The sequence below is a fragment of the Sporosarcina obsidiansis genome, assembly GCF_009651005.1.
In the GTDB taxonomy this organism is placed as follows: Bacteria; Bacillota; Bacilli; order Bacillales_A; family Planococcaceae; genus Sporosarcina; species Sporosarcina obsidiansis.
In genome coordinates, this window is the sequence record NZ_WHVW01000002.1 from 230,687 (window position 1) to 346,029 (window position 115,343).

At 40.5% G+C, this 115,343-nt stretch carries 112 protein-coding genes, 3 riboswitches and 2 other annotated features (2 of these 117 running past the window's edge); of the genes, 32 read left to right on the plus strand and 80 right to left on the minus strand.

Annotated elements, in window-relative coordinates:
* Both GD002_RS02680 and GD002_RS02685 read left to right on the plus strand, forming a co-directional pair.
* On the plus strand, positions 1-387 hold the 3' portion of the coding sequence (locus tag GD002_RS02680; RefSeq protein WP_153730783.1) for an SCO family protein. The gene continues 174 nt to the left of window position 1, outside the view; only the last 387 of its 561 coding nucleotides appear in the window; its start codon lies off the left edge, out of view; the stop codon is at positions 385-387.
* Between the two features lie 73 nt (positions 388-460).
* Entirely contained in the window at positions 461-826 is a 366-nt protein-coding gene (locus GD002_RS02685) for a hypothetical protein (protein ID WP_153730784.1), read from the plus strand.
* Positions 827-841: 15 nt separating this feature from the next.
* Here the strand turns inward: GD002_RS02685 and rlmN are convergent, their stop codons facing one another.
* The 11 genes from rlmN to hisZ form a co-directional block, all read right to left on the minus strand.
* Complete coding sequence (gene rlmN, locus GD002_RS02690) at positions 842-1,918, minus strand: 23S rRNA (adenine(2503)-C(2))-methyltransferase RlmN (RefSeq protein ID WP_153730785.1); 1,077 nt, start codon at positions 1,916-1,918, stop codon at positions 842-844.
* A gap of 80 nt (positions 1,919-1,998) precedes the next feature.
* Positions 1,999-2,172 carry a hypothetical protein gene (locus tag GD002_RS02695; RefSeq protein ID WP_153730786.1) on the minus strand — a complete coding sequence of 58 codons (174 nt, stop codon included), beginning with the start codon at positions 2,170-2,172 and terminating at the stop codon, positions 1,999-2,001.
* A gap of 178 nt (positions 2,173-2,350) precedes the next feature.
* Positions 2,351-3,703 (minus strand): cyclic 2,3-diphosphoglycerate synthase, encoded by a 1,353-nt coding sequence (locus GD002_RS02700; RefSeq protein ID WP_153730787.1) that lies wholly within the window; start codon positions 3,701-3,703, stop codon positions 2,351-2,353.
* A gap of 573 nt (positions 3,704-4,276) precedes the next feature.
* Positions 4,277-5,338: a histidinol-phosphate transaminase gene (gene hisC / locus GD002_RS02705; RefSeq protein ID WP_153730788.1), complete on the minus strand. Its 1,062-nt coding sequence runs from the start codon at positions 5,336-5,338 to the stop codon at positions 4,277-4,279.
* A complete protein-coding gene (gene hisIE / locus GD002_RS02710) occupies positions 5,331-5,981 on the minus strand; it encodes a bifunctional phosphoribosyl-AMP cyclohydrolase/phosphoribosyl-ATP diphosphatase HisIE (protein WP_153730789.1) in 651 nt (216 codons plus the stop codon). Before hisIE ends, hisC begins: the two co-directional genes overlap by 8 nt.
* Complete coding sequence (gene hisF / locus GD002_RS02715) at positions 5,974-6,738, minus strand: imidazole glycerol phosphate synthase subunit HisF (protein WP_153730790.1); 765 nt, start codon at positions 6,736-6,738, stop codon at positions 5,974-5,976. The genes hisIE and hisF overlap by 8 nt, the downstream gene beginning before the upstream one ends.
* Entirely contained in the window at positions 6,725-7,450 is a 726-nt protein-coding gene (hisA, locus tag GD002_RS02720; protein ID WP_153730791.1) for a 1-(5-phosphoribosyl)-5-[(5-phosphoribosylamino)methylideneamino]imidazole-4-carboxamide isomerase, read from the minus strand. The genes hisF and hisA overlap by 14 nt, the downstream gene beginning before the upstream one ends.
* A gap of 99 nt (positions 7,451-7,549) precedes the next feature.
* Complete coding sequence (gene hisB, locus GD002_RS02725) at positions 7,550-8,134, minus strand: imidazoleglycerol-phosphate dehydratase HisB (RefSeq protein WP_153730792.1); 585 nt, start codon at positions 8,132-8,134, stop codon at positions 7,550-7,552.
* On the minus strand, positions 8,134-9,414 hold the full coding sequence (gene hisD, locus GD002_RS02730) for a histidinol dehydrogenase (RefSeq protein ID WP_153730793.1): 1,281 nt from the start codon (positions 9,412-9,414) through the stop codon (positions 8,134-8,136). Before hisD ends, hisB begins: the two co-directional genes overlap by 1 nt.
* Entirely contained in the window at positions 9,411-10,046 is a 636-nt protein-coding gene (hisG, locus tag GD002_RS02735; RefSeq protein ID WP_153730794.1) for an ATP phosphoribosyltransferase, read from the minus strand. Before hisG ends, hisD begins: the two co-directional genes overlap by 4 nt.
* Positions 10,034-11,266, minus strand: a complete 1,233-nt coding sequence (hisZ, locus tag GD002_RS02740) for an ATP phosphoribosyltransferase regulatory subunit (protein ID WP_194841444.1) — start codon at positions 11,264-11,266, stop codon at positions 10,034-10,036. The genes hisG and hisZ overlap by 13 nt, the downstream gene beginning before the upstream one ends.
* A gap of 174 nt (positions 11,267-11,440) precedes the next feature.
* Here hisZ and GD002_RS02745 point away from each other — a divergent pair, with 174 nt between their 5' ends.
* Positions 11,441-12,235, plus strand: a complete 795-nt coding sequence (locus tag GD002_RS02745; RefSeq protein ID WP_153730796.1) for a histidinol-phosphatase HisJ family protein — start codon at positions 11,441-11,443, stop codon at positions 12,233-12,235.
* 81 nt (positions 12,236-12,316) lie between these two features.
* Here GD002_RS02745 and GD002_RS02750 read toward each other — a convergent pair whose 3' ends face one another.
* The 3 genes from GD002_RS02750 to gdhA all read right to left on the minus strand — a co-directional run bounded on the left by GD002_RS02750 (position 12,317) and on the right by gdhA (position 15,737).
* Positions 12,317-12,889 carry a YdcF family protein gene (locus tag GD002_RS02750; protein WP_153730797.1) on the minus strand — a complete coding sequence of 191 codons (573 nt, stop codon included), beginning with the start codon at positions 12,887-12,889 and terminating at the stop codon, positions 12,317-12,319.
* Between the two features lie 107 nt (positions 12,890-12,996).
* On the minus strand, positions 12,997-14,205 hold the full coding sequence (locus GD002_RS02755; RefSeq protein WP_153730798.1) for an argininosuccinate synthase: 1,209 nt from the start codon (positions 14,203-14,205) through the stop codon (positions 12,997-12,999).
* Between the two features lie 149 nt (positions 14,206-14,354).
* Positions 14,355-15,737, minus strand: a complete 1,383-nt coding sequence (gene gdhA, locus GD002_RS02760) for an NADP-specific glutamate dehydrogenase (RefSeq protein ID WP_153730799.1) — start codon at positions 15,735-15,737, stop codon at positions 14,355-14,357.
* A gap of 400 nt (positions 15,738-16,137) precedes the next feature.
* Between gdhA and GD002_RS17740 the strand changes: the two genes are divergently transcribed.
* A complete protein-coding gene (locus GD002_RS17740) occupies positions 16,138-16,281 on the plus strand; it encodes a hypothetical protein (protein ID WP_194841445.1) in 144 nt (47 codons plus the stop codon).
* Positions 16,282-16,343: 62 nt separating this feature from the next.
* Here the strand turns inward: GD002_RS17740 and GD002_RS02765 are convergent, their stop codons facing one another.
* Entirely contained in the window at positions 16,344-17,627 is a 1,284-nt protein-coding gene (locus tag GD002_RS02765; RefSeq protein WP_153730800.1) for a LysM peptidoglycan-binding domain-containing protein, read from the minus strand.
* Between the two features lie 187 nt (positions 17,628-17,814).
* Here GD002_RS02765 and GD002_RS02770 point away from each other — a divergent pair, with 187 nt between their 5' ends.
* The gene (locus tag GD002_RS02770) at positions 17,815-18,450 is read left to right on the plus strand and encodes a spore coat protein (protein ID WP_153730801.1); all 636 of its coding nucleotides are present in this window, start codon (positions 17,815-17,817) and stop codon (positions 18,448-18,450) included.
* Positions 18,451-18,554: 104 nt separating this feature from the next.
* Entirely contained in the window at positions 18,555-19,214 is a 660-nt protein-coding gene (locus tag GD002_RS02775; RefSeq protein ID WP_153730802.1) for an HAD family hydrolase, read from the plus strand.
* 48 nt (positions 19,215-19,262) lie between these two features.
* Here the strand turns inward: GD002_RS02775 and GD002_RS02780 are convergent, their stop codons facing one another.
* Together GD002_RS02780 and metA are read right to left on the minus strand one after the other, a co-directional pair.
* Positions 19,263-19,967: a YetF domain-containing protein gene (locus tag GD002_RS02780; protein ID WP_228548277.1), complete on the minus strand. Its 705-nt coding sequence runs from the start codon at positions 19,965-19,967 to the stop codon at positions 19,263-19,265.
* An 87-nt stretch (positions 19,968-20,054) separates the two neighbouring features.
* Entirely contained in the window at positions 20,055-20,963 is a 909-nt protein-coding gene (gene metA, locus GD002_RS02785) for a homoserine O-acetyltransferase MetA (protein ID WP_153730804.1), read from the minus strand.
* Between the two features lie 110 nt (positions 20,964-21,073).
* Positions 21,074-21,180: riboswitch (SAM riboswitch) on the minus strand.
* A 179-nt stretch (positions 21,181-21,359) separates the two neighbouring features.
* Here metA and GD002_RS02790 point away from each other — a divergent pair.
* Positions 21,360-21,629: an AbrB/MazE/SpoVT family DNA-binding domain-containing protein gene (locus GD002_RS02790; protein ID WP_153730805.1), complete on the plus strand. Its 270-nt coding sequence runs from the start codon at positions 21,360-21,362 to the stop codon at positions 21,627-21,629.
* 68 nt (positions 21,630-21,697) lie between these two features.
* Here the strand turns inward: GD002_RS02790 and GD002_RS02795 are convergent, their stop codons facing one another.
* Positions 21,698-22,009: a thioredoxin family protein gene (locus GD002_RS02795; RefSeq protein WP_153730806.1), complete on the minus strand. Its 312-nt coding sequence runs from the start codon at positions 22,007-22,009 to the stop codon at positions 21,698-21,700.
* Positions 22,010-22,267: 258 nt separating this feature from the next.
* Positions 22,268-22,492, plus strand: a binding site (T-box leader).
* Between the two features lie 136 nt (positions 22,493-22,628).
* Between GD002_RS02795 and serA the strand changes: the two genes are divergently transcribed.
* On the plus strand, positions 22,629-24,215 hold the full coding sequence (gene serA, locus GD002_RS02800) for a phosphoglycerate dehydrogenase (RefSeq protein WP_153730807.1): 1,587 nt from the start codon (positions 22,629-22,631) through the stop codon (positions 24,213-24,215).
* 46 nt (positions 24,216-24,261) lie between these two features.
* On the opposite strand, the gene GD002_RS02805 is transcribed toward serA, so the two are convergent.
* Together GD002_RS02805 and GD002_RS02810 are read right to left on the minus strand one after the other, a co-directional pair.
* Positions 24,262-24,708, minus strand: coding sequence for a small multi-drug export protein (locus GD002_RS02805; RefSeq protein WP_153730808.1), 447 nt, complete (start codon positions 24,706-24,708; stop codon positions 24,262-24,264).
* Positions 24,709-24,766: 58 nt separating this feature from the next.
* Entirely contained in the window at positions 24,767-25,561 is a 795-nt protein-coding gene (locus GD002_RS02810; RefSeq protein WP_153730809.1) for an HAD family hydrolase, read from the minus strand.
* 175 nt (positions 25,562-25,736) lie between these two features.
* On the opposite strand from GD002_RS02810, the gene thpR reads away from it, so the two are divergent.
* On the plus strand, positions 25,737-26,291 hold the full coding sequence (gene thpR / locus GD002_RS02815) for an RNA 2',3'-cyclic phosphodiesterase (protein WP_153730810.1): 555 nt from the start codon (positions 25,737-25,739) through the stop codon (positions 26,289-26,291).
* Positions 26,292-26,353: 62 nt separating this feature from the next.
* Here thpR and GD002_RS02820 read toward each other — a convergent pair whose 3' ends face one another.
* The 3 genes from GD002_RS02820 to bioD form a co-directional block, all read right to left on the minus strand.
* A complete protein-coding gene (locus GD002_RS02820) occupies positions 26,354-28,042 on the minus strand; it encodes a methyl-accepting chemotaxis protein (RefSeq protein ID WP_194841446.1) in 1,689 nt (562 codons plus the stop codon).
* 194 nt (positions 28,043-28,236) lie between these two features.
* Entirely contained in the window at positions 28,237-29,577 is a 1,341-nt protein-coding gene (gene bioA / locus GD002_RS02825) for an adenosylmethionine--8-amino-7-oxononanoate transaminase (RefSeq protein ID WP_153730812.1), read from the minus strand.
* A complete protein-coding gene (gene bioD / locus GD002_RS02830) occupies positions 29,546-30,289 on the minus strand; it encodes a dethiobiotin synthase (RefSeq protein WP_153730813.1) in 744 nt (247 codons plus the stop codon). Before bioD ends, bioA begins: the two co-directional genes overlap by 32 nt.
* Positions 30,290-30,383: 94 nt before the next feature.
* Between bioD and GD002_RS02835 the strand changes: the two genes are divergently transcribed.
* The 4 genes from GD002_RS02835 to GD002_RS02850 all read left to right on the plus strand — a co-directional run bounded on the left by GD002_RS02835 (position 30,384) and on the right by GD002_RS02850 (position 33,840).
* On the plus strand, positions 30,384-30,953 hold the full coding sequence (locus GD002_RS02835) for a biotin transporter BioY (RefSeq protein WP_153730814.1): 570 nt from the start codon (positions 30,384-30,386) through the stop codon (positions 30,951-30,953).
* Between the two features lie 92 nt (positions 30,954-31,045).
* A complete protein-coding gene (locus GD002_RS02840; protein WP_194841447.1) occupies positions 31,046-31,951 on the plus strand; it encodes an AEC family transporter in 906 nt (301 codons plus the stop codon).
* 177 nt (positions 31,952-32,128) lie between these two features.
* Positions 32,129-33,286 carry an acyl-CoA dehydrogenase family protein gene (locus tag GD002_RS02845; RefSeq protein WP_153730815.1) on the plus strand — a complete coding sequence of 386 codons (1,158 nt, stop codon included), beginning with the start codon at positions 32,129-32,131 and terminating at the stop codon, positions 33,284-33,286.
* Positions 33,283-33,840 (plus strand): SLOG family protein, encoded by a 558-nt coding sequence (locus GD002_RS02850; RefSeq protein WP_153730816.1) that lies wholly within the window; start codon positions 33,283-33,285, stop codon positions 33,838-33,840. Before GD002_RS02845 ends, GD002_RS02850 begins: the two co-directional genes overlap by 4 nt.
* Before the next feature lie 55 nt (positions 33,841-33,895).
* Here the strand turns inward: GD002_RS02850 and GD002_RS02855 are convergent, their stop codons facing one another.
* From GD002_RS02855 to GD002_RS02885, 7 genes are all read right to left on the minus strand, one after another.
* Entirely contained in the window at positions 33,896-34,435 is a 540-nt protein-coding gene (locus GD002_RS02855; protein WP_153730817.1) for a hydrolase, read from the minus strand.
* A 431-nt stretch (positions 34,436-34,866) separates the two neighbouring features.
* A complete protein-coding gene (locus GD002_RS02860) occupies positions 34,867-37,059 on the minus strand; it encodes a malate synthase G (RefSeq protein ID WP_153730818.1) in 2,193 nt (730 codons plus the stop codon).
* 316 nt (positions 37,060-37,375) lie between these two features.
* Positions 37,376-38,437, minus strand: a complete 1,062-nt coding sequence (locus GD002_RS02865) for a sulfate/molybdate ABC transporter ATP-binding protein (RefSeq protein ID WP_153730819.1) — start codon at positions 38,435-38,437, stop codon at positions 37,376-37,378.
* On the minus strand, positions 38,434-39,294 hold the full coding sequence (gene cysW / locus GD002_RS02870) for a sulfate ABC transporter permease subunit CysW (RefSeq protein ID WP_153730820.1): 861 nt from the start codon (positions 39,292-39,294) through the stop codon (positions 38,434-38,436). Before cysW ends, GD002_RS02865 begins: the two co-directional genes overlap by 4 nt.
* Before the next feature lie 13 nt (positions 39,295-39,307).
* Positions 39,308-40,141 (minus strand): sulfate ABC transporter permease subunit CysT, encoded by an 834-nt coding sequence (gene cysT / locus GD002_RS02875; protein ID WP_153730821.1) that lies wholly within the window; start codon positions 40,139-40,141, stop codon positions 39,308-39,310.
* A gap of 27 nt (positions 40,142-40,168) precedes the next feature.
* Positions 40,169-41,203 (minus strand): sulfate ABC transporter substrate-binding protein, encoded by a 1,035-nt coding sequence (locus tag GD002_RS02880; RefSeq protein WP_153730822.1) that lies wholly within the window; start codon positions 41,201-41,203, stop codon positions 40,169-40,171.
* Positions 41,204-41,333: 130 nt separating this feature from the next.
* A complete protein-coding gene (locus tag GD002_RS02885; RefSeq protein ID WP_153730823.1) occupies positions 41,334-41,540 on the minus strand; it encodes a YezD family protein in 207 nt (68 codons plus the stop codon).
* A gap of 236 nt (positions 41,541-41,776) precedes the next feature.
* A riboswitch (cobalamin riboswitch) is annotated at positions 41,777-41,910 on the plus strand.
* Positions 41,911-42,056: 146 nt separating this feature from the next.
* Here GD002_RS02885 and metE point away from each other — a divergent pair.
* Complete coding sequence (gene metE, locus GD002_RS02890; protein ID WP_153730824.1) at positions 42,057-44,351, plus strand: 5-methyltetrahydropteroyltriglutamate--homocysteine S-methyltransferase; 2,295 nt, start codon at positions 42,057-42,059, stop codon at positions 44,349-44,351.
* A gap of 42 nt (positions 44,352-44,393) precedes the next feature.
* Here the strand turns inward: metE and GD002_RS02895 are convergent, their stop codons facing one another.
* The 11 genes from GD002_RS02895 to cyoE form a co-directional block, all read right to left on the minus strand.
* The gene (locus GD002_RS02895; protein WP_153730825.1) at positions 44,394-45,713 is read right to left on the minus strand and encodes a Na+/H+ antiporter family protein; all 1,320 of its coding nucleotides are present in this window, start codon (positions 45,711-45,713) and stop codon (positions 44,394-44,396) included.
* 163 nt (positions 45,714-45,876) lie between these two features.
* Complete coding sequence (gene hutH / locus GD002_RS02900; RefSeq protein ID WP_153730826.1) at positions 45,877-47,421, minus strand: histidine ammonia-lyase; 1,545 nt, start codon at positions 47,419-47,421, stop codon at positions 45,877-45,879.
* A gap of 183 nt (positions 47,422-47,604) precedes the next feature.
* Positions 47,605-48,054 (minus strand): hut operon transcriptional regulator HutP, encoded by a 450-nt coding sequence (hutP, locus tag GD002_RS02905; protein WP_153730827.1) that lies wholly within the window; start codon positions 48,052-48,054, stop codon positions 47,605-47,607.
* Between the two features lie 195 nt (positions 48,055-48,249).
* The gene (ribH, locus tag GD002_RS02910; RefSeq protein ID WP_153730828.1) at positions 48,250-48,717 is read right to left on the minus strand and encodes a 6,7-dimethyl-8-ribityllumazine synthase; all 468 of its coding nucleotides are present in this window, start codon (positions 48,715-48,717) and stop codon (positions 48,250-48,252) included.
* 12 nt (positions 48,718-48,729) lie between these two features.
* On the minus strand, positions 48,730-49,923 hold the full coding sequence (locus tag GD002_RS02915; RefSeq protein WP_153730829.1) for a bifunctional 3,4-dihydroxy-2-butanone-4-phosphate synthase/GTP cyclohydrolase II: 1,194 nt from the start codon (positions 49,921-49,923) through the stop codon (positions 48,730-48,732).
* 21 nt (positions 49,924-49,944) lie between these two features.
* Positions 49,945-50,589 (minus strand): riboflavin synthase, encoded by a 645-nt coding sequence (gene ribE / locus GD002_RS02920; RefSeq protein WP_153730830.1) that lies wholly within the window; start codon positions 50,587-50,589, stop codon positions 49,945-49,947.
* Between the two features lie 3 nt (positions 50,590-50,592).
* On the minus strand, positions 50,593-51,669 hold the full coding sequence (gene ribD / locus GD002_RS02925; protein ID WP_228548278.1) for a bifunctional diaminohydroxyphosphoribosylaminopyrimidine deaminase/5-amino-6-(5-phosphoribosylamino)uracil reductase RibD: 1,077 nt from the start codon (positions 51,667-51,669) through the stop codon (positions 50,593-50,595).
* A 280-nt stretch (positions 51,670-51,949) separates the two neighbouring features.
* Positions 51,950-52,110: riboswitch (FMN riboswitch) on the minus strand.
* Positions 52,111-52,167: 57 nt separating this feature from the next.
* Complete coding sequence (gene menC, locus GD002_RS02930; protein ID WP_153730831.1) at positions 52,168-53,280, minus strand: o-succinylbenzoate synthase; 1,113 nt, start codon at positions 53,278-53,280, stop codon at positions 52,168-52,170.
* 19 nt (positions 53,281-53,299) lie between these two features.
* Positions 53,300-54,112, minus strand: a complete 813-nt coding sequence (locus tag GD002_RS02935; RefSeq protein ID WP_153730948.1) for a GNAT family N-acetyltransferase — start codon at positions 54,110-54,112, stop codon at positions 53,300-53,302.
* Positions 54,113-54,126: 14 nt separating this feature from the next.
* Positions 54,127-55,254 carry a M20 peptidase aminoacylase family protein gene (locus GD002_RS02940; RefSeq protein WP_153730832.1) on the minus strand — a complete coding sequence of 376 codons (1,128 nt, stop codon included), beginning with the start codon at positions 55,252-55,254 and terminating at the stop codon, positions 54,127-54,129.
* Between the two features lie 148 nt (positions 55,255-55,402).
* A complete protein-coding gene (gene cyoE, locus GD002_RS02945; RefSeq protein ID WP_408020069.1) occupies positions 55,403-56,323 on the minus strand; it encodes a heme o synthase in 921 nt (306 codons plus the stop codon).
* 538 nt (positions 56,324-56,861) lie between these two features.
* Here cyoE and GD002_RS02950 point away from each other — a divergent pair.
* Genes GD002_RS02950 through GD002_RS02960 form a run of 3 tightly spaced genes read left to right on the plus strand, consistent with a single transcriptional unit; the run spans position 56,862 to position 60,044 of the window.
* A complete protein-coding gene (locus GD002_RS02950) occupies positions 56,862-57,854 on the plus strand; it encodes an ABC transporter substrate-binding protein (protein ID WP_228548262.1) in 993 nt (330 codons plus the stop codon).
* A gap of 13 nt (positions 57,855-57,867) precedes the next feature.
* Entirely contained in the window at positions 57,868-58,821 is a 954-nt protein-coding gene (locus tag GD002_RS02955) for an ABC transporter permease (protein WP_456242923.1), read from the plus strand.
* Complete coding sequence (locus tag GD002_RS02960; protein WP_153730834.1) at positions 58,818-60,044, plus strand: quaternary amine ABC transporter ATP-binding protein; 1,227 nt, start codon at positions 58,818-58,820, stop codon at positions 60,042-60,044. The genes GD002_RS02955 and GD002_RS02960 overlap by 4 nt, the downstream gene beginning before the upstream one ends.
* 62 nt (positions 60,045-60,106) lie before the next feature.
* Here the strand turns inward: GD002_RS02960 and cobT are convergent, their stop codons facing one another.
* A complete protein-coding gene (gene cobT, locus GD002_RS02965) occupies positions 60,107-61,144 on the minus strand; it encodes a nicotinate-nucleotide--dimethylbenzimidazole phosphoribosyltransferase (RefSeq protein WP_153730951.1) in 1,038 nt (345 codons plus the stop codon).
* Between the two features lie 222 nt (positions 61,145-61,366).
* Between cobT and GD002_RS02970 the strand changes: the two genes are divergently transcribed.
* Positions 61,367-61,867, plus strand: a complete 501-nt coding sequence (locus GD002_RS02970; RefSeq protein WP_153730835.1) for a ferritin — start codon at positions 61,367-61,369, stop codon at positions 61,865-61,867.
* 36 nt (positions 61,868-61,903) lie between these two features.
* Here the strand turns inward: GD002_RS02970 and GD002_RS02975 are convergent, their stop codons facing one another.
* The 5 genes from GD002_RS02975 to GD002_RS02995 form a co-directional block, all read right to left on the minus strand.
* The gene (locus tag GD002_RS02975) at positions 61,904-62,104 is read right to left on the minus strand and encodes a cysteine-rich CWC family protein (RefSeq protein WP_153730836.1); all 201 of its coding nucleotides are present in this window, start codon (positions 62,102-62,104) and stop codon (positions 61,904-61,906) included.
* On the minus strand, positions 62,101-62,250 hold the full coding sequence (locus tag GD002_RS02980; protein ID WP_153730837.1) for a hypothetical protein: 150 nt from the start codon (positions 62,248-62,250) through the stop codon (positions 62,101-62,103). The genes GD002_RS02975 and GD002_RS02980 overlap by 4 nt, the downstream gene beginning before the upstream one ends.
* Before the next feature lie 15 nt (positions 62,251-62,265).
* Complete coding sequence (locus tag GD002_RS02985) at positions 62,266-63,264, minus strand: Era-like GTP-binding protein (RefSeq protein WP_153730838.1); 999 nt, start codon at positions 63,262-63,264, stop codon at positions 62,266-62,268.
* A 126-nt stretch (positions 63,265-63,390) separates the two neighbouring features.
* Complete coding sequence (locus GD002_RS02990) at positions 63,391-63,948, minus strand: DUF420 domain-containing protein (protein ID WP_153730839.1); 558 nt, start codon at positions 63,946-63,948, stop codon at positions 63,391-63,393.
* 59 nt (positions 63,949-64,007) lie between these two features.
* Complete coding sequence (locus GD002_RS02995; protein ID WP_153730840.1) at positions 64,008-64,907, minus strand: LysR family transcriptional regulator; 900 nt, start codon at positions 64,905-64,907, stop codon at positions 64,008-64,010.
* Between the two features lie 126 nt (positions 64,908-65,033).
* Here GD002_RS02995 and GD002_RS03000 point away from each other — a divergent pair, with 126 nt between their 5' ends.
* A complete protein-coding gene (locus GD002_RS03000; protein ID WP_153730841.1) occupies positions 65,034-66,011 on the plus strand; it encodes a DMT family transporter in 978 nt (325 codons plus the stop codon).
* 366 nt (positions 66,012-66,377) lie between these two features.
* Here GD002_RS03000 and GD002_RS03005 read toward each other — a convergent pair whose 3' ends face one another.
* Together GD002_RS03005 and GD002_RS03010 are read right to left on the minus strand one after the other, a co-directional pair.
* Positions 66,378-67,994 (minus strand): methyl-accepting chemotaxis protein, encoded by a 1,617-nt coding sequence (locus tag GD002_RS03005; RefSeq protein WP_153730842.1) that lies wholly within the window; start codon positions 67,992-67,994, stop codon positions 66,378-66,380.
* Positions 67,995-68,093: 99 nt separating this feature from the next.
* On the minus strand, positions 68,094-68,462 hold the full coding sequence (locus tag GD002_RS03010) for a universal stress protein (protein ID WP_153730843.1): 369 nt from the start codon (positions 68,460-68,462) through the stop codon (positions 68,094-68,096).
* A gap of 188 nt (positions 68,463-68,650) precedes the next feature.
* Here GD002_RS03010 and GD002_RS03015 point away from each other — a divergent pair, with 188 nt between their 5' ends.
* Entirely contained in the window at positions 68,651-69,070 is a 420-nt protein-coding gene (locus GD002_RS03015; RefSeq protein WP_153730844.1) for a hypothetical protein, read from the plus strand.
* A gap of 312 nt (positions 69,071-69,382) precedes the next feature.
* Here the strand turns inward: GD002_RS03015 and GD002_RS03020 are convergent, their stop codons facing one another.
* The 5 genes from GD002_RS03020 to argC all read right to left on the minus strand — a co-directional run bounded on the left by GD002_RS03020 (position 69,383) and on the right by argC (position 75,249).
* On the minus strand, positions 69,383-70,924 hold the full coding sequence (locus GD002_RS03020; protein WP_153730845.1) for an S-layer homology domain-containing protein: 1,542 nt from the start codon (positions 70,922-70,924) through the stop codon (positions 69,383-69,385).
* A 155-nt stretch (positions 70,925-71,079) separates the two neighbouring features.
* A complete protein-coding gene (locus tag GD002_RS03025; protein WP_153730846.1) occupies positions 71,080-72,210 on the minus strand; it encodes an acetylornithine transaminase in 1,131 nt (376 codons plus the stop codon).
* The gene (gene argB, locus GD002_RS03030; protein WP_153730847.1) at positions 72,207-72,986 is read right to left on the minus strand and encodes an acetylglutamate kinase; all 780 of its coding nucleotides are present in this window, start codon (positions 72,984-72,986) and stop codon (positions 72,207-72,209) included. Before argB ends, GD002_RS03025 begins: the two co-directional genes overlap by 4 nt.
* Entirely contained in the window at positions 72,949-74,181 is a 1,233-nt protein-coding gene (gene argJ, locus GD002_RS03035; RefSeq protein WP_153730848.1) for a bifunctional glutamate N-acetyltransferase/amino-acid acetyltransferase ArgJ, read from the minus strand. The genes argB and argJ overlap by 38 nt, the downstream gene beginning before the upstream one ends.
* 33 nt (positions 74,182-74,214) lie before the next feature.
* A complete protein-coding gene (gene argC / locus GD002_RS03040; RefSeq protein WP_194841448.1) occupies positions 74,215-75,249 on the minus strand; it encodes an N-acetyl-gamma-glutamyl-phosphate reductase in 1,035 nt (344 codons plus the stop codon).
* Between the two features lie 198 nt (positions 75,250-75,447).
* On the opposite strand from argC, the gene fabI reads away from it, so the two are divergent.
* Positions 75,448-76,227 (plus strand): enoyl-ACP reductase FabI, encoded by a 780-nt coding sequence (gene fabI, locus GD002_RS03045; protein ID WP_194841449.1) that lies wholly within the window; start codon positions 75,448-75,450, stop codon positions 76,225-76,227.
* A 200-nt stretch (positions 76,228-76,427) separates the two neighbouring features.
* Positions 76,428-77,753, plus strand: coding sequence for a branched-chain amino acid transport system II carrier protein (brnQ, locus tag GD002_RS03050; RefSeq protein ID WP_153730851.1), 1,326 nt, complete (start codon positions 76,428-76,430; stop codon positions 77,751-77,753).
* Between the two features lie 146 nt (positions 77,754-77,899).
* Here brnQ and argH read toward each other — a convergent pair whose 3' ends face one another.
* Positions 77,900-79,222, minus strand: a complete 1,323-nt coding sequence (gene argH, locus GD002_RS03055; RefSeq protein ID WP_153730852.1) for an argininosuccinate lyase — start codon at positions 79,220-79,222, stop codon at positions 77,900-77,902.
* 312 nt (positions 79,223-79,534) lie between these two features.
* Between argH and GD002_RS03060 the strand changes: the two genes are divergently transcribed.
* The 4 genes from GD002_RS03060 to GD002_RS03075 all read left to right on the plus strand — a co-directional run bounded on the left by GD002_RS03060 (position 79,535) and on the right by GD002_RS03075 (position 82,672).
* Positions 79,535-80,464 carry a cation diffusion facilitator family transporter gene (locus tag GD002_RS03060; protein WP_408020073.1) on the plus strand — a complete coding sequence of 310 codons (930 nt, stop codon included), beginning with the start codon at positions 79,535-79,537 and terminating at the stop codon, positions 80,462-80,464.
* 5 nt (positions 80,465-80,469) lie between these two features.
* On the plus strand, positions 80,470-80,925 hold the full coding sequence (locus GD002_RS03065) for a protoporphyrinogen oxidase (protein WP_153730854.1): 456 nt from the start codon (positions 80,470-80,472) through the stop codon (positions 80,923-80,925).
* Entirely contained in the window at positions 80,926-81,864 is a 939-nt protein-coding gene (locus GD002_RS03070; RefSeq protein WP_228548263.1) for a TRM11 family SAM-dependent methyltransferase, read from the plus strand.
* 289 nt (positions 81,865-82,153) lie between these two features.
* Positions 82,154-82,672 carry a hypothetical protein gene (locus tag GD002_RS03075; protein ID WP_228548264.1) on the plus strand — a complete coding sequence of 173 codons (519 nt, stop codon included), beginning with the start codon at positions 82,154-82,156 and terminating at the stop codon, positions 82,670-82,672.
* 43 nt (positions 82,673-82,715) lie between these two features.
* On the opposite strand, the gene GD002_RS03080 is transcribed toward GD002_RS03075, so the two are convergent.
* The 5 genes from GD002_RS03080 to GD002_RS03095 all read right to left on the minus strand — a co-directional run bounded on the left by GD002_RS03080 (position 82,716) and on the right by GD002_RS03095 (position 86,385).
* The gene (locus tag GD002_RS03080) at positions 82,716-83,423 is read right to left on the minus strand and encodes a hypothetical protein (protein ID WP_153730855.1); all 708 of its coding nucleotides are present in this window, start codon (positions 83,421-83,423) and stop codon (positions 82,716-82,718) included.
* Positions 83,420-84,226: an ABC transporter ATP-binding protein gene (locus tag GD002_RS03085; RefSeq protein WP_153730856.1), complete on the minus strand. Its 807-nt coding sequence runs from the start codon at positions 84,224-84,226 to the stop codon at positions 83,420-83,422. The genes GD002_RS03080 and GD002_RS03085 overlap by 4 nt, the downstream gene beginning before the upstream one ends.
* Positions 84,227-84,457: 231 nt before the next feature.
* Positions 84,458-85,825: a leucyl aminopeptidase family protein gene (locus GD002_RS03090; RefSeq protein WP_153730857.1), complete on the minus strand. Its 1,368-nt coding sequence runs from the start codon at positions 85,823-85,825 to the stop codon at positions 84,458-84,460.
* A gap of 44 nt (positions 85,826-85,869) precedes the next feature.
* A complete protein-coding gene (locus tag GD002_RS17745) occupies positions 85,870-86,025 on the minus strand; it encodes a hypothetical protein (RefSeq protein WP_194841450.1) in 156 nt (51 codons plus the stop codon).
* A 123-nt stretch (positions 86,026-86,148) separates the two neighbouring features.
* Positions 86,149-86,385 carry a hypothetical protein gene (locus GD002_RS03095; protein ID WP_153730858.1) on the minus strand — a complete coding sequence of 79 codons (237 nt, stop codon included), beginning with the start codon at positions 86,383-86,385 and terminating at the stop codon, positions 86,149-86,151.
* An 88-nt stretch (positions 86,386-86,473) separates the two neighbouring features.
* Between GD002_RS03095 and GD002_RS03100 the strand changes: the two genes are divergently transcribed.
* Positions 86,474-86,917, plus strand: a complete 444-nt coding sequence (locus tag GD002_RS03100; protein WP_153730859.1) for a YaiI/YqxD family protein — start codon at positions 86,474-86,476, stop codon at positions 86,915-86,917.
* A gap of 417 nt (positions 86,918-87,334) precedes the next feature.
* Here the strand turns inward: GD002_RS03100 and GD002_RS03105 are convergent, their stop codons facing one another.
* Positions 87,335-87,685 carry a DUF2200 domain-containing protein gene (locus tag GD002_RS03105; RefSeq protein WP_153730860.1) on the minus strand — a complete coding sequence of 117 codons (351 nt, stop codon included), beginning with the start codon at positions 87,683-87,685 and terminating at the stop codon, positions 87,335-87,337.
* 1,472 nt (positions 87,686-89,157) lie between these two features.
* Between GD002_RS03105 and GD002_RS03110 the strand changes: the two genes are divergently transcribed.
* From GD002_RS03110 to GD002_RS17875, 3 genes are all read left to right on the plus strand, one after another.
* Positions 89,158-89,613, plus strand: coding sequence for a staygreen family protein (locus GD002_RS03110; RefSeq protein WP_153730861.1), 456 nt, complete (start codon positions 89,158-89,160; stop codon positions 89,611-89,613).
* Between the two features lie 481 nt (positions 89,614-90,094).
* Positions 90,095-90,331, plus strand: a complete 237-nt coding sequence (locus GD002_RS17870; protein ID WP_228548265.1) for a hypothetical protein — start codon at positions 90,095-90,097, stop codon at positions 90,329-90,331.
* Between the two features lie 36 nt (positions 90,332-90,367).
* Entirely contained in the window at positions 90,368-90,586 is a 219-nt protein-coding gene (locus GD002_RS17875; RefSeq protein ID WP_228548266.1) for a hypothetical protein, read from the plus strand.
* Positions 90,587-90,661: 75 nt separating this feature from the next.
* Here the strand turns inward: GD002_RS17875 and GD002_RS03120 are convergent, their stop codons facing one another.
* The 7 genes from GD002_RS03120 to GD002_RS03150 form a co-directional block, all read right to left on the minus strand.
* Positions 90,662-91,531 carry an MBL fold metallo-hydrolase gene (locus GD002_RS03120; RefSeq protein ID WP_153730862.1) on the minus strand — a complete coding sequence of 290 codons (870 nt, stop codon included), beginning with the start codon at positions 91,529-91,531 and terminating at the stop codon, positions 90,662-90,664.
* On the minus strand, positions 91,524-92,948 hold the full coding sequence (gene nhaC / locus GD002_RS03125; RefSeq protein ID WP_153730863.1) for a Na+/H+ antiporter NhaC: 1,425 nt from the start codon (positions 92,946-92,948) through the stop codon (positions 91,524-91,526). Before nhaC ends, GD002_RS03120 begins: the two co-directional genes overlap by 8 nt.
* Positions 92,949-93,021: 73 nt before the next feature.
* Positions 93,022-93,221: a binding site (T-box leader), on the minus strand.
* A 1,017-nt stretch (positions 93,222-94,238) separates the two neighbouring features.
* Positions 94,239-94,976 carry a hypothetical protein gene (locus GD002_RS03130; protein WP_228548267.1) on the minus strand — a complete coding sequence of 246 codons (738 nt, stop codon included), beginning with the start codon at positions 94,974-94,976 and terminating at the stop codon, positions 94,239-94,241.
* Positions 94,966-95,463, minus strand: coding sequence for an RNA polymerase sigma factor (locus tag GD002_RS03135; protein WP_153730865.1), 498 nt, complete (start codon positions 95,461-95,463; stop codon positions 94,966-94,968). Before GD002_RS03135 ends, GD002_RS03130 begins: the two co-directional genes overlap by 11 nt.
* A 297-nt stretch (positions 95,464-95,760) precedes the next feature.
* Complete coding sequence (locus GD002_RS03140; RefSeq protein WP_153730866.1) at positions 95,761-96,051, minus strand: YajG family lipoprotein; 291 nt, start codon at positions 96,049-96,051, stop codon at positions 95,761-95,763.
* Positions 96,052-96,633: 582 nt separating this feature from the next.
* Positions 96,634-97,491, minus strand: coding sequence for an AAA family ATPase (locus GD002_RS03145; RefSeq protein WP_228548268.1), 858 nt, complete (start codon positions 97,489-97,491; stop codon positions 96,634-96,636).
* A gap of 119 nt (positions 97,492-97,610) precedes the next feature.
* Complete coding sequence (locus GD002_RS03150) at positions 97,611-97,910, minus strand: cupin domain-containing protein (RefSeq protein WP_153730867.1); 300 nt, start codon at positions 97,908-97,910, stop codon at positions 97,611-97,613.
* 372 nt (positions 97,911-98,282) lie between these two features.
* On the opposite strand from GD002_RS03150, the gene GD002_RS03155 reads away from it, so the two are divergent.
* Both GD002_RS03155 and GD002_RS03160 read left to right on the plus strand, forming a co-directional pair.
* Positions 98,283-99,362 carry a type III polyketide synthase gene (locus GD002_RS03155; protein WP_153730868.1) on the plus strand — a complete coding sequence of 360 codons (1,080 nt, stop codon included), beginning with the start codon at positions 98,283-98,285 and terminating at the stop codon, positions 99,360-99,362.
* Position 99,363: 1 nt separating this feature from the next.
* Positions 99,364-99,891: an isoprenylcysteine carboxyl methyltransferase family protein gene (locus GD002_RS03160; RefSeq protein ID WP_153730869.1), complete on the plus strand. Its 528-nt coding sequence runs from the start codon at positions 99,364-99,366 to the stop codon at positions 99,889-99,891.
* 244 nt (positions 99,892-100,135) lie between these two features.
* On the opposite strand, the gene GD002_RS03165 is transcribed toward GD002_RS03160, so the two are convergent.
* The 12 genes from GD002_RS03165 to GD002_RS03220 all read right to left on the minus strand — a co-directional run.
* Positions 100,136-101,254 (minus strand): TolB-like translocation protein, encoded by a 1,119-nt coding sequence (locus GD002_RS03165; RefSeq protein ID WP_153730870.1) that lies wholly within the window; start codon positions 101,252-101,254, stop codon positions 100,136-100,138.
* 64 nt (positions 101,255-101,318) lie between these two features.
* Entirely contained in the window at positions 101,319-102,785 is a 1,467-nt protein-coding gene (locus GD002_RS03170; protein WP_153730871.1) for a sensor histidine kinase, read from the minus strand.
* 3 nt (positions 102,786-102,788) lie between these two features.
* Positions 102,789-103,466, minus strand: coding sequence for a response regulator transcription factor (locus GD002_RS03175; protein WP_153730872.1), 678 nt, complete (start codon positions 103,464-103,466; stop codon positions 102,789-102,791).
* Positions 103,467-103,632: 166 nt separating this feature from the next.
* The gene (locus GD002_RS18150) at positions 103,633-103,878 is read right to left on the minus strand and encodes a LysR substrate-binding domain-containing protein (RefSeq protein ID WP_408020070.1); all 246 of its coding nucleotides are present in this window, start codon (positions 103,876-103,878) and stop codon (positions 103,633-103,635) included.
* Between the two features lie 40 nt (positions 103,879-103,918).
* A complete protein-coding gene (locus GD002_RS03185) occupies positions 103,919-104,860 on the minus strand; it encodes a formylglycine-generating enzyme family protein (protein ID WP_408020071.1) in 942 nt (313 codons plus the stop codon).
* Positions 104,861-105,002: 142 nt separating this feature from the next.
* Positions 105,003-107,153 carry an arylsulfatase gene (locus tag GD002_RS03190; RefSeq protein ID WP_153730873.1) on the minus strand — a complete coding sequence of 717 codons (2,151 nt, stop codon included), beginning with the start codon at positions 107,151-107,153 and terminating at the stop codon, positions 105,003-105,005.
* Positions 107,154-107,216: 63 nt separating this feature from the next.
* Entirely contained in the window at positions 107,217-109,391 is a 2,175-nt protein-coding gene (locus tag GD002_RS03195; protein ID WP_228548269.1) for an arylsulfatase, read from the minus strand.
* Positions 109,392-109,419: 28 nt separating this feature from the next.
* Positions 109,420-111,633, minus strand: a complete 2,214-nt coding sequence (locus GD002_RS03200; protein WP_153730874.1) for an arylsulfatase — start codon at positions 111,631-111,633, stop codon at positions 109,420-109,422.
* Between the two features lie 7 nt (positions 111,634-111,640).
* Entirely contained in the window at positions 111,641-112,969 is a 1,329-nt protein-coding gene (locus GD002_RS03205) for an MFS transporter (protein WP_153730875.1), read from the minus strand.
* A 125-nt stretch (positions 112,970-113,094) separates the two neighbouring features.
* Complete coding sequence (locus tag GD002_RS03210; protein ID WP_194841451.1) at positions 113,095-113,919, minus strand: SDR family NAD(P)-dependent oxidoreductase; 825 nt, start codon at positions 113,917-113,919, stop codon at positions 113,095-113,097.
* Positions 113,920-114,255: 336 nt separating this feature from the next.
* A complete protein-coding gene (locus GD002_RS03215; protein ID WP_153730877.1) occupies positions 114,256-114,747 on the minus strand; it encodes a VOC family protein in 492 nt (163 codons plus the stop codon).
* Between the two features lie 29 nt (positions 114,748-114,776).
* On the minus strand, positions 114,777-115,343 hold the 3' portion of the coding sequence (locus GD002_RS03220) for an SDR family NAD(P)-dependent oxidoreductase (protein ID WP_153730878.1). 219 nt of this gene lie beyond the right edge of the window; only the last 567 of its 786 coding nucleotides appear in the window; its start codon lies off the right edge, out of view — the gene reads right to left on this strand; it ends in the stop codon at positions 114,777-114,779.

Below are 115,343 nucleotides of genomic sequence, written 5' to 3' on the forward strand. Positions count from 1 at the left end.
TCTTGTAATACCATCTGTCCTACTTTGACGAGCGAAATGGCAAAGCTTCAAAAACTGATGGATGACGAGGGTATAGACGTACAATTCGTCTCCTTTTCCGTGGATTCAGAAGTGGACGATCCCGTTGCGCTAAAACTGTTTATCGATAATTTCACAGACGATGAGTCCAATTGGCATCTACTGACCGGCTATTCACAGCAAGAGCTAGAAGCATTTGCCCGTGAAGAATTTCAGACGTTTGTACTAAAACATGAATCCTCCACGCAAGTTGTACATGGCACCAACTTTTATTTACTGGATTCACAAGGATATATTATGAATGAATATAATTTTTCAAATGAAACGTATCGAGAAGAGTTACTCAAAGATTTAAAACGACTCCAATGATAGAGCCGGCAACGAATCACATGACTACCGGCTCCGATTCCGCTATACTAATGAAGGAAAGCAGGTGTACGTGTTGGATTCTCGTTATTGGAAAATTGGTTTTTTCACCGCGTTAACTTCATTTGTTTTGCTCATTTTAGGTGTTCGGACAGTCCTTGGGCATGAGCTAATCGTAAATAATTATTTAACGTTTGCGGTGTTTGGGCTGATCGTAGGCATCGTCAGTTCGTTATTACTGTTTTATCAACTACATATTGCCTTTAAATTATTTATGGTGGTACTTGTGTTGGCGTTTGCGGAGATGTTCAGAAGTTTTATTATGATGGATAATGAATTTTCCGAAGCGATTGGTATTTTGTCGTTGTTTATTATTTCATCATTCGGACTAGCAATCTCCGTGATCGTTCAATTCTTAGTAAAATTACTGCGCAAAAACTAACAGCCGGCTAGAGAATTATTCTCTGACCGGCTGTTTTTTTGTACTTTTGATTTGTTTACTACGCAATTGACCACACGCTGCGTCGATATCGGTTCCATTTTCAAGACGGACACCGCAGTTGATGCCTTTACGTTTCAATGTTTCGTAAAACGACTTGATCGCTTGCGGCTCACTGCGTTGATATTGGCCATGTTCGTCGACTGGGTTATATGGAATCAAGTTAACGTAGGCAAGGTGGCGCTTATCCGCCAATAGTCTACCCAGTTCTTCAGCCTCTTTGACGTGGTCATTGACATCACGCAATAAAATGTATTCGAATGTGATCCGACGATTCGTCGTTTCCAAATAATAATTAATCGCATCCATCAACTTTTCAATCGGGAACGCTTTGTTAATCTTCATGATTTGCGTACGCAGCTCATTATTTGGTGCGTGCAACGACACCGCTAAGTTGATTTGAATATTTTCATCCGCAAATTCTTTGATCTTTTCTGTCAATCCACTTGTTGAGACCGTGATGTGACGTGCGCCAATTGACAGGCCTTTTTGATCGTTAACGATATGAAGGAAGTTCATGAGATTCGAATAGTTATCAAACGGTTCCCCGATTCCCATGACGACGATGTGGCTGACACGCTCGCCTGCTCCTTTTTCATCAAGATGCTCTTGCACTTTCATAATTTGCCCAACGATTTCCCCTGCATCCAAGTCACGATTTTTACGCAATAAACCACTTGCGCAGAAGCTACATCCGATATTACAACCAACCTGCGTCGTAACACAAACAGAATAACCATAAGGAAATTTCATTAGCACGGTTTCGATCAAGTTGCCGTCCGTCATTTTAAAGAGAAATTTCACTGTACCGTCTTGGGATACTTGTTTGACGTTTTGTTCTAATGTCTGGATCGTGAAGTGCTCGTCCAGGAGTTCGCGTGTTTCTTTGTTAATATTTTTCATTTCATCAAATGAAAGCACGCGTTTTTTATAGAGCCAGTCCCACACTTGCGCGGCACGGAATTTCTGCTGTCCTTGTTCTATGAAGAAGTTTGTCAATTGTTCAATTGTCAAACCATATATGGATTTTTTCATTTGTATTCTAGCCTCATTTCAAAAAATGCAATCCTGTTATTATACTACAGGATTGCCCAAAAAGGAACAACCGATTCGGGTTATTGTTGCTCTTGTTTTTCAGTTCTGAGTTTCACATAAAATGCAACGAGGTTTAGAAAAGCTAGCACGACGAATAAGATCCCCATTTTAGTCTGTCCAGCAGATATTCGATCATAAGCAAAATACACCATAATAAGACCAATGACAAGATCAGTCATTTTCGATTTCAACATGTTAGTTCCCCCTTGTTTACCTATCAGTATAGCAGAAAGTTATAGGACCGCGCGAAAAAGGTTTCGCACAGCGCCAATCTAGCCCACAACCGAGCGAAACTATCATTGGAACGTGCCAATAAAAATGTACCAGCCACGAATTCTCATTCGAAACTGGTACGTTATATGTCATATAAACTTACACATTTGTTTTCTTTAATTGATGTTTTTCGATGAAATCTCCCAAGACTGTCTCTAGATTCGGGCTACCAATTTCTTCTAGATCATAATAAACACGTGTGCATGGTTTATTGATAGTAATGACCCGTGACAAATCCATTGGTGTTCCAATAATCACAGCGTCACAATCTGTAGCATTGATCGTCGCTTCAAGGTCTTTCAATTGTTGCTCACCATAACCCATCGCAGGAAGGATATTCTCGATATGTTGGTATTTATTGAATGTCGTTACCAGACTACCTACCGCAAATGGACGTGGATCGATGATTTCAGATGCGCCTAAACGTTGAGCCGCAATGACGCCTGCACCTAATTTCATTTCACCATGTGTCAGTGTAGGACCATCTTCCACGATCAGTACGCGTTTTCCTTCAATAATTTTAGGATTGTCCACAGTGATTTTAGATTCTGCTTTAATAATCGTGCTGTTTGGAGCCGCAAATTTAATATTGTTTTCAACTGTTTGGATCGCTTCCTCTGACGCACTGTCGATTTTGTTAATGATCGATACATCTGTCGTGCGTAGACACACTTCTCCTGGGTAATATTTCAACTCATGCCCTGGACGGTGCGGATCAAGTACAGTGATCGCCAAATCTGGCTCATAGAATGAAAAGTCGTTATTGCCGCCATCCCAAAGAATTACATCACAGCCATCTGGATCATTTTCAGCTGCATCTAAGATATCTTGGTAGTCTACACCTGCATAAATGATATTTCCACGATCGACGTGTGGCTCATATTCTTCCATTTCTTCAATCGTACAATTATGTTTTTTAAAGTCCTCAACCGTCGCATAACGTTGAACTCGTTGTGCAGCTAAGTCACCATATGGCATCGGGTGACGAATCGCTACCACTTTCAAGTCATGCTCAAGCAACGTTTCAATAATTTTACGAGACGTCTGGCTTTTCCCAGTTCCTGTTCTGACTGCACAAACCGAAATGACCGGCTTATTGCTTTTGATCATCGTGCTTTTCGATCCGAGCAACGTAAAGTTTGCACCAGCCGAATTAACGATCGCGCCAATTCCCATGACTGCTTCATAACTAATATCACTGTATGAGAAGACACACTCATCTACTTTTAACTCTTTGATTAGCTCCGGCAATTGCTCTTGCGAATAAATCGGAATCCCTTCCGGATAAAGCTCCCCTGCTAATTCTGCTGGATATTTACGTCCATCGATATCAGGAATTTGTGTTGCGGTAAAGGCTACCACGTTGTACTCCGACTTATTACGGTAATATGTATTAAAGTTATGGAAGTCTCTTCCGGCAGCGCCAATAATGATTATATTTTTAGTTTTCATGAATTTTTCTCTCCAATCGTGCTTCTTTTTATTATTATAAGTGATAATGCATAATAATACAATAGAGAAAGTAAAAAATACATGATTACGTATATCTTATACATAGAAAAAGTGGTTTTAATCAGCCACCTTCGTTGCCTTGACAACATTCTTAGATATGAGTAGACATTTGCATAAATAAAAAACCACTCAAATATGAATGGTTTCAGACTGTAGACAAAAGATATAGAAAGTAGTCAAGCTACCGTTGATCTACGTTCCAGACGGACGCTTTCCTGGGGGCGTGGCTTGAGCCTCCTCGTCCGCTTCGCTACTTGCGGGGTCTCAAGACGCACGCTGATCCCCAAGGAGTTGCCGCCTTCCACTACGATCAACTAGCGTATTACATTGATTTTTTAGTAGTTATTGCCTCTTCATCTGAATGATTAAAAGCGATGGTTATGTTCATATTATAGAATAAACAGTAGAGTGCTAATACAATTGTAAAATTAAAGGTTAGCATAATTTTTAGTTTTTGGAGTTTGTCTACAAGCTGAAACCACTCAAATATGAATGGTTTTTTATTAAATCTATTCATTTAATTAATTCATTTAACACGGTGAATAACATTTCCATCTGTTCTTCGGTCCCAATTGTGATCCGTAAATAATCGCTAATCCCCGCTTGATCAAAGTGACGAACGAGAATTCCACGTTCCTTTAATTGTTCATACAATGTATGTGCATCTTGATTCAACGGCTTCGCAAACAAGAAATTTGCATCAGACGGTAAGACCTCAAATCCTAGTTCACGTAAAGATTGTGCCGAACGCTCTCTCGTACGAATGATTTTCTTCGTACTTTCTGAAAAATACGCATGATCCTGAAACGCTGCGGTTGCACCTGCCATTGCGAGTCGATCAATTGGATACGAGTTAAATGAATCTTTAATACGAGTAAGTCCATCAATTAATTCAGGCTGTCCCATCGCAAATCCTACACGCAATCCAGCTAAAGCACGTGATTTGGAAGTCGTCTGAATGACAAGCAAATTATCGTAACGATCGATTAATTTCACAGCGGAAGGTCCTGCAAAGTCTATGTAGGCTTCGTCAATGATCACCATTTGGTCGGAGTTTTGCTTCAGAATTTCTTCTATTACATCAAGTGTTGCATATAGACTCGTCGGTGCATTCGGATTCGGTAGAATGACCCCACCCTCTGATTGATAAAATGCCTCTGCTGGTAAAGTGAAATCTTCCTGTAGCGGCACCTTTTCAAATGAAATATCAAAGATCTTAGAATAGACCGGATAAAAGCTGTAGCTAATCTCCGGAAACCTAATCGTTTTACCTGGTTCAAAAAATGCCATGAACGCAAACGCCAGCACTTCATCTGAACCATTGCCAACAAATACTTGTTCTTTCGTGAGTCCGTATGTTTCCGCAATGGCATGACGTAGAGGGTCTGCTGTCGGTGAAGGATATAGTTGAAGTGAATTTTCCTCTACTTGAGCTTTGATCGCTTCCAACACTTTCGGACTTGGCGGATAGGGGTTTTCATTCGTATTTAATTTGATGATATCTGGCTGGTTCAATTGCTCGCCGGGAATATATGGTTCTGTCCGTTTCGCAACTGTGCTCAGAAATCTACTCATTGCGCAACACTTCCTTTTTTGGTCGTCTTTCACGCAATACTTGCTGGACATCAGAAAGATTAACGTCGAGAATATTCATCAGAACTAGTGTGTGATAGATCAAGTCCGCGATTTCATTCGATACTTCTTCCTTGTCTGCATTTTTTGCTCCAATGACGACTTCCGTTGTTTCTTCCCCAACTTTTTTCAGTACTTTGTCAATGCCTTCTTTGAATAAATATGTCGTGTAGGAGCCTTCAACCGGATTCTTTTTGCGATCCGCGATTTCGTCCATCACTTCGTAGACGACTTCACGTAAGGATACTTCAGTCTCTGTAACTGTTTTGAAGAAGCAAGTTTTCTCTCCTGTGTGACAAGCTGGACCTAGTGGAGTTACTTGGATCAGTAACGTATCTTGGTCGCAATCTAAGGAAATACGTTTCACCTGCTGACGATTGCCGGATGTGGCACCTTTATTCCATAGTTCTTGTCTTGAGCGGCTATAAAACCATGTCTCATTCGTTTCTAAAGTCTTTTCAATCGCTTCTTTATTCATATAGGCGAGCATTAGAACTTCTCCAGTGCGATCGTCTTGCACGATCGCGGGGAGAAGGCCTTTGTCGTCAAATTTCAATGAATTGAGGTCTAGTGTCATATTAGTCATTCCTAACTGCAATATTTTCTTCTGCTAAGTAATTTTTTAAGTCGCGAATATTAATTTCATTGAAGTGAAACACGGAAGCTGCAAGTGCTGCGTCTGCTTTCCCTTCCGTCAAAACGTCTTTAAAGTGTTCAGGTTTTCCAGCACCGCCACTTGCAATGATTGGAATATTGACCGCTTCAGCCATCGCGCGATTCAATGCCAGATTATAGCCGTCCTTGACACCATCTTCATCGACACTATTGACAACCAATTCTCCAGCGCCTAGAGCTTCCATCTTTTTTGCCCATTCGATTGCATCAATGCCTGTTGCTTCCATACCACCTTTTGCATACACGGACCATTTCCCTTCGCCTTCTTGACGAACGTCCATAGAGAGCATGACTCGTTCAGAGCCGTATTTATCTGCAACTTCTTTGATCAATTCTGGATTTGTCAGTGCTGCACTATTGATGGATACTTTATTACCACCAATTGCAAACACCGTATCCACGTCCTCTAATGTACGAATTCCACCGCCAACGATGAATGGAACCGGTACTTCTTTTGCGATTTCTTCAATTAAATCTAAGAACATACCACGGTTTTTCGTCGAAGCGGAAATGTCATAGAATACGAGTTCATCGGCACCGTCTGCGACATATTTTTTTGCTAATGTTAGGGGATCTGCTACTTCCTGCACGTCTAGAAATTTCTTTCCTTTTACAACTTTACGGTTGTCTACATCTAAACACGGAATGATTTTTTTAGTTTTTGACATGACTGTCGTCCCCCAATAATTTTTCTAAAGATAATTTTCCTTCGTATAACGCTTTCCCAATAATTGCACCATACATGTCTTTAGCAGCGAGTTTCTGAATATCTTCTTCTGTCGATACACCACCTGATGCAATAATGTCGATAGAAGATGCTTCATTCATGACTTGTAATTCTTCAAAATTTGGTCCTTGTAGCATGCCGTCTTTCATGATGTCTGTGTAGACGACTGTTTTGACTCCGATTTCTGCTAAGTCTTGCAGCAAGTCGACCGCTTTGACGTCACTCGTTTCCGTCCAGCCGTCTGTAGCGACTAAGCCGTTACGTGCATCAATAGAAACTGCAATTTGATCACCATACTTTTCGACTACTTGTTTTAGGAATTCCGGATCTTGAATCGCAGCAGTTCCGATGATCACACGTGCAACACCATTTTTGATATGCGAATCAACAATATCCATCGTACGGATTCCACCACCTACTTGTACGGGAACTGTGACTGCTTTTGCGATTGCCTCGATCGCTTGTTTGTTAGCAGAGTCGCCTGTTTTCGCACCATCTAAGTCCACGACGTGAATGAATTCGGCTCCTTGACGTTGCCATTCTTTAGCCATTTCAGTTGGCGAGTCGTTATAAACGATTTCTTGCGCATAGTCACCTTGAATGAGGCGTACACATTTGCCACCTCGAATATCAATTGCTGGAAATAAAATCATCAACTAGTCCTCCTAAATGGTTAATATGATCACTATTGACATCGTCGGACTGCGATCCAAATGAGACATAGATCATGGACCACACTCTCTCCGTATTCTTTACAATGTTCCTTTAGTAGAAGGCACACCTTGGATATCCGGATTAATTGTGCTAGCTATGCGCAGAGCGCGGCCAAAGCTTTTAAATACGGATTCGATAATGTGGTGCGTGTTTTTTCCGTAGTCTAGATTGATATGTAGTGTCACTTTCGCATTGTTAGTGAAGGCGATGAAGAATTCTTCGACTAGTTCGGTGTCGAAGTTGCCTACTTTGTCTTTCATTCCATCCACATTGAAGACGAGGAATGAACGACCACTGATATCGATGGAGGCTGTAGATAATGCTTCGTCCATTGGAGTCGACACCGTTGCAAAGCGTTCGATGCCTTCTTTCGTACCTATACATCTATGGAAGGCCTGTCCGAGAACGATGCCGATGTCTTCTACGGAATGGTGCTGATCAACTTCAATGTCGCCATCACACGTGACTGTTAAATCAAAACGTCCATGCTTTGCGAAAGCTGTTAGCATGTGATCGAAGAAACCTACACCTGTCTGGATCTCTGTCTTGCCTGTACCGTCCAATGAAAAGTCCATTTCAATGGACGTTTCGCCTGTTTTACGTGATATCTGTTGTCTGCGCATTAGTATCCTGCCTTTCGTACCTTGATCGAATTGGCGTGTCCTGTCAATTGCTCGGACTCAGCAAGGATGATCACATCATCTGCAACTTCCGCCAGCGCGTTCTCGGAATAATAAATTACACTCGATTTCTTCATAAAGTCATAGACACCTAGCGGAGAAGAGAATGCCGCTGTGCCGTTTGTTGGCAAGGTATGGTTGGGTCCAGCCATATAATCCCCTAATGCTTCAGGAGAGTGCTGGCCAAGGAAAATCGCCCCAGCGTTACGGATAGAAGCCAAGTGTTCCATGGGATTGTCTATCATCAGCTCCAAGTGTTCTGGCGCCAATCGATTCACGATGTCGAATGCTTCTTGTAAAGAATCAACGACAATAATTCGACCGAATTGCTCAATAGATTGCGCTGCGATTTCCTGTCGATCCAGTTCAGCCAATTGTCGATCGATTTCTTTAGACAATTTGTCTGCGAACACCTCACTTGTCGTAACACAAACTGCTGCTGCACGTTCATCATGTTCCGCTTGCGAAAGCAAATCGGCAGCCGCATAGACTGGATTCGTCTGTTCATCCGCCACGACACAAATTTCACTCGGACCTGCGATCATATCGATTGCCACGTCTCCGAACACCCATTTCTTCGCGCGTGCTACATAAGCATTTCCTGGGCCTGTAATTTTGACAACCTTTTCAATCGTTTCTGTTCCATAAGCAAGAGCCGCAATTGCTTGTGCACCGCCTACTTTATAGATCCGATCGACACCTGCTTCTTTCGCTGCCACTAAGACGTGAGGATTGATTTTCCCATCTCGTTGAGGTGGAGTAACCATAGAAATCTGCCCGACACCCGCAATTTTCGCTGGCAAAGCGTTCATTAAGACAGTAGATGGGTATGCAGCTTTTCCACCGGGGACGTAAATTCCCACACTATCAATCGGTGTCACTTTCTGTCCTAGCATGATGCCTTCCGTTGGATTAAAGAACCAAGATTGTTCTTTTTGTGCTTCGTGATAATTTGAAATTCGCTGTTTTGCTGCTCGCAGTGCACGGTAAAATTCTGCTGTAACGGCATCTTCCGCTTCTTTTATTTCTTCTTCACTGACGATCAGTTTATCTAGCTTCACACCATCAAAGCGTTCGGTGAAGTCTAAAACAGCCGAATCACCTTCAGAACGAACACTTTCAATGATAGCTAAGACGTTACGGTCAAATTCTAAATCTGGTTGGCTTGAATCATTGCGCTGCAATAACTCTTCTCTAAATTCAGTTCCACGAATCGTTTTCATGAGCGCACCTCTAGTCCTTCTTTCATATTGTTTATAAACTGCTGAATATCCGCAGTCTTGGTTGCATAGCTCGCTTTATTAACAATCAAACGAGCACTAATATCGGCTATTTCTTGCAGTACGACGAGTCCGTTCTCTTTTAATGTAGTTCCTGTTTCCACGATATCGACAATTACATCAGACATGCCGATCAATGGTGCCAGTTCAATAGAGCCATTCAGTTTGATCATTTCAGTTCGAATCCCCTTCTTATCAAAATACTCTTTTGCGACTAGGGGATATTTGGATGCTACAGTTAAAAACGGTATATTTTCTAAAGGGGTATCGGGAAATCCTGCAACCGCCAGCTTGCATTTTCCGATACCTAAATCTAGCAATTCATAGATATCCCGCGGATCCTCCATCATGACGTCCTTACCGACGATACCGACATCAGCTGCACCTTTTTCCACATAGACCGGTACATCCACCGCTTTAACAAAAATGAGCTTGATCGTTTGTTTATCATCGTAAATGACCAACTTTCGGCTTTCATCGGTAAATTCCGAGAAACGGACATCCGACTTTTCGAGAAACTTCATCGCTCGTTCTGCCGTACGCCCTTTCGCCATGGCCACTGTTAAATAGTCCATTCAGGTACCCCTTTCTTGCTTGCAATCAAATCCAGTAGTTGCTTGAAGTCAATAAATTCCTTCGTCTCTTCCTCGTCGATTAGCTGATTTTGTGTTTCTTTTAGTTGAATTGTATAAAGGCTGTCTTGTGCCGGCAATGTATTTTTCATTGGTTTCGATAGCACACGATACTCGCGCTCTCGCAGTTCATTGGCGATATCAATTGCGTATTTCAAACGATTTTCCTCATAAAAAACTGTTACATCAATATGATAACGATTGTGTAATTCTTTATGAGCAGCTGCCTTAACTAATGATTCAATCTCACATGCAAAACCGATGGCTGGCAACGTAACACCAAACTCTTCGCTCAACGCGTCATAACGACCACCCATTAACACAGGCTTGCCAAAATTTTCAACATAACCTTGAAAAATGATTCCAGAGTAATAACCCATATGATTGATTAAACCAAGATCGATGACAATGTGCTTTTTCAAGCCGTATAGTTCTACGATTTCGTATGTCTTTTGCAAATACTCAATCGCTCGCTGTACGGATTCACTTACTTGTAAATTTTGTAGTCTTTCGAACACCATTTCTGGTGTTCCATATAATAGAGGTAATTGTTCAAGTACTTCTTTGACAATTGGATCGATCTGTAATTGCTTGAGAAACGGCCCGATTTCCACCAGATTTTTTGCTTGAATTAACGTTTTTAATTCGGCTGTCTGATCAGAAGTTAGCTGTAAATCCGCAATCAATTCTGTGAAAAATCCAGCAAAGCCGATTTCTATCTTCACATCTAAGAAACCGACATCCCGTAACGCATGACAAGCTAACATAATTGTTTCTGCATCTGTTTCAGGTGAACTTGGACAATAATACTCAATACCCGCTTGCGTTTTACCGATCTTTTCATTTTCCTGAAAGGTTTGTCTGAACACTTCCTGGACATAGTAGTAACGCATTTCTTCCTGGAGGCTACCTTGTAATTGGATAAGCTGCTGGGTTAAAGGAATTGTCACATCTGGACGTAATACTAAGACTTCCCCCGTGTAATCGATCACTTTGATCATTTCATTTTGGTTGATAGATGTGCGTACGTTCGAATATAAATCGTATTGTTCAAAAGCGGAAGTTTTAATTCGCTTATAGCCGTATGTAGTGAAACGTTTACTCAAAGTTTCAATTATTTTTTCATGCTTTTCATGTTCATTCGCTAGAATTTCAGAATACAAGACTTTTTCTACCACCTTTTGTTCAAAATACTTTACTGCTTTACTACGCTAAAGTTAAGTTTACTATAATGCTTATTTTGAAGGTTGTCAAGAGTGAAAACCTGCCTAGATGAAATATGAAATCATTGACCGCATCTGCTACAATATATATTAAAGAAAAGGAGACATGAGACTATGTTTGATTATCATATGCACAGCGAGTTTTCTGCAGACTGTGAAATTCCGATGGAAGAGATGGTCAAAACCTCCATCGCCAAAGGGTTGACCGAAATTTGTTTTACCGATCATATTGACTACGAATATCCTGATGAGACGATCAAATTTGATTTTGATAAGATAGCCTATACAGAATTGATCCAACAGCTTAATCGACAATATGATCAAAAAATCTCCATTAAAAAAGGAGTTGAGATCGGCCTCCAGCCACATTTATTGACTGAATACGAACAGTTAATGGACGAGCATCACTTCGACTTCGTTATCTGTTCCCTACATACAGTTGAAAATAAATCCCTGCACTACCGTGAACTATTCGCAGACCGTTCTGTAGAGGAAGCATTTGAAACATATTATAAAGAGTTGCTGTATTGTGTGCAGAACTTTAAACGGTACAGTGTGTTGGGTCATGCAGACTTAATCAAGCGCTACACAGAGCAGCCGCCAGCTAACGTATTCCATGATTATTTGGAACAGATTTTCACGACTATCATACCTGATGGCAAAGGGATCGAACTTAATACTTCCGGTACACGCTATGGTTTATCCCATAATATGCCAAGTAAAGATATTTTACAGCTCTACAAGCAATGTGGCGGTGAAATCATTACTCTTGGTTCCGATGCACACCGTCCGGCTGATATTGCTCATGAATTCAAAGAGTCACTCGAGCTCTTCCAGTCAGTCGGGTTTGACTATATCACAACGTTTACAAGTGGCCAGCCCGAATTCCATGCCATTTCTTCTTTATAGTATACTAGTAGTGACGAAGATCATTTCGTCACTATTTTTATTTTGTTATTTTTATGTTCGTTGTACTGTTAGTTACAAGCCTCATTTCCTAAATAACCATGTCTTAAACAAAGCCAAACGCTCCCGAATCCAGACTTTTTTCTTCACGACTTCTGGTGTCTTAGCCACCACTACATCCGTGTTCCAACCAATTTGCCTAGCCAAAAACCGAGCCCTCGCCAAATGATAATCACTACTAATAATTGTGACACCCTCTATCTCCGGTAACAGTTCTAAAGTATATTTCAAATTTTCATAGGTGGACGTTGACCGATCCTCTAGCAATAAACGATCTTTCGCAATGCCTTGTTTGATCAAATAATTATACATCGCTTGTGCTTCACTGATTCCTTCATCTTTGCCTTGCCCGCCCGATAACACAAACTGAACATGTGGATATCGGTTCGCATAATCTGTTGCCGCTTCCAATCGGTATCGCAGTGACAAAGAAGGCTCTTCCCCATTCACTTTCGCTCCGAGAATTACTGCATATTCATACGAACCATTCGCTTTCACCTGTTGCGCTTTATTCATCCTTTCCTTAGGAATCTGCCAAAACAGTACGAACCCACCTAGTAACAACCCCACAATTACTACTCCTATTATTTTTTTCATGCACTTCGCTCCTATTCTTCATCAGTAAGACGGAGCCAATGAAAGAATAGTTGCAAAAAAGCAACGAAGCACTAGACCTCGCTGCTATCTTTCACATATTCTATTCTTTATTTCTTCACAACTTGCTTGTGATTCACCATACTATGAACTTCAGTAGGGAGCCCCCATAATTTAATAAAACCAACTGCTGCTGATTGATCAAACTCATCATCTGATGTGTACGTTGCCAATTTTTCATTGTACAACGAATTAGGTGAAGTACGCCCTTCAACCAACGCATGGCCTTTAAATAATTTCACACGTACGGTTCCATTCACATATTGCTGCGTTTCCTTAATAAATGCTTCCAACGCTTCACGTAGCGGAGAGAACCAGAGACCGTTATAGATCAACTCACCTAATTTTTGTGAAATAATCGGCTTAAAATGAGCTAGCTCCTTCACCAACGTCAAATCTTCTAGCTCTTTATGTGCCTTTAAAAGCGTGATCGCACCTGGCGCCTCATATACTTCACGAGACTTAATACCAACCAAACGATTCTCGACATGATCGATCCGTCCAACACCATGCTTACCAGCTAGTAAATTTAATTCGGTAATTAATTCACTCAATATATACTTCTCTCCATTAAGACTGACAGGCACCCCTTGTTCAAATCCTATTTCAATGATATCTGCCGTATCGGGAGCGTTCTCGATGGAAACCGTCAATCCAAATGCATCTTCAGGAGGTGTCGCCCAAGGATCCTCCAGAATACCACATTCATTGGCACGACCCCATAGATTTTGGTCTACTGAGTACGGATTATCCAAGTCGATCGGAATGGGGATATTCTTTTCTTTCGCATAATGAATTTCTTCTTCACGTGACCAACTCCATTCACGAACAGGAGCCACCACTTCCAATGATGGATCGAGTGATTTAATTGCCACTTCGAAACGTACTTGATCGTTTCCTTTCCCCGTGCATCCATGCGCAACGGCTGTCGCATTCTCTTGATGTGCAATCTCGACTAACTTTTTAGAGATCAATGGACGAGACAAAGCAGAAACGAGAGGATATTTATTTTCATAATATGTTTGAGCTTGCAATGAAAGAAGGACGAAATCTTGTGCGAATTCTTCTCTTGCATCAATGACATAGCTATTGACTGCACCAACTTGGAGGGCTTTTTGCTTAATAAAATCGAGGTCTTTACCTTCTCCGACATCCAAGCAAACCGCCACCACACTATATCCTTGATCAGTCAACCACTGAATCGCAACTGATGTATCTAAACCACCTGAGTAGGCCAAAACAACTTTTTTCTTTTCCATGGGTAAATCCCCTTTCATGCAAGAAGATGTATTTTTATGCATCTTGTAGTATTTTTATAATAACATAACTTATGGAAAATGCAACTATAAAACACAAAAAAAATGCAGACACAAGAGTTCATCTCACTGTGTCTGCATCCATCACTTGATCATCGTAAACCGTGTGCTACCATTGCACCGGCAACTTTCAAGAAGCCTGCAATGTTCGCACCCATCACTAGATTACCAGGCTTGCCGAATTCATCCGCTGCCTTTTTACAGTCGTTATAGATATTCTTCATAACTTCTTTCAAGTGTTCATCCACTTGCTCCGCCGACCAAGATAAACGCATGCTATTCTGTGACATTTCCATTGCGGACACGGCCACTCCGCCTGCATTAGCCGCTTTTGCAGGAGCGAATAAAATATTATGTTCCTGGAAGATTTCAATTGCTTCAATTGTACAAGGCATATTCGCACCTTCTCCAACTGCTTTCACACCATTGGCGATTAGCATATGAGCCGCAATTTCATCAATCTCATTTTGAGTGGCACAAGGAAGCGCGATGTCACAAGGAATTGACCAAATTGCACTGCAATCGGCATGATATTCTGCTTCGGGATATTCTTTTGTATATTCCCAGATACGCTTATTACTGTATTCCTTCAACTCTTTTACCAAATCTAGGTCAATACCATTTTTATCATAGATATAGCCATCGGAATCACTACATGCTACGACTTTTGCACCTAGCTGCATTGCTTTTTCCATCGCATACGTGGAAACATTTCCTGAGCCTGAAACAACCATCGTTTGATTTTCCAATGAAAGTTTATTCTCTTTTAGCATTTCATCTACAAAATATACTGTTCCGTATCCAGTTGCTTCTTTACGCCCTAAACTGCCGCCATGATCAGGATTTTTCCCTGTCAAAACACCCGCTTCATAGCCGCCCTTCAATCGATTGTATTGGCCGAATAAATATCCGATTTCTCGTTTCCCGACACCAATATCCCCTGCTGGCACATCAATATCTGGACCAATATGTCGGCTGAGTTCTGTCATAAAACTTTGTGTAAAGCGCATGACTTCACGATCTGATTTTCCTTTCGGATCAAAATCTGATCCACCTTTGCCTGCACCTATTGGCTGACCTGTTAATGCATTTTTAAAGATTTGCTCAAAAGCCAAAAACTTCATAATACTATTATTTACAGAAGGGTGAAAGCGAAGTCCACCTTTATAAGGTCCAAGATCACTATTGAATTGAACACGGAATCCCCTGTTTACATGAACTTTTCCTTGATCATCTTCCCAAGCTACGCGGAATGAAATGATTCGTTCAGGTTCTGTAATCCGCTCAAGAATACCATTTGTAATAAATTCGGGATGCTTAGCAAAGACAGGACGAAGGGAATCAAAGATTTCTCTTGTTGCCTGCAAAAATTCTTTTTCATCCGGATTCCTTTTCTTTACTAGTTCATATACTTCATGAACATAATCATTTGCTCGTTTGCGATTGTTAAATTGAATTTCATCAATCTTTGTCATTTGCGTCCATCCCTTTCGTTGTTGTTATTCAAAATATTCCGATCGACCAGTCACTCACTTTACTCAGTAGAAGTTATCCTGCCATCGATCCTTCCAAAGTGAAATATCTATTACACAAAGGACGAATTCTACTGAATAAAGTAAAAACTAATTGTTCGAAATTTTTCTGTCTATTTCAATATTATTACTGAAATTGCTGCAAGATACAAGAATTTTTTAACGTATCTTTAGAATGCCTTACTTTTTGTGTCATTTTTATGTACTGAATCAAACTTTTTCATTTACATTAATCAGAATATAGAGTAAAATTAATCTATTCAAACGATCTATGTAAAGCTGTCTTTCCATCAGCATTTGCATGTACGGGAGAACCACTACGAAAAGAAAGAGGCGAGGCACCATGACAAAGAAAAACAATTTGATCCGCTCAATTATAGGAGCCAACTTACTACTGATCATGACTTTTGCTTTCCTACCTGCTTTACTCGTAAATCCGGATATGGATGTTTTCCAAAATGCTATAAAGATGTTGACAAACGACTAAAATACTGTTTCATACACATGAAAAAGAGCAAGAGCCTTCCTGATCAGGGAGGGCTCTATTTTTTATCTTTTTCTGATGTTGAAACGATCCTCAAGCAACAACCAATTTTGCGGAAACGCCAAACCAAGTTTCCAGTACATAATCCCTCGTAAACGGAATTCCTTCAGCAAATCGAATTTCACATTAATGCTTCTCGCATCTTCAAACCATACTTCATGCTCTATTCCCTGTTCATCATAATACGTAAAATGGGGAGCTTGAGAAAGAGCGTCATATTCGATCGAGACATTTTCATTAATTGCTAAATTGGTTGCCATTCTTGGACTTAATGCCCTTGCCGGTTTACTGTCTGCTTGACCGAATGGCGCCGTCCAATCATATCCATAAAGATTCTGTCCTAAAAATATCTTATCACGCGGAATGACGCTTACTGCATACTCCACTACTTTAGTAACTGGACCAATTGGGCTAACAGCTTGTGGTGCACTATACGTATATCCCCACTCATAGGTCATTAAAACTACGAAATCACAAATTTCACCATGCGCCTTATAATCATGCGCACCATATATACCGGTTGTCACATCTCCTGCTTTCGGTGCAAGGGCAGTTGAAATCGTCAATCCAGCATCATGGATTTTATCTCGTGCATTGCGCAAGAATTGATTGTACAACTCACGATCTTCAGGGAATAATAATTCGAAATCAAAATGGATATCTCCATAACCTACTGTCTTGGCAATATTGATGGCATCTTGAATCATCCGATCTTGTGCTGCTTGATCGGTGAATATAACATGTGCCAAATCAGCGCTAAAGCTGTAATTTTCTAAGTTGGTGATAACCATCATATTAATTACACCTGCATTTTTAGCTATGGATGGAATTTCATCGATAGAGGGTGATTTCAGTGAGCCATCACGTTGGACTTCATAGCTGAACATTGCCAAATATGTAAGCTGCCCTACCCTCTGTCTAACTTCCGCAATCATACCTTGACTTACTGGATTACGCGGTTCAACATATAATAAAGAATCGATCGGAGTTTTAGGTGGTTCAGGAATATATAAGCGTTGACCTATCCGCAACACGCCTGCAGGATTAATGGCATTGATCTGCGCAAGCTGTTCGACTGTCAATCCATACATTTGAGCTATTTTATATAAACTATCCCCTGGCTGTACCCAATAATACGATCCCACAATCGGAATAACTAATGCTTGTCCGATAGCTAAACGTGTTTCGCTTTCTAATTCATTCGCTTGTGCAATTTGTTCGTAAGGAACGCCATACATTTTTCCGATTTCATACAAGCTTTCTCCCTTTTGCACCACATGGATTTGCATGCCATTCAACTACCTTTCTTATATTCTCTTACCAAGGTATTGTCGAAAGAAGATTTTTATGCATAGCTTGCAAAGTTAAAAAACAAAATCACAGGGTTACTTAACTATTTGCCTGTCCATTTTAAGCTGTATAAAATCACATTTCCTCCGCATACTACCGTTGAGGTAAAAGACTATTAAGGAGGAAATTTATTTGACCAATCAATTTGAGACATCCCAACACATGCAGGATGGTGCAGTTACACCTGCTATGAACCACGGCGGTCACGAACTTTTTGACGTTCACGAAGTATTAAACACTACTGTAGGCGCCTTGAATCAATCCATGATACTTCGTCCCTTTGTAAAAGATCCCGAGCTCCTAGATATTTTGGACCGTCAGTATCGTTTTATGCTGGATGAATATAACATTACCGTGGAATGCTTCAAAACCGGGAAGGACCCTTCTCACCCTACACAACGATATCAAATGCAGGCAAAGAGCGACTTTGTATATGGAATGAAAGAAAAAGCTCCTTCCAAGCCTATTCAATCAACAACAGAAATATCCGATGAAATTATTTCTGGATTCTTGTTAGGAAGCTTAAAAGCAGGAGCAACTGGAAAAGCGGGCGCTGCTTTAGAAATCTGTAACCCAGTAGTTCGTCGAGTAGTTGCGGATTCCATACCAAACTGTATTGAAATGGCCTATGAATTAGCCATTTATCAAAACAAGCACCATTATTATCAAGTGCCTCAGCTACAAACACAAGACATGCAAATGCTGTTAAATTCCTTTGCCCCATCACAAGGTCAACCTGGCATGCCAAAAAACATTCAATAAATCCGCAACTTTGCAGATGGAGAACTCTCTCCCTCTGCTTTTTTGCTTTTCTCCTCATTATATTTGTATACTGTAAGAACACAGACAAATGGAGGGGTGTAGGAATGAAAGTTGCAATTTTTGATTTTGATGGAACGCTGTATACGAAAGAGACTTTTAAATTGCTAATGGAACAATTGAAGAAACACCCGATTTATCAACGCTATTACGGGAAGTTTTATCGGTCGATACTACCCTTATATATACGTTACAAGCTGAAATTACTCCCCGAAAACGAGATGAAGGAACGATCCATGCGATTATATTTGCAGGCATTGGATACGCTAACGACTTCTCAATTACAGACATACTTCGAAGATATGCACGAGGAAATGCTAGGCGATTTCAATGAACAAGTAGTCACACGACTAGCCAGCCATCGTGAAGAAGGATACTATATTTTATTAGTATCTGGTGCTTATACTCCCTTTTTGACCGCTGTGACGAGCCACTTAACATTTGATAAAATCATTGGCACCGACATTCCGTCAAGTGGCGAACGTATTGCGATGGATCAACCTTTTCTACATATTCAAGGAGAGCGAAAAAATGAACAAATTTTTCATGTTCTTCAAGGAAAAACGATTGATTGGGATAAGAGCTATGCGTATGGCGACAGTATTTCAGACTTACCTGTGCTAGAGCAAGTAGGAAATCCAGTTGCCGTGAGGCCCGATACTAAGCTCGCAGCCATTGCCAATCAACGAAACTGGGAAGTGTTATAGAAAAAAGCCCTGAATACGCTTCAGGGCTTTACTATGATACCATCTGATTTAAACAGACTTTAGAGAATTGACATACAAACTGCCATCTGTTTGGATTTCTGCATATAGTACCTGTTCAGGCCTTCCAATACCTTGCTGTTCCAATTGCTGGGTTAGCCATACATCCGTCAGATTCAATTCTCGCATATTCTTTTCCTGCACTTTTCCGTCCGTAATTATTTCAGTCGGAATATATTTGGGTAAAGGAGAGGCTGCTTTTACATCTTTCTTCGTAGCATTTTCCTCACTCGGCTTGAGCATGACACTTAAATTTCCATTCGTCTCAAAAATAGCATAGTTGACATCTTTCATAGAAAAAACCGATTGTTCACGAAGCATCATATTCAATTCATTAAAGTTTAGTCGCAACTTACTTAATGATCCTTCAACTATCTTCCCTTTGTCTATTACAATTATTGGTTTATCATCTAGCATCACACGCATTTTTTTCGATTTAAACGATAAATAATTTGCCACTATTGTTAACAATGCCCATAAGATCATCCCATATAACCCATTTAGAAAAGGAGTTTCGGATTCCCCTGCTAAATTGGCTGCAATTGAGCCGATCGTAATGCCTGTCACATAATGAAAGAAGGTCAGTTGAGACACTTGTTTTTTCCCCATGAATCGAGCTAAAATCAGAAGGACAATAAACGATATGACCGTTCGCAAAGTCATTTCCCAAAACGCCAAATGCCAAAATTCATCAATGTTCACAGCATGCACCTCCATTGGGTGGAGTATGTGTGACTTAGATGAAATTATACGTTAATTAGGCTGCAAAAGATTCTGTCCCTTTCAATTCCAGATGTATGGAGTTTCTTGATAAACATAGTAATTAAGCCAGTTAGAGAATAATAAATGCGTATGTGAACGCCATGTATTCATTGGTTCCCTCGTTGGATCATCTTTTGGAAAATAATTTTCTGGCATATCAATATCTAACCCTTTTTGGAGATCACGCTCGTATTCCTCAGCCAAGGTATGCGCATCATACTCTAAATGTCCAGTTACCATAATATGTTTTTCATCATTAGAAATTACAATAAATGCACCTGCATCTTCAGAGACCGAAAGCAGAGTCAAATCTGGATGATTTTCGATTTCTTCAATGGAAACCGCTGTGTAACGTGAATGAGGTGCGAAGAACACATCGTTGAATCCACGCGCCAGATTGACTGTCTGGTCAGAAATAGCATGTGCAAAAATCCCTGAACACTTCTTTGGTAGTTCATATTTATCAATTCCGTAATGATGATATAGCGCTGCTTGTGCTCCCCAACAAATATGGAGGACAGACGTAACATTAGTTTTTGTCCACTCCATTATCTCTTCTAATTCCTTCCAATACACGACATCTTCAAACTGCATATGTTCAATAGGCGCTCCTGTAATAATCATTCCGTCAAAACGACGCTGTTTCACATATTCGAAAGTAGTATAAAATGTTTCCAAGTGCGTCTGGCTCACATTTTTGGAAGCATAGGTAGCCGTATTCAAGAATGTAACATTGACCTGCAACGGTGTATTACCTAGTAGGCGTAGCAACTGCAGTTCCGTCTTCTCTTTTTCAGGCATTAAATTCAAAATCAGTATGTTTAATGGACGAATATCTTGCTCTGTTGCACGCTCCTCGTCCATAACGAATATTTTTTCCTCTTTTAGTAATTCACCTGCGGGTAGTTGTTTCGGTATATTAATTGGCATGTTTCTTCCTCCTTGGCTTTCCATTCTGATACCACGTTTTTAAACAATAAATTCGCAATAAAAAATCCCTCTTTTCTTGTAGATAAGAAAATGAGGGCATTCGTTCACCGTTCTTATCTCTCAAGACAACAATCTTGTTGGAGGTAGCACCTTTCTGTTTACACAGAGGTTGCTGAAGCTTCATCAGGCCAAATCCCTCAGCTTCTCTTGATAAGAAATATTTAATTGTCGCAACTACACTGTAGTGTAATTGATTTACTGACTATTATAACATTAATAAATTAATTGTATAGAGCTATTTTCAAATATTTCTGCGCATTCTAATCTTGCAAATTGTAAACAGGAATTTTTTGTGTATAATAGGAATTAACAACTACTTACTTTGAGGAGGCTGTCATGAGGTCTTTAGGCATAGTTCGCAAAGTGGATCATCTTGGTAGAATCGTGATTCCAAAAGAGCTACGAAAGTCTTTGCAAATAGATAAAGGTGACCCTATTGAAATTTTCGCTGAAGATGATCGAATTATTTTAAGAAAGTATCAAGTCAATCGGGCTTGCTTCGTCACAGGAGAAGTGACAGTTGATAATAAAGAATTATCAAACGGATTATATATAAGTCCGAATGGTGCTAAGGTTCTACTTAAAGAACTTCAGGATTTCGTATAAAAAGATAACCCATCAAATCCATTGCTTATTGAAATGGAATTGATGGGTTTCTAAAACGCTACGTACTTTTACAAACTGTTAATGAACTCTTCAATTTCCTCTTTCGTCTTCCGATTCTTGCTGACAAAACGCCCTGTTTCTTTACCTTCACTAAAAGCAACAAAGCTTGGAATTCCGAATATATCAAGTTGGCTGCATAATTCAATAAACTCGTCACGGTCCACATAAATGAATTCATGTTCTGAGAATTCTGTTTCTATAGTAGGCAAAAATGGTTCGATTACTTTGCAATCAGGACACCAATCTGCAGAAAATAAGAAAATCACTCGTTCTTCTTGCTTTAACTGCTCGAATTGTTGTAAGGATTCTAATTTTTTCATTTCCATAACACCTCATTTGTAAAATGTATGGTTCTACTATAACACTCACCTTCAAAAAACTTCACTCCAGACGACTTATCCTATTTACCAACGCTTGGTTGGAAAAACAACTTATTCTTGATTTTCATTGATTAAACACGAACGTTCACAATTATTTCAATAACTTACGTTCGGATTTAATAGTTCTACACTTTTTTGATGAAAGTAATTGACAATTACTTTTGACGTGTTATGATTAGTTCTAAATTTAATACACGCAAAACAATTTTGACGAAGACATACCTTCCTGTAAAAATTTTTTAGAGAGCTGATGACTTGGTGAGAGTCAGTAAATTTTTGGGTTGGTGGCACTTCCGAATTGATCGGCTGAACGTTTTAGTAGGCTAATCCGTCACATGCACGTTACGCATGCTGAATGAAGGCTGCTTTGGCAGCAAAACAAGGGTGGTACCGCGTTAGTTTATAGAGCTTTTCGCCCCTTACGTAAGTAAGGGGTGGAAGGCTTTTTTATTTTTCCAAAAAGGAGGTTACGAAACACTTTACATACTCAATTAACTGTAGAAAGAACAATAGCTAGAAGAAATTCCAATACAAAGAATTGAAGGAGAGAATAATTATCATGGCTTTTAAAGTACTTATTAGTGACCCACTTAGCGAGGACGGTATTTTTCCATTACGACAAGCAGAAGGTTTTGAAATTGTAATCGATACAGATTTAACACCTGATCAGTTGAAGGATCGGATCAAAGGTTTTGACGCGCTTCTTGTCCGCAGTCAAACAACTGTTACCAAAGAATTATTGGAATCAGCCGATCAATTAAAGATCATTGGACGCGCGGGAGTAGGTGTCGATAATATCGACTTGGATGCAGCAACAGAAAAAGGGATCATTGTCGTTAATGCTCCTGATGGCAACACAAACTCAGCAGCTGAGCATACGGTCGCTATGATGATGGCGATGGCACGTAAGATTCCACAAGCATTCAACTCATTAAAAAACAATAAATGGGACAGAAAATCATTTCTGGGTGTGGAATTGAAAAATAAAACACTAGGTATTATCGGTTTAGGTCGAATTGGTGCTGAAGTGGCAAGACGTGCGAAAGGTCAGCGTATGAGCGTAATCGCGTTTGATCCATACCTAACGGAAGAAGTTGCAAAAAAACTAGGGATTGAAATCGGTACAGTAGATGAAGTCCTAGCAGCCGCAGACTTCATTACAGTTCACACTCCGCTCCTAAAAGAAACACGCAGAATGATTAATAAAGAAGCATTTGAAAAAATGAAAGACGGTGTACAAATCATCAACTGTGCACGCGGTGGAATAATTGACGAAGATGCATTGTATGATGCGATCGTCTCTAAAAAAGTAGCAGGTGCAGCGCTGGATGTATTTGAAGAAGAGCCATTCTTGGATCACAAATTACTGACATTGCCTGAAGTAATTGCGACACCTCACCTAGGAGCTAGCACATTTGAAGCACAGGAATCTGTTGCAGTTGACGTTAGCCGTGATGTCGTAAACTTCTTGACAATCGGTTCTGTTCGTAACCCAGTCAACTTGCCTTCTGTTTCTCGTGATGTATTAGCAAAAATCGAACCATTCTTTGATCTTACAGAGAAACTTGGGGTGTTCCTATCTCAGATCCAAAATGCAGTTATCAAAGAGATCAATATTAATTATGCGGGCGAATTAGCTAATTATGATGTGCGCGCATTGACTCGTAATACAGTTAAAGGTTTGTTGAAGCGTAATCTTGGCGAAACAGTCAACGATGTTAACGCAAAACTCTTGGCCGACCGTTACGGTATTAAAGTAAATGAGCAAAAAACAACTACAGCTAAAGGATTCTTAAACTTAATTACTGTAGAAGTCATAACAGAAAAAGGCATCCGCAAAGTAGCAGGTACCCTTCTGAATGGTCTCGGACCTCGTATTGTAAAAGTGGATGATTATGTTGTGGATGCGATTCCTAAAGGCCATTTGTTGTTCATCCGTCACATTGACCAACCAGGTGCCATCGGTCGTGTAGGTACATTACTTGCTGAAGAAAACATCAACATTGCAGCGATGCAAGTTGGACGTTCTGCTGAAGGCGGAGATGCAATCATGATGCTGACAGTCGATCATCATGTTGAATCTAGCTCTATTAAGCGCATCAAAGAAGTTCAAAACATTCATGATGCAAAAGCAATTGATCTTTAATACCATAAGAAAACCAGCTGATTTTTAAAAATCAGCTGGTTTTTTATTATGAACGATTGACGAAGAAATCGAAACCCATGGCGGTCAGTACACCGAACAGCAAGCACCATAGAGCAATGCTAATAGCAGACCAAATGGCGGTATTCACTTTATTCGCACCGAAAACTAGACCGATAAAAGCTGCAATATGCGTTCCGATCAAAATAGGTCCAGCGAGTGCCAGAACGGGTAAACCATATGTATTCATGATCTTCTCCCCACGTTGCTGACGCTTGGATTCACCTTTCCCTTTTTTCCTGTTTCTTCGTTCGATCCAATTCTTAATTTGCTGGAAACCGAGAATGAGGAGAAGAACAGTCGCCATATTACCAACAAATGCGAGGGTCATCACCCAGAACGGAGACAGGCCACGAATAATACCGAGTGGGATGACCAATGCAATTTCAATCCACGGGATCGCAGCCCCTAAAAAAACTAAAAAATAGTCTAGCATGAAGAACCTCCTTTGCTGCAAAAATTAATACGACTGTTCAACAATCGGTGAGTGATGCTCAACGGTTTTCTAGGTCAGACAATATAGGAAATAAACTTTCTAAATGATCGATCTCATAAGTCGGCTTTACTTCATCGCTTGGCGGCTTGTTTTCACGGTTGATCCAGACATTCTTCATCCCAACTCGACTAGAGCCTAGGATATCCGTCATGAGGTTGTCTCCAATCATGAGGGCCTCGTCCGCTTGAACACCACAAGTGCTAAGGACATGCTGGAAGATGGATGCATCAGGCTTTCCTTTACCGAATGCCCCTGACACGATGATATGATCAAAATATGGTGGAAGTTCTGGAGTAATTGTTAATTTAATCTGTTGTAGGCTAGGCGAGCCATTTGTCAGTAATATTAGCTGATACTTCCCTTTCAAGCGATCTAATACATCAAATGTCTCGTCATAGATAAAGGGATGGTTCTTACGTTCTTTCGGGAATACCTCCGCTAACTCTCTACCGAACGCTTCATCCTCAAAGCCTAGTTTTTTTAAACCATTAATCCAAGCATCTCGTTGATATCCAGGGACGATTTCTTTCATTTTCTGAAATTCTTCACCTGGATCGTCAAATACGCCCCATAACCCTTCAAACGGATTGATGCCAATGTTTTGCGTGTGTGCAAACGTTTCATACGTCGCATAAAGTTCTCTTGCCTCTTCGCGTACAGCCTTTTCTAGCTCAACTGGGTTGATTCCTGTTTTTTTCGTAGCATATTCGCAAGTTTTCTGAAACGCCATGGCAATACTTTTTGCATCCCAAATTAACGTGTCATCCAAATCAAAAATCAGTGTTTTCATCATGCCACCATCCCATTCAAATTGTAAGTATCGTTGTTACATCCAATTCTAATTATACACACTTAGCTAGTAGATTGTTAGCTACGAAACATCTCTAACATTGGTCGAACAAATTTCGACAATTTGTGCATGAATAATCGGAAAGAAGGGAAACTAATGGCTAGGAGGTGAGCTGTAATTGACACAACACTATTTTATCGGCATCTCTGTTGGCGGAACTACTCCTATTCTGGAATTGTCAGAGCACTTTCGTACAAAATATCAATTAGCCGAGAGATATAAAGTAATTCCTCACGATGAAGACTTGCATATCACGATGCGTTATATAGGAAAATTAGAGGAAGACCATATGCACTTGTTGACCTCGTCATTACAAAACATTGCGGATGATCATAGTTGTTTTTCTACATCCATTACTGGCTTATCATTTTTCGGATCACCTACAGGACCACGTGTTGTCTACCTTTCCGTAGAGGCAGTCGGGATGATGAGACATATGCAAAAAAAAATCTCTAAACATACTGAAAGCTTGCTCGAACTACAAAAAGAAAATCGTTTTGTCCCCCATATTACGATTGCAAAGAAGCGAAAAACAGCCGAAAAGATGCAAATTGTAAAAGAAGCCGTCTCCCCTCTTAAACTCGAAATTACTGGGTTTAGTTTATTCAAAATTCATCCGAATGAACGCCCTTCTTATGAAGAAATAGCTTTTTTTCCATTAAAAAAGAGCTGATTGCATGTATAAGCAACCAGCTCTTTTCTTCTAATATTTAGTCACCTGCTAGTAATGAACATTTACACTTGAAAACGTCCCATATCGTTTTGAAGCTGTTCTGCCAACTCGGCCAGTGTTTGTGAGCTAGAAGTAATCTCTTCATTTGCCGCTAATTGCTGCTCGGTCGCTGCACTTGTAGATTGTGCTTCTGCTGAGGCTTGTATAGCCAGTTCCTCGACTTGTTTCGCACCATTAGCTACTTCATCCGTCATTGCGCGAATTTCCTCAATAGCTGCTGATACAGTAGATATTTTCTCACTAACATCCGTCGTGGCTTGCTCAATATTCATAAATACAGTACTCGTTTTTTCTGTAGATGATAAGCCTTCATCCACACGCTTCCGTCCTTCTCCTGTACTGTTGACCGCTTTTGTCACATTCTGAATCATCGTATCGATCATACGTCCAATATCTTCAGCCGATCGCTTGGATTGCTCGGCCAAGTTTCGCACTTCTTCGGCTACGACTGCAAAACCTTTCCCATGCTCTCCTGCACGTGCTGCTTCAATTGCAGCGTTTAAAGCCAATAAATTTGTCTGTTCCGCAATATCTGTAATCATCCGCGTAACATTTCGAATGTTTTCTGAATGTCCGGCCATATCATGAATAATAGTGGTGGATTCCCCTATCGTCTGGCTAATCGTTTTCATTTCGTTCGAAAACTCTTCCATCAATAGTGATCCTTCCCTTACTAATTTTGACACCTCTTCCGAAGATCCTAACATCTCTTCATTATCATCCGTAATTTGATCGATCGCTGTTATCATTTCTTTCATAGAAAGAGTGGACTGGCTAACAATTTGTGCTTGCGAGTCGCTCGTCTGCAAATTCTTCTCTGAAATTTCAGCAACCATTTCAGAAGCAGCCAAACTTTCTTCTGCACTGGCAGATAATTCTTCTGACTGAACAGCTAACTGAACAGCGGAATCTCTAGCACGTTGAATAATGCCTCGTAAATCATGAACCATTTTGTTTAACGCGATGGACATATCACCAATTTCATCTCGGTTTTTCACAGTTACTTCTTCCAAAGCAAAATTTCCATTTGAAACTTCGGTTAACGCTTCAGTCATTTGACGAACTGGCCTAGAAATCAATCTGCTAATGATAATGGTAATCGTGATACTTACAATAACGCCTATAAGTATTAAAATACCACTGAAAATAATAGCATTAGCTGTATAGCTATTCACTTCTTTTTGCAAATTATCACGTTCTGTCGTCTGGTGCTCAATCAATGTATGTATATTTCTAGAAATCACATCTTGATAAATCGCACCATTCGTGCCTATCTGCAAGGCTTTTTGGGAATTCCCCGCTTGTACTTCTGTCACCACATTGCGCAAGACACCTTCATAATTAACAGTTGCTGCACTAATTTCCATCAATGCTTTTTTCATATCTTTATTGCGAATGATCTCTTCTAGAATCTTCAAACGCTCTGCATTATTTTGTTTCGCATTCTCTATTTCTTCTAAATAAGCAGGGTTTTCATAGAGCATGTATCCTCGAATATTACTAGCCAAGGCGTTTTGATCTTTTAACTGTTGTTCTAATAAAACAACCTTATACATTCGGTCGTCAATTAAGAATTGGTATCGATCATTGACGTTACTTAACGCAAAGAAACCAACAATCCCTATAAGTATCATCAAAAATACGACACTTAAAAAACCACCCCATAATTTTTTCCCTACCGTGAACTTCACAAATCCCATCCCCTTCATCTATCTATGAGCATATGTATTCAGTGATTTTTACACCTTACTGATTATACCTCAATAATTTATAGACGTATAGATACAGGACATGCTTTATGAAAAATGAACCATTTCACTTACTCGATAACTATTCATCTTGATTTTGTATTTAACATAGATGCATCATGTAGATGGTTTGAATATTACTCTGTTACTTCCCGGATCGCTTGCTCAAGGATCGCCACCATCTCTGCCAATTGCTCAGTAGTGGCGGCAAGAGGTGGCATGAAGACGATCACATCACCTAATGGACGGGTCAACAAGCCAAGCTCTCTCATTTTCAACGTACACTGATAGGCGACACGTTCTTCAAAAGGAAATGGCTCTTTTGTAGATCGGTTTTTTACTATTTCTATTCCGCACATGAGTCCACATTGGCGCACATCCCCGACATGCTCTAACTGTTTGATATCCTGAAGCAACTCTGTCAGCAGGTCTCCCTTATCTGCCGCTTGTTGTATCAAACTTTCATTTTCAAAAATTTCCAGATTAGCTAGTGCAGCTGCGCAACCAAGTTGATTGCCTGTATAGGAGTGACCATGGAAAAACGTCTTCATTTCTTCGTACGTTCCATAGAAGGCTTGATAGATTTCATCTGTTGCGAGTGTTGCTGCTACAGGCAAATATCCCCCCGTTAAACCTTTAGCTACCGTCATTAAATCAGGCTGGATGCCCTCATGCTCTACCGCGAACATTTTTCCCGTACGTCCGAAACCAGTCGCCACTTCATCCACGATCAACATCACATTAAATTCCCGGCATAATGATTCTACACCCTTTAAGTATCCGGCGGGCATCGTGTTCATACCGCCTGCTCCTTGAATCATCGGCTCCAACACCATCCCAGCAATCTCTTCGTGTTGTTCCTCAAATAGTGAGCGCAATTCACGTAAACTTTCGTCGCGCACTACCTGTTCATCTCCAGAGGAATGTCTGTAGATTGCAGGAAACGGAATAACAAGCGCATCAAATAATAAAGATGTATACACTTTATGATAAAGGTCAATGGAACCGACACTCATCGTGCCAACCGTATCCCCGTGATAGCCATTGCTTAGCGTCACAAATTTCGTCTTCTGATGGTGGCCTTTATTTTGCCAATATTGATAGGCCATCTTCACAGCAATTTCCACAGAAGTCGCTCCACTATCCGAATAAAATACTCGAGTCAGTCCCTCAGGTACCAACTTGACCAATTTCTCTGCCAATAGAATCGAAGGCACATTTGCAGCCCCCAATAAAGTGGAATGAGCGATTAATTGAAGTTGATTTTGAATCGCTTCATCAATTTCTTTCTTTCGATGACCATGCACGTTTAACCACAATGAAGAATACCCATCAAGATACGTATTGCCATATATATCCGTAACAGTTACTCCTTCCCCACTTTCGATAATAAGCGGATCTTGCTCATAATCGGACATTTGTGTAAAAGGCAACCACATATATTGTTTACTCTTCTCCAACAGTTGATCTGCTTTCATTTGTCAACGCCTCCTTTAAAATAGTGATATTCCAATGTTGATAGCATGCTTTTCTTTTTACCGGATCAGTTAATGTATCGCGAATGTTGCTTTGAAACGGGATCGTTCCAATAACAGGGATATCGGTTAGCATACGAATCATCTCTATATTATTTCGAACAATTTCTGGTGGATCTTGCTGCAAATCATTGAATAATACCCCTGCAATTGGGATACCTTTCGATTCCAAAGCTTTAATGGAAAGCATCGTGTGATTAATTGTTCCCACGCCTGCACGAGCTACCAACACGACAGGTGCTTTAAGTTCTTTCATCCAATCGATCAGACAATAGCCATTTGTGGTCAATGGAACATACAGCCCTCCTGCCCCTTCCACCACTACGCCACCATGTAAGTTTTCTAACTGCTCCACTGACTCGGTGAGCCTTGACGGTTCAATCTCGACATTTTCTAAGCACGCGGCCAAATGAGGAGAACATGGCTTCTCAAATAAATACTCCGTTTTCATTTGTTTCATCTCTACATCTAACGCTAATTGATAGGTCATTACGTCAGGCGCAATCCAATCACCATTTTGTAAAATCGCGCCAGTTTGGACCGGCTTGAATGGAATGAAATGAAGCCCATGATCATGTAAAAAACTACGAATCAATGTCGTAGCGATCGTTTTGCCTACATCCGTATCCGTTCCGGTAACGAATAAAACAGACATGAAAACTCCTCCTAAAAAATATATGTTAACTAAATATAAAAATATGTTAACATATAGTCAGCAAGACAACAATAAGGAATAGGAGGATAAAAAAATGAAAACAAGAGAAATAGTTCTTTGCGCGTTATTTGCAGCGCTTATGGGGGTAGGTGCGAATATTGCACCGTTACTAACGATTGGAGGGGTGCCGGTCACACTTCAGCTACTCTTTGCGATTTTAGCAGGCGGATTATTAGGAAGCAGAATGGGTAGTTTGTCTATGTTTTCTTATTTATTTATCGGACTTGCAGGCGCACCGATTTTCGCACAATTTAAAGGTGGACTCGGTAGCATTCTTAGTCCGACATTTGGCTATATTATCTCTTTCATCATCGTAGCTTATATAGTAGGGAAATTTTTTGAACATAAACAATCCCTGTTCACCTACATCGGTGCAGGTTGTTTAGCTATTCTTGCCAATTATTTGATTGGGACAAATTATATGTATCTTGCTTATGTGTATTGGGTAGAAGCACCAGAAAGCTTCAGCTATCTGATCGCATGGTCTTGGATGGTCGCCTATCTGCCTTTGGATATCGGTGTCACTATACTTTCTCTAGTGCTTGTCCCAAGATTGCAAAAAGCAATTAAAGTTCAGCCCGTCCGCAAACAAATCATATCGTAGTCTAAATCCATCTCTCATGATGGATTTTTTTCATTTAGAAGGTGAGGAGTTCATGTATAATAAGTTCATCAGTATAGAAAGGCGGCATTCTCTTGGAACTTATTAGTATCATTACTCCTGTATTATTTATTTTTATCATCGGTTTCATTGGACAAAAGTTTCTCTCATTCGATATCAAAACCATATCCACTGCAGCTCTTTACTTAATGTCCCCATTCCTAGCTTTCCGCACTTTCTACATGAATGAATTGGATCAATCGTATTTGTATATTGCAGCGTTTGCTGTGTTACTGTTGGTTATATTATTCATAGTCGTTTGGTTGACTGCCAATATGATGAATGCTTCTCGTTCTGAACGGTCCGCGATGATTCTTGGTGGTGTATTTATGAATAGTGGAAACTATGGAGTACCTGTCGTGTTATTCGTGTTTGGATCTGACGCATTTGATTACGGTGTCATTATGATGGTATTTCAGTCTATTCTCATGAATTCTATTGGTATTTTCTTCGCTTCGATAGGTGGAGAAGCCCAAGCGACTTGGCGTGATTCGATGCAACGTGTCATTCGCATGCCGTTGATTTACGCAGCTATTCTCGGCATAATTTTCCAAATTTCTTCCGTTAAATTATCAGATCCTATGATGCAAGGAATCGGCCTGATAGCAGATGCGTCCATTCCAGTAGTCATGTTAGTTCTCGGTATGCAATTAGCAATGATTGTTAGAAAACGTGTCGCCTACCGCTATGTCACAGCGGTCACGTTAATTCGCATGATTCTATCCCCAGTAATTGCAGTTGTTATCTTATTATTTATGCCCGTAAATGATTTGCTGAAAGCGGTACTGATCATTCAAGCAGCGATGCCCGGTTCAGCCAACACCACAATGTTTGCAGTTCAATTCGGTACAGAGCCCGATTTGGTTTCATTTACGACACTTACCACTACTTTGATGAGTTTGCTAACCATACCGATCGTCCTCTATTTCGTCATGATGTGATCCAATCAATCATCTAAACTTTTTATTCGTCAGGATGGTATTTTTTTCGTTTTTCTAGTATACTAGAGGTTCATGCCCTTGACGAAAATGCTCAAGGATTTCTTGCGTTAATACATATATTACAAAAGATAGAATCTATAGATGAATGAAGACTGAAGTAGTAAGGACGTGTTTCTCGTGTCGACAGAACTTTTTATCACAACGGACTTTCAACGCCGCTGGGTCAATGAATTGACTGAGGCAGGTCCGTTTTTTAGCAGCTTTTCAGAGCAGTCTGATAAGCTCTCAAAATTTCCAAAAGAGAATATTAAAAAACTCGTGGACATGGGGTACACGACGTTAACATTGCCAAAAGAATTTGGTGGTGCAGGTATCAATGTAACGGATATGGTGTTATTTCAAGAAACGATTGCTCGTTTTGACAGTGCAACTGCTCTTGCTATCGGTTGGCATCAAGGGGTTATTGGTGAACTATATGAAACGCGCTCTTGGACAGCAGAACAATTAATGCAGTTTGGTCAATCTGTTCAACAAGGTGCTCTTGTCAACCGTTCAGTAACAGAAGCTCAAACTGGCAGTCCAACACGTGGGGGTCGCCCTCAAACAATTGCAATCCGTTCAGGTGAAGACTGGGTGATCTCAGGCGAGAAAACATTTACTACCATGGCCCCTGTGCTTTCTCATTTCTTAGCATCCGCTTGGATTGAAGAAAAGCAGCAAGTCGGGGTTTTCTTAATTCCTCGCGAATCAGAAGGTCTTTCGATTAAAGAAACATGGCATACGATTTCGATGCGAGGAACGGAGAGCCAAACACTCGTTTTGGAACAGGTAAAAGCGACAGATGACCAGCTTGTGGAGTTGAATGAATCACCTCGCAGCAATAAATTGAATGGTTGGTTGCTCCATATTCCGGCTTGTTATTTAGGAATTGCACAAGCGGCACGTGATTACGCGGTTCATTTTGCAGCAACTTACCAACCAAACAGTTTAACTGAGCCGATCGCTTCACTATTCAATATTCAAACACAGATTGGCAAGATGGATTTGGAGCTTATTAAGGCACGTCATCTTCTATACGATATTGCTGCCATATATGACAATCCGGCTCGTCGTGTTCATTTGCAAAATGAATTAGGGGTTGCAAAGTCAATTGTTACAAATAGCGCGATTGAAATTGTGAACCTTGCGATGCGAATTGTTGGCGCAAAAAGTTTGGAACTATCCAATCCTCTTCAGCGCTATTATCGAGATGTGCGGGCAGGTTTGCATAATCCACCAATGGACGATATGACCATTACGAAATTAGCTCAAGCGGCAATTAACGAGCAAAAATGACTAAACGAGTAGTCATCAGCGGTTATAAAGCACATGAATTAGGGATTTTCAACGATCAGCATCCTGGCATCGCCATTATCAAGAAGGCATTGACAGACCAACTACTGACACTTCTTGAACAAGGACTAGAATGGGTTATTGTGAGCGGGCAGCTCGGAGTAGAAACGTGGGCAATTGAATGTGTTTGGGATTTACAAGAAGAATACCCGCATTTACAATATGCCGTGATCACGCCGTTTCTTGATCAGCAAGCGAATTGGAATGAAACGAAACAAGAACTATACGAGCAAATCATCGCGATGGCCGATTACACTGTGAGCCTGACAAATAAACCTTATGAAGCACCTTGGCAATTCGTCGAGAAGAACAAGTTCTTGTTACGAAACTCCGATGCGTTATTGCTAGTTTACGATGAGGAGAATGAAGGCTCACCTAAATTCCTTAAGCAAATGGCCGCTCAATTAGCAGAGACAACAGATTATGAATTACTATCGGTTACTGCAGATGATTTACAACTTATAGCGGAGGATTTACAGCGAGAGCAATGGGAATGAAAAAGCGAAATGCCTACTATCGGCATTTCGCTTTTTGCTGGTTATATCAATCCAATCACTTAACAATCTTCAATACCTTTTTAAATTCATCGGTTCCTGCTTCTCCAATTAATTCATATAGAGCAGTTTCTACACAAGTTGCTGGGATGCCGAGACCTTTCATTTTCTCAAGACCAATTTGTTTATTTTCTTTCGTTCGAGAAGTAACTGCATCTTCAATAACTTCAACTTCATATCCTTGATTCACCAAGTCTGCAGCGGTCATGTAAACACAAATATGTGTCTCGATTCCTGCAATTAGAACTTGCTTCCGACCGGAACTTTCTAGTTGTTTCATGAATTCTTCATTGCCAACCGCACTAAATGTCATTTTAGCGATTGGTTCCTGACCTTCTAGCAAGCTAGATAACGATTCGCTAGTCTTTCCAAGCCCATCTGGATATTGTTCCAACCAAAGTATAGGAACTTCTAATACTTGCAAGCCTTTAATCAGTTTTTGTAGATTATCATGCAAGACTTCACTCTCATTAACGATCTGGGCAAGCTTTCCTTGTACATCCACTAATACGAATACCGTTTGCTCTTTTTGCAACATATTCATTTCCTCCTTTATTCAATCATTCCCACCAGTATACCATATCTACATATTTATCAGAAAAGGGTAGCAACTTAATTTATTCCGAATAAAAACAGTGAGCTGTCCTGAAAGTGAAATATCTTTCTTTGTCCGTTTTCTATAGTATTGCATAGAAAAGATAGGCAAATCGCCAAAGTTGTATCGCACCGATCGGTTTCTATGAGCGGTTGAGCAGGAGTTATGATCGCGTATGTGGTTTCTATGAGCGGTTGGGTGAGATTTCCGACCGAGCATTACGTACCACACAACCAGCCAAACGAGTTGTTCACCGCATATTTCACTTTCTTAAAAACAGCCTAGGATGAACAGAAATTTACCTATCCATACAAAAATAAGAGCCGCCCAAAAAGTCAGGTGAAAACGACTTTTCGGACAGGCTCCTGTAACTGTTATGATTGTTGTACTGTGGCTTTTTGTCTAGCCTTTGCTTTCGCTTCGATTCGGCGAGCGTGCAAGATTGGTTCTGTGTAGCCGCTTGGCTGTTCAGCACCTTTAAATACTAGATCGCAAGCTGCTTGGAAAGCTACGGAATCGGCATAATTTGGAGCCATAGGTTGATAAAGTTCATCACCAGCATTTTGCTCGTCAACGACTTTCGCCATGCGCTCCATTGTTTCTTGAACTTGCTCTTTCGAACAAATGCCATGACGCAACCAGTTTGCGATATGTTGACTGGAAATTCGAAGCGTTGCTCGGTCTTCCATCAAGCCCACATCATTGATATCTGGAACTTTAGAACAACCAACACCTTGGTCGATCCAACGTACAACATAACCAAGGATCCCTTGAGCATTGTTATCCAGTTCTGACTGAATTTCTTCAGCAGGCCAGTCTGTATTCGGAGCCAATGGAATATCGAGGATGCCATCTTGATAATCAATGGAGCTATCGACATTTGCTTGGACATCTTTTACGTTGATCTCGTGATAATGTAATGCGTGCAATGTAGCAGCCGTTGGAGATGGTACCCACGCTGTACTTGCACCCGCTTTCGGATGAGCAATTTTTTGTTCAAGCATTGCAGCCATCATATCCGGCATGGCCCACATTCCTTTACCAATTTGAGCGTGTCCTGGAAGACCTGCTTTGATACCAACAGCTACGTTGGAAGCTTCATAGGAAGCAAGCCACTTGGAAGCTTTCATATCATTTTTACGAATAACAGGTCCTGCTTCCATAGATGTATGGATTTCATCGCCTGTACGATCAAGGAAGCCAGTATTGATGAAGGCAATACGCTCTTTCACCGCATGAATAGCAGGCTTCAAGTTCAATGACATTCGCCGCTCTTCATCCATCAACCCAATTTTTATCGTATTGCGTTCCAAACGTAATAGATCCTCAATACGATCGAATAATTTATTCGCAAATGCCGCTTCTTCGGAACCATGCATCTTCGGTTTTACGATGTAGATGGAGCCATGCCTGGAGTTCTTGAACTCTGTATCGCTCTTCAGATTGTGTGTAGCAATCAATGATGTCACGACACCATCTAAAATTCCTTCAGGTACTTCATTTCCACTTTCATCTAAAATCGCATTATTTGTCATCAAGTGACCTACGTTACGAACGAACATTAATGAACGGCCGTGTAATGTTAATTCGCTACCATCTGGCGTTTTATAGGTACGGTCAGGATTCATTCTTCTCGTTACGGTTTTGCTTCCCCGTTTGAAAGAAGCTTCAAGATCACCTTTCATTAGACCTAGCCAGTTGCGATATACGCCTACTTTATCTTCTGCATCTACAGCTGCAATGGAATCTTCACAGTCCATCAAAGTAGAGAGTGCCGCTTCTAAAATCAAGTCTTTAACACCAGCTGCATCGTCTTTTCCAATCGGATGGTTACGGTCGATCGCAATTTCGATATGCAATCCGTTATTTGTCAATAATACAGCGGACGGTTCGTCTTCTGCGCCATTGTAACCTGCCAGCTGAGTAGCATCCTTTAGACCTGTCTTGTTTCCATTCTGAAGAGTGACTTCCAACTCTTCATTTACGACTGCATAGCCAATAGCTTCTGCATGAGAGCCTTCTGCCAAAGGTGCTGCTTGATCTAGCAAGTTTTTCGCAAAGTCGATAACCTTTTGTCCACGGATTGGGTTGTAACTTACTCCAGCTTCCGCTCCGTCCTCGTCACTGATGACATCTGTTCCATATAGTGCATCATAGAGGCTTCCCCATCTTGCATTGGCCGCGTTCAATGCATAACGTGCATTATCCACAGGTACTACGAGTTGGGAGCCTGCTTGAATCGCAATTTCATCATCCACATTAGAGGTCGTCACTTGGAAATCATCCACTTGCGGTTCCAAATAGCCAATTTCTTTCAAGAACTCTTTATATGAGTTGGGATCTGTATTTCCATTGTTTTTTTGATGCCATTTATTAATTGCTTTTTGCAATTCGTCTCGTTTTTCTAATAGCGCTTTGTTTTCAGGAGCAAGTTCATGAATGAGCGAATCAAAGTCTGTCCAAAATTGATCTTTTTGGATATCTAAGCCTGTTAGAACTTCCTCATTAACGAAGTTATAAAGTTCTTTTGCGACCTGCAATTTTCCTACTTTTTCATAGTTTGTCATAAAATAAAGCCACCCCTTAATAATTTTTGCGCTACTCTGTTGTATAACATGCAGCGACGAACACGGTTCTCCGTCATTTGATCATAGGTGCCCCCACAGCCAATAATCAATATTTAGGCGCATGAATGCCGATTTATGTCCTAATTTGAAGTCGTGTTAGTACATATCATACCTAAACTCTATAAAACTTTCAACTGAATTGTAAAAATTTTCACACCATCTTATTTATAGAATTAAATTCTCTTGTCTTACAGTTATATAACAGAGGGTGAATAAACAGAACTTCATTCTCATAAAGGAATTCTACCAAGTGTCATCAGATACTATAATCGTCTGGAGTGAAGACGTGCAGCTGATTCGGTTTGATGTAAACCAATTCCTTTTTCTGCAGTTGCAGTTCATTGAATTGCTCTCTTGATAATTCGGCTTCTAGATATTCGTCGCTGTCCTGCCGTTTCAGTTCGATTTTGACGGATTTCCCGAAAGCTTGGATATACGTGATCCAGGCAGGTACCGAATCCTTTACCGTCAAATCTCTTGTAATCAAGAGGTCATGAGGACGCACAAAACCTACCGCCGCTTCACTTTGCCTTTCCAGATCCCCACTGATTTCCCATTCACACAACCCTTGGTGCAACTTCCCTCTCTCCAAGCGTCCTTTAAATAAGTTGACATCACCCAAAAAATTATAGACAAATGGACTGTTCGGATGATGGTACACTTCATCCGGTGTTCCTTCCTGTACAACGACACCTTCATTCAGTACGACAATACGATCTGCTACGTCCAATGCTTCTTCCTGATCATGTGTGACAAAAATCGTCGTGACCGACACTTCATCATGCAAACGACGCAGCCACCTTCTCAGCTCTTTTCGTACTTTCGCGTCAAGAGCACCAAATGGCTCATCCAACAATAAAATTTTAGGTTCCACCGCCAGTGTTCTCGCTAACGCTACACGCTGTCGCTGACCGCCTGAAAGTTGGGATGGATAGCGATCCGCAAACTCCTCTAACCGTACCAACTGCAAAAGCTCCTGTACCTTTTCACGAATTTTTTGTTTCGGCAGACGTTCCTTTCTTTTCTTCACCTTCAAACCATACGCGACATTTTCAAATACCGTCATATGCTTGAATAGAGCATAATGCTGAAACACAAAACCCACTTGCTGGCCATAGTCGTTTGTTGCCTGCTCTTCAAAGTGGATGACTCCTTCATCTGCCGCCTCCAATCCTGCAATTATTCGCAATAGCGAGGTTTTCCCCGAACCAGAAGGACCTAGCAATGCGACAAGCTCTCCAGACGGTATATCCAAATTAATATGCTTTAATGCTTGATATCTTCCAAAATTTTTAGATATATCTGTCAACTGAATCATACACTCTCTCCTATCCCATTGTTCATCTTCCATTCAAAAAAATTCTTTAAAATGAGAGTCACAATGGCTGCTACCGACATCAAAGATGCCACCGCGAATGAAGCAGTGAATTGATATTCATTGTAAAGAATCTCAATATGTAGTGGCAGAGTATTCGTCAACCCACGAATATGACCTGACACGACAGAGACGGCTCCAAATTCCCCGATCGCACGTGCATTACATAAAATAATCCCATAAAGTAACCCCCACTTAATATTCGGCAATGTAACATGCACAAACGTTTTCCATCCACTAGCACCAAGCAGCACCGAAGCTTCCTCTTCTGATGAGCCTTGTGATTGCATGATCGGAATTAGCTCTCTCGCGACAAAAGGAAATGTAATGAACATCGTCGCCAAGATAATGCCTGGAACAGCAAAAATAATCTTCATATCGTTTTGAAATAGCCATTCTCCAAATAGTCCTTGACCGCCAAAAAGTAAAACGAACACTAATCCCGCAATCACAGGAGAGACCGCAAACGGTAAATCAATTAACGTGATCAAAATATTCTTCCCTTTAAAACGGAATTTGGTAATACTCCACGCAGCTGCCACCCCGAATATCGCATTCAGCGGCACTGTAATAGCCGCAACTAAAATGGTCAATCGAATGGCTGCTAATGCGTCAGGATCTGAGATGGAAGCTAGATAAACAGCCCACCCCTTATCGAAAGCTTGTGTAAAAATAATAAGCAAAGGAAAGAACAAAAAGAGAACTAGAAAGATAAGTGCAATACTGATTAATAAAATTCTAACCCAAAGAGGTTCCGACAATGATACTTTTCTTTGTACAGCCAGGGTCCCGATCGCCATGCAAATGCCTCCTTTAGTTCTCCAATATTTTTCTTGAGGTCCACCACTGTAACCCATTAATACACAAAAGGAGGATAAACGAAAGGATAAGCATAACAACCGCTATGGCGGTCGCTCCCGCATAGTCATATTGCTCCAATTTCGTCATAATGATCAGTGGGGTGATCTCTGTTTTCATTGGCATATTTCCTGCAATGAAAACGACAGAGCCATATTCGCCGAGCGCCCTGGCAAAGGTTAGCGCAAAGCCTGTAAGCGCTGCTGGCAAAATTTCAGGAAAGATTATTTTTCGGAATGTCTGCAAACGAGACGCGCCCATCATATATGACGCTTCCTCCAGTTCCTTTTCCAGACCTTGCAAAACAGGCTGCACCATTCTTACCACGAATGGTAAACCGATAAATACCAATGCAATCGTAATACCAATTGGCGTATAGACGATTTTCATTGGGATGAATTGACCAAGCCTTCCTTGTTCTGCATAGAGTGTGGTCAGTGCAATCCCCGCCACCGCTGTCGGGAGTGCAAACGGTAAATCAATCAGTCCGTCCAAAAGACGACGGAACGGAAAATGATAACGGACGAATACCCAAGCAATGAGAATGCCAAATACCAAATTAATGACGGATGCTGTAAAAGCTGTTCCGAAACTCAATCGATAGGAAGCCATGACTCTTTTTTCTGTCACGACTCCCAAAAATTCTCCCCACGATAGGCCCGAGCTTTTCACGAACACCATCGATAGCGGCAAAAGAACAAGAATACTTAAGTAAAACAATGTAAAGCCCAATGTCAGACCGAAGCCTGGTAAAGATCGATGTTGTCTCGCTTGCTGAACGCTAGCCAATATGTTCCCCTGCTTTCTTCAATGAGTTTATGGTGCCTGGACATAGATCTTGTCAAACGTTCCACCATCAGAAAAATGTTCTTTCTGCGCTTTCTCCCAACCACCGAAATAATCAATCGTCACTAGCTCCATTTCAGGAAATTGGTCACTATACTTTTGTAAAATCTTTTCATTTCTCGGGCGATAAAAATGTTTGGCGGCTAATTCTTGACCAATATCTGTATATAAATATTGTAAATATGCTTCCGCCACTTTTTGCGTTCCTTTTTTGGCCGCAACCTTCTCCACCACTGCAACAGGCGGCTCAGCTAAGATACTGACGGAAGGCGTAATGATTTCAAAGGTATCTTCACCAAACTCTTTCAACGATAGAAATGCTTCATTCTCCCAAGCAAGCAACACATCTCCAATCTTTCTTTCAACAAAAGTCGTGGTAGCTCCACGTGCACCCGTGTCCAATACTTCGACGTTGCGATATAAGTCGCCAACATATTGTTTAACTTGCTGTTCATCATCAGAAAACTTCTGCTCGGCATAGATCCATGCCGCCAAATAATTCCATCTTGCACCACCAGATGTTTTTGGATTGGGCGTTATGACTGATACATCTTTTTTCACCAGATCATCCCAGTCGGTAATGTTTTTCGGATTACCTTTTCTCACCAAAAATACGATGGTCGATGTATAAGGCGTTGAATTATGTGCAAGTTTCGACTGCCAATCTGAGGGTAACAGGTCACGATGCTTTGACACTTCATCAATATCTCCCGCCAATGCCAAGGTCACAACATCCGCTTCCAATCCATCAATTACCGATCTACCTTGTTTCCCCGACCCCCCATGTGATTGTTGGATAGACACATTTTGTCCTTGCTCTTCTTTCCAATAGTCAATGAACGACTCATTGAATTCTTCATAAAATTCTCTTGTCGGATCATAGGAAACATTCAATAATGTCAAATCCTTCTCTCCATCTGCATTTGCTGAATTCGTTTCTCCTCCGCAACCAGCTAACAATACCAAAGCACTAAGCCATAAAAATACAATACGCTTCTTTTTCATGTAACCTCTCTCCTTTTATGTCGAGTACACCTCGACCATTTTTCTTATAAATTGTTCAGTCAGCCGTAAATGAAAAAGAAGGCTGACATGTTTGTATACACCTGCTCTGAGGTATATCAACATGCAGCCTTCAGTGTGTCTGATCAGCTTGCGTATTTTGTTTACGTGATGTCATCTGAATTTTATTCTCTTCTTTTTGTGATTGGAAACGAATCTTTTCCAACCGTTCAATCTGTACGATCTGTCCGTTATGGATAACGAGTGTCACCGTACCATAATCCAAATCTTCACATGCTTGTATAATGTGCGGAATCCATTTTTCCTGGTTGTCCGTCATTGCTCACACTCCCTCTTTAAAAAGTTACTTTCGACTTTTATAAGGCTCATAAATCTAAAAATAAAACCTACTAAACTAATAAGTTATATAAACTTAAACCTATACTACCCATTGTTTTCACATTTGTCTAGTCCTTTTTAAAATATTTTTATACACATGCTAAATTATTGATCCTTCTTTAGGACACGGTTGACACCCCATAAACCTTATGATAGTTTTATAGTCAATCATCTGAATTGAATAGTTTGAAAATAGGTGAAATGAGCATCTTGTTCATTTCTTAAAAGGGAATCCTTTTGTTGGAGCGGTCCCGCCACTGTGAAGACGTCTATACGTCCAGCCAGATACCTGCCTATTTTTGTAACGCTTAATCCTACGGTGAATGGGGAGGTGTTAGATACACGCGGTTTATACTGCATGCTTTTTTAAGTATGCATATTTACACATACGTGCATTTCTAACATTTATGTTAGGAATGCTTTTTTTTATTGGAACAGCACAAGGAGGAAAAGACAAATGGCAAAAAGCAGTATAGTGGGTTATCCGGTGATCGGAGAAAATCGAGAGTGGAAACGGGCATTGGAATCATTTTGGGCGCAAAAAACTACAGAAGAAGAACTTCTTCAAACAACGAAAGAAATTCGTTTAGCTAATCTACAGAAGCAAAAGGAAGCTGGGCTAGATCAGATTGCAGTGGGAGACTTCACATTATATGACCGTGTGCTTGATACAGCGGTAATGTTCGGGATCATTCCTTCCCGTTACCAATGGACAGGGGGTCAAGTATCGAACACCACTTATTTTTCGATGGCACGTGGGAACGACGAGGCTGTCGCTTCCGAAATGACAAAATGGTTCAATACGAACTATCACTACATCGTTCCAGAATATGAAGGGCAACGTTTTCAACTAACAGAAAACAAACCACTCCTTGCGTACCGTGAAGCAAAGAAAGAACTTGGCATAGAAGGGAAACCTGTTCTTCTCGGTCCTTATACGTTACTAAAATTATCAAAAGGATATGAAGACAAAGATGTACCATCCATCATCCTACAACTGATTCCTTTATATCAAAAAGTATTGCAAGAACTACAGGAAGAAGGCGTACAGTGGGTACAAATCGATGAACCAATTCTCTGTACTTCCATTACATCAAATGAAATGAAAACGGTGACGGAAATTTATTCGCAGTTGACAAAAGATGTTGATGGCCTGAATATTTTATTGCAAACCTACTTTGATTCAGTTGAACACTTTGAAGAAACCATTGCCTTGCCAGTAGCAGGTATTGGACTAGATTTTGTGCATGGTGGCACCAAGAACTTGGAGAATCTCCAGACACACGGATTCCCACAAGAGAAGATATTAGCTGCAGGGATCGTAGACGGACGTAATATTTGGCGATCCGATTTACATGCTAAATTGTCCTTGTTGGAAACGATTCAACAACAGGTCAAGCTTGAAAATCTATGGATTCAGCCTTCTTGCAGTCTGCTTCATGTACCAGTTACCATTCGGTCAGAACAGAAACTAGATTCCACAATTTCAAATGCATTGGCGTTTGCTGATGAAAAGATAAAAGAAATTCATGTACTACAAACAGCATTGCAATCAGGTAAAGTAAGCGTTGTTACGGAATTTGAACAAAGCGAAGCTGCCCTAACAGCTTTCAATAAATTGCCTGCTCGTAATCGCCAAGAAATACGTGAAGCGACATCTGGCAGCATTTTGTCAGATAGTAAACGAAATCTTCCATTTGCTGACCGGAAAATAAAGCAGCAGGAAAAATTTCAGTTACCTTTGCTACCAACAACAACAATCGGTAGTTTCCCACAAACTCCTGAAGTACGAAGAACACGTACAAAATGGAGAAAAGGAGAGATTACGGATCAGCAGTATAAGGACTTTGTCAATGCAGAAATCAAAGAATGGATTGATATTCAAGAAGAGCTTGGACTCGATGTATTAGTTCATGGAGAATTCGAGCGGACGGATATGGTTGAATATTTCGGCGAGAAGCTGGATGGCTTTGTCTTCACCGAGAAGGCTTGGGTACAGTCTTACGGTTCCCGTTGCGTGAAGCCGCCAATCATTTATGGGGATGTCGCATTTACGAAGCCGATGACTGTGGAAGAATCGGTATATGCGAAATCTCTGACAAACCATGAAGTAAAAGGAATGCTCACAGGTCCGGTAACGATTTTAAATTGGTCATTTGTTCGAGATGATCTGTCTAGAGATGAAGTGACGAATCAAATTGCACTTGCATTACGTAAGGAAATTGAGTCGTTGGAAGCGGCAGGCATCCATATGATTCAAGTGGATGAGCCAGCGCTACGCGAAGGGCTTCCATTGAAGAAATCCGAATGGAAGCATTATCTTGACTGGGCAGTAAATGCATTCCGTGTGGCTACTGCTTCAGTTGAAGATACAACGCAAATCCATACACATATGTGCTATTGTGATTTCAATCACTTCATTGAAGCAATTAGTGCATTAGATGCAGATGTCATTTCTATTGAAACATCACGCAGTCATGGTGATTTGGTGGAATCGTTCAATGACTATCATTACGATAAAGGAATCGGGCTGGGTGTGTATGATATCCATAGTCCTCGCGTCCCAGCAGTGGAAGAAATGACGGAAATCATAAATAAAGGATTGGAAGTGCTAGATCCTGCTCAATTCTGGATCAATCCAGATTGCGGCTTAAAAACAAGAAAGCGCAAAGAAACAGTTGCAGCTTTAAAGCATATGGTCATCGCTACTGAACAAGCACGTGAACGTTTAGGTGCATCGGCAGTGAAATAAAAATAGAGCAGATCCAGTTTTCTTGGATCTGCTCTTTTCATTTTACAATACCATAGCTGCGATAACACCGAAGATAAGAAGAGGTATATTGTAATGTAAGAACGTTGGCACACAAGTATCCCAAATATGATGGTGCTTACCGTCTGCATTCAGACCGGAAGTCGGTCCGAGTGTACTGTCAGATGCAGGAGATCCTGCGTCACCTAATGCTCCTGCAGTACCGATCAAAGCGGCAGTTGCCATCGGTGAGAATCCTACTGCGATACAAATCGGAACGAATAAAGCTGCGATAATTGGAATCGTACCGAATGAAGAACCAATTCCCATCGTGATCAGTAGACCAACAAGAAGCATGACTATTGCGATCATCATTTTATTGTCGCCTAGTATACCAGTAGCTGAATCGACTAAGCTTTCTACCGCACCTGTTTCCTTTAATACCGTTGCATATCCTGAAGCAATCAGCATGACAAAGGCAATCATACCCATCATGGCAATTCCATCATTTACTACCTTCTCACCATCTTGGAACGGAATAACTGTCAAGACAAACATCAAGAAAATTCCAGCAAGCGCTCCCAAAATCAACGAACCTGTAGCTAGCTGCACTGCTAATGCTGCCAAAATAGAGACAATTGTGAAGCCGTGGCGGATATTAAACTGTAACTGTTGATTCTCCACTTCTTCCTCACGCGAGATATTAATTTTTTCTGCAAAATCCTCACCGTAATTACGTGGTTTTCTATAAGAGATAAATACCGCCACTAACAAGCCTACAATCATTCCGATACCCGGAATTAACATTGCAATATTAGCTTCCGAAAGAGTGATATCCATACCGCTAGCAACCATTTCATCCACAATAATACCTTTAAAGATTAAACCAAAACCAGCTGGAATCATGATATAAGGTGCTTTCAATCCAAATGTAAGCGCTGTTGCAACGCCTCGACGATCAATTTTCATCTTGTCAAAAAGATGAAGCATCGGTGGAATCAAAATAGGAATAAATGCAATATGTATCGGTACAACATTTTGCGAGAAACAAGCGACACCAGCAATAGTCAATAATAAAATAGCCCGCTTGCCTTTCAATACTTTAACCAATCTTTTTACTAAAAAGCCTGCAATACCTGACATACCAATCATGACAGCGAACATACCGAGCAAAATATAACTTAATGCTGTATTCGCTTGTCCACCCATGCCAGAAACTAACATGTTCGTAGCCTCAGTTAAAGACAGTCCTTCCATTATTCCAGCTACACCAGCAGCCGCTAAAATAGCAAATATTACATTGACCCGAAATAAACTAAGTACCGCCATTACAATGACAGATACTACCACCGTATTGAATAACATCGACTCATCCCCTATATCTCTATTTATAGAACTGTCTATTACACATTACATAAGCAAGCGCTTACAATTCAAGGATAATATTGTGATCTAGCATCACCTGAGCAGAATGAAGTCCTGCTCAGGCTAAATCACTAGATAAAATCGCTATACTATATCCTCACTATTAATAATTAGAACTTGCTTCTTGATATTCCTCTTTCGGCAAAGACGTTTCCGCAAATGCGTTCCAATCCATTTTAAGTAACCAAGCCGCCGCTGCTTCAATATCTTTTGAGAAGATTCGGTCTTGCTTGATGCTCGGAACTACATTTCGTGCTTCTGAATAGAATTTCTTTGTAAAGTCGGCCAATTTCTCAGCTCCTCGATATTCTGCAGCTTGCAGTGAACAAATCAATTCAATCGCTAGCACTCTACGTGCATTTTGAATAATTTGATGTGCGTGTCGAGATCCAATTGTTCCCATACTGACATGGTCTTCTTGATTGGCTGAAGATGGAATGGAGTCCACACTCGCCGGATGCGCCAATGTTTTATTTTCAGAAACAAGAGAAGCGGCAGCATATTGCATAATCATTGCGCCAGACTGCAAACCAGGTTCCGGGCTTAGGAACGGTGGTAAATCGTTTAACTGCGGATTGACCAGACGTTCAATTCGACGTTCTGAAATATTGGCGAACTCTGCCATCGCTACTTTCAAGAAATCCATTGCAAACGCAATCGGTTGTCCGTGGAAGTTACCGCCAGAAATGACTTTGTCTCCATCGTCGAAAATCAACGGATTATCCGTAGCTGCATTCATTTCAATTTCCAATTTCTCTTTTACATAATCCAATACTTGCCAAGAAGCACCATGTACTTGTGGAATACAACGTAGTGAATATGCATCTTGAACGCGTAACTCACCTTGTCTTGTTGTTAATTGGCTTCCTGCGAACATACGTCGCATCCGTTCTGCCACTTCTGTCTGCTGGCGATATCCGCGTGCTTCATGTACGTCTGCATCGAACGCATCCACAATGCCACGTAAACCTTCTAGTGTTAACGTTGAAATTGCTTCAGTTTGGTATGCAAGTTGTTCCGCTTCCAAGTAATTAACCAATCCCATCGCTGTCATTGCTTGTGTTCCATTGATCAGTGCCAAACCTTCTTTCGCCTTTAGCGTGACAGGCTCAATCCCTTCTTTCGATAAAGCAACGGAAGCTTCCATACGTTCTCCCTCATAAAACACTTCGCCTTCTCCCATTAACACGAGCGCTAAATGAGAAAGTGGCGCCAAGTCACCGCTTGCTCCAAGTGAACCTTGTTGTGGAATAACCGGATGAATTCGAGCGTTAACAAGATCTAATAGACGTTCAATGACGACCGGACGAATCCCAGAAAACCCTTTTAGGAGGGCATTTGCTCTTAGTAACGTCATACCGCGAGACACCATTTCAGGGAATGGCTCGCCAATCCCGCACGCATGCGAATGAATTAAATTCAATTGAAGCTGCTCCGTATCATCTGATTCGATGAGTACATCACTGAATTTCCCGAAACCAGTTGTAATTCCGTATACCACTTTTCCTTCTTGTACGATCTTTTCGACAGCTTCCCGACTCTTTGCTACCGCTTTCATACTTTCTTCAGAAGCTTTCACCATTGCTCCGTTCACCAATACTTCTCGAGCCTGTTCAATAGTTAATGTACGTCCTGTCAATTCAATCATTTACGATTCCTCCTTGTAGTGATTTGTCTAGTTGTCTTGCAATTCACGTACTAAGAATCCTAGCCTTTACAAGCAAAAAGAGGCTATATTAACACACTGCAAACAGGAAGGGACCTGTCCCCACCGTTGCATGTGTCAATATAGCCTCCTTATTGTCTAAATAACTATAGGCTTAATTCTTATTTAAATGTGATTAATTCCTAAACCAATTGCCTCATGTTCGAATCCACGAACTGGGGCTCCGATCGTTCCGTAAACAGCAACAGCAATCCATTCGCCTTCTGCGTCCTTCTCAAAAGGAGTTCCACGCACAATCGCAAATCGAAGTCCTGCCGTTCTCAACATACCACCGAGCTCTACTTGGCCACGTGTTACACCATGCATTGCTTCAATAATGGCATGATACAGTGCATGCATTTCACGATACACATCCTGGTCTACGATTCCTTGCCGTTTCGCAAGCGTTTCAATAGCAGCCACTATTTTTTGAAACTCCATAGAACCTACTTTACCTTTGCCAAACCGCCAACCTAATTGCTGTAAGTCGTTTTCAATCTTTTGGTCTTCTGCTTCACACTCTGAAAACGAATACATAACTGCCTGGCGTCCAATTCTTGTATCAAGCTGTCTCATGCTGTACCTTCTTTTTTAAATATACTTACTTTCTACTTTTCACTAGTAACTACTTCTATTATTGCAGACGAAAATCAGTTGGTCAATACTTGCACAGAAAAAAATTTAAGCGCTTTCTTTTTTTAGATAGAGTTCTCATTGGGATTGGCACGGTCCTATCGCTTCGCTAGCACCGCGCCAATCTTAGAATAGCTATCAATTAAACTGTCTGGACAAGTTGGCCATTTCAATCGCCGAAACTGCTGCATCCCAGCCTTTGTTCCCAGCTTTCGTGCCCGCACGCTCGATGGATTGCTCGATCGTATCCGTTGTCAGCACACCGAAAATCACGGGTACGCCTGACTGCAAACTCGCTTGTGAAACGCCTTTAGCTGCTTCGTTACAAACATAATCAAAATGAGGAGTCGCTCCCCGAATCACCGTTCCAAGTGTAATGACCGCATCATACTTTTTAGAGTCTGCCATTTTCTTTGCGATGAGCGGTATTTCGAATGCGCCAGGTACCCAAGCAATATCTACATCTGCTTCGTTCACACCATGTCTTTTAAACGCATCTTGTGCTCCTGAAAGTAGCTTCCCTGTAATAAATTCATTGAATCGCCCCACGACAATACCTACTTTTAATCCCGTTCCTACTAAATGTCCTTCAAATAAATTTCCCATGTCCAACTCTCCTTATATCGTTAGTAAATGACCTAGCTTATCAGCCTTAGTTTGTAAATATCTTGCATTCTCTTCTTTCATTGGCAACTGAATAGGCACGCGTTCTATCACTTCTAATTCATAGCCTTTTAACCCAGCAATTTTCTTAGGGTTATTTGTCAACAGCCGCATGCTCGTGATGCCTAGTTCACGTAAAATTTGGGCTCCGATGCCGTAATCGCGTAAATCTGCTGCAAAACCTAGCTTTTCATTGGCTTCTACTGTATCGAAACCTTGCTCTTGCAGTTCATATGCTTTCAGTTTATTGATTAAACCGATACCTCTTCCTTCTTGGCGCAAGTACAATAACACGCCTTGTCCTTCTTGTTCAATCTGTGCCAGAGCCGCATGTAATTGAGGCCCACAATCACATCGACAGGAGCCAAATACATCACCTGTTAGACATTCTGAATGAACTCGAACTAATACGGGTTCTTCTGTCGATACATCACCTTTTACTAACGCCACATGTTCTTTGCCTGTAAGCATTTCGGTATAGCCGATCATACGAAACTCACCGAAATCTGTAGGTAACTTTATTTCAGCTTCCCTGGCAACCAGCTGTTCTCGCTGCAGGCGATAGTGAATCAAGTCTTGGATCGTGATTAATTTTAGGTCTAGCTCGTCCGCCATCTTGCGCAATTCCAGCACCCGCGCCATTGTCCCGTCATCATTCATAATTTCACAGATCACACCAGCAGATGAACTTCCCGCCAGGCGAGCTAAATCGACTGCCGCTTCCGTGTGGCCAGTACGAGCCAAAACGCCACCTTGTTTAGCAACCAATGGAAAAATATGCCCTGGACGTTTAAAATCTCCCGCAGTTGAAGATGACTCCATCATTTTAACAATCGTATCTGCACGTTCAAATGCGCTGATCCCTGTATGTGTGGAGCGATGATCGACACTGATTGTGAACGCAGTACCATGTGAATCCGTATTGTGATCTGTCATCATCTGTAAGCCAAGCTGCTCTGCTTTTTGTTCGGTAATCGGTACGCATATTAAACCGCGACCTTTCGTTGCCATAAAGTTAATGATCTCCGGTGTGACTTGGTCAGCCAACGCAACAAAATCACCTTCATTTTCACGATCTTCATCATCTACCACAATGACAACCTTGCCTCGCTTTAAATCTTCCAATGCTTCTTCGATTGTATCAAACATTTATTTTCACTCCTTTTCCACTCACTTAAACCCGTGTTGTTGCAAAAAATCTTCCGTTAGCGTCTGATCTTCAGTCTGTTTTCTCCCGAGCATGCTCTCTACATACTTCGCAAGCAAGTCACATTCGAAGTTCACGACTTCCCCTACCTGTTTTTTCGCCATGACCGTCATTTCTTGTGAATGAGGAATGAGCGAAATTGTTATATCTGTTTGATTGACTTCAAAAATAGTCAATGATGTACCGTCCAGCGCAATTGAGCCTTTTTGCAACAAATAAGGTCGATAGTTATTAGGCAGTGACAGCCGAATATATAATGCATTATCGAACGTTCGTTTTTCACGAATCGTCGCGACACCATCGACATGTCCCGTAACGAAATGACCGCCAAATCGACCATTTGCTGCAAGTGCACGCTCCAAATTCACTTGGCTTCCAGCTGTCAATTGGCGTAGAGATGTAGAAGTCACCGTTTCGGGCATAACATCTGCTGAAAATTGATTTTCCGAAAAATCTTTGACAGTCAAACAAACGCCATTGACTGCGATACTATCACCCAAGTGAACATCAGCTAGCACTTTGTTAGCAGCAATCGACAGCGTCATCGATTTGGCTCCTGTCTGCACATTTTTAACAGAACCGATCTCTTCAATGATCCCTGTAAACAATGATTACTCCCTCTCTTTCGGTATCGCTATAATTTTAATATCAGGCCCGATCATTTCTACGCTTTCAAAAACGAGCGGAAAGGCTTCGCCCATTAAAACAGGATCGGCACCCCCAACTGGTGTATGAGAACCTTTACCGCCAAGCATCTTTGGCGCAACATAACAAACTACTTGCTGAATTGCACGGGCTTTGACAAAAGATGCATTCACAGCGGCTCCACCTTCCACCAATAACGTCATGACACCTCGAATTCCCAGTTCAAGCAAGATGTCTTGTATGTCAAGTTGGGTGGTTGGCATACGTAGTATTTCTACGTGGGGCCTTGATAGAAGCAACTGTTCACGCGCCAAGTCCGCTTCATTTCCACAAACAATCCACGTTGGTGCTTGTGTATTTTGAATGACTTGACTATCAACTGGTGTTCGTAACCAGGTATCTAAAATTACTCGAATAGGATGTTGTCCACCTTGGGGCAATCTGGTGGTGAGAAGAGGATCATCATGAAGAAGAGTTTGTACGCCTACTAAAATTGCATCTTGCGTATGCCGAAGCAGATGGACATCGAGTCTCGCTTGCTCACTCGTTACCCATTTACTATCGCCTGTTACAGTTGCAATTTTACCGTCCATCGTCATCGCTGTTTTCATTGTCACATGAGGTGTTTTTGTTCGAATAAAATGAAAAAATGGTTCATACAATTTTCGTGCTTGATCTGCACACAGACCTTCCACTACTTCTACGCCTGCAGCTCGCAATCGTTCTACGCCTCTACCAGCCACTAGCGGATTGGGATCGGAGACAGCCACGTAGACACGCTGAACCCCTGCCTCTATGACCGCATCTGCACAAGGTGATGTGCGGCCTGTATGCGAACAAGGTTCCAAAGTCACATACAAATCAGCACCTCTCGCTTTCTCGCCCGCCATGTCGAGCGCAACCCGCTCAGCATGACGTTCTCCAGCTTGTAAATGCGCACCCATCCCGATTATACGGCCATCTTTTATTACTACAGCGCCAACGGGTGGGTTCGGAGAGGTTTGACCAGCGACATTTCGAGCCAACTTCAAAGCCATTTCCATATAGTCTTGTTTCACATCAACACACTCCAACTTGCTAAATTCCTCTTGTGACAAATCAATTATGCCTTGGCGTAATGTAAAATCCATGTCATCGCCAAAGGCTTTATCTAAATTCAACCGAAGTTTGAACTCCCACTGAACAGAAAAATACTTACATTCATCCCTCCACTTAAAAAGTGAGGGTCTTCTGCTGAATTCAGATAAAAAGCCCCGCATATGAAAATACGGGGCTTGTAAGTATGACAAAATAAGCGTTATAAATCGTAATTTAAAAAACGCACTGTTCCTTCTCTCATCCAGACTGTAACTGTCGGCTTTGGAGTTTCACCAAATCCACCTTCCGCTTCTACTGAATTCAGATAAAAGCATCCGGGTCACGGACTAAGAGCTATTCAGCTCATCACCGCCGGTAGGGATTTCCGCCCTGCCCCGAAGGAATCTTATTCGATTATTTAAAAGTCTAGCACAATCTATAGTGAATTGACAATCACTGTCTGACTATTCAGCTGAAAATACCCATTGATCCACTGTGAATCGATTAATCGCTTCCATGTTAGGTTTATAGCCAATCCCATCATCACTAGGCACTGTAATATAGCCTTTTTCCGCCACTACTTCTGGTATGATAATATCTTGTTCCCAGTATCGCGAAGAACTTGCCGTATCTCCAGGTAATGTGAAATTTGACAACGTCGTCAAGGCAACGTTATGAGCACGTCCAATTCCCGATTCCAGCATTCCACCACACCACACGTCAATCCCTTTAGCGGCACAATAATCATGAATTTTCTTCGCTTCTGTCAAGCCACCTAATCGACCAATTTTAATATTAATAATCCGGCAACTACCGAGTTCAACAGCTTTCCGCGCATCCTCCAACGAATGAATACTTTCATCCAAGCAAATAGGAGTCTCAATCTGTTTTTGAAGCACTGCATGATCAATAATATCATCAGACGCAAGTGGCTGCTCGATCATCATCAAATCAAAAGGATCTAGCTGTTTCAATAACTCCACATCATTGAGCGTATATGCGGAATTTGCATCCGCCATCAATGGCACATCAGGAAATTCCTCTCGAATCGCCCGAATTACATCCACATCATAACCTGGCTTAATTTTAACTTTAATTCGCTTATATCCTTCTTCGATAAACCCTCTCACATTTGCAAGCAAGTCTTCCACATTTTTTTCAATACCAATACTGATCCCTACTTCAATCTGGTCACGTGTGCCACCTAACGTTTCAGCTAGCGTCATCTTGTTGCGCTTTGCATATAAATCCCAAATCGCCCCTTCAATCGTCGCTTTAGCCATATTGTTCTTTCTGATCGGTGCAAACAGATCATTCACTTCATCGGGATGTTGAATTGTCTTGCCTAGCACAGTAGGAATCAAGAAGTCACGGATCATATGAATACACGTTTCCGTTGTTTCTTCACTATACCAAGGATAAGTAAATGCTACAGATTCTCCCCATCCTTCATGACCAAACTCATCTTTTATCGTTGCTAACAAGAAATCCTTGTCATGGATTGTTCCGAAGCTTGTTGTAAATGGATGCTTCATCGTCATGTTCATTCTGCGAAGTTGAATACTCTCAATTTTCATCTCGGATACTCCTTTCAATTTATAACGGGATGATAGAACGCTTGCAAAAACGATAGTATTGCACACTATCTTCCGTTCGGTGCACGTCAATTAATGCAAAGCCAGCATCGCATAACTGTTGAAATATGTCTCTAGTTTTCATTCGCCAATCATACGCCAACTGAGGCTCTTCTGCTTTCATTAGTTGGATATGCTTAGGCACAGGCACTTCTACTCCTTCTGAAGCTAGCCATTCCTTTTCTTCAGCACCATGTAAAATGGGATGGTTTTGTTCGGACAGACTTAGGGCGAAAGGTCGCTTATATACGAGTTCCTTAGGTTGCCATTGCTCCTTTACCCGCGGACTATCTATCCACCACGCCACTTGGAAACGATCGGTCGGTAAACCTTTATTCAGTCCATCTTCCATTTCACCGTAACAATTGACAATATAATCGTAACAAACTCCATACAGTTTCGAAGTATTCAAGTAGGCATTACGGCTTTCCAACGGATCAAATGTCCAGACTATCAATTTGTAGCCCATCTGTCGCGCTATAAGAAGTTGCTCATCTTTCAACAGCTTCCCGATGCCCATCAATTGGAATTCCGGATCAACCCCGAGCATATGGGAACACAAATACGATTGCCCTTCAGAGAACCCCGGAAAACTGTACGAAAAGCCAATCATGCGAGCATCAATAAATGCACCGACAATTAATCCACCATTTTTCATTGCAGTAATCGTTTGATGAACCGGAATCGGTTCCATCCCCCAAATTTGTCTCTCCAGCTTTTGCATTGCATACATATCTTCGATTGTTGTTACTTTTCTAATATGGATATCTTTCATCACAGGTGCACCTTCTATTTTTTAGATTGAAAAGCTAATTCAATAGCATGAGTCAGAATTTGAATTCCCGTCACCAATGACTCTTGATTAAATGTCATATGAGGGTGGTGTAGGCCTGGCGACAGACCACATCCTAGACCAAGCATCGTGCTTTTAACTGTTGGACGGTGGACAGCATAAAAATGAAAATCTTCCCCGCCAGGCGTAACGATTGTTCGGACCATACGATGTTCACCAACAGTTTTCGAGATCGCCTCAGCCATGATCTGTTCTGCTATCGGATCTACTTCTGCAGCTACCATTTCCGCCATCACTTCATATGTAATCTCTACTCCATGCTGCTGGCTGACCGCTGCGATCACGCGCTGGACATGGCAATAAAGTTCCTCCATGACCTGATTCTCTTGCGCGCGCAAATCCAAACTGAATTTAGCCGTTCCTGGAATAATATTCGCAGAGTCACCACCCGCTTGAAACATCGTCATTTTAGCTGTATGCGAAACCATTGGATTACAATGAATACCTTGCAATGCGTGCACTAATGAAGCACCGACTTCAATTGCATTTTGTCCTTGATGCGGTCGCGCGCCATGTGCTTCCGTTCCCATAATCGTCCCAGACACCATCTTTGCGGCACCATGACGTAACGAAGCAGATGAACTACCATCATCCAGCTCATCCATAGCTCGCAAATGCACGCCAAATAAATAGTCCAAGTCATCGATAATTCCTTGCTCTAATACAGCCAACGCACCCTTACCTTTTTCCTCCGCCGGCTGAAAAATCACTTTAAGTGTTCCTTTAGATGGTATTCCAAGTTCCCTAGCTAACAATAAAGTACCAACAGCCATCGTCATATGACCATCATGACCACAGGAATGATTTGCTCGGTACACACCATCGACCTCTTGCCACAACGCATCAATATCCGTCCGCAATCCTACGACTGGCGTTCCTTCTCCTATCGTCACTGACAATCCTGTCATCCCTTCAAATAATGATACTTCGAAACCTTCTCTTTCGAGTAACTCCTGCAAATAACGCGTAGTCTCTACCTCTTGCCAACTGACCTCTGGATGACTATGCAGATGCTCAAACACTTCTTTCACTTTCGGCTTCAACAAATCCAATTGTTCATTCATCTAAACGCCTCCCTTCTTCATCTCTGCAACCTATGTACCAATTCAATTAACATAAAAAAAAACAATTTTAGATAGACTAGCAATCCTACTCAATCTTACCATAAAAAAAGACCTCTCTTTCACGTAAAGTGAAGAGAAGCCTTTGCTATCAAAATGTCCATAAAATCATCATCATAAACAATAATGTCATGTAATTGACCGAATATAAAAACATCATATGCGCCCACTTGTGATTATCCTTGGCATAAAAACCATAGACACTTGCTGCGATATAGCCCACATTCATCAACGTTGCAATCACGATAAAAGCCGTACCGAACATCGGCAACAAAAACGGCATAGGCAATAAGCATAAAACATATATCAACATTTGGCGTTTTGTAAAATCAAAGCCACGCACAACGGGTAACATCGCTACATTCGCTGCTTTATACTCATCATACTTCTTCATAGCAATCGCAAATGTATGCGGCATTTGCCAAATAAACAAGATCGAAAACAACACGATCGGTACAATGTGGTTCGCCGACATCACAGCAGCCCAACCAATCAGCGGCGTCACTGCGCCAGATACGCTTCCGATCACTGTATTTAGTGTATATTTGCGTTTAGACCACATCGTATAGGGTATTACATACGTAAACCATCCGATAAATGCGTAAATCGCTGCTTCCATAGTAGTAAATAACAATAAGGACATACCGACACCAGATAATCCCAGACCAATATTCAAGACGGTTTTCAAGGCAAAGCTTCCTGTAACTGTCGGACGTTGCTTCGTTCTTTCCATAAAGGTATCAATATCCGAATCAAACCAGTTATTCATTACAAGGGCACCCGCCATTAAGAAGGTGCTTCCGATCATCGTTAACCAGAAAACAACCCAATTCCCTGCAAGTGTCATTCCTGAAAAATGTAGTGCCAGCCAGTACCCTGCAAATACGGGTAAGACATTCGCTATAAGTACAGGTCCTTTAACCAATGATTTAATATCTGAGAAGAAGGCAGACGCCGAGCGACTATGGGTAGTAGTCGGTACAATATGGACTTCTTTCGTCATTAGATCCATTCTCCTTTTCTACATACGTTCCATATCAATAAATTCTATACATCTAACTATATCATTTTCTTAAAAGCGAAATCAAAAAAACACGATAATTCCTCAAAAACTGTTACAAAACTTTGTCCATGGGTATTTTTAAAACAAAATAACTCACTTTCTTTCGTAACTTCCGATCAGACGACTCTTCGTCCAATCGCACAACAATTTCCTCACTTTTTCGACTCCCTAAAAACCTATATCCCCTATAGGATGGAGCGTACAATAATTCGTCTTACATGACCTATGAAGATATTATTTTTATATAAACATTTCAAACAATACCAACTCCAAAAAGGAGGGGTGTAAAAGAGTTTTCTAAATTATTAAATTGATATTATTTTTACTATCCTGTAAACTAACTAACTAGCAACACGAAAAATAATGATAGTTTTTCCTTGATTTCTTCAACTCTCCCGTTTTTTTTACGTGTGACTGTATATAAGAGATTCGAGTAAAAAATATCATTTCGTGATGAAAAAATAACAAACAGAAGGGGTTTGATTTTTTGAGAAAGATTATGTTGTTTTTCTCTATGTTCGCATTACTACTTTTAACTGCTTGTGGTAACAGTGCGAGTAAAGATTCAATCGATGTAATTAAATTTGCAGATGCAGGATGGGACAGTATTCGTGTCCATAACAGTATCGCACAAATTATTTTAGAAAAAGGTTACGGTTACAAAACAGAAGTAGTAAATGGTACTTCCACTGCAACATTCCAGGCGTTGCAACAAGGCGATATAAATGTTTATACAGAAGTTTGGTCGGATAACTTAGGCGAAGCGTATACAAAAGCAATCGATAGCGGAGACATTGAAACTGTTGCGACGAACTTCGACGACAACTCGCAAGGTTTGTATGTTCCAACATACGTTATAAAAGGTGACCCAGAGCGTAATATTGAAGCGGTAGCTCCCGATTTAAAAACGGTAAAAGACTTGGAGAAGTATCCTGAATTGTTTCAAGATCCTGAAAACAAGAAAATGGGTCGTATCATCGGAGCACCATCAAGCTGGTTAGTCAGTAAGTACTTAGATGAAAAAATAACTACCTATGGATTAGATAAAAAGTTTATGTATTTGGCTCCAGGTTCAGATTCAGCTATCGTAGCTGATTTAGCTAGCGCATATAAAAAAGGTGAGCCATGGGTAGGGTATTACTGGTCTCCTACTTGGGTCACCGCATCATACGACTTAACGCTTTTGGAAGACGAGCCATTTGACCAAGCGGCTTGGGATAAAGACAAAACAGGTGAATTCCCTCCAAACGATGTATTCGTAAGTGTTCATAAAGACTTGAAAACACAAGCTCCCGAAGTAGTGGAGTTCCTCAGCCATTACGAAACAAGCAGTGCATTAACGGAAGAAGCATTGGAATATATGGGTGAAAATGATGCAAAACCTGAAGATACTGCAAAATGGTTCATGAAAGAACATGAAGACCTTTGGACTCAATGGGTACCAGAAGATGTTGCCGAGAAAGTAAAGGCAGCTCTATAAATGAACATGTAGATTGCCGGGGTGGACAACATTTCCATCCCCTTCTTCATTCACTACTTCACTAGAGAAAGAGAGGGACAGGCTAGTACGAACTAGCTTAACGCCTATGACAGAATTCCCCAGTGTACGTATACCAATAGGTGATTACGTTGAAAAGTTTATTGATTTTCTCGCTATGAACTTCGGTTGGCTTTTCGATTTCATCTTCATCATCGCTTCCACAACTATCCGCACTATTGAAACGACACTATTACACACTCCTTGGTGGGTGATCATGTTTATCGTTTTCTTGTTGGGATGGTATTTCAACAATGTATATGGTGGTTTACTATTCGCATTCTTCATCTTTTTGATCGGTTCATTCGGATTATGGACGGAAACGATGACCACTGTTGCGATTATTGTAATTTCTGTTGTCCTTTCCCTCGCAATTGGAATTCCGGTTGGTATCCTGATGGCATTCAGTCGAACATTTTCCGTTATTATGCGGCCCCTATTGGACGCGATGCAGACAATGCCTACTTTCGTTTACCTGATACCTGTAATTTTCTTCTTCCCTTTAGGAAATGTACCTGCCATTATTGCAACGATTATATATGCGTTACCACCCGTCATTCGGTTAACGGAACTCGGCATTCGAAACGTCGATGATGAAGTGATCGAGTCTGCTGAATCATTTGGATCATCGCGCAATCAAATGCTCGTAAAAGTACAGCTTCCTCAAGCTTTACCTACGATGATGGCAGGTATAAACCAGACAACGATGATGGCATTATCAATGGCTGTTGTAGGTTCAATGGTCGGGGCGCATGGTTTAGGTGAACGTGTATTGTACGCCATCAACCAAATCAATATTTCATTAGGATTTGAAGCAGGAATTAGTATTGTATTTTTAGCTATCATTATTGACCGTATCACCAATGGAGTGGCGGACCGTCTACAAAGCTTTAGGAGGAGATCAGCATGACCGTCAAAATCAAAGTAGAGAATGTCACAAAGATTTTTGGTCCACGTCCTAAAAAAGTCATTCCATTAATTGAAAAAGGAGCTTCTAAACGAGAAATCCTAGACAAGACAGGGCATACGGTCGGTGTGTATAATGCCAACATGGAAATTATGGAAGGCGAAACATTCGTCATCATGGGTTTATCAGGAAGCGGAAAGTCAACGTTAATTCGTTGCTTTAACTTGTTGAACAAACCGACATCAGGTGCCATTTACGTGGATGGAGAAAATATCGTCAATTACAACAAAGAACAACTAAAATTTTTCCGACAAAAGAAAATCGCAATGGTGTTTCAGCACTTCGGGTTATTTAGCCACCGGACTGTGATGGAGAACATTGAATATGGTCTTGAAATCCGTGGTCTTTCAAAAAATGAACGCCGTGAAATCGCTCAAAAGCATATTGAGACGGTTGGGCTAAAAGGTTATGAGAATCAGTATCCTGATGAACTATCAGGGGGTATGCGCCAACGTGTTGGGATTGCACGAGCACTTACGAACGACCCCGATATCTTATTGATGGATGAGCCATTCAGTGCCCTCGATCCGCTCATTCGAAGAGAAATGCAGTTGGAACTTTTAGATATTCAGACACGCTTGCAAAAAACGATTATTTTCATTACACATGACGTCAATGAAGCGTTCCGTATAGGTGATCGTGTTGCTGTCATGAAAGACGGAAACGTAGAGCAAGTCGGAACACCAGAAGATTTATTAGAATCACCCGCAAATGATTACATTATCGAATTCACACGCGAAATTGATCGTTCGAAAGTTCTTCAAGCAGAGCATATTATGTCAAAGCCATTGAGCGTCATGAATGGGAAAGACGGATTACATGTGGCGATCAAAAATATGGAAGAACAAGGAATTTCTAGTGTGTTCGTCACGAATCGCGAGCGTCAATTACTTGGATTAGTGACCATCGATCAAGCTATCGATGGACTGAAAACAAGAAAGACCATCGATGAGGTGATGTCTACTGAGGTCGTAACGGCTCATCCCGAAGAATATGTGCAAGACATAATTCCGCGGGTGCTTGATTCTAAATATCCGTTGGTCGTGGTAGATGAGACGAACAGAATCAAAGGAATCATCTTGCGCGTCCATGTGCTAGCGAGTATTATTAGCAACTCACCAGACAACGAAGAGGTAAATCAGACAGAACCAATCGAGACGGTTTGATCAAGTGGAGTAAAAAACAGGGGAAGAATGGCTGATTGCCATTTCTACCCCTGTTTTTGTAGTCAGTCATTCTTGCCAGAGACACCAGCGCTTGCAAAAGTAGCCATTTCTTGAATCATGCAGACTGCTGATTGAATAATACTAAATGCTACTGCTGCCCCTGTTCCTTCACCTAATCGCATATCCAACGATAAAATTGGTTCCTTCCCTAAATATTCGAAGGCTTTCAGATGACCAGGTTCCATCGATTGATGGCCTAATAACATATAGTTTGCTGCTCCTTTTCCGATTCTCTCCGCAATACAAGCTGCAGCAGTCGAAATAAATCCATCCAATATGATCGGTATTCGATTGGAGGCAGCAGCCAACATCGCCCCTGCCATTGCCGCTATTTCCAGACCGCCGACTTTCATTAAAACGTCATAGCCATCTTGCGCATTGGGCTGGTGAAAAGCCAGGGCTTTGCGCACCACTTCAATTTTATGTACATGCTGTTCAGGAGAAATGCCTGTGCCATACCCAACGAGCTCAGCGGGATCTAATCCAGTCACTGATGCCACTATTGCACTGCTCGTCGTCGTATTGCCGATACCTACTTCCCCCACTACTAAACAATCTACTCCTTCGTCGAAAATAGCTAGCGCTTCTTCATAGCCTATTTGTAACGCTCTTTCTACTTCTTCTCGTGTCATCGCTGATTCCTGTAAAAAATTCTGGGTGCCTTGACGAATCTTACGGTTTTTCACAGGCTCCATAAATTGGTTCCCTATGACGCCCACATCTACCAGTGAAAATTCGGCTTGTTGCTGTCTTCCAAACACATTAATGGCTGCTCCACCTTGCGCCATATTGTCCACCATTTGACGTGTCACTTGCTGTGGGAAAGCAGAAATTCCTTCCTCGACAATTCCGTGATCAGCAGCAAAAACGATGATACCTAGCTTGTTCATCACGGGCTTTCGCTGGCCTTTCATTTCAGCTAACTGAATAACGATTTTCTCTAATTTCCCTAAACTTCCAATCGGCTTTGTCAGTGTATCCAAGTAAGTCGCAGCCTCAGCTCCAGCCTGCTCATCCAATTCAGGGATTATGTAGTTAATCAATACGATTCCTTCTTTCCACTTGTAGTATATATATGAATTCTATTCATCTATAAAGTATATCATCAGAGTTCAGTTCCCGCTTGCCCTGACTATTTTTCTAAATAAGGCTAGGCATTCGAAGCTTCATACGGGTATACTAAGATTTAGACAACGCATAATAGATTTACTATGCACTTATCAGGGTATAGGATAGTAACAGAACAAAAGGAGACGATGCAGATGATCAGCGAAAAATTAGCACAAGCACTGAATAAACAAATGAACAACGAATTTGCCGCAGCACAAACGTACTTATCTATGGCTTCTTACTGCGAATATTGCAATTATAGTGGGTTTGCCCATTACTTTCTACAACAAGTAGAAGAAGAACGGCAACATGCCATGAAAATCTATTCTTACTTAAATGACCGTGGAATCCGTGCCATCATTACTGAAATCCCTGCACCTGCCACTTCTTTCGACAGTCTCGTTCATACATTTGAAGTCGCGTTGGAACAAGAAAAAGAAGTAACAAAATCATTTTATACTATTATGGATATGGCCTGGGAAGAGAAGGAACATGCGACAATTTCATTCCTAAATTGGTTCTTGGACGAACAAGTTGAAGAAGAAGCAACCTTTGATAAACATATTGAATACTTGAAACGAATCCGTGAAGACAAAAATGCGCTATTTATCTATGAAAAAGATTTAGCGACACGTTCATTTTCTGAAGAATAAAAATAGACAAGCGTTGGTCGCTAGACCCTCGCTTGTCTATTTATTTCCGCTGATTCGTTCCAAACAATTTGGACAAATACAGTGTTTATCCAGATCTTCTTTCGGTATTTGACGGAACACTTCTTCTGGGAACTCTTTATTTGTACACCAGCAATCCCTTTTTTCTTTAGGTAGCCCATTTCCACACTGGTTGTTCCCTTTACAGATAGGACATACATCCTTTACCTCCTTCTTCATAAACGATGTTTGTCCAATTCCGCAGTATTTTTCTTCTCCAGTTTTTCTACTCGTTCTTCCAATTCCTTATTACGCTTCATGCTTTCCATCGAATATAACCCTGCCAATAAAGCCACAACGAACGTTGCGTAATTAAACCACTCCATACACCCAGCCCCTTTTTACTTATTTCGTTTCAAATACATTTTATATACCTTTTTCAATGTATCAGGAGTTAAATCCATATCATGTTCATACATATATTTTATGGCATAGCCAAGAGCGACTGTCATGGAACCCGCTACACTTGCCGCTACAACCATGCCAGCGCCCGGTATCACTTTGACAATTTGTCGGAATGCCGTTTTGCCGACATTTCCCACCACCGTTGCTATAATTAATTCCTTCGCATGATCTTTCGTGACAGGTTTCCCGTATAAAGTAGAGAGCTTCAACATGAGTCCAACCTGTAAAGTAGTCAACGGAACAAAATCTGCTCCAGGAATGGGAGCTGCTCCAATGGCTGCCGCTGACCCTCCCGCCGCCAAAATCCAACGTTTCGCGATGGATGATTTATCCGCCATATTCGCTGCAAGCAAAAGATCTTTATTCGTTTCTTTCAATTGCTGAAGAATCTCTCGTTGCAACAGTTCCATATGCTCACCTGTCTTAGAGGAGATCGGAATGACAGGATAGCCAAATTCAGTATGCTCTAGTATGTAGTTCACTAAACTCGGGATATCCTCAGCTGCATCTATTTTATTCAGCACAATGACAATTTTCTTGTTGAGGGTAGCAATTTTATTCAGTGATTTAAGTTCTGTATCTGAGAGCACCGTGCCTGCAGCATTCAGAAAAAATAAAATCACATCGGCTTCATGATAAAAATTCAATGTCTCCTGTGAATGCTCTTGGTTAATATCATCGAGACCTGGAGTATCAACAAACAGGATATTTTCCCTATAATAATACTTTTCCACCTCACGTGTCTCTCCAGGCTGCGCTCCCACTTCCGCCACATTTTTCTGCATGAGTCGGTTCAACGTAGAAGACTTGCCTGCATTAACATCCCCGATCATTGCGATCAAAATTTCTTTCTTCAGTTGTTCATTAATATCGTCTGATTCTTGTTGGAAAATCTCATCAAACGATTCATCCGACATAAAATTTGGAGAGTTCATTCGTACACATCCATTCGATTATTTATTGGAAATATTCGGTTTACTATGTTGTAAAAAAGCATCAGTCAACGTAACTCTTCTGACTGATGCTTTGCTCTGTTCAATTATTTAAAATGATATCTTCCCTTAATAATAAGGTGAAATCAGTATATATACAAGTACACCAGTTAAACTTACATATAACCAGATCGGCATCGTCCATCGCGCAATTTTTCGGTGACGTGCATTTTCCATATTCCAAGCTCGCGCGACGCTCGTTAACGCTAGCGGCACAATTACAGCAGCTAATACAATATGAGAGAACAAAATAAAATAATAAAAACCAGCCATGAAACCACTGCCACCATAAGGAGTGGACTCTGCTAGATAATGATAAGCGACATACGTGACTAGAAACAAAGCAGTCGTACAGAACGCGGCATAAATAAAGCGTCTATGCACTGTGACATTCTTTTTCAATATAGCGATGAGTGCAGCCACTAAGAATAGAAATGTGAAACTATTGAAAATGGCATTTAAAAGAGGCAAGATCGTAATATCGAAAGCAGTAAAGTTCTCGGCACCCGGCAAACCTGACAGCACACCAATCGCCCCGATTAACACGATCGAAATAGCAATGATCGCTGGTCGATAATTACGTTTTTTGAATGAACTGGGACTACCTGTTTGATTGCTGTAATTCATCTATTGACACTCCAATTCTATAGTAATAACTTACCCTCCATATTAGCATAAGTAACCTATTACGGACGTAAACTTTGTGTCGAATTTTGAAATTGATCCAATGTTTCTTGATGGAACTCTTCTATTACTTCTATAAACTTCTGGATCGTCGGTGTCAAATAAGAATCTGAACGACGCACAAAAACCGTTTTGATTCGACTATATTTCGGTGGCAAATGATAGCAATAGACGAGTTCTTGCTCGACAAGATGAGCTACCGTAGATTTCGGTACGAATGTCACGCCGAGCCCAGCAGCTACACTACCCAAGATCGTTTCCAATGTACCAAATTCCATCATTTTTGTCGGTTTTAATTTTTCATCCTCCAACCATAACTCTAGTCTTGCACGATAGCCACACCCTTTACTGAAACATAGGATGGGTTCGTCTTTAATATCTTCTATAGATTGAAATGGTTTGTCGGATAATAAGACTAACTCCTCTTCCAATACTTCGTGGATCGCTAAATCAGAATGTGTGGCACCTTCCGAAATGAATGCCCCATCTAATTGATGATGAAGGACTTTATATTGCAGTTGCTCTGTAACGCCTGTAAATAAAGATAAATCAACTTGTTTATATTTTTTATTATATCTAGACAAAATGATAGGTAGATTGATCACAGTTTCTACTGAGCCAATTTCCAGTTTCCCAGAAGGTTCTTTATCATTTTGTACTACCTTCCTCATTTCATTCGTTAAGGAAAGGATTTTCTCACTATAGACTAACAACCTCTTTCCCTCTGGCGTCAAGATCATCCCTCGATGATGACGATTAAACAAAGGCGTTTTTAACTCGTTTTCTAATTTTTGAATACGAGACGTAATATTGGATTGTACATAACGTAACTCTTTTGCTGCTTCTGTTATGGTTCCTTTTTCAGCTACCATCTGAAAAATTTCCAAATCTTTAAATTCCATTTTACTCCCTCTTTCTACTCCTCTTTTAGATATCATTAATAATGATAGTATACATCATTATTATTCGTTTTACATGATGTCTATTATTTAGTTTACTAGAGTAAGTAGTTAAGGAGGTTTAGTCAAATGAAAAACAAAATACTATGGGGTGCAGTCCTGTGCTTTATCGCCAGCGCATCGTGGGGTGCCATGTTCCCTGTTGCAAATAGCGCATTTAAAACAATAGATCCTTTTTATTTCACATTAATCCGCTATGTATCGGTAACCGTTTTACTTGTCATCTTGTTGTGGTGGAAAGAAGGGAAACAGGCATTTCAATTGGAAAAACGAGGACTTTCTCTATGGTTCTTCGGAACGATGGCATTTGTGGTGTATAACTTATTTATCTTCTGGGGGCAAGATTTAATGGGTGAGCCAGGAATTATGGTGGCATCCATCACAGAATCTATGATGCCAATGATCTCCATCGTCATTGTGTGGCTGATTAGCCGGCACAAGCCACATGGTTTTACATTAGCGTGCGTATTTACCGCGTTTATCGGTGTCATGCTAGTTATAACAAAAGGAGATATATTTTCGTTTTTGACAGCTACAGATGATATCATACCTTCATTGCTCATCTTTTTGGCAGTTGTGGGATGGGTCGTTTACACGATGGGCGGCGATCGTTTCAGTGATTGGTCATCACTTCGTTATTCCACTTTAAGCTGTCTACTCGGTACCGCAACAGCTTGTGTCGTCGTCTTTTTCGTTACGTTGACAGGATATATTTCCGTTCCTACTCTAGCAACCGTGCAGAAGGTCAGTCCACATATGCTATTTATGATCATCTTTCCTGGAATTATTGCATTGCTTGGATGGAACGTCGGAGTTCGAATTTTATCTCCATTAAATGGCTTATTATTCATTAACTTCGTGCCTGTAACAACTCTTGTCATTTCATTTGTGCAAGGTTATCAATTGACCGTATTCGATTACATTGGAACCGTATTTATTATCGCCTCACTAGTTGGTAACAACCTGTTCTTGCGGCTACAACAAAAACGTAAAAACGAGGCGAAGCAATACAAAAAGCAATCTGTGCAGCCAAGTGTTTCATCTTGAGGTAGGTAAATAAAACGGGGCTGGGACAAAAGAATTTATAGAGTAAAAAACCCGAACTATTCCAGAACAGTCACTTTATGTTTTGGAAATCGGTTCGGGTTTTCCTATTACAAAAAAGTACCGTCTTAGAGACTCTCCGGGGATTCGCGCTACAGACGGACGCGTTTCGCGGGCATGGCTTGAGCCTCCTCGTCGCTACGCTCCTGCGGGGTCTCAAGGCTCATGCTATTCCCGCGGAAGTCGCCGCCTTCCGCTCCAATCCCTACTTTTTGATATACAAAGCACACTGTGGTGTCTTTATAAATGTTCGTAATTTTAAATGAAAAAGATAGATATGTCCCAGCCTCGTTTTTTATAGGTATTCAATCAAAATGTAAAACGATGAACGATGCGATTCAGTGCGGCCGCTTGATCTGTGAGTCTAACAGCATCGCTTGCCAACTGCTGGATGCCTTCGACTTGCTCATCCATTCCTGCGACTGTTTCTGTAACATTTTCCGTGAATTGTTCAGAAATGGTCGTAATCTGTTCAATGATTTTTTCAATCTGTTCCCCATCTTTAATCATCTCTTCTGCATGGCGACTATTATTATTGACAGCCGCTTTTGTATCAATAACCGCTTCATTCATTTGATGGATGGATTGACCCGCAACTTGGACGATCTCTACGCCTTCTTGGATCGTGTCGGTATTAGACTCCACTTGCTGTACGGCACTTTTCACTTCATTATTCGTCTGCTCCAATGTCCGCACGACATCATTCGCAAAGTCGTTCGTTTCCTCAGCGAGCTTACGGACTTCATTGGCGACAACGGAAAACCCGCTACCCGCCTCTCCTGCACGAGCTGCTTCAATGGAAGCGTTCAATGCCAATAAATTTGTCTGCTCCGCAATTTTAGTGATCAGAGAGACTTTTTGGATGACTTGGTTAATATCTTCTGCCACCCGCATAATCTTTTGCGAAGACATATGAACTGCATCATTAATCTGTTGCATCTTTTGTTCGGACTCTTCAATTGCCTGACTACCCTCCGCTGCAGCTTTAGAAGCATTTTCTGACTTTGAAAGCGTTTGCTGAATGCGAGCTTCCATCTCCCGAATTCCTTGCATCATCGTCTGCACCATGGCGTTCGCAGACTGCAAAGATGACAACTGTTGCTCCGTTCCACTCTGGAAGGTTTGCATGGTGTTCCCGTATGCGGTGAAAACGCTTGATAGACGCTTTGCTTCCGCCGCTTGATCTTGGCTGATTTTGTCAACTATTCCGGATGATTGATCTAACTCTTTTACAATATTTTTTGTGCCAATCACCATTTTGTTAATTTCAAATCCAATTTGATTAAATTCTGATCTCGATCGCTCACTTACTTCCGCTGTTAAATCTCCTGCTGAGATCTTTCTTGTCACTTGGCGCCAAGAACGTATTCCTTTCATCACAATTTTATAGAGGGTGATGATCATGAGAGCAGAAATGGCGAGTGAAGTGAAGGCGAATGTTACTCCTTGATTGAGAGTTAAATTAAAAAGGTACGCGATATATGCCATGACAATGGATGGTAACAGGATGGCGGCTGTCATTCCATAGAGAATATACTTTTGATGAACAATTCGTCCTAAGCGAAGACTATACCGAGTACCATTTGTCTTCATGATCGGCATAGAGGCGTCGATTAGACGTTCACCCGATTGTCTTTCATAAACTTGTAGTAAAGGCTGATCCGTATTTGCGGCCTTCAAACCAACAGGATCAGAAAACAACGTTCCCTCCCAAAGCCTATTCGTATGAATGTAACTGCGACCTGTTTCATCCACGATGACAAAGTATTCATCATCTTGCAATTCATCGTCCAATAGTTGGTGGAGTTGTTTATAGTTTTTATTAAATGACAGCTCATTTTCCACCAGAGGTTGAATGCGTTTTGTTACTCGCTCTACTTTGCTAAGTGCTCTCCTTGCTGAAGATGTCCTCAAAAGTTTCTCCATTCAACTTCCCCCATTCATACCTATCTACTATATATTTACTATATCATATGGTGAGATAAAAGTAATAAGTATTTTGAATTTTGAAAGTAGCATATAGCTTTACTCAGCATGTTCCGGAATGAGTAGCACTGGACATTTCGCTAATAATAGTACTTGCTTGCTCACGCTTCCAATTGCTTCTTCTTTTCCTTTCCCTACGGCCATTGCAATAAATCGGGTTTCTTTATCATTTGATTCTGCAATAATTTCCATTGCGGGGATGCCTATTCGGACTTTGGCAGAATATTTGACTCCTTCTCCCTGTAGCATGTGACCTCCTTTTTTGATGGTAGGCAAACCGAGTTCTTGTAGAGACGGTTGGATATTTAAAAGTACGACCTCGTCCCCGTATAAACTAGCTAATTCAATTGCATGATGTATTACTTTAAAGCCAGCATTCGAACCATCTAGTGGTACTACGATTTTCATGTAATCCCCCCTAATTATCTGTCGTCGAAAGGTATCAGTATATTCTAACTAAAATTATTGCTAGTTTGATTGTACATCATTATTCCATATCTTCCAATCTAAGTATAAGTCATGTAAATTGATTCACGCAGATTATTCTATTACACTGTTTTAATGAAATATTTCAGTCTATCTAGGAGTGATTTGCAATGAAGAAATGGTGGATACTACCGGTGCTCGCTGTGTTTTTAGTGGCATGTGGAAATGAAACTCAAGAACAACCAAAAGAAGATGATGCGATTTCGGTGGATAGCATAGAACCAGAAAAGAACACCACTGAATCGACTGATAGTGAGATGTCGCCAGAAGGAGAGCAAGAGACTCCGCCTGTTTCATTTGATTCTGAACTATCCGCATTTGAAGAATTTGCTATCTTAGCAGAAAATATTCCTCTGGATGAATTAACTTCTCACATTGAAACAGATAATCCAGGGAAGCGGATCATTCTGTTCGAGAACGAAAGTGGAAAAAAGGTCTATAAAAGTATTTTTGTGAAGCATGATCAGTATTTGAAGGTCATTGATTTAGAAGCAGATCAATTACTATTTGAAGGTAATGTAGAGAAATAAAAGAAGAGATTGTCCGAAAGTCTTTTTCACCTGACTTTTTGGGCATCTTTTCTTTTTGCGTAGATGTTTTTTTTGTTTGATAGGAAGATTTGGATATTAAAAAAATAAGGGTAAACGGCTTGTTTGGCTCTTTCTGCGAGAGGTTTGGCTCGGTGCGTGTTACGTAATGCTCGGTACCGAGGTCCAAACGCTCGGTTCGAAGAAAGTTTGGCGCGGTACAATGCAACTTTGGCGCGTTCCCTTATTTACGTATTTATGTGAAAAAGACTGCCTCTGAAAGATTATTCACTTTCAGGACAGTCTTTTAGCTATTCAATGTAGATATCGTCGAGCACCAGCGTATTCTGATTGATACGGTTCTAGTGTCATCGGTACGATCTCCACTGTACGTTTCGGATTTGGCGCATGGATCATTTGGCCGTTGCCGATATACATGCCGACATGATGCACTGTACCTTTTCCTTTATTGTAAGCGAAGAAGACTAGGTCACCTGCCTTCAAGTCTTTCTTTTGGACCTTCATCCCGTTAACTGCCTGAACAGAAGCATCTCTTGGCAGGCTGATGCCATGTTGACGGTAAACGGAATAAGTAAATCCTGAACAATCTAGGCCAAATCCAGATGTCCCAGCCCATAAATAGGTTAATCCGTTGAAGATTTTAGCTGTTTCAACGATTTGCTGAGCAGTTGGTTTTGGCATATTTTCTTTCGCATTCACTAGTTTGACTGTATTCTTATTCACATATTTCACACCGTCCGCTGGTGTCTGTAGAGCCATGCGGTCACCGTTCTCTCCAATGACTGGGAGGATCGTGTTAAAACTAATTGTTTTAAATGGCTTCTGTCCATTTTCATCATGCGTCAAGATCGCTGTTTTTGTTTTCACCATAGCAGTTTTACATGTAGCATAATTTGGATAAACGGTCGTTAGATGATTCTTCGGTAGCCAGCCTGGATAACCTGATACGTGTTTCGGTGAGCTTTGATCTTCAATCGCTACTTGCACCCACTCCCCTTTGGTTTCCAACACCTTAACTGTTTGTCCATAAAGGGCTTGGGTCTCCAGTTTCCCGACTAACCATTGTTTTTGAGGTAAACTCATTGAAGCAACCCATTTGCTAATGTCTGGTGATTTACCATTGGCCAATGAATCGACCGTACGTTTAGTACCTGGCTGTTTCCATAATGTAGTGACAGGGACATTGACCACTTGTTGCGCTTTGTTATTTGCAACGTAGCAAGCAGGTGTATTTATAAAGCTGGGTTCCAAGATTCTGGCGAGAAATATAGAGAAATGACCGCGTGTTAAGGTTTGATTGGGCTTGAACGTATTATCTTGGAAACCCGTTGTGATAGATTGTACAGATAGCGTTTGAATAGCAGGCGATGCCCAATAGGAAGCAGGTACGTCACGGAATCGATAAGTAGACGTTCCTTTTAAGTCAAACGCTCTGACGAACACAGCCGCCATCTGCCCACGTGTTAATTGACCATCAGGACGAAATTCCTGTTTCTCATTTCCCATGAAAATACCTTCGTCAACCATTGTGGCGATCAGGTGATAGTGCGGATGCGATGGCTTAATATCGGAAAATTCTACTGATGGACGTCCATCCATAGGTAATTGTAGAGCACGTTGAATCATGGCCGATGCCTCGAGCCTCGTGATCGGGTCATTGACACGAAAGTTTTGGTTAGGTTTTTCTGTGATAATTCCCTTACTTGATAAGTATTTTATTTCTGCAGCAGCAGAATTCTGGTCTTTCACATCAGGAAATACAGCAGCGAGAGATGACACCGGGAATGCATATGCTAGAAATAAAACGGCTAATAGCAAACCGAATAGTTTTTTCAAGACTAGGACACTTCCATTCTAGTAGAGTTATTTTCACTAACTATACCTGACCATCATTTCTTTGTATAGAAAAATTCAAAAAAGAATCCTCCTGCAAGAGGAGAATTCTTCCTATTTGAATAGCAGCTCACTGACTGCCTTAATCCAAGTGATTTTTAATTTAAGATGTTCTTCAAAATGGCCACTGCTTGATCAATTTCTTTCTTTGAAACCGTCAATGGTGGCAACAGACGAATGACGTTTGTACCCGCTGGCACTAGGAGTAACCCTTGCTGTTCAGCTTTCTGAATGACTGGTGCTATTTCTTCATTTGAATGAATTCCGAGCAATAATCCGTTGCCACGTACTGAAAACTTCTCGGTTGGCAAAACAGACTGTAGTTGCGCTTTGAAATAAGCCGATTTGTCCTGAACATCTTGTAGAAACGTCGGCTCGAAAACGTGATCGACAACCGTCTGCGCAACTGCTACAGCAAGTGGATTGCCTCCAAAGGTTGTGCCGTGTGAGCCAGGGCCGAATGTATCGAAAAGGTCCTTGCCTGCTATAAGCGCACCAATCGGGAAACCACCACCGAGTCCTTTTGCCAACGTTACGATATCTGGCTTCAATGCCGTTTGCTCATATGCATAGCGCGTTCCTGTACGGCCGATTCCCGTCTGAACTTCATCAATAATCAATAAAATTCCATGCTGTTGACAAGCTTCCATAATCGCTTGTGCAAACGCGGGCTCTACTGAATTGACGCCACCTTCCCCTTGAATCACTTCCAACATAATAGCCGCCACGTTTTCATTGGCTGCTCCTTTTAATGCATCTACATCATTGAAAGGAAGTGTTTCAAAACTCTCAAGCAACGGACCAAATCCTTGACGTATTTTATCCTGTCCTGTTGCCGACATCGCACCAAAAGTCCGGCCATGAAACGATTTTTCGAAAGTCAGGATGAGATGTTTGCCTGTATGTTTTCTCGCTAGTTTAATAGCAGCTTCATTGGCCTCTGCCCCACTGTTACAGAACAACGCATAGGATAAATCCGTATCTTTCGTTAGCGATTCTGCTAATTTTTCTTGTTCCGGGCTTTCGAATAAATTCGATATATGCCACAGTTTTTCACTTTGGTTTTGTAATGCTTTGACAATTGTAGGGTGCGCATGGCCCAAGCTAACGACCGCAATGCCGCTTGTGAAATCCAAGTACTCTTTCCCTTGATCGTCTGTTACTACGGTACCCTGCCCTTTGACTAGATGCACCGCTCGTCTTGCATAGTTATTAAACAAAGAAGTCACGCGATTGCCCCCTCATTGGTAATGACCGTTCCTGTCAGTTGCTGACCAACAATTTCAACAGATGGAATGCCAGCTTCCAGACATTCGATGGCTGCCTGAACTTTCGGAATCATTCCCCCATAAATATCTTCTGTCTTGATCCAGCGCTGTATATCTGCCGGCATCACTTTTTCTTGTGTCTGGTCTTCGATACGAATTCCAGGAGTATCCGTGACTAGCAATAGACTTTCCGCCTCGACTGCCAAGGCAATTTGACTAGCTACCGTATCCGCATTGATATTTAATGGCTCCCCTTCAGCAGTAGCTCCGATGCATGAAATAATTGGAACCACTCCAGTTTCTAGTAATGAATCCAAAATATCTGTTTGCACTTGCTGAATTTCACCCACATAGCCATACGTTTCAAAATCTAATACATCACAAGTAAGTAGATTGGCATCGAATCCACTGAGTCCCGTCGCCTTGACACCTTCCCGATTGAAACGGTGGACAAGAGAAGGATTTACTTGACCGATCAAAATAGATTGCACGACGCCAATAGCTTCCTTGGAAGTCACACGAAAACCATTAATTACAGAAGACGTGATGTTCCGATCTGCCAATTCCTGATTAATATTCGGTCCGCCGCCATGAACGATTAGTAATTGTATGCCAGCTTGTTGTAATTCTTTTACTCGATCGAAGAACGCTTCACTCAGTTCATCGAGCATGCTGCCACCTAGTTTGATAACCTGCCGTTTAGGTGCGGTAGGTTGCATTGATTTGGACGTAGTCATAAGTCAGATCGCACCCCCATGCCATTCCTTGACCAGTTCCCTGGTTTAATTCCACAACAAATTTCACTTCATGTTGCTTCAAATAAATGAGCAATTCCTCTTCTGAAAACGGAATCGGTTCGCCGCCCTCTACTACTAGCGTCTCGCCAATATAGATTTTAATGTCATTCGGATCAATTGTTGCACCACTATAGCCAACTGCCGCGATAATACGTCCCCAGTTTGCATCACAACCAAATACAGCTGTTTTAACAAGTGGTGATCCAACGACGGATTTTGCAATTTTACGCGCTTCTTCATCGGAAACTGCACCTGTCACTTTAGTTTCGATTAACTTAGTTGCCCCTTCGCCGTCCTTCGCAATCATTTTCGCTAAGTCTTGCGAGACTGCATGCAGAGCGTTGACAAATGATTGCCATTCAGGATGAGACGGTGTCAATGAGTTATTTCCTGCCATTCCGTTAGCCATTACAAGTACCATGTCGTTCGTAGACGTATCACCATCCACTGTAATGGAATTAAATGTAACATCGGTAATCTCTTTTAAGGCCTGCTGTAAATGTTCGGATTCAATATTCGCATCTGTCGTAATGAAGCCAAGCATAGTCGCCATATTTGGTTCAATCATGCCAGATCCTTTTGCTACTCCAGCGACAACAATTTCATGACCATCGACGACTGTCGCATAAGCTGTATTTTTCGTCACCGTATCTGTTGTCAAAATAGCTTGAGAGAATTGAATTGAACCTTCGAGACTATCGTTCGGTTGTAATTGTTTGATTCCTGACAGCAATGGCTCCATTTTCATCAATTCTCCGATAACGCCTGTCGAAGCAATGCCGACTAAGTTTTGATCAATGCCAAGGTGTTCTGCTGTCTTTTGTTGCATGGTCAAGGCGTCTTTCATACCTTGTTTACCAGTACACGCGTTGGCATTGCCTGAGTTGATGACTACCGCTTGCATTTTTTGTGTTTCGTATACGACTTGTTTCGTTACACTAAGTGGAGCTGCCTGGATTGCATTCGTTGTGAAGACACCTGCAACGCTCGCTGGCACTTCGCTGACTAGTAAAGCCAAATCGTTTTTCTTATGTTTCAGACCACAATGAATGCCGACTGCTTTAAATCCCTTTGGTGACACGATATTCTTACGCGAGATACGCTTCATACTTTCGATAGTTTCAATGGTTTCCATATAAGTGCTCCCTTCAATTCTAAAGATGTTAGGTCAAATAAATAATGGAATATTATCAATTCCAGTTGTTTCATCTAATCCGTATAGGATGTTCATATTTTGAATAGCTTGACCGGCAGCCCCTTTAACCAGGTTGTCAATAACGGCTACAATCGTTGCTCGGTTCGTTCGCGGATCTACCTTGACATGAATATCGCAATAGTTGGAACCATAGACTTGTTTCGTTCCAATCTTCTGGATATCTGTCAGAATCCTAACGAACGGGCTATCTTTATACGTATCTTTTAAGCAGTCTGTGAGCTGCTGTTCTGTTACTGCTGCATTCACTTTTGCGTAACTCGTTGCCATGATTCCTCTCGTCATCGGTACAAGATGAGTCGTGAAGGTAATCGGTTCTGGTTGATTGGCGAAAAGATTCATCGCCTGCTCAATTTCAGGTATATGTTGATGTTGATGTAATTTATAAATAGAGAAGTTTTCATTCGTTTCACTAAAATGTGTCGCTGCGCTCGGTTTATTGCCTGCACCAGACACGCCACTTTTCGCATCGATCACTAACTGACTGCCATCGATCAATTCATTTTTTAAAAGAGGAAGTAAAGACAATAGAACTGCGGTTGGATAACAACCCGGATTGGCAATGAAATCTGCTTCTTGGATTTGTTTTTTATTCCACTCAGGCAATCCATATACGCTTCTCTCTAAGTATTCCATTTCAGCGGCATCTTTTTGATACCATTGTGTATACAACGCCGGATCTTTCAGTCTAAAATCTCCTGCTAGGTCGATTAACTTAGGTCCGACACCTACTAGTGGAGGAAGTAACGTCGTAGTCACTCCTGCCGGTGTACTGAAGAAAACGGTATCTAATTGTCGGATATGCTCTTGCTCTATAGCCTTCATCTTAGTATCGTGAATGTTCACGAGATGCGGATATTTCTCAGAAAATACAGTCCCCACTTCGGAGGATGTGAATAAATCAATCTGTTCAATTTCCGGGTGGTTTTGCAGCAACCGAATCAATTCGAGGCCACCATACCCGGACGCTCCTATGATTCCTACCTTCAACGTCATCACCTCATTATTCATTACAGCTAAGTATACGTATGTATAAATATAAAGTCAACTGTATTTTTATTTATTGACTGTCAATTTATAATGTAAGATCTTCTCCTGCAGAAAAGCTACATCTTCTTTCGAACAATATGTTACTATTATGAAGAGTATTAGAAGATACAGTTACTAATGAAAATTCAGGAGGTTATTATGGTAGATTTATTAAAGTTATCAGGGAAGAATATTGTCGTAATGGGGGTTGCGAATGAACGTAGCATTGGCTGGGGCGTCGCGAAAGCTTTGTTCTCAATCGGAGCAAACGTCATTTTCACATACCGCAAAGATCGCTCACGTGAAAAGTTAGAGAAAATCTTAGAAAAGCATGAACTGAACGCAACGCAAATTGTGCAATGTGATGTGAATAGTGATGAAAGCATCGAACAAGCATTTAAGGCAATTGGCGAACAAGTAGGCGTAATTCACGGGGTAGTGCATTCAGTAGCATTCGCTCATCAGGAAGACTTACGTAATCCATTTGTTGAGACATCACGTGATGGATATGCATTCGCACAAGATTCTAGCTCGTATTCTTTGGTGGCTGCGGCACGTGAAGCTCGCCATTATATGACAGAAGGTGGCGCCATCATCACTATGAGTTACTTAGGCGCTGAGCGTGTACTCGAAGGCTATAATGTAATGGGTGTCGCGAAAGCTGCTCTTGAAGCATCTGTTCGCTACTTGGCGTCTGAGCTTGGCGAGCAAAATATCCGTGTCAATGCAATTTCTGCAGGGGCAGTCCGTACATTATCTGCCAAAGGAGTTCCTTCCTTTAATACAATTCTAAGCAAAATTGAAGAACGTGCGCCATTAAAGCGAAATGTCAAACCGGAAGAAGTATCAGATATGACAATTGCAATGCTCAGCAATTTATCAAGCGGCGTAACGGGCGAAGTAATTTATGTAGATGCCGGTTATCATATTATGGGGTAATGACTGAAGGATTCTCTTTCCGAGAGTCCTTTTTACAGTTTTTGTATTAGAAAGGATTATCCTGGGAATTTCTTTCTGTATACTTGACAGAACATTATTACTTATCATATAGTGTTACAGCAGTTGCTCAGGCTTTTTTACGCATACACGAAGTTACCAAAATACATAGACTTCTCAGAGTATTTCAGGAGGAATTCGCAATGAATAGTTTTACCAAAATTGACACGATAAAATTAGGGCTGACGATGTTTGCCCTGTTTTTTGGCGCAGGAAACATGATTTTCCCTCCGCTTCTGGGTCAACAGGCGGGCGACCAAGCTTGGCTTACGCTTGCCGGCTTCTTGATTACGGGAGTGGGCCTTCCCTATCTTGGCGTCATTGCCGTAACCATGAGCGGCAATCAACTAAGCGACTTGGCTGGAAAAGCCTCCCCTTTATTCGCAATAGTTTTTCCATTGGTTGTGTATTTGGCACTTGGACCGTTTTTCGGTGTACCTCGGACAGCAACAGTTTCATTTGAAATTGCGGTGTCCCCTTTCGTGTCAGAATCCTACAAGACACTGGCACTCGTGTTATTTTCCATCATCTTTTTTGCTGTGACGATTTGGCTTTCCTTAAAGCCAAATAAAATGGTCGATCGCTTCGGTAGTATTTTAACGCCCGTGCTTCTAGCCATCGTGACTCTTATTGTTGTGACCGGTATCGTCAACCCTTTAGGCAAAGCCGGGATACCCCAAGAACCTTTCGACGAAAACTTCTTCATCAAGGGATTTATTGAAGGATACGGAACGATGGATGCGATGGCAGCTCTCGTTTTTGCAATTATCGTTATTAACGCGGTAAAAGCAAAAGGAATTACGGATAGAAAAGCGATTACTTCTATTACAATGAGAGCAGGCACGATTGCGGTAATTGGACTAAGTCTCGTGTATGCAGGATTGGCTTATTTAGGAACTACAAGTCGTGGTGTTGCAGATGGCGCAACGAACGGTGGAGATATATTAGCCAAACTTGCATATGCGTTGATGGGAAATAATGGACTTTATTTACTAGGCCTGGCGGTGACACTCGCTTGCTTAACGACTTCGGTTGGATTAGTTACCGCAAGTGCTACGTATCTGTCTAAAATTATTCCCTCTGTTTCTTATAAAAGACTCGTAATTATCATTTGTGCCTCCACTACCATTGTCGCAAATATTGGTCTGACAAAATTGCTTTCCGTTACGCTGCCTGTGCTGGTCGGAGTCTATCCGCTAGCCATTGTATTAATTTCATTCCGGTTAATTCATCGATTGTTCAGGGGCTATCATGAAGTATACCTTTTCGGATTAGCTGCTGCTGGCGTAATCGGTATGTTTGATATGCTACATGCGTTTGGTTTAGAATTGACGCCCGTTATGAAGGTGTTGAAGCATTTGCCATTGTATGAGCAAGGTGTCGGCTGGATTGTGCCTGCTTTGATATTAGGTTTTATTGGATTTATCATTGCTGCTGCTCAAGGGAAACCTCGAGTATTACAGGAATAAATAGAATGGTTCTAACGGAATACGTGCGAATTTATGAGCATAACTCGTAATAAGCATCACAGGAGTGAAGAGGTTGTCCGCTGTAAGTCTTTTTCTAAAGACTTTCCGGACAACCTTTTTTCCTTGACTAAAGTGAATTTTTGTAATTACTCACCTTTCATTAGATGCTTATTCCCTTTCGTAATGATGTTTTCGTAATCGATGTAGTCATAAATATCGTCTTCTATGTGAGTACTGAATTGTGCTAGCTCACCTACTGATAGGTCTTCGATAGCTTTGCTTTGTTGTTCGCAATAAATGATGATTTTGCCAACGATTTCGTGAGCGTCACGGAAAGGCGTGCCTTTTGCAACCAGATAGTCCGCCACTTCTGTTGCATTCAGGAAACCGCCTTTGATGGCTGCTTTCATTTGATCGGCATTTACTTGTAGTGTGTCGATCATTTTGGACATGATTTCGAGACAGTCAAGTACCGTGTCGAGTGCATCGAAGAACTGTTCCTTATCTTCTTGCATATCTTTATTGTACGTTAGCGGCAAGCCTTTTAACGTAGTTAGCAATGAAAATAAAGAACCATAGACACGACCTGTTTTTCCGCGGATAAGTTCTGCAGCATCTGGATTTTTCTTTTGCGGCATGATGCTGCTGCCTGTGGAGTAGGCATCTGCCATCGTGATAAAACGAAACTCTTGGCTGCTCCATAAGATTAATTCCTCACTCAATCGGCTCATATGCATCATGATCAAAGAAAAGTTTGACATCAGTTCCACTAAGTAATCACGATCGCTGACACCATCCAAGAAATTATCTACAGGCTTGGCAAAACCGAGCAAAGCTGTGGTGACTTGGCGGTCGATATCATGCGTAGTACCAGCAAGTGCCCCACATCCAAGTGGGTTTTCATTCAATATATCTGCAGCATTTTGTACACGTCGCTTATCTCGTTTGAACATTTGCGCGTAGGCACCTACATGATGTCCGAATGTTACAACTTGCGCTCGCTGTAAATGTGTATAGCCTGGCATGATCACGTTGTTGGCCTTTCCTTTTGCTTCCAATGAATCAATTAACGTCTGTAAAGCATCCATCACAACAGATGTCTGATTTCGTGCGTATTGTCTCATATCAACTGCCACTTGATCATTTCGGCTGCGAGCGGTATGTAGTTTTTTACCGGTTTCCCCTACTCGCTCTGTCAAATGCATTTCGACGAATGAGTGGATATCCTCGTAGTTCCCTTCAATTTTCAACTCACCAGACTCGATATCTGCCAAAATAGACTGCAAGCCATTGACGAGCAACTCCCCTTCTTCCGGCGTTAACAGATCGCAATGTACCTGCATTGTGACATGTGCAATGCTTCCTGCGATATCTTCTCTAAATAAACGGTAATCGACGGAAAGGGAACTGTTGAACTTTTCCATAATTTCATCTGCCTTGCTGCTAAAACGACCGCCCCAAAGTTTCATTGCTCATCAAACCTCTCGAATTGAATTTTTATACATTACTATGCATTATAATTACAAAAGAAATATTTTGCAACTTGTCGCTTCTTTTATTTTGACAGATGACAAGGCATTTTTCTACGTTAAATTCGGTATCTCTACAGTTGCAACGTACATTCATTCATGTGATAATAGATGAACTACAAATGAATGAGTGATAACCATGAGAATTTTTGTCCAAAACCTTAAATTTAAATCTTTCCAAACCTCCCCTATAATTGGTGAGGTTTTTTTGTTGCTTGTAGGAAACACTACTAGAGGAGGGAAACTTTTATGATCAATCTAAATCAAGGACACTCTGTTGCTTCCATTATGGCGATTTGGATCAGTTTATTTAGCAATATCGTGTTAACTGTTTTAAAGCTTATCGTGGGTTTTGTTTTTAAAAGTCCTGTATTACTGGCTGACGGCTTTCATAACGCAGGAGATGTGGTTGCTTCTGCCGCAGCTTTGACTTCTATGCGAATTTCCAAACTTCCAGCAGATGAAGACCATCCTTACGGTCACGGCAAAGCAGAAGTTATTGGATCGAGTATAGTAGCTATTATTTTAGGATTGGCCGCCATTTATATCGCATTTGAAGCAGTGATGGCCTTGTTTGAAGAGCCAGCGACGGCAAGTAAAATTGCTTTGCTGACAGCGGTGATCTCTTTCGTTTGGAAGTATGTACTGTATATCTATACGATGCGAGTTGGGAAAAAGGAAAATAGTAAAGGATTAATTGCAACTGCGTATGATCATTTGGCTGATGTCTATGCATCACTGGCGGCAGTCGTAGGGATCGGGTTAGCGTTACTTGGAGATTCATACGGTATTCCCCTTCTTGCATATGGCGATCCAATTGCGGGTATTGTCGTATCCGTCCTTGTTTTTCGCTTAGCTATTGAAATCGGTAAAGAGAGCATGGATATTCTAATGGAAAAAAGTGTTAGTGATGACCGCCTTGCTGCATTTGAGATGATTATTCGTTCGGTGCCTGAAGTGAAACGAATTGATCGACTGCGCGCGAGAGAACATGGACATTACGTCCTTGTCGATATTCGGATTGGCGTAACTGGCGATATGACAGTCCAAGAAGGTCATACGATTTCGAGCAGGATCCGCAATTTGATCAAAGAGCAAAATGAAGATGTCGACGAGGTGCTAATTCATTTAAATCCGTGGTATCCCGAAAATGATTCCGGTATACTTACTAACGAGGAGTGAATGATATGAATCCATTAACAATCGAAACAATAGAATTATGTGCGAAGGAAACTGAAGAAACCCTTCGTTCCACAAATGAAAGCTTTTTGAAAGAACCCATTTCTTATTTAAAATCTCATGTACCAGAATTTCTTTACGTAGCATCTCCTGACTTTGACGAATTCAAAGTGGACTCGCTCGTATTCGAAGTAGATGATATTTTCGGAACGTATATGGTGCTGTTCGGTTTACAAGGAAAGAAAAAAGAAGGCGAAGTTATTCGATCATATATCGAATCTACACTTCAGCAACAGCTAGTCGGATTCAGTATTTCCTTTTCAGATAATGAAGGATTATGGGAAGTGAATCTGCCGCTTGATCCGATTGAAGGTTTCAAGGAGACGATGACAATCGAGCAAGTGCTTCAACTATTTCATGAGGTTCTGGGCGGCCTTCGTAATGAAATGAAAGCAGGTAAGTAATTGAACTCGACAAAATTTATTTACACATATATACGGCATCGTGATGAGCAGGAACTATGCCGTATGGAAATGCGAGCTTTTTTCGGGAAAGACGTGCCAGACAATGTCATCCAGAGCGAAGTGAAAGTCGATCCGTCACGCAGTCCGTTTATGCAGGCACGTCTTGAAGTATGGATACAAGCAGACAGCGTGGATTTATTGGCACAGCAAGCTACTGAACTACAAGTGGACTCATCATTCAAAACCGTCTGCCTGAACGATATGGAGCTTGCTGGCACTAAGAAAATCAGTCATGCTAAACGTCGAGAAATCGAGCGACAAGTCGGTCTTCAAATTAAAGGTGAACCCGAACTGGATCATCCAGAAGTATTGATCGGGATTGTGAAGTTAGAAGACCATTGGTATGCAGGTAAACTGATTGAGAGTTCGTCTGATTGGCATGCCCACCAACAAAAGCCACATATGTACTCAACTGCGCTTGGTACTCGGCTTGCACGAGCTGCTGTCAATATTGCGGTACCACATCCTGAAGGTGTTCGAGTCATTGATCCTTGTTGCGGAATTGGAACCGTGCTAGTGGAAGCTTTATCAATGGGTATTCCGATTGTAGGTCGGGATATTAATCCCCTGGTGGTCTATGGTTCACGGAAAAACATTGCGTATTTTGAGTTGGAAGGCGACGTAACGATTGGTCCGATTTCTGAAGTAAACGAACTGTATGATGTGGCAATTATTGATATGCCGTATAACTTATTTACGCATATTACGGCTGAAGGACAGCTGGATATTTTGAAAGAAGCTCGACGTTTTGCCAAGAGCTGTTTGATCATTACGATCGAGAATATGGATGACATGCTTAGAGAAGCTGGATTTGCAGTGGCAGATCGGTGTCTTGCGAGGAAAGGAACGTTCTCTCGGGAAGTAGTTTTGTGTACATAATAAAAGACGAGACGGGAGATTCATTACTTCCTCTCGTCTTTTTTATGTGCTGTTTTTTTAAGGCCCTAAAAATATTTTAGCCATCTGTGTAACGAATCGTATGTTCATTCTATATATACATATCCCGGCTCACATCGAAGAAAGGAGTAAGATGTTGGAGGATTTAAGTGAAGTATATACATAGCATTTTATGATTAATGAGATATAAGAATTATCATGTAGGTTAATGGAAGAAGGATATATTTTTAGCAACAGGAGATACTACCTGTAAAACTGGGTAGGTGAGTAGATGAAAAAAATATCTATACTGTTTTTTCTGTTGCTATTGGGTTTCATGTCGATGCTAGTTGCAGCCGAGGAAAAATCATCGAAAGCAAAGACAATATATAAAGAAAATGAAGAACAATCGAATTCAAGTACAGAGCCCTGTAGCCTTATACTACATGCTGTAGATCCACGCATGACCAACTCAAAAGGGGTGGCATTAATCTATAAGGTACAATTACACCCACCAAGTTTTGCTAGAACGAATATAAGCATTCTTGCTGTTCATCTCCCCGCCCCTTCTTCTTATGGAGACTACGATAGGTATGAAGGCTTTGCGTTTATTCCAGATGAGATAAGTTGGCGTTTTAAACTTTATCCTACTCCAGAAGAGGAGAGTCCTAGTTGGGCTGGACGATTTGATTTAATTACAGCGAAAATGAAGGATGTTACAATTCAGGTACGTCCATCAAATTCTAAAACAAATAAATTAGGCCCTAGTATTCTAACAAACAGTATGGATAGTTGCACGAAATATAAATAAATGTGTAGACAAAATAGTTTCTTACACTATTTCCTCATCAGACTCATTCTTTTTTCAAGAATACTCTTATCGTCAGGACGAACGCCAACAGGAGATATACTATTGTCCATATCGCATCCAACCAAAAATCCGTTCCCACACGATACAATGCATCGTCTGTAAAATGCGTAATAATTTGAATCACGGGCGGGAACGGTAAAATGATCCATTGCAATATAGCCCCTTTCTCTACAATCCCCTCCGCGGCTAATGAAACGGCAATGACAAACATAGCAGAAAGCCATGTGAATCGTTTTGACTTCAACTTTATAATCGAGAAAAAAGATCCGACTAGAATACCGAATAATGCTGAAACAACATGCCCATAAATGACAACACTCATCTGAGTCATTTGAATTTGCTCATTAAAAATAGAGAACAGCAACGGATACAAAATAGCTACCATTCCCATCATGAATGCAAAAAGGAAGCAGACAACCCACTTTCCGTATAAGTACACAAATTTGCTACTTAGCTGAACGATCAACAAGTTTTTTTCCGTTTCATCATCTAATGAAAATACCGTCATAGCCACCCACGTCATCACTAAATATAATGAAATACAAGTAACCGCGTAACTGCTCATAATTGGAACTCCGCTATATGTATAAAAGATGATGATCCACGCTCCAAATAAGGTAACTGGAGGAATGAATGTCCATGAGCGGATATAACTTTTCAATTGATATTGAATATAACCTAGTCTAATCATTTGATCTCCTTCACTTCCAATATAGAGCAGTTTCTATCGAGCAGCTGCAGTAACAGCGCATCACTTTTTTCTTGATCCACTATGATAAACGCCTGATTTCCATCAAATTGTATTTGCTTAGATTGAATAAAGTCCAAGTCTTTTTTAGCATTAAACTGCACACGAATCCATCTTTCCCTATTTAACTTAGTTTGAGAAGAAATCATGTTACCTGTTTCGATATGTAATACATCTGATGCCATTTGCGAAATAGGTCCCTCGTCATGTGCGGTAAAAATGATCGGTATATTGCCTCGGAACTCTTGCAAAACAGTAACCAACGCTTGCTGGGACTCTAGATCCAATCCAGTAAATGGCTCATCTAAAATAAGTAGTTCTGGGTGCATGAGCAACGCCTGAATAATCCCCACCTTTTGTTTCGTCCCTTTTGAACAAGCTGCAAGAGACGTAGTTAGAAAAGGATACAAACCAAATATTTGAACATATTTTGCAAGTAACGGTTCTTTTCCTTTATCTATTGGATGAAAAGAGGCGAGTAGTGACAAATATTCTTTCACTTGAAAACGAATGCCTTTCGGAAAATGTTCAGGTACGTAACCAACCTTCTTCGTGTTCCGTATCACGTTTCCCTCGCTCGGTTCGTAAATGCCCGCTAGAATTTTCAACAATGTACTCTTACCTGAACCATTGCTGCCCTGAACGAACAGAACTGTTTCCGAGGTGCACGAGAACGAAATATTGTCGAATAGCTGCTTCCCACCTATATTCTTGCTTACATTACACGCTTCCAAGACAACTGACATTCTGGCACACTCCCTATTCGCATGTCGCAAAATAATATTTAACTATCCAAACATATGTCTTATGGTTTCAACGATTCTTGTCTAGGAACTTCCAAACTGCTAAAACACTACAATGATTTTTAGTTCAATCATATAATTACGTAAAAAGTAAGCATAATACACAAAAAAGCAATGCTAAGTGCAGTGCTTTTTTGTATTCGTTGCAGATTCATAACACGAATATAACTCTAATTATTTCGTTAATGAGGTAGTGAAATCAGCCAACAATCGAGCACCATAACCTGTTGCAGACTTCGTATAATACCCTTTCGCCTTCTGCTTATCCATCACACCCGCCATATCGACATGCAACCAGTTTTTCTTTGGTGCAAATTTCCGTAAGAATAATCCGGCTGTAATGGAACCGGCTTCCGACATCGAGCTGATATTGTTACAGTCTGCATACGCACTGTCTAACGCCTCTTCATACACGTCTACTAAAGGCAGTGGCCAGACAAAATCGCCATTTTGATCACCGATTTTTTTCATCTTAAAAGCTAAATCCTCATCACCAAAAACACCGCCGATTTCCGTACCGAGCGCGTTAACAACAGCACCTGTCAATGTCGCAATATCAACCGTATACTCTGCGCCTAACTCTTGTGCACGAATCAAACCATCCGCCAAAATTAAACGACCTTCCGCATCGGTGTTGCCGACTTGGACGCTAATTCCATTTTTATATCGAATAATTTCTCCAGGCATGACAGCATGTGGACCGGGTACATTCTCTACCATCGGAATCAATGCGACAACATTCACTTTCGCATCGGAATGTGCAAGAAGTGACATCGCTCCGCTCACTGCTGCTGATCCACCCATGTCCATCCGCATATCACTATCGTCACGGCCACCTTTCAAGCTAATACCACCTGAATCATACGTTACTCCTTTACCAACAAGTGCTACTAGCGGTTTTGACGCATCTGTCTGTAACGTCAATTCAACAAATGAAGGGTCATATTGGCTCCCACGACACACCGTTAAGACGCCATTCATCTCGCGCTCCTCAATTTCTTTCTTGCCAAGCACTTCCACTTTCACTTTCGTACCCTTGAAATAATCTTTCAGTACTTGCGGATATGTCTGCGGATTGAGGACATCCGATAATTCATTCATTAGATCACGGGAAAACGTCATCGCTTCCGCACGAACTCGTCCAGCTTTAACAGCTGACGGGTCTGCACCTATTACTTCAAGTTTCGTTACTGAATTCGATTTTTTGGATTGATAACGATCAAAATGATACGCACCAAGATACCAGCCTTCCACGAATGCGGTCACTGCTTCGTCAGCAGAACGCCAATTTTGTGCCAATTGTTCCACTTGGATTGTCGCTGACTGTACACTTTGTGCAGTCAAGTCACGGGATACTTCGCCAGCGATGCTACGAACCTCTTCTAAAGAAGTCCATTTTTTATCTTTTATGACAACGACTTGTTTTCCTTCTAAGATGAATGAAGAATGCCCTCCTGTTTGGTTAACGATAAATTGTTTCACCAATTGATTTTTCGTCAATTGACCATCAGTTGCGAATAAAATTTCTGCATGGATTTGCATATGTTAGTAACTCCTCTCAATATTTCGATTTCCTAAGTAGTTTATCATTTTTTATCGAAGAGCGCTAAGCTAAGTGTTGCGACTGGACCAATCACTAAAGAAATCACAAACCAATTGAGACCACCACGATTTTTCCCCTGTGCAAGCACTGCATTAATTAGAGCAAGTGTCCCCCATCCGACAAAATAACCTTCATTCATTATCAATCACTCCATAGTTACGTTATGATACTTACTATACGGTGTTTTATAGGTGTTAGTTTCATTTTATACACAAAAAAGGAACATCCTAGATGCCCCTTCTGTTTCACACTATAGATCACATTAGCTATTAATAGAGGTCGGTGCATTGTCATCGTTCGCATTTCGGAAATTTTGGTCCCCGACTTTTGCTCTGACTTCTTCTTCCGTTAATGGTGGTGGAATCTCATGATCCGCCAACGCTTTCATTTCAGGCGGCACTTCCACATTTTCCAGTGCCGCATTACGCGCATCAATTTCACGACCGTACTGTTCCCTTTGTTCTACAGTTGATCTCTCATTTTCCGGTAAATCGGCCATTATGTCACCTCAATCTCCTGTTTTCACATACCCTACCCGATATTTGCTATACTAAACCTACTAAATGAAACGAAAGGAGGCAGGAATCGTGACGACAATCTTAGTGGACGCAGATGGCTGCCCAGTGATTAACGAAACCATTTCGATTGCGAAAGAATTTCATCTACCTTGCGTATTGATTTGCGATACGGCTCACGAAATGCATCGAGAAGGCGCGGAGACAATCACGGTTTCAAAAGGCGCAGATGCTGTGGACTTCGTACTCGTTAACCGAATTAAAAAAGGAGACATTGTCGTAACACAGGATTATGGTTTGGCCGCAATGGTATTAGCGAAGCAAGGACTGCCAATCGATCAAAACGGCAGATGGTATACGAATGAAAATATTGATCAACTGCTATCCGCCAGACATCAGGCACAGAAAATACGCCGTGCGGGTGGTCGATTGCGCGGACCGAAAAAACGGACGGCTGACCAAACAGAAGGTTTCATCTCTAACCTACGAAAGCTTTGTGGTACACTACAGTCGTAAATAGCATAGTAGTTAGTGAGGTGTATCAAATTGTTTAAACTTCTAATCATGGTATTTTGTATAATTATAGCCATACGACTTCTTTATAATAAAAGAAAGTTGATCAAAGAGTTATCAACTAAAGAATTAGTACTTTCTATTGTCGCTTACCTTGCTGCTGTATTAATAGCATTCGTATGTATTTATTATGTTGGGAATGGGATTGCAAAAAGCTTTGCTAATACTTTCCTCCAATATACGATCTTTATTATCATAGTGCTTATTACAATGGCCTTTGTGCAGACGCTTCTTCATAAGACAGTAAATAAAGTCACAGGCGGAAAATTATTTAATGAATAAAAAAATAGTAAAAAGAGCTAGTACTGCATTAAACAGTAAATAGCTCTCTTTATATCAAATACAAAAGATTCTTCAATGTTATTTCCGCAAAATCTTCTCCATCGCTTTTCCCTTTGCTAACTCATCGATCAGCTTATCCAAATAGCGAATTTCCCGCATTGTTGGTTCTTCAATATCTTCCACACGGATACCACAAATTACTCCTTTGATTAAAGATCGGGAAGGATTCATTTGTGGAGCTTCCGCAAAAAAAGTTTCAAAGTCTGTTTTATTTACAAGTACTGCTTCGAACTTTTCCTCGCTATACCCCGTCAACCAACGAATAATTTCATCGACTTCTCCTTTCGTACGTCCTTTCTTCTCTGCCTTCTTAACATAATGGGGATAGACACTGGCGAAACTCATTGTGTAGATTTTATGTTTGGTCACGTTATAGTCTCCTTTTCTTTCTTGATAACTATGAATAAACCAAAGATTCGTCATGAAAGTCGAAAAATCTTTGGTTAGATGTGGATTTGAAACATTCCACCTTCTAGAATATCTCCAGCAAAAAATTTTCTCTAAACTAGGTGTCGCTGATTTCCTACCGTCAATTACAGCCATTCAACCAGTGAATTGTATTTGTTTTTGGTGTTCAAGTTGTAAATTATCTTTCATAAATAAAACTGCCCTTTTGTTAATATATTTATTATATCAATTTTCATGTATTGTAGGAAAGTTCAGTCATCTCCCAAACTCCATCACATCTAAAGCTATTTAAGCATCAAATGACGACAAATGAAACACTCGCACAATTATCATTTGCTTCATTCAATAGAGAACCTTTTACTGCGAAAGATAAAAAGCGCACATTATTTAATAATGATTATTCCAAAGAGGATTTCACCATTAATTCAGACTACCATAAAATATTTCACTATGATGATAATGAAAAATATGTAATATTATTCAAAAAATAAAAAATAAATCGACGAATTATTATTTATTGCGTACCTGTACAAGGAAAGTAAGAAGTACTTAAAGAAAGTATATGATCAGCGACTTGAAAAGCAATATGAAATATTAAAGAGTGCAGATGAAGATACTGAGCATAATATAAATGACTTTATGAATAAATATAAAGTTCAATTATCTATTAACAATATTTGTTTTTTTATTGTATTGCTCTTTATTATGAATGCAAAGCTCAATTTGAAGAAAATACAAATCAGGATTTTGATTATAACTCCTTTTATGTAAAAAAATCCGAGTACAGAAAGGATATAACCTCAAGTTTTGCTAATCTATTTTTAACAATGACTATTGAAATTATCAAGAACGAAACCGCAGGAAATGCGAACGTTGGTAACTGGATAAGAAATAAAAAAAGTCAAGAACTATTTATGCGAAGATTAAGAAATGAATTATCTGTAAATTTTTCATATGCAAATAGATATAAAGAATTTGAAGATAAATTTAAGATTATATCCACCAGTCCTTCTTTAATATTTTAAAAAAACTACTCAACATTAAAAATATATTTCCATATATAATCGTTCAATGGACAAAGACGTAAACCAGAGAAAATCTATAACCGAATGAAATCTAAGTTAAAAATTATGATTTCATTCGGTTATACTTTTAGGGCTTATACCAAAACTCAATTGGCTTTTTACTTATTTCCTAGCTTTTTTATAGTGAGTTATCCTATACACCTAACTTACAGAATATAAAATAAAGAGCATTAATATCTTTCCAGTAATTATAAAAACAACCTTCACTTATGATACGGTTCACCGCGACTAGTCTAAGTGCGATTTTTAAGATTTAACTCCTGGTAATAAAACTCTTCATAGACTTATTCCCAATCTCAAACAAAAAAAGTAGCATATACATATATAAAACCGATTGGAGTTAATGGCGTGAGTAAGTTCAATTCAGAAAGACTATCTGTTGAATACAGGAATGGTGTAACGACAACGGAACCAATTATTCCAAGAAATCACACTCTAACTCACTCTGATTTCACTGCAGAACTATTCTTAACAATTGGAACTCAATTTGCGTGGGATAAAGTCAATCCTGACATGAGAGATGAAGTATTAGGTGAATGGAAAACAAATAGAAATTGCTTGTATTACAATGTATATCTATTTATAGATCAAGGAGAATATGACTTAACCGCAGCAACAAGAAGGAATGAAGTTTTCCGACGCGAATTATCACTTGCATTAACAGCTATTCGATACGGTGATCGGTTTTTATTCGACCTATACCCAAATCTAGATTATGCTTTAATAATCGTAAATTTTATGTCCACTCATCCTCAGTTTGCTAGACAAGAGAGTTGGGGGACTTTCAACAGTTATTCCATATAATTTTCATCTAAAAATTTATAAAGGTTGAAATATACAATGATCCGCTGTATATTTCAGCCTTTTTAGTTTACAGTACTTGCACTAAATCATTTTTTATTAGATGGTTCACCATCAGAATAACCTAAGCCTGTCTGTCCTTCCTGCCTCTTTATTATTAGACTGTTTACATAAATAAATCGAACTTACTTATGATACGGTCCACCTTGCATAATCCTATGCCAATTAATATTCACTCCAAAATCGGGACCAATTACTGAAGAATCCAATCAAAAAAAAAGGCTCTGTTATTGAAATATTTAAATTCCCTTGATATTTCGATAACTAATCTGCAGATCTTCATTCTATCAGATGAACATATCATATGACAGTGTACTTTCCTCACCATTATGATATTATCAGACTATTACAAACAAAAATAAATGTAAAGGCCTAGAACTACTACATATAAAAACTATTCATGAAAGTAAAGGTGATGAATCAATTGAAAGTATCATACAAACTATTCATTTTCTTGATTATGATTCTTCTAGTCACAGCTTGCTCTCCAAAAGCAGATAGTGAAATAAAGTTACCCGAAGACATACCGGACTTTGTGAAAGAAAGTGATTTCAAAGCCATTGATTGGGATAAAAAAGCTGTCCCTCTAGGTGACAACATCATAGGTAATGAAAATAAATCAGGCGTAATTGGTGCAGATATGCCTAGCTTAAATGACTAAAAATGGATGTGGCATCTGTGGGGAATCGAAAATCCGATGAGTAAAGAATTAACAGTAGTCGGTTATCACAAAGAAACAGGAACCGTCCATCCAATTTTTCCAACTGGCTGGACCATTGGACTTGGAGGAGAAAACAATGGAGCAGATGCTCACACTCCGTCTACTGTCAAAATACCAGAGGCAGGAGAATGGGCCATTTTGCTGTATGTTGATGGTAAATTATTCGATACATTAGTTTATGAGATTACTGAATAATAAACAGCTGTCCAGAGATTTTTTTGGACAGCTGTTTAACGTTAGGGATTTTCCTGAACAAACAAACACAGCTACTTACAGCACAAATTCCAATCCGTCATCTGCTAAGAAAAATCCGTTTGATTCAATTAGTTTCCGTGTCACACCATCTTGATGAAGAGCAGGATTACTATGGTTAAAATGAGTGAAATAGATAGCACATGTATCGGTCAAATGCTGAAGCCGATCCATCGTGTTTGTAATCATAGGATGTGGTATTTCACTCAAATCTCGATCACCGAGATGTGCTAAATCTGATGAAGAGAAAAAAGTTGCATCCAACAAACAGATATCCACTTTTTCGCAAACTTCTTCTATACGTTGCTCCCATTTGTCCCAACTATCGATATCCGGTATGTATAATACTTTCTTCGTTGGTCCTTCAATACAAAAACCAAACGTTTCGGAAAATTCGTTACGGTGTGGGACCTCCACAGGAGTAATGTCAACGCCCTCTTCCAGGTGAACGGGAATATCATGCGCTATTTCTTTAAGCAGAATATTTTCTAGTCCTGTCAACTGACTCCAAGGTGCATGAGTTTCCAGCATAGTTTGCATAAGCGATCCCGTATATACTGGCACTTGTTTCGTATTCATTGATTCCTTGCCCAAAAACATAAGTCCTGGATAATGACCGATATGAGCATGTGTTAAGAAAACAGAGTTCATCACTTGTCCTTCTAAATTGTGCGCTCGTTGCAAGGCAATCATTTGTTCCTTCATATCTGGTGTTGCATCGATCAAATGCCATCGTTTTTCTTCCGGCAGAATGATGGCAAGTGAGGCAGCTGTCCGCTTGAACTTCGGATCGTCCATCGCCCTTTTACAATTATCACAATAACAATTCGGGTGCGGTAGTCCCGCGTCTTGCGCACTTCCAAGCACTCGTAACAATACTTTATTCAATTGATTGCATCCCCTTACTCATTTCTATTTTAACAGGTACTTGATAGTTCTTTTTTGTAATGGTCCAACCTGTATATCCAAAGATGATATTAATAATGGGTACTAAAAAGACAAAAAATGCATACGGAATAAATTGACCTGGACTGATCCCAAACATACTAGCAGCAAATACTGCAGGCACACCCCATGGTACAAGATTAATGCCAACTGTTCCCGCTGCTTCCACACAACGTGATAAATTTTTCGTGTCAATATTCATCTCTTTATATTTTGAGACAAATGTTCTTGTCGGCAAAATAATGGCCAAGAACTGAGCTCCACTTGCAAATGCCACCACAAATGTCGAGAGAATCGTAGAAGTGATTAGACTACCTGTAGAAGTCACACGTGCCATTATTTTTCTTGTCAAGATCTCAAACGAACCCGATTCTTCTAAAATACCACCCAGCGCTGTAGCCAATAGTAGTAATGCCACCGTGCCAAGCATAGAAGTCAGTCCGCCTCGATTCAGTAAAGAGTCAATAGCAGCGATTTCAGATTCCAATGAAAACCCACTCGTCATCACTTGCATAATTTGTGAAATGGGCATTCCCTGCACAAGCACTGCCAGTACCGCTCCTAGCATTCCCACCCCAGCGAGCGCAGGAATGGCTGGTACCCGAAACATCATTAATACAATTGTAAACACTGGCATAAGAAGCAATAATGGGTGGATGACGAAAATTTCAGATAACCCTCTTTTAATATCTACAATCATTCCTGAATCGACTGTTCCTCCTACAGCTTGTGTATTGCTTACAAACCAATACAGGCATAGAGAGATCAAAAATGCAGGAATTGTATCCCACAGCATATGCTTTATATGGCTGAATAAATCCGTCTCTGCCATTGCTGGGGCAATATTCGTTGTATCTGAAAGCGGTGAAAGCTTGTCTCCAAAATAGGCTCCTGAAATGACCGCACCACCAACAAGTCCAGCAGGAAATCCTAATCCTTCTCCAATTGCCATAAACGCCAGTCCTACAGTAGCGATAGAAGTAAATGAACTACCGAGCGTTACGGAAACAATGCCTGTAACCAGTGCAACAATTGGGATGAAAATTGAAGGATGAATAATGGATAATCCATAATAGATAATGGAAGGAATGACTCCACTTGCCATCCATGACCCTACAATAATTCCAATTAATATCAAAATGAATACTGCTGGCAATGCACGAGACACTCCATTTATCATCATATCCTGAATGTCTCTCCACGAAAAACCAGACAAACTAGCCACGATAGCCGCCGCAAATATTCCTATTAGAAGTGGCATATGCATACCGGCTTTCCATACAAATACAGACATTGACGCTGCTCCGATCAACACCAAAATAGGGATGACCGCAAGCCATACAGACATTTCTTTTTTCATACTCTCATCTCCTCAAGCCTATACGCTTACTTCTCTTCATTTTTTTGTAAAATATAAAAAGCTCCCACCCCTCGAAAGGGACGGAAGCTCCGTGGTACCACCCAAATTAACAGAAATCTCTGCTCACTCTTTACAGATAACGGCCATAGACCGGACTTTTTATCGTCAGCTCACTGCTTGTAATTCATGTATGTATCCTGCTTGGTTTCCACCAACCACCAAGTCTCTTTGATTCAGAAATACTACACTACTAGAACAGTTCTTCGCATTTTTCTAAAATATCATAATATTATTTTTACCGAATGTCAATGTCAAACAATTACAACTGTTTGTCATGATTTGTAATAATCTATCTGTAACATAAAAGAGAACCTATTAGTTAGGTCCTCTCAACTTGTAGACAAAAGAAATAGAGTAATTATGACACCGTTGATCTACGTTCCAGGCGGACGCGTTCTTACCTGTAGTCAAGTGTTTTATCAAAAAAAGATAGTAAATAGGATGAGCTTTCCAAATAGGTGCTGAAAAAAACATAGTATCTGCTTTGGGATTTGCGCTCCAGACGGCACGCTTTCCGGGGGGCGTGGCTTGAGCCGCTTCCTTCACTGCGCTCCGTCCAGGGTCTCAAGGCGCACGCTAATCCCCCAGGAGTCGGCCGTCTTCCGCTCCAATCCTACTAGAGAGCGGAAAAAGTGAGTCGGTTTCCTTATACGAATTCAATGATTCCCGCGTCCGTACGACTTCGCTTCACTTCTACTATAAAAAAATAGTAGCACATACCATGGCCTTGGTCTTTACTACTAATGTTAGTATTTTTCCGCGGGGCTCGCGGTGAGCCTCCTCGTCGCAGGAGTCGCCGCCTTGCACTACGATCAACTAACGTATTTCCTTGTTTTAAATAAGCAAATCATTCATCTAAACAGAAAACAGCTAAGACGACACTCTTTTTAGTAAAAGTAATTTATTAAATTTATAATCTTACATAGACTAATGAAAAATAATGAACATGGAATGACCTTTAACGGGTTCGGTTGATGGGGAGAAAAACGACAATAACAAGTCAAATAACAACCGATTTAACACATATTTATATATATTAGTTAACAATAGGAAAAACAAGAAAAACCACACAGATTTTTACGGCTGTGCGTTTTTTCAATTACCGTATTTCCTAACATGGAATTTCATATTGCTTGTTTCACAATCGCGCCCGTTAGTTGAAGTTTGGTTTCTTGATCCACCATGCAGCTTTATCTACCAAGAACTTGTGGTGCCACCTTCTTGATTATGTTAATTAAGCTTTAATGAAATAGAATTTGATTCTTGAATTACCAAGATATCTTGTTGTTCAGAACTTCCATCTGTATATTTTACATTTACTTTAATGATAATGTCATCGCCAATTACTTCATTGCCGTCATGAGGAATTGCAAGCGTATATTTATGTTTTTCTTGTTCATTATAGTTAACTGTGTAGGTACTTCCTACTTCCTTTATACCCTGATATTTACCCGAACCAGGCTCAGAAGTAATGAAATTTATCTTTTCCGATCTTAACCATTCTTTGTCTAAATACTCTTTAGATGTAAATGTAACGTCTTCAATAAACTTGCCCTCGCTTAAGGTATAAGTAATGGAGTCAATCTGTTTTCCAGTTATATTGAGTCTAACGTCTGTAAAAATTAAATTAGCTCCACCACCACTTATACTCACAAGACGACCAAATCTATCTTCAGTTGCTAATTCAATAGTAGCTTTTTCTGATGTAATAGCTGTATTAAATTGTTTCCCATCATCACTCAATGCATAAGCTGTGATCGCAAAGTTTGCAACTTCTCCACTCTTATTAAAATATGGCATGCCTATCATAATAGATAAAAGGATTCCAAATGCACATGTTGCCGAAATCCATCTTTTATAATTCACTTGAACCGATTTTTTCTTTGCTATATTGTCTTTCAAACGCTCTTCCATAGCTTTTGACATTTCAATAGAAGTAACGGCATCTTTGATCTTTTCAAAATCCATATTCATTCTCCTTTCGATATCTGTCTCGAAGAAGCTCTCTTCCTCGTTGTAAGCGCTTTTTCACTGCTGACGTAGTAATGGTAAGGATTTTCGCTATTTCATCGACTTTATAGCCCTCCACATAATGAAGTAACATCACTGCTTTATGTTTAGTTGGCAATCTCATTAGTTGGTCGAGTAAGTCGTGGTGTGTATTATTCTTAGAATATAGCTGTAAATTATTGATATCTATATGTTTACGAATAATATTGTACCTTCTTAAATTTTTGCAACGATTCGTGGCAATCGTTATTAACCACGCTTTCTCATGTTCTGAATCGTTAAAAGTTGGAGATTTCGTCAGATATGTAATAAAAGTGTCTTGTACGACATCCTCTGCATCTTTCTCATTACATAAAATAACAAGACAAATTCTAAACAGCATATTGCCATATGTATCTACTATTCGCTTTACATCTAGTTCAGCCGACCAAACTTGTTGCAACATTCCTCAACTCCTTTCACTACTAACACACTTGAAGATACCAAATGGTGACTTTTTGTTTTTTTAAAAAATATTCTAATCAATATGTGCCCCTTTTAGAGCAGTGATGGAACAACAAATATTCGAAATCGAACTCAAGTCAAAAAATAATAGCACAACGACTGACATAAGTAATTTTCACATAAAGAAGTGCTTAGTTCATTGAAAAACTAAGCACTTCTTTATTAATTCAGTATACAAATATTCAACAAATGCGCCTAGATTTTTGGGAGAGGATTGTACTAAACAATCCATTCCTAGTCAATGCTGAATGTTTTCTAAAACACGAGGATTATCTCCATTGTTTGAATACATCGCGTAATACTCTTTATCTTCCTCGATAAGGTTCCAAACCATCTTTTCTTTTATTATGATCTTAAACGTTTCTTCTTTTTTCTGATTGTTCGGGTCATATACTTTAATCCAATATTCTTTGTTGTTGTTTGACTGACCTTTTTCAATCACAACTAACGAAGAGGAGGTTGATACCCCCCCACAAGAGGCAAGTAATGATGTGGAAAGGATCATGAATAGCGCAAAAGTTTTTTTCATAAATATCCCTCCTGTGAATACATAATGTTTTCAACAATCTGGCTAGTTTGTGGAACAAGACGTCCCCTTATAATCCATTTTAACATAGAATACTATTTGCCTTTCAACATTTAAAATACTTCAATATTGATTTCAAATATCCCATCCTCCCACCAATTAACAAGCATATTACCAACGCAATTAGCAGCACATAAATTTATGTGCCATTGTTAATTTCTCTACCAATCGTATTGTGATCTACTATCGATAATTGCATTGAACGTTGATAAAACAACGAAAATGGGGACACCTATTCATGTGCGAATAGGTGTCCCCGTATGCCATGCTTTTTAACGTTTTCTCCCCATATACCGAACCCGTTAAATGACCTGTTTAGTTGAGTTTGTCTACAAGCTGAGAGAATCTATATGTTAGATCCTCTCAACTACATATTCATCCTTGGTATAGAAGCAAATGTTATGTTCTTTTAAAAACATAACATTGATAAGACAATAGTAAAATTAAAGATCCATATCTTCAATAACACCTTGAGAAATGTTGTGTTAGAAGGTCCGATATCTTTCTATAACCTTGTTTTCATCCTCAAAACTTATTTTCATGACCCTTGAAGAATTCATAGTATGTACGGACGTTTTCTAATTCTGTCCAGCGTTGCACACGAACAGGTTTTTCATCCAAATTATAAATTTTCGCATCCCTCATGGATAACAGAAATGGAGAATGGGTGGATATGATGAACTGACAGCCAAAAAAGCGTGCGGAGTCTTCAATAAACTTCACCAATTCTATTTGACGTTTAGGAGAAAGGCTATTTTCCGGCTCATCCAAAATATAAAGTCCATGATCTCCAATTTTTTCAGTGAAATACAGAAACGCACTTTCCCCATTCGAATATTCCCTCACATTATCTATCAATTCACTTCTCACAAATCGAGACTGTGTTTTACTTCTGGCTGTGTTAACTCTTTTTAATCGCTCGTAATCTGCCATAGATTTCATTTGAAATTGAGAATATTTCGCGTCCAAATATTCTTCAAAAAGTTCTTCCCTTTTTTGATCAATTCCCTCATTGAGATTCCGGATATTCAACATATAGTCAAATACATCATCACTCGTAATGATCCTGCTATTTTCAGGTATGCCCGCTTTAAGCTGCATTCCACACATATTTACATAATCAGGATAGAAATTTGATTTATTATAAATCGAATCGCGTTGAACCCCTGTTTTTTCAGCTATCACATGTAGTGCAGTACTTTTTCCTGAACCATTTCCTCCATATAATATCGTCACTGGTTCAAAAATAATCTTTTCAAAACTATTTCTTGATAATACTTTAAATGGATAAAACGAATCATAGCATGTTCTTTTTATGTTCATGAAAAAGTCAACTTCTATATCTTCATTCGGAAATGAAAACTCACCTACAAATACCACCATTTCCCCCTCCTTTCGTACAGTTTATCATTTTCTAGTGATCTGCAATATAAAAGAGAACCAATAAGTTTAGGTCCTCTTAGTTTGATTTTAAGCATTTTAAAATGCAATAAATCCTATTTTTATTTACTGATCTTCATAACCACGACATCAGAATCTTCCAACGCAAGCAAGCTGTGCTTTTCAAGGGGTGCTATATGCAAAATATTTTGAGGTGTTACTTCCACTGTCTCGCCTTCTACAGTAAAACGTACTTTCCCTTTTCTTACGATGATAAACACTTCTTGAGCAGCATCATGCTCCGCAATCTCTTCATTTTTTCGAAGTTGGATATTGAGCACATTAGCATGGTCTACGCTTGCTACTTTCCCCACATGCTTTTCTTTTTCATTCAGCTGATGCTTAGTTTCGATCAAATTCATTTCCGCTCTCTCCTTTCAAAAATGTGCAATCTAGTCATACAAATTCAGTCTATCATGAAATTCATAACTTTTCGTGACGTGCAAATTTTCTAGTACCCTACTAATCTTTCCTGTTTTTTATTCGATGAACGCTAACCAAACGTTAACGAGAGCTTGCATCACTCTTCTTAAAAGTTTTCTACCACGTTATAAGGGGAATAATGAGATAGCGTGAGACTCACCGACTCAGTAACCCAATATATGAAGAGTTTAATCTACATCACTTAATTTCATCTTCTAGACAAGTCCCGCTCTTCTACTGCATATAGTTTAAAAGAAGTCGATGCAGAACTCACTGCTCTAGCTCACCATTATTCATAACGGAGGTCGCCTATGCCAACCATTCATTCTGTCAGTACAGTTAGTCCACCTGTGGAAATCAAACAGGAAGATGCTATGTCCTTTGCACGTTCCCTATTTTCCGATTCCTTCAAAGATATTGACCGTTTACTTAAAGTCTTTCAAAATGGAGAAATTGATACACGACAAGTGTGCATGCCGCTTGAATGGTATGCAGAACCGCATGATTTTGAAACACGGAATGATTTGTATATTAAACATGCCGTTGCACTTGGGAAGACGGCAATTGAAAGATGCCTAACGAATACGTCTACATTAGAGCGTCCAATTGATCCTGCTGAAATTGACGCAATTTTTTTCGTATCGAGTAGTGGACTAGCCACTCCTAGTATCGATGCGCGTCTTATTAATCAATTACCGTTTCGTCACGACATCAAACGTATTCCCATTTGGGGACTCGGCTGTGCAGGCGGGGCTTCTGGTATGAGCCGTGCATTTGATTATTGCAAAGCGTATCCTGAAGCCAATGTGCTTGTTCTAGCTGTTGAACTATGTAGTCTGACCTTTCAACGTGATGATATGACGAAAAGTAATTTGGTCGGGATTTCCTTATTTTCTGATGGCGTTGCTTGTGCACTTGTTTCAGGAGAGCAGTCCACGGTAAAAAGCACACGTCCGATGCCAGCCATTCGTGCCACTTCTTCCCGTTTCATGCCAGACTCTGAAGAGGTCATGGGATGGGATGTGAAGAATGATGGGTTACATGTCGTGTTTTCTAAAAGTATTCCAACAGTGATTACGAGTTGGCTCGGCCCGTTTGTTCATCAATTCGTAAAAGATCAAGATCTATCGATGACAGACATCCATCATTTCGTTGCGCATCCAGGAGGCAAGAAAGTACTCGATGCCTATCAAAAAGCCCTTCACATGGATGCTGATCAAACCGCCACTTCGAAAAACGTGCTGCAGCATCACGGCAATATGTCTTCTCCGACAGTGCTGTATGTACTGGAAGAATTTATTGAAAAGCAACCTGCATCAGGAGATTTTGGTTTGATGGCAGCACTCGGTCCAGGCTTCTGTGGGGAACTTCTGCTCCTGGAGTGGCAGTGAGATGAACAGTTTGTTTTTGATTGTCTTCATCGTTGTGGTGATTCAGCGATTTGTGGAACTAGTCATAGCAAAGCGCAATGAAAACTGGATGCGCAGTCAAGGTGCCATCGAAGTTGGTGCGTCACACTATAAGTGGATGGTGCTGATGCATACAGCATTTTTCGTTTCATTACTTGTGGAAGTCTTCACTTTTGGTAGACCTCTATTGCCTTTCTGGAGTGTACTTCTAGCTATTTTCTTGCTGATGCAAATACTGCGAGTTTGGTGTCTTTCATCGCTCGGCAAGTTTTGGAATACGAAGATCATGGTCTTACCTGGCGCTGTGGTTCAGACTAAGGGACCTTATCGCTGGATTCGCCATCCGAATTATGTGATCGTAACAACCGAGTTGCTCGTGCTACCTTTACTGTTTAGCGCCTATTTCACTGTTTGTTTATTTTTTGTTTTGAATGTATGGATGTTGTCCGTGCGAATTCCTGCCGAGGAGCGTGCGTTGCGAGAACTTACGAATTATAATGAAGTGTTTTAATAAATGAGCGGTGAGCGGCTCGATTGGTTCGTTCCGTGATTGGTTTGGATCGGTGTGGCTTAGCTAACGCGCAGTCCAGAGATCTTTGGTTCGGTTCGATGAGGCTTTGGCGCGGTTCGACGAGACTTTGGTTCGGTTCGATGAGACTTTGGCGCGTTACCCTACTCATCTGCTCGATAATGTGAGAAGAGGCAGTCACTGAAAGATGTTTCTGACTTTCAGGACAGCCTCCTCAGTTGAATTTTTATTGATCTTTTATAATACTAAATGCTTCCACTGTATGAATCGTTTCTTCCCCAGGAATTGTCGTACTAATATAAGCAGTATTCGAATCGTCGCTCCAATATCCGGTCATCGAGATCACTGCATACAGCTCTGCATTTTGCATAAGCAGTGTCGGTTTGGTTAGTTTCCCTTCCACGAACTCTGCAACGTAGACATTGGTTTTATATTCTTTTCCTACTTGGACAGGAGTATCAAATAAAATTTTACTTTGATCTGGTGACAGTTTATAAAACGGCACCCATATGCCCTCTTTATCCTCACCACCTGCGACTAACTGTGTCACATTCCCCGTTGTTAGATCGAGCGTAAAAATACCAGATTTCCCTTTATAATTATCATTATAAATAATCGTATTCTCATCTAAGAACTCAAAATGATCCATCGAGTTTATTCCATCTAATGAAGATAATTGCTTCATATCGCCATTTTCCAATAAATGATATAAACCGTACCCGTCTTGAAATGATTCCCCTACAATATATATCCCTTCATTGCTTGCTAGAGCTGTATTGATAGCAAACCCGTTCAAGTCAATTAATTCCCCCAGATTCCAACTGAACTTTTGCTTTGTTTCCAATACAGTTTTTTCTACTCTGAATCCATTATTATCGTCTAGTACTTGTATGACTGTCGAACCTTCTGGATCACCAAAATACATTCTGTACTCCGCTGATTCTGATCCTTTCCCGATAAATTGTTGAGTATCGTTTTTGAAATCATATACATAGAACTTATCTTTATCACGAGATAACGCACGCTGCCCGTCTTCGGACAATAAATAAAAGGGTGCATCTACCAGTTTATCTGTTTTTTCACTCTCTATATCATAAAGATACGTCGCGTTCTTTTTATTGAAATACAGTTGATTTCCTTTGAATCCTGTGTAATCCGTTTTGAATTCAATTGGGTACGATGCTTTATGCGTAATGATAAGATTGTTCTCTTCAAAAGCACTTTCAAATTTAACATTGTCACTTAGGGTTACCGTTTTAGGCGTCGCCTCCCCTGTAAGTGTGCAGCCTGTCGCTAACATACTGCTTAATGTGAGTACTGCAATACCATGCCATTTTCTTTTCATCTGTATAACCTCCCGTTAATAGCTTACAGATTGATCATAAGCAATTGATGTTGCCAACCCAGTGTCAGATGTTGCCGTCTTGTTTCTGTAGTGGAATGTATAGTTTGATATAAGCTTTTCCTTCCTTCTCTTCAAACTGAATCGTACCGTGATGGCGTGCTATAATATCCGCGCATATAAATAGCCCTAAGCCTGAACTACCTTCCAATTTACTGTGTACAAATGGTTCAAAGATATTGTCAATAATAGCAGAAGGAATAGGCGTACATGGATTAGCTACTACAATCTCTTCATCTACTGTTATTTCCACATCTTGCCCTACTTCACCATGTCGAATCGAATTATCGATCAAGTTAATAAACAGTTGTTGGATCTCATTAGGGTTACCGTGCATCATAAACGAGTGGCCATTTAGTTGAATCTTCATATCGAATAGATCTGCTTTCATTTGCATATCTTCACAGACGGATTGAAGAAGTGGAAACAAATCGAATGTTTCATGAGGCCTATCCGATATAGTTGATTTATATTTTGATAAGGCGAGTAATTGAGTGACCATTTCATTCAGACGCTCGCTCTCATTTCGTATTTTTCGAGAAGCTTTTCGTAAAAATTCTACGTCATCAAACTCTCTTTCCCCGATGATTTGCGCATACCCTGAAATCGTCGTGAGAGGTGTTTTCAACTCATGAGTCACATTATGAAAAAAGTTTGTTCGCTTTTCTTCTAGCAATAACACTTTCTCTTTTTCCTGCTCTATCGTTTGAATATGCTGCTGAATTTGTCGTTGCATGAGCTGGAAATTTTGAGCCAGCTCGCCTATTTCATCTGATACTCCATTTGCTGAAATCGGCTGATAATCTCCTGCTGTCATGCGTTTAGTCGCTTCGGTTACATCTTGCAGTCGACGGATAAATCGATTCAATATCCATAATGAAATAAAGTAGACACCACAAAACAAGAGTACCGTTAGGAAGGTAAAACTTCTTAGCAATTTTTCATTATGTAGAAAAACATCAGAGTAATCAGCTGTAAATCTTATGACTCCGTAAAAAGTATCACTCATATATAGTGGGTAGGCAAAATAGAGGATTGTTCCGTCTTCTACCGGCTGAATGGTATAGGAGGCTTTATTTTGGAACGCCTGTTTCAGCTCCTCACTACTATTTTCTCCAACATTTGCTTGATACCGTTGCTGTTCCATCAAAAGAGGTCGATCAACTGGTGCAGCTTCGTATAAAAACTGTCCCTTGCTATCATAAAGAGCCACACTTTGTGCATTCAATTTACTCAATTCATTGGCAATTGTATTGCTCTGTTCCACGAAAAAATTTTGATCTTGAGGATGGAGCTGTTCAAATTGTTTCATATATTGTGTAGTTGCATATTGTAGAGATGTCATGTTTTCTTCTAAGTTGGTCATCGTGTATTTTTCCAACATTGCAGCCATTACTTGATGACAAAGAATCGCAGCAATAAAAAACAAGATGAAGAATCCTATAAAAAACTTTTTCCGGATGGTCACGTTCATGGTTTAATTCCCCTTCATTTTATAACCTATACCGAACACAGTCTCAATGATGGAGGGTTCAAGCTTTTTGCGAATTCGCTGAACATGTACATCCACTGTCCGCAGCCCCCCTTCATAATCCATTTCCCATACAGTATCTAAAATTTCTTCCCTAGAAAATACTTGATTTTTATGCTGAGCAAATAATAATAAAAGTTCGTATTCTTTAGGTTTTAATAAGATTACTTCATCGTTCTTAAAGACAGAGTGAGCCCGTGGGTTGATAGAAATATTGTCATTGACTTGTATGAAACGATAAGTGGACTGTGTGGAATTTCGTCGGAGTAGTACGTTTATACGTGCAATGACTTCTCGTATATCAAACGGCTTCGTCACATAATCTTCAGCGCCAAGTTCCAGACCGACTATTTTATCTACAATGTCATCCCGGGCAGTGAGCATAAGGATCGGTGTATTGGTTATCGCGGTGATCTTTTTACATAATTCAAAACCGGTCATATCGGGCAGCATTAAATCTAAAATGATTAAATCCACCTCTATTCCCTGAAAAGTCTCCATCGCCTTGGCACCAGTGGAAGCCCCAACCACTCGGAAGCCTTCTTTTCGTAAGGCATACGACAAAATATCATAAATGGATTCCTCGTCTTCTATTATTAAAATTGTTTTCTGTAATAGATTCATCTATATCTTCTCCTACAACTCATCTTCTCTTAGTATAACGTGAACTTGTTGCTAAATTGTTGCCTGCCTAGTGAAAACATTGACCTGTTTGGATAATTTGCTTTTATTCATACTAAAAAAGCGAGAAAACCTTATGTCACTAAGGTATTTTCGCTATTTTATGTACCTATTCAGTAATAAACTCAACAAAACTCGAAATACTCGTCCTCATAAAGCGCTGCTTCTTTTTCACAAGACATAAATCCCTCATCATCATAATCCCTTGCAGTTTCACTTCATGTAGAAATCCTTGCTCTATTTCTCTTGCTACGGTCAATCTCGGTAGAATGCTTATACCTAGCCCTGCTTCTACCGCACTTTTGATCGCTTGTGTACTGCATTGTATTAGTGAACGAACAATCTCCCCTCGCACCTTTTTGAAAAATATTCAAGACTATTACAATATGGATTTCCTAGCTATCCGCCACACAGCGAAAACCGATATGCCCCGTTGAACTATCAGCTGTATTAAACGTTCGCGCAGCTACACGATAACGATTGCAGTATGACTGATGGCACAGATAGGAGCCTCCCCTAATAACCTTTGCGGATCCTTTTGACAGATTATTTACACCCGGATGCTGTGATCCCACACTAAACCAATCAGCGCACCACTCCCATACATTTCCCGCCATATTATATAAACCAAATTGATTCGCAGGGAAACTGTTCGCGGGAGCAGTTCCTAAATAGCCATCTAACGCGTCATTTTTCTCCGGGAATTCTCCCTGCCAAATATTGCATTGATGCACGCCATTAGGGGTTAACTCATCTCCCCATGGATAGATTTTTTGAATAAGACCTCCTCGTGCAGCATATTCCCATTCCACTTCAGTCGGCAACCGTTTCCCTGCCCACTTACAAAATGCCATGGCGTCATTCCATGAAATGTGAACAACTGGATGGTCCATTCGGTCATCTATCGTTGAATCGACTCCCTCCGGATTCCTCCAATTCGCCCCTTCAACGACCCACCACCAAGGAGCGCCTTGAACAACTTGCTTCACTCGGGGTTTCGTCTCTGCTGAAACAAAATGATGAAAAACGAAGGAGTCCCCATAGGATTCAGCCTCTGTTTTGTAGCCTGTGTCACTAACAAACTTTCTGAACTGCTCATTGGTCACCGTACATGGATCGATATAAAAAGGCTGCACCTGCACTTTTCGCACAGGCCCCTCTCCATCGGCTTGTATCGCTTCATCACTATCAGTTCCCATCAAAAATTCGCCACCTTCAAGATAGATCATTCCCTCTAGGTGTACTCGGTTTACTGCGCTTACCTCTTTCGTTTCGATTGGCTGTAGGTTTTCCCTTTGTCTCGTTACAGCACAACAAGATTTTACTTTTTCCGCCACTGTTCATACCCCTTTCATATGTAAAGACTTTTGTTTCGCTAGTATTCCGGTATCGCTCATTATGTAGTAATCTTTGCTAGATATTATTCAAATTTCATAAGAGCATTCCAAGAAAAGCAACGTTTCCTCGGAATGCCCATAATTAGTTATTTTGCAGCTCGAATACAACCTTTTCGATTTCACCCGTAAACTGAAATTCTCCATCATAGTTTGTGCTTACAGGTGACAGGGTGTCTCGACCAACATCGAGCCCTTCATGTGAGAGCCTAAATGGCAGCGTTTTAGGCATGTCCACCTCACCAATTATCTCATCATTAATGCTGATTAGACCTATTCCGGCATGTGGCTTACTCTTCTTAAATTCAAAACAAAGCGTAGATGGCCCAATTGGAACTTCAATCGTAGATACTGCTCTATACACTTGGCCGACATAATTGTATTCATAAACCAACAAGTTATCCTTAATATAAAACGTATAGCCGCTGTTGTGATTTCCATGAGCTACTAGAACTCCATCACAAGATGAATCGGGCCTATCCACTGATACAGTAATTGTGTAGGACTTGTTATTTATGGCAGGCGCCGCTGCATCCCCCAAGTGAGACATGCCTGGATAATAGGTAAAATGATTACGAGAAGCTACCGATTCTGGATTGACGATTGTAAATAACTCAAACGTTCGATCATCAATAGGAAGTACATCGTATTTTTTCGCTTCCGTCCACCATAAGTCTTGAAGCTCACGAAGTTTCTCCTCGCATTGTTCAGCTAAGTCATTTACCTGTGCAAAATCCTCATTCAAGTTATATAATTCCCACTTATCCTCTTCAAATGGCACGCCTTTTGTATGATAGGTCACAGCCATCCATCCGTCACGCCAAATGGCTCGATGCCCAAAAGTTTCGAAATACTGAACGCTTCTTTGTGAACGCACTGGAAAATCCTTAAAGGTCTCCGCCATACTCATTCCATGCAAAGGCATTTGAGCAACTCCTTTATAAGTGTCAGGAGCCTCAATGTCCAATATATCAAAAATCGTAGGCGTAACATCAATGACATGATAAAATTCTGAGCATACGGATCCCTTATTCTGGATTCCTTTAGGCCAGTGCATAACAAGTGGAACTCGGATTCCCCCAGAAAATGTATTTTGCTTATAATACTTAAACGGCGTATTGCTTACTTGCGCCCAGCCTCTAGGATAATTGCAATCTGCATTCGGTCCTCCCATTTCATCTAGACGAGCTAAAAGGTCCTGCGTAGTTTCTTCAATCCCATTAAAATAAGCTGTATGGTTGATAGAACCCTTGAATCCACCTTCTTGACTGGCACCATTATCAGAAAGTAACACAACTAGTGTATTTTCCATCTTTCCGATCGTATCCAAAAATTCTACAAAACGTCCAATCTGTTCATCCGTATGTGTAAGAAAACCGGAATAGACTTCCTGTAAACGAGCAAATACGGTTTTCTCATCTTCTGTAAGACTATCCCAAGGCTCTACTCCCGGATTATGCGGGGACAATTCTGTGTCTTCAGGAATAATTCCCAACTGCCTCTGCCGGACTAAGCGCTCCTCTCTAACCTTGTCCCACCCTTTTGCATAGGACCCTTTGTACATATCGATATACGTTTTAGGTGCCTGGTGCGGGGCATGCATTGCGCCAAATGCTAAGTATAGAAAGAACGGCTTTTCTGGCGCCACGGAAACTTGATCTGTAATAAACTGCTTCGCATGATCCACCAAATCTTCAGACAGGTGATAACCGGGGCCCTTTGGCATATTGATACGATGGTTATCATACATCAAGTCGGGCGCAAACTGATCCGTAGATCCATCCAAAAATCCATAATACCGCTCAAACCCTTTATTTAAAGGCCAGTAATCAAAAGGTCCGGCAGGGTTCAAATGATGCAACGGAGCAAGATGCCATTTTCCAACTGCAAAAGTGCTATATCCATTCTCCTTTAGAACTTCCGCTGTTGTTGCTGCGTTAGAATTAATTCTTCCACGTTTATTCGGATATTCTTCCCCAAGATCTGCGTTCGAAATTAACCCCATACCTATCGAATGGTGATTACGCCCAGTGAGAAGCGATGCCCGAGTAGGAGAACATAGCGGTGTCACATTAAATTTGTTATAGCGGACCCCATCTTCAGCTAGACGGTCTATGTTAGGTGTATCAATCTCAGACCCATAGCATCCAAAATCAGAAAACCCTACATCATCTAAAACGATATATACAATGTTAGGTCTGGTAGCTTTTCTACTAATTGGTTGATTTACATCCACTTGCTTCAGCTCCTACAGTAATTTTGATTAGTTATTAATCATTCCTGATAATTGTTTAGCTACTTAGTCATTCTGAAGGTCAAACACTACCTTTTCAATCTTCCCCGTAAAGGAGAAATCACCCTTTTTGTGATAGCTTGGACTGATTGGTGACAATCCATCACGCCCTACATCAAGTCCTTCAAATGAAATTCGGTAAGGTATTGTTTTAGGCATTTCAATTTCACCCGCTTTTACATCATTGATATAGAGCATGCCAATACCTGCATTAACTCCTGTTTTTTTGAATCGAAAGCTTAATACTGACTTCCCAAGAGGCACTTCAATTTCAGATTTTAACCTGAAGTATGTACCGAAATAATTATATTCGTATACAAGGAGTTTATTCTTCACATAGAAGACGTACCCACTACTGTGATTTCCATGGGCTACAAGGACACCCTCATCTCCACTATTTTTCATATCTACTGGAACCGTGATTTCGTAAGATCGATTCATAACTGGAGGTGCCGCGAAAGAACCTATATGTGCCATTCCTGGATAATAGACAAACATATTGCGATTATTGACTGCTCTTGTGTTTGCTACAGAAGCTAATTCTAAAGTTCTATCGTCAAGGGGTAGCACATCATGTTTTCGAGCTTCATCCCACCACATTTGTTCCATTTCATGTAATTTTTCTGGATATTGTTGCGCTAAGTCATTGGTTTGTGAAAAATCTTTATCCACATGATAAAGTTCCCATTTATCCTGATCAAATGGTTCCCCTTTATTATGATAGGTCACACCCATCCAACCATTATGCCAAATCGCTCGATGACCAAATATCTCAAAATACTGTGTGTCCCGCTTAGTAGGCGCGTTAGGGTTATCAAAAGTCTCTATTAGACTAGCACCATGGATCGGTATCTGAACAACTCCATTATGTGTCTCAGGTACATGGATATCCAACACATCAAACACAGTAGGTGTTAAATCAATAGCATGACAAAACTGCTTACAGATCGCTCCCTTATTTTGGATTCTTTTCGGCCATTGGATAATGAGAGGAACATGAATTCCCCCAAAATAAGTATTTTGCTTATAATGCTTGAATGGCGTGTTACTGACCTGTGCCCATCCTTTTGGATAATTGCAGTCTGCCTTAGGTCCACCCATTTCTTCGATGGAATCTAACATATCATCGATACTCTCTTCTATTCTATTGTAATATGTTGACAAGTTCATAGATCCATTGTATCCACCTTCTTGACTAGCACCGTTATCAGAGAGTAAAACAATCATGGTATCTTCTCTCTTTCCTAAAAAATCCAAAAAATTAAGAAAACGTCCTATCTGTTCATCAGTGTGTGTGAGAAAGCCTGAATAGGTCTCTTGAAAACGAGTAAATACCTCTTTCTCATTACCTGTGAGGGAATTCCAGGGTTGAACTCCAGGATTACGCGGAGCAAGTTCAGTCGAATTCGGGATGATGCCTAAATCTTTTTGACGAATAAACCGCTCCTCTCTAATTATGTCCCAGCCTTTGTCATAATTACCTTTATACTTTTCTATATACGACTTGGGAACTTGATGGGGGGCGTGTTGAGCTCCGAATGCCAAATACAGAAAGAACGGCTTTTCAGGCGTGACAGATTCATGATCCGTCATGAATTGAATTGCATGGTCTACCAAATCCTCGGAAAGATGGTAGTCCTCCCTCCTTGGTGAATCGATACGGTGATTATCGTATACCAAATCTGGAGAATACTGATCCGTAGCACCTCCTAAAAAACCATAAAACCGTTCAAATCCTTTTCCTAAAGGCCAATTTTTAAAAGGACCAGCAGAAGAATTCTCATGTAAAGGTGCAAGATGCCACTTTCCAACTGCAAAAGTACTATATCCATTATCCTTTAGAACTTCGGCTGTAGTTGCTGCAGCTGGTGTAATGCGTCCTCGCTTATTAGGATGATCCGGCCCTAAATCGATCGCCGAAAGATGGCCCATACCGATTGAATGATGGTTTCGTCCAGTTAAAAGTGAAGCCCTCGTCGGTGAACAAAGAGGTGTCACGTTAAAATTGTTATAACGTAACCCTTGAGTAGACAAGCTGTCAATATATGGTGTCTCTATCTCAGAACCAAAACATCCAAAATCAGAAAAACCTACATCATCTAAAACGATATATACAATGTTAGACTTATTCTCTTTATCACTAAAAGTTTGACTTGCTCCTTTTGATTGATTTATACTCACTTTCCTCAACTCCTACATATTTAATAATTTAACGGTTGAACTTTGCTACTGTCTCGTCACTTATATCATCCCGCAACTCAAATACCACTTTTTCAATTTCTCCTGTAAATGGAAATTCATCCTGCTGAGAGTACTTTTCGCTTACCTGTGGCAGAGAATCATGCCCTATATCAAGCCCAACAAGAGAGACTATAGGCAACGTCTTCGGCATGAAAACTTCACCGACTTTCTTATTATCTATATAAAGATGACCGTTTCCTGAATTCGATCCTATCTTAGTGAACTCAAAAGAAAGAATGGAGTGCCCTTCAGGAACATCTATACTGGACTCCATTTTATAAACTGTGCCGAGATAGTTATACTCATATATTAAAAGATTATTCTTAATATACAAACAATAACCACTCATCTGGTTTCCATGAGCTATGAGAACCCCTTCACATGACGTAGATGACCTATTCAAAGGGATTGTAATCGTGTACGACCTACCAAATGTGGGAGGCGTCAATAATGTATGCAAGCGAGTCATACCTGGATAATATATAAAAATATTGCGGGATTTTATTCCTTCTGGATCATGAAGTTTCGACTTTCCTAATCCCCCTATAATGATAGGTAAGGCTCCATATTTTTTCGCCTCGCTCCACCATAAGGCTTTAAGCTCGTTTAACTTTTCGGGATACTGATCAGCTAAGTCATGTTTTTCCGAATAATCTTCATCAACGTGATAGAGCTCCCATTTATCTTGTTCGAATTCATCTTCGTGTTTATGATAAGTAACAGCCTTCCAACCATCATCCCAAATCGCCCGATTTCCCCAAATGAGGTAATATTGAGCCTCCCTCTTTAGCGGAGCCGCACTCCCTTCAAACGTGCTTGCTATGCTGATTCCATGCAAGGGAAGCTGCTCAATCCCTCTGTAAGATTCGGGCATTTTCATCTGTAAAATGTCGAGTATCGTAGGTGTGACATCGATTGCATGACAATAATCAGTCCGTATAGCTCCCTTATCCTGAATACCTGCTGGCCAATTAATGATCATCGGTACTCGTGTCCCACCATGATGTGTGTTTTTCTTATAGAGCTTAAATGGTGTATTTCCCGCCTGTGCCCAACCTGACGGATAATTACAGTCCGAGCCAATTCCACCTATGTCATCAAGACGTTCCAAAATATCGTTAAAACCCTCCTCGATGCCATTGAAGAACGTGGAAGAACTATTAATTCTGCCTATTTCTCCACCTTCCGCGCTGGAGCCGTTATCAGATATTAAAACAACTAATGTATTTTCTTTCTCTCCTATTTTCTGCAAATAATCTAACAAACGCCCAATTTGCTCATCTGTATGAGTTAAGAATCCTGCAAAAGTTTCCTGAAAACGCTCAAATGCTAGTTTCTCGTTTTTGGTTAATTCATCCCAAGGCTTCACGTCTGGATTTCTAAAAGGTAATTCCGTTTGATTCGGAATAATTCCTAGTTGCTTCTGACGTAAAAAACGTTCTTTACGTATCTGATCCCACCCCTTACCATATAAACCTTTATATCGATCGATATACTTTTTGTGAACTTGATGTGGAGAGTGTGTTGCCCCAAAAGCTAAGTAAAGGAAAAATGGCTTGTCTGGCACAACAGATTTTTGATCAGTTACGAACTGTATTGCATGGTCCACCAAATCCTCGGAAAGATGATAGTCAACCTTTTTCGGTGGTTCAATATGGTGATTGTCATAGACCAAATCAGGTGTAAACTGATCTGTCTGACCTCCTAGAAAGCCATAAAAACGTTGGAATCCCTTCCCAAGAGGCCAGTTATCAAACGGCCCCGAAGCTTTCATCTCATGACTAGGGGTTAGATGCCATTTTCCAACAGCATATGTTCCATATCCATTCTCCTTTAGAACTTCTGCTAACGTTGCTGCACTTGGTGTAATTTGTCCCCTTATAGCCGGATGATTAGGCCCAAGGTCAATCTCAGAAATATGTCCCATGCCTACTGATTGAGGGTTTCTCCCAGTTAATAGTGAAGCACGTGTGGGTGAACATAAAGGTGAGACGTTAAAATTATTATAACGCAACCCATGATTTGCAAGTTTATCTATATTGGGTGTGGCAATTTCCGATCCGTAACATCCGAAATTAGAAAATCCCGTATCATCAAAAACGATATATACGATATTCGGTTTAGTACCTCCCCCTTCTGAGGAAGACGCATGTATGCCTTCTGTCTTATTGGTATTATTCATATCTTAATTAAACCTCCTTTTTAATCAATAGTGCTTCATCGCTTGTGTCTAGCAGATCGGCAGACACATGTAATGGACTTAATTCTTTCTTAGGTTGTCGTATTTTCTTCAATAAATCATCAGGTTTTGTAAATATAATGTATAGCACTCCTGCAATACATGCCAAGATAGCAGATAATAGCATAGCCTGACTAAATCCGCTCGCTAGATCTCTGACATTAGAATCTACTATTTTCCCTATAATTGTTGGTCCAATCATTCCAGCCGTTGTCGCAAATGCAAGAGCGATCCCTACTAATAATCCTGCCTTTTCAGGAATAATCGTGTTAATCGTATGAGGAGCTAGTGCAACAGGAAGTGTGAAACCAGCACCCATTAAACCAATCGTTAGAACTATCCATTTAGAAGAGTTAAGTGCAGGTATAGTAGAAATCATTATACCTGCAATAATAATGGAAATACCCGCAATAAATACCCGTGACAAACGTAAATCACGATATTTCGCAAACAAGCGATCCGAAAAAAACGATATAGTAATGATTAGAACCGCTGTGACCAGCCCTGCGCTTGCGATTATGCCTGCCATTTCAGTTTCTGAAAAACCTTTTACCTTTACAAGATAAATTGGCATAAAAGTTACACTAAAAACTACAAACCAATGATTCATAAAACAAAGTAGACAGGTGAAGATATACGTTGGGGATAGGATAACAGGTTTAAGTTCTTTCCATTTCACTTTTCGACGTTCTACTATCGGTTCAGTAGATTTAGCTTTTTCACCCTTTGGACTATCCTTGGTCAATAAAACCCACAATACAAACCAAATTAGACTCGTAATACCTAAAAAAGCAAAAGCTATCCTCCATCCGAAACTTGCAATGATGATCACTAAAACAGGAGCCGACAGTGTTGTTCCAAATTTGTTACCTACTGTAAAAATAGAAGTAGCTAAACCGCGCGATTCTTGAGGAAACCATTTACTAATATGGTTTATTGCAACTGCGAAAAACGGACCTTCTCCCAATCCTAATATGACTCGTATTAGGACCAAACCGGCCAATCCCGATACAGCAAGTCCTCCGATTTGTGCAATACTCCACATTATCGCCATAATCGCTAAAACTTTCTTCGTACCTATTCGGTCTGACCAAGCACTTCCAGCAATAGCTCCGACTGCATACAACCAATAGAAACTAGCTCCAACGATTCCCCAAGCTGCGAAAGAGATATCAAACTCTTCCATAATAGGTATTGCCGATAGCCCGGCTATAGCTTTATCCGAAAAATTAATGATGCCCGCCACACATACAAATGCAAGAACTACCCAACGTTTCATAGATTCCCTCCTATTTTTCAAAACTGAGATGGAAATGTCATTGATCAAGGAAAACACACTGAAAACGCTTTCATTTATTGATTAATAAAAACATTTTTTCACAATGTTTACAACGGCATATTATTTTAATTAAACTCAGATCCGCCACACACATTGAGCGCTTGTCCAGTAATATTTTTGGCCTCTTCAGAAGATAAAAATAAAACTGCGTTTGCTATGTCTTCCGGCGTCTGTTCTCTTTTCATAGCTACTCTTTGCTCTACTCGAGCCATAAAAAGCTTCCTGCTTGATATATTCAAATCGACATGAGAAGGATTACGTTCTTTATAAGCTTGGACAATCTCTTCATTAGCGTAGATTGGTGTATAGATAACTCCTGGACATACAGCATTTACATTAATATTGAATGGTGCCACCTCTTTTGCCAATGCTTGTGTAAAATTGATCACTGCAGCTTTCGAAGCAGAGTAATGGGGTAATGTCTCCTGTCCCATTCTACCAGCAATAGAGGCTATATTGATTATTTTACCATATCCTTGATTTTTAAAGAGGTTATAGACCGCATTGCATCCAAAGAATACACCTCTAACATTCACCTGATACGTCATATCCCAATCAGATGATTGTACATTCGTGAGTGGACTACCCATACTTTTTCCTGAAGTTCCTGCATTGTTCACCAAAATATCCACATGGCCAAAAGTTTCCACAGTACTTTTCACCATGGAGGTAACCGATTTTTCATCAGTCATATCAGTATATACAAAGATCGCTTCTGCACCCATGTCTGTAATAAGTCGAACTACTTCTCCTCCCTTTTTTTCATCAATATCAGATACTGTAACTTTGGCACCTGCCTTGGCAAATTTCAAAGCCATTTCTTTCCCCAATCCACTCGCGCTTCCGGTAATAATTGCTACTTTGTCAAAGAAATCATATTGAATATTCACTAATAATACCTCCTGCATTTTTTCAGATATTGTATTTCTCGTATTTTTTTCAAAGCTTGTATTGCTGATAACGAAACAATCACAGTCGATGCATACAAATTTTTCAACAGCTTCAACCGTGACCATTTTTATTAAAGTTTTTAATATTAATATATTTTATCTAAAGATTAGGAACCATAAGTAACAAGTAACGCTTTAACACAACAAAGTATTTTAAACTACAAGTCTTCTATAGTTAAAATACTCAGATAATTATCTAGCGATTCTTTTTTAATCTCTGGTGATTGCACCTATTGGGATTAATCCCTTTTTATCGTTACTTTTCTTGTGTTTGTATTAAAGATTCTTCTTTTTGGGAGCAGGTTGCAACAACTCAATTATAAAGTCGTCTGGATCTATCAAGAATGCAATTTTAGCACCCTTATTATGGCCTGCTGGCAGCGTTGTAGGACTTTTAGACAGGAAGCGAACTCCTTCAGCTACCATGCGCTGATACATATCATCTAGGTTAGAAACCGCAAAACAAACATGAGATGCGCCGATATCCGATACTTGGTATTTCACTTGATCTTTTTCAATTCCCCGATATTCTAATAACTCAATGGCAAAATTGGATTCCGGAGATTTTAAATATGCAATTTTCACTTCTGTTATACCATCTACAGAAAATATCTTTGCAGTAATGTTTTCCTCTGCCTGTTCTCGAGTTATTTCGACAGTTCCTAAGTACTCTAGTCCAAACCACTTACTATAAAATTCGATGGATTTTTCTATATTTGTTACACTGATTCCCACATGATGAGAACCCGTTATTTTTCCCACTGTCATTATGAACCCCCCTTTTCCGCTTCTATTTACTAGGAAATCGTACTGAATTTGCTTTCTGCATTTTTCATCAATTGCGCAATCGCCCCGGTCCCAACACCAGAGGATAGACCTCCATCAATCGAGATTGCTTGCCCTGTAATATAGGATGCTTCGTCTGAACAGAGATAATGGACAAGTGAGGCAACTTCTTCAGGCTTAGCATAACGCCCTAGTGGAATTAGTTGATTAGTTGCCTGTTTCAAGGAATCACTCTCCCAATCGACCATAGGCGTAGCTACCTTCCCTGGACATATACAGTTTACTCTAATTTTTTGTGAAGCCAGCTCCAACGCTGCGGTCATCGTCAACCCCACCACAGAAAATTTGGAAGAAACATAAGGACCTGAAGCAGCATATCCTCTAATGCCCGCCATGGAAGCCGCATTTACAATCGCTCCACCATGCTCCATATACTTTACAGCATGCTTTATCCCATAAAGAACGCCAAAGGTATTTATCTGAAAAGCCTTTTCGAAGTTTTCGATTCCGTTCTCTGTCAGTAAACCCTTCATTCCACCAATACCTGCATTATTAAAAACAAGATCAATTTTCCCGTA

What these genes read in the sequence shown, in the direction of transcription:
- rlmN (WP_153730785.1), bottom strand. Translation starts at nt 1,918, where the DNA reads ATGAAAAAATCCATATATGGTTTGACAATTGAACAATTGACAAACTTC.
- GD002_RS02695 (WP_153730786.1), bottom strand. Translation starts at nt 2,172, where the DNA reads ATGTTGAAATCGAAAATGACTGATCTTGTCATTGGTCTTATTATGGTG.
- GD002_RS02700 (WP_153730787.1), bottom strand. Translation starts at nt 3,703, where the DNA reads ATGAAAACTAAAAATATAATCATTATTGGCGCTGCCGGAAGAGACTTC.
- hisC (WP_153730788.1), bottom strand. Translation starts at nt 5,338, where the DNA reads ATGAGTAGATTTCTGAGCACAGTTGCGAAACGGACAGAACCATATATT.
- hisIE (WP_153730789.1), bottom strand. Translation starts at nt 5,981, where the DNA reads ATGACTAATATGACACTAGACCTCAATTCATTGAAATTTGACGACAAA.
- hisF (WP_153730790.1), bottom strand. Translation starts at nt 6,738, where the DNA reads ATGTCAAAAACTAAAAAAATCATTCCGTGTTTAGATGTAGACAACCGT.
- hisA (WP_153730791.1), bottom strand. Translation starts at nt 7,450, where the DNA reads ATGATTTTATTTCCAGCAATTGATATTCGAGGTGGCAAATGTGTACGC.
- hisB (WP_153730792.1), bottom strand. Translation starts at nt 8,134, where the DNA reads ATGCGCAGACAACAGATATCACGTAAAACAGGCGAAACGTCCATTGAA.
- hisD (WP_153730793.1), bottom strand. Translation starts at nt 9,414, where the DNA reads ATGAAAACGATTCGTGGAACTGAATTTAGAGAAGAGTTATTGCAGCGC.
- hisG (WP_153730794.1), bottom strand. Translation starts at nt 10,046, where the DNA reads ATGGACTATTTAACAGTGGCCATGGCGAAAGGGCGTACGGCAGAACGA.
- GD002_RS02745 (WP_153730796.1), top strand. Translation starts at nt 11,441, where the DNA reads ATGTTTGATTATCATATGCACAGCGAGTTTTCTGCAGACTGTGAAATT.
- GD002_RS02750 (WP_153730797.1), bottom strand. Translation starts at nt 12,889, where the DNA reads ATGAAAAAAATAATAGGAGTAGTAATTGTGGGGTTGTTACTAGGTGGG.
- GD002_RS02755 (WP_153730798.1), bottom strand. Translation starts at nt 14,205, where the DNA reads ATGGAAAAGAAAAAAGTTGTTTTGGCCTACTCAGGTGGTTTAGATACA.
- gdhA (WP_153730799.1), bottom strand. Translation starts at nt 15,737, where the DNA reads ATGACAAAGATTGATGAAATTCAATTTAACAATCGCAAACGAGCAAAT.
- GD002_RS17740 (WP_194841445.1), top strand. Translation starts at nt 16,138, where the DNA reads ATGACAAAGAAAAACAATTTGATCCGCTCAATTATAGGAGCCAACTTA.
- GD002_RS02765 (WP_153730800.1), bottom strand. Translation starts at nt 17,627, where the DNA reads ATGCAAATCCATGTGGTGCAAAAGGGAGAAAGCTTGTATGAAATCGGA.
- GD002_RS02775 (WP_153730802.1), top strand. Translation starts at nt 18,555, where the DNA reads ATGAAAGTTGCAATTTTTGATTTTGATGGAACGCTGTATACGAAAGAG.
- metA (WP_153730804.1), bottom strand. Translation starts at nt 20,963, where the DNA reads ATGCCAATTAATATACCGAAACAACTACCCGCAGGTGAATTACTAAAA.
- GD002_RS02790 (WP_153730805.1), top strand. Translation starts at nt 21,360, where the DNA reads ATGAGGTCTTTAGGCATAGTTCGCAAAGTGGATCATCTTGGTAGAATC.
- GD002_RS02795 (WP_153730806.1), bottom strand. Translation starts at nt 22,009, where the DNA reads ATGAAAAAATTAGAATCCTTACAACAATTCGAGCAGTTAAAGCAAGAA.
- serA (WP_153730807.1), top strand. Translation starts at nt 22,629, where the DNA reads ATGGCTTTTAAAGTACTTATTAGTGACCCACTTAGCGAGGACGGTATT.
- GD002_RS02805 (WP_153730808.1), bottom strand. Translation starts at nt 24,708, where the DNA reads ATGCTAGACTATTTTTTAGTTTTTTTAGGGGCTGCGATCCCGTGGATT.
- GD002_RS02810 (WP_153730809.1), bottom strand. Translation starts at nt 25,561, where the DNA reads ATGATGAAAACACTGATTTTTGATTTGGATGACACGTTAATTTGGGAT.
- bioA (WP_153730812.1), bottom strand. Translation starts at nt 29,577, where the DNA reads ATGAAAGCAGATCAACTGTTGGAGAAGAGTAAACAATATATGTGGTTG.
- bioD (WP_153730813.1), bottom strand. Translation starts at nt 30,289, where the DNA reads ATGTCTGTTTTATTCGTTACCGGAACGGATACGGATGTAGGCAAAACG.
- GD002_RS02835 (WP_153730814.1), top strand. Translation starts at nt 30,384, where the DNA reads ATGAAAACAAGAGAAATAGTTCTTTGCGCGTTATTTGCAGCGCTTATG.
- GD002_RS02850 (WP_153730816.1), top strand. Translation starts at nt 33,283, where the DNA reads ATGACTAAACGAGTAGTCATCAGCGGTTATAAAGCACATGAATTAGGG.
- GD002_RS02855 (WP_153730817.1), bottom strand. Translation starts at nt 34,435, where the DNA reads ATGTTGCAAAAAGAGCAAACGGTATTCGTATTAGTGGATGTACAAGGA.
- GD002_RS02860 (WP_153730818.1), bottom strand. Translation starts at nt 37,059, where the DNA reads ATGACAAACTATGAAAAAGTAGGAAAATTGCAGGTCGCAAAAGAACTT.
- GD002_RS02865 (WP_153730819.1), bottom strand. Translation starts at nt 38,437, where the DNA reads ATGATTCAGTTGACAGATATATCTAAAAATTTTGGAAGATATCAAGCA.
- cysW (WP_153730820.1), bottom strand. Translation starts at nt 39,294, where the DNA reads ATGGCGATCGGGACCCTGGCTGTACAAAGAAAAGTATCATTGTCGGAA.
- GD002_RS02880 (WP_153730822.1), bottom strand. Translation starts at nt 41,203, where the DNA reads ATGAAAAAGAAGCGTATTGTATTTTTATGGCTTAGTGCTTTGGTATTG.
- GD002_RS02885 (WP_153730823.1), bottom strand. Translation starts at nt 41,540, where the DNA reads ATGACGGACAACCAGGAAAAATGGATTCCGCACATTATACAAGCATGT.
- metE (WP_153730824.1), top strand. Translation starts at nt 42,057, where the DNA reads ATGGCAAAAAGCAGTATAGTGGGTTATCCGGTGATCGGAGAAAATCGA.
- GD002_RS02895 (WP_153730825.1), bottom strand. Translation starts at nt 45,713, where the DNA reads ATGTTATTCAATACGGTGGTAGTATCTGTCATTGTAATGGCGGTACTT.
- hutH (WP_153730826.1), bottom strand. Translation starts at nt 47,421, where the DNA reads ATGATTGAATTGACAGGACGTACATTAACTATTGAACAGGCTCGAGAA.
- hutP (WP_153730827.1), bottom strand. Translation starts at nt 48,054, where the DNA reads ATGAGACAGCTTGATACAAGAATTGGACGCCAGGCAGTTATGTATTCG.
- ribH (WP_153730828.1), bottom strand. Translation starts at nt 48,717, where the DNA reads ATGGGAAATTTATTTGAAGGACATTTAGTAGGAACGGGATTAAAAGTA.
- GD002_RS02915 (WP_153730829.1), bottom strand. Translation starts at nt 49,923, where the DNA reads ATGTTTGATACAATCGAAGAAGCATTGGAAGATTTAAAGCGAGGCAAG.
- ribD (WP_228548278.1), bottom strand. Translation starts at nt 51,669, where the DNA reads ATGGAAATGGCTTTGAAGTTGGCTCGAAATGTCGCTGGTCAAACCTCT.
- menC (WP_153730831.1), bottom strand. Translation starts at nt 53,280, where the DNA reads ATGAAAATTGAGAGTATTCAACTTCGCAGAATGAACATGACGATGAAG.
- GD002_RS02935 (WP_153730948.1), bottom strand. Translation starts at nt 54,112, where the DNA reads ATGAAAGATATCCATATTAGAAAAGTAACAACAATCGAAGATATGTAT.
- GD002_RS02940 (WP_153730832.1), bottom strand. Translation starts at nt 55,254, where the DNA reads ATGAATGAACAATTGGATTTGTTGAAGCCGAAAGTGAAAGAAGTGTTT.
- cyoE (WP_408020069.1), bottom strand. Translation starts at nt 56,323, where the DNA reads ATGGATCTAATGACGAAAGAAGTCCATATTGTACCGACTACTACCCAT.
- GD002_RS02960 (WP_153730834.1), top strand. Translation starts at nt 58,818, where the DNA reads ATGACCGTCAAAATCAAAGTAGAGAATGTCACAAAGATTTTTGGTCCA.
- GD002_RS02970 (WP_153730835.1), top strand. Translation starts at nt 61,367, where the DNA reads ATGATCAGCGAAAAATTAGCACAAGCACTGAATAAACAAATGAACAAC.
- GD002_RS02975 (WP_153730836.1), bottom strand. Translation starts at nt 62,104, where the DNA reads ATGAAGAAGGAGGTAAAGGATGTATGTCCTATCTGTAAAGGGAACAAC.
- GD002_RS02980 (WP_153730837.1), bottom strand. Translation starts at nt 62,250, where the DNA reads ATGGAGTGGTTTAATTACGCAACGTTCGTTGTGGCTTTATTGGCAGGG.
- GD002_RS02985 (WP_153730838.1), bottom strand. Translation starts at nt 63,264, where the DNA reads ATGAACTCTCCAAATTTTATGTCGGATGAATCGTTTGATGAGATTTTC.
- GD002_RS02990 (WP_153730839.1), bottom strand. Translation starts at nt 63,948, where the DNA reads ATGAATTACAGCAATCAAACAGGTAGTCCCAGTTCATTCAAAAAACGT.
- GD002_RS02995 (WP_153730840.1), bottom strand. Translation starts at nt 64,907, where the DNA reads ATGGAATTTAAAGATTTGGAAATTTTTCAGATGGTAGCTGAAAAAGGA.
- GD002_RS03000 (WP_153730841.1), top strand. Translation starts at nt 65,034, where the DNA reads ATGAAAAACAAAATACTATGGGGTGCAGTCCTGTGCTTTATCGCCAGC.
- GD002_RS03005 (WP_153730842.1), bottom strand. Translation starts at nt 67,994, where the DNA reads ATGGAGAAACTTTTGAGGACATCTTCAGCAAGGAGAGCACTTAGCAAA.
- GD002_RS03010 (WP_153730843.1), bottom strand. Translation starts at nt 68,462, where the DNA reads ATGAAAATCGTAGTACCACTAGATGGTTCGAATGCTGGCTTTAAAGTA.
- GD002_RS03015 (WP_153730844.1), top strand. Translation starts at nt 68,651, where the DNA reads ATGAAGAAATGGTGGATACTACCGGTGCTCGCTGTGTTTTTAGTGGCA.
- argB (WP_153730847.1), bottom strand. Translation starts at nt 72,986, where the DNA reads ATGACTACGTCCAAATCAATGCAACCTACCGCACCTAAACGGCAGGTT.
- argJ (WP_153730848.1), bottom strand. Translation starts at nt 74,181, where the DNA reads ATGGAAACCATTGAAACTATCGAAAGTATGAAGCGTATCTCGCGTAAG.
- fabI (WP_194841449.1), top strand. Translation starts at nt 75,448, where the DNA reads ATGGTAGATTTATTAAAGTTATCAGGGAAGAATATTGTCGTAATGGGG.
- brnQ (WP_153730851.1), top strand. Translation starts at nt 76,428, where the DNA reads ATGAATAGTTTTACCAAAATTGACACGATAAAATTAGGGCTGACGATG.
- argH (WP_153730852.1), bottom strand. Translation starts at nt 79,222, where the DNA reads ATGAAACTTTGGGGCGGTCGTTTTAGCAGCAAGGCAGATGAAATTATG.
- GD002_RS03065 (WP_153730854.1), top strand. Translation starts at nt 80,470, where the DNA reads ATGAATCCATTAACAATCGAAACAATAGAATTATGTGCGAAGGAAACT.
- GD002_RS03075 (WP_228548264.1), top strand. Translation starts at nt 82,154, where the DNA reads ATGAAAAAAATATCTATACTGTTTTTTCTGTTGCTATTGGGTTTCATG.
- GD002_RS03080 (WP_153730855.1), bottom strand. Translation starts at nt 83,423, where the DNA reads ATGATTAGACTAGGTTATATTCAATATCAATTGAAAAGTTATATCCGC.
- GD002_RS03085 (WP_153730856.1), bottom strand. Translation starts at nt 84,226, where the DNA reads ATGTCAGTTGTCTTGGAAGCGTGTAATGTAAGCAAGAATATAGGTGGG.
- GD002_RS03090 (WP_153730857.1), bottom strand. Translation starts at nt 85,825, where the DNA reads ATGCAAATCCATGCAGAAATTTTATTCGCAACTGATGGTCAATTGACG.
- GD002_RS17745 (WP_194841450.1), bottom strand. Translation starts at nt 86,025, where the DNA reads ATGAATGAAGGTTATTTTGTCGGATGGGGGACACTTGCTCTAATTAAT.
- GD002_RS03095 (WP_153730858.1), bottom strand. Translation starts at nt 86,385, where the DNA reads ATGGCCGATTTACCGGAAAATGAGAGATCAACTGTAGAACAAAGGGAA.
- GD002_RS17875 (WP_228548266.1), top strand. Translation starts at nt 90,368, where the DNA reads ATGAGTAAAGAATTAACAGTAGTCGGTTATCACAAAGAAACAGGAACC.
- nhaC (WP_153730863.1), bottom strand. Translation starts at nt 92,948, where the DNA reads ATGAAAAAAGAAATGTCTGTATGGCTTGCGGTCATCCCTATTTTGGTG.
- GD002_RS03130 (WP_228548267.1), bottom strand. Translation starts at nt 94,976, where the DNA reads ATGGATTTTGAAAAGATCAAAGATGCCGTTACTTCTATTGAAATGTCA.
- GD002_RS03135 (WP_153730865.1), bottom strand. Translation starts at nt 95,463, where the DNA reads ATGTTGCAACAAGTTTGGTCGGCTGAACTAGATGTAAAGCGAATAGTA.
- GD002_RS03140 (WP_153730866.1), bottom strand. Translation starts at nt 96,051, where the DNA reads ATGAAAAAAACTTTTGCGCTATTCATGATCCTTTCCACATCATTACTT.
- GD002_RS03145 (WP_228548268.1), bottom strand. Translation starts at nt 97,491, where the DNA reads ATGGTGGTATTTGTAGGTGAGTTTTCATTTCCGAATGAAGATATAGAA.
- GD002_RS03150 (WP_153730867.1), bottom strand. Translation starts at nt 97,910, where the DNA reads ATGAATTTGATCGAAACTAAGCATCAGCTGAATGAAAAAGAAAAGCAT.
- GD002_RS03155 (WP_153730868.1), top strand. Translation starts at nt 98,283, where the DNA reads ATGCCAACCATTCATTCTGTCAGTACAGTTAGTCCACCTGTGGAAATC.
- GD002_RS03160 (WP_153730869.1), top strand. Translation starts at nt 99,364, where the DNA reads ATGAACAGTTTGTTTTTGATTGTCTTCATCGTTGTGGTGATTCAGCGA.
- GD002_RS03165 (WP_153730870.1), bottom strand. Translation starts at nt 101,254, where the DNA reads ATGAAAAGAAAATGGCATGGTATTGCAGTACTCACATTAAGCAGTATG.
- GD002_RS03170 (WP_153730871.1), bottom strand. Translation starts at nt 102,785, where the DNA reads ATGAACGTGACCATCCGGAAAAAGTTTTTTATAGGATTCTTCATCTTG.
- GD002_RS03175 (WP_153730872.1), bottom strand. Translation starts at nt 103,466, where the DNA reads ATGAATCTATTACAGAAAACAATTTTAATAATAGAAGACGAGGAATCC.
- GD002_RS03200 (WP_153730874.1), bottom strand. Translation starts at nt 111,633, where the DNA reads ATGAATAATACCAATAAGACAGAAGGCATACATGCGTCTTCCTCAGAA.
- GD002_RS03205 (WP_153730875.1), bottom strand. Translation starts at nt 112,969, where the DNA reads ATGAAACGTTGGGTAGTTCTTGCATTTGTATGTGTGGCGGGCATCATT.
- GD002_RS03215 (WP_153730877.1), bottom strand. Translation starts at nt 114,747, where the DNA reads ATGACAGTGGGAAAAATAACGGGTTCTCATCATGTGGGAATCAGTGTA.